The organism is Acidibrevibacterium sp. (assembly GCF_049965395.1).
Classification (GTDB): Bacteria; Pseudomonadota; Alphaproteobacteria; order Acetobacterales; family Acetobacteraceae; genus Acidibrevibacterium; species Acidibrevibacterium fodinaquatile.
Window position 1 is genome coordinate 1 of sequence record NZ_JBMFWJ010000001.1, and the last position, 112,625, is coordinate 112,625.

A 112,625-nucleotide genomic window follows, 5' to 3' on the forward strand; every position below is an offset into this window, starting at 1 on the left:
ATATCGCGTTGGGCTCAGAAAACGGCGAATTCGAATTTAACGTGATGGAGAACACAGAACTCAATTCATTTCGAGATCCAAAACACGACGACACCAAATTGTTTGTTGATCTCAACGTCGTGCGAGAAAAAGTTATGGTGAAAACCCGTACGGTTGACGAAGTTTATGATGAGATTAATCGAAAATACCACAAGAAGAACGTCTACTTGAAGGTAGATACTCAAGGATTCGATCTAGAAGTTCTCAAAGGTGCCTCTCGCAGCCTCGCCGCTATTCCCGCCTTGCAAGTAGAGGTGTCGGTGGTACCGATATATCAAAATGCGCCCGTTTACAAAGACATTATCGATTATCTCGAAGCTAGGGATTTTGTCATGAGTGGGATTTTTCCGAACAACGAAGGGCATTTCCCGCGCCTGATCGAATTCGATCTCTATATGATCAACAAGAGCCGGCTATAGGCCACGCTTAATTAAGTTCGTGATCGACTCGACGATCCGCTCTGGGTTGTATGCCTGATACACTTTTTCTTGGATGACGACGCCGATCTTTTCGCACCGTTCGGCGTCATTCAACAGCGCGATGCAGGCGCGGCTGAGGTCGTCGTCGCTCTCGGCCAGGATGATTTCTCGGTCGGCAACGAAATTCAGCCCCTCGGCGCCGACGCGCGTTGAGACCACCGGCCGGCCATAGGCGCCGGCCTCGACGATCTTGACCCTGGTTCCTCCGCCCTCGGTGATCGGGCAGCATACCACCCGCGATGCGGCGTAAAGCGCCTGAAGATCGGGAACGAAGCCGAGGAAATTCACGCCCTCAGGTGGATTTTTCGAAGACGGCAACGCCGCCGCAGGGCTCCCCGCAATCAGCAGCCGCGCACCCGGCACCCTGGCCCGCACCGCCGGGAAAATGCGGCGGATCAGCCGCTCGGCGGCGCCGATATTCGGCGCATGGCCATAATTGCCGAGATAGAGGATCGTTGGCTCTTGAACGACGCGATATTCCCGCTTTTGCGGCAGCGGCACCGCGTTCGGTACGACATGCACCCGCCGCAACCCCAGCGCGCCGAGATAACGTTGATCGAGTTCCGAGCACACGAACACCGCCCGCGCCAGCCGCGCCGCGCGCCGTTCCGCCAGATGGATCGCCGGAATCTGCGAGAGATAGGCGTATTTCCCGAGATAGCGCGGCGGCGCCAGCGCCGAGCGCAGCCGCGCTTTGTGTTCGACGTCATCGAGATCAAAGAAAATCGGCGGCAAAGCCGCTCTCGTCTGCAAAACCGGGGACATCGCCGCGAGCCTTTGCACGAAGACGAGATCGGGTTTTCGCTGCAACTGCGCAGTAATCGCCGCCACCTGTCGCGGCCCGGAATAGGCAGAAAAAAACGGGTGATGCCGGACCGAGAGCGAGGGCAGCACATAATGGTTGAGGTTGTTTTCCTTTCTCCGGTCGAGCGGCGCGAGGGTCACCCGGATATTCTGCCCCCAGAAAGCCGATTGCTGGCGGGATAGCGTTGCCTCGTCCGGCGCCTCCCGAATGAAATTTTCGGGAACGAGAAAGAGCATCTCGATTTCATTGGCGATCCGGCCAATCGCGTCCACGAAAAGGCCAAGCCGCCGCGTACCGCCGGCTTGGTTTACCGCATCTGGCGGGGTATCGGGGCAGATCAATAATGCGCGCACCGCGTCACTCTACACGCGGTGCGCGGCCATGGAATAGCGAATTCGCCGCCGCCCGCGCCGCCGCTGCCCGATAGCGACCGCGCGGGGGAAAACCCCTACCCGGCGCAGCAGGAGAGTTTGGCGACGTCTTTGGTGAAGCCGAGGGCTGCGAGTTTCAGTCCCTCGACGGTGGTGAGATAGGGAAACAGGGTTTCGGCGAGATCGGTGACGGTCAGCCGGTGCTTGATCGCGAGCACCGCCGTCTGGATCGCATCCGCCCCTTCTGGCGCGAGGATGTGCGCGCCGAGCAAGCGCAGGCTGCCCTCCTCGGCGACCAGCGTGATCAGCCCGCGGGTATCGCGCGCGGCGAGCGCCCGCGGCACCTGATCGAGCGCCAGCGTCACCGTACGCACCGCGTGCCCCTCGGCGCGGGCTTGGGCTTCGGTGAGGCCGACACGCGCCGCTTGCGGGTCGGTGAACACTACCTCCGGCATGGCGCTTGCGTCATAGCGGCGGGCATTGCCGGCCAGCGCATTCTCGGCCGCGAGCTTCGCGCCATAGGCCGCCATATAGACGAACTGGTCGCGGCCAGTGACGTCGCCGGCGGCATAAACCCCAGGGCGCGAGGTTGCGAGAAACTCATCGACGGTGATGGCGCCGCGCGCGTCGGTCGCGATGCCGGCGGCATGGAGGTCGAGCCCGGCGCTGTTCGGCGCCCGCCCGGTCGCGACCAGAACCTGCTCGGCGCTGATGGTTTCCGGCCGGCCATCGGCCGTCACGGCGAGGGCGATGCCCGCCGCATCACGCGTGATGCGCTGATAGGCAACGCCGCAGCGGATGGTGATGCCTTCCTCACGCAGATGGCCGGTCAGCGCCGCGACCACCTCTGGCGCGAAGCCGGGCAGGAGATGCGAGCGGCAGACGAGGGTGACGGCGACGCCGAAGCGCGCGAACATCTGGCCCAATTCGCAGCCGATGACCCCGCCACCGATGATCACCAGCGAACGCGGCAGCCGCGCGAGCGCGAGCGCCGAGGTGCTGGTGAGATAGGGCACCTCGTTGATGCCTGGAATCGCTGGGATCGCCGGTGCGGCGCCGGTGGCGATGACGACGCGCGCGGCGGGGAAATGCTCATCGCCGGCAACGAGGCCGCCCGCGGTGAAGCGGGCGGCGCCCGCGACATAGCGGATGCCCTCGTATTCGGGCAGCAGGGCGGCATATTTCGCCTCGCGCAGATCGGCGACCAAGGCATCTTTCTGCGCGACCAGCGCCGACCAATCGGTCAAGCGCGCCGCCGCCGCGATCCCGGCAAAACGCGCCGCCGCCCTCGCCTGATGCAGCGTCTCGGCGGCGCGGATCAGCGTTTTGGACGGCACGCAGCCGATATTGACGCAGGTGCCGCCGATCGTCCCCGACCCGATCAAGGCGACGCGCGCGCCGAGTTCGCTCGCCCGGATCGCCGCCGAAAATCCCGCCGAGCCGGCGCCGATCACCACGAGATCCGGGGTCGATGCGCCCGCGCCGGGCGCCGCACAACAGTCAGCCATAGGATTTCTTTCCTTATTTTCTCGTCGGAATGGCGCAGCCGGCATCGGCTGTGCTGCGGGGGAGCAGGCAATGCGGGCAAGAGAGCACACGCCGCGCGTTGCCATAGAGGCCCCAGGCCATCAGGGCGATCGCGATGGCGTAGAGGGTTGCTTCGTGGGTGGCGATGAAGCCCTGAAACGGCACGCCGAAGGAGCCGGCGGCCGGCAACACCGCGGCGACCATGGCGATCGCGAGCGGCAATATCGGCGAGCAGCACAGCAATGGCGGCAGCGCCGCGAGAATGGCGCCCACCACGCTCCCCGCTGGCTTCGCACCCGCCCCCTGCTGAAAACCATAGACCCCGAGACTGACGGTCAGCGCCAGAAGCGCTGCCATCACGAGCGCGAGCCCCAGCATCCCCGGCGTCAGATAGCGGAGCGAAACCAGCCCGATGACGCCGCTGGTATAGGTCGCCGGCAACAGCATCGCGTAGAAGACGGTCAAGAGCACGAACACGGCGCCGGTTGCGATCTTGGCGCGCCGGGAGGCGAGGACGATCGTGAGCGCGCGCGGCACGCTGAGCGCCCGCTCAGACAGCGCCGCACTCATGAGTTTCCCTCGGCGGTGATGAACTGCTTGATCTTGTCGAAGGTCATCGAGGGCGCTGAGGAGATGGCGACGATGTCGCCGTTCGCGCCGATCAGATGATAGACATCGACGTAATGATGCGGGTTGTATTGGTTGAAGAATGCCTCCGTGTCCTCGCCGATGACGATATGGGGATCGTGAAGCAGCGCCGGGGCGTTGGCCGCGACGAATTTTTCCATGGTCTCGCCGGGATAGCCGCCGTTCTGATAATCTCTGAGGATAATGACCTTGAGATGAGAGGCGTCGATCAGGGCGAGGTTTTGCGCCATCGTCTTGAGACCGACGGCGCAGCTTCCGCACCAGGTCGCGACCTGCCAGACCATCACCGGCTGGCCGCTGAACGTCTCGAGCGGCACGGTTTTGCCATCGATGAGGAGCGGCGCATCAACGGCGCGCGCGTTCGCCGGCGCCGGGCCATTCATCGGCCCCATCGTGCCTTTGGGTTGCGCCGGTTGTGCCCAACTGAGCGAGACGGCGGCGCTCACGCCGACCATCGCGGCGCCAACGCCAAAGGCGATCCAAGCACGCTTTGCTGTCTTCATCACACTCTCCCAATGGGCGCGGCGAGCGCAAAGCCGGTTCGGCGGCTTGCCACGCGTCTGCTCGGGCGATACCCTAGTCCTTGTAGTGACTACAGGCTCAAGGAGTTTTTTCGTGCGGCAAAATCACGCATCGGTGATGTCTCCGACACCGCTCCCGAAACGGCTCATAACGCGGGGCGAACTCGCCCAGCGTGCCGGCTGCCATCTCGAAACCGTCCGCTATTATGAGAAAGCCGGGCTGCTGGCCGCGCCGCCACGCGCCGCCAACGGCTATCGGACCTATGGCCCCGCGCATCATCAGCGCCTGCTCTTTATCCTGCGCTGTCGCGAACTCGGCTTCACCCTCGATGAGGTGCGCGCGTTGCTGCGCCTCGCTGAGGCCAGCGCCGTGCCCTGCGCCGAGGTGAAAGACCTCGCAAGCACCCATCTCGCCGGAATTAGGCGCAAGATCGCCGATTTGCGCGCAATGCAGAAGGCGTTGAGCGCTTTGATCGCGCAATGCGACGCCCGCGGCGAGGCCGAAGGTCAGCCAGGCTGCCCGCTGATCGAGACGTTGGCCGGCGCCTCGGCCGGCACCATCACCACGTCGCCTTCGGCGAGCGGGCGCCAGGGCGCGCCCGAGAGCGGCACGCTCGCAAAGACATCGACAGGGTGCGGCGCCGCGCCCGCGACCAGGGCGACGCCGGCCTCACGCACCGCCATTCCGGCATCAGCACACGGGCAGGCGAGATGCCAGAGGCCCGGCGGCTCGATCCGCCCGCTGCGCTGATGCCGGCGATGCGCGTGCGCGAAGAGATAGTCGCCGTCGGAATAGAGGAAATTGGCCGGCCCCAGCGCGCGGAGATCAGACGCGAAACGCTTGATCACCGCAAGCCGCGCCGCAGCAGACGGCACGGCGCCGCGCCATAACGGCGCGAGGCGGCTGAGGAGAAGGCAAAAGGCGCGCTCGGAATCTGACTCTCCCACGGGATGAAAACAGCTCGTCTCGCCGCCGGCCAGCGTCTCGATCCCGGGCAGACGGCCGTTATGGGCGAAACTGTGGATACGCCCGCCGAGTTCGCGCACGAAAGGATGGGTGTTCCGCAGCGCAACCGTCCCGGCGGTTGCCAGCCGGATATGGGAAATCACGATGCGCGCCGGCGGCTGATGGCGTTCGAGAAAGCGGAGCCAGGCGCTTTTCCCCGCCGGCTCCGGCTCGCGATAGCAGCGCGCATCGGTGCCGTCATGAAAAACGACGCCCCAGCCATCGATCGGCGCGCCCGCCCCCCGGCCATGCCGCGCCAGCCGCCGCAGCGAGAAGCGGGCGCTGATCGGAACCGAGGCAGCGATGCCGAGCAACTCACACATGGCGCCGCCCGCTCAGAGCCGCACCGCCCGCGCCGCCTTGTTGATACCCTCTGTGACCATCGGGTGCGGGAAGGCCATAACGCTCAGGGTCGAGGCGGTCGTGCCGGTGTGGACGGCGAGCGCCAGCGGCGCGATGACCTGGGCCGCGTCGAGCCCGGCGACCTGGGCACCGATCAGGCTGCCGCCGCGCTTGGCGAAAACGAGCGTCAAAAAACCCTCCATCTCGTCGAAAATTTGCGCCCGCGAATCGGTGCGAAAATCGTAAGTCGAGGTCACCACTGGAATATTTTGCCGCGCCGCTTGCGCCTCCGTCACACCCACCCAGGCGACTTCCGGTTCGGTGAAGACGGTGAAGGGGACGGCGGCGAAATTCATCCGCGCCGGGGCCTGGCCGTCGCTCAAAATCGCCTCCGCGACGATCACGCTTTGGCAGACGGCGGAGTGAAACAGCATGCTGCGCCCATTCACGTCGCCCGGCGCATAGACATGCGCGAGCGCGGTGCGCAGCCGGTCATCGACACCGATCCGCCCCGCCGGCAGGCCGAGCGCCGCGATCCCCTCCGGCACGACCGCCTCGCGCCCGGTCGCCATCAGCACGCAATCCGCGGCCAAGGTGCGCATCTTGCCCGCGCTCTCATAGCGAACCTCAAGATCGCCCTCAGCGCCACGCGCGATCGCCGTCACCTTGGCGCCGGTGACCAGGGTCATCCGCCGCGCCAGCGCCCGGTGCAGATAACGCGCGAGCGCGGGATCGACGCCCGGCAAAATCTCCTCCGTCGCTTCCAAAACCGTCGCCGCGGCGCCGAGATGTTGCAGCATCGAGGCGGTCTCGAGCCCGATATAGCCGCCGCCGATCGCAACCAGCCGGCGCGGGAACGGCAAATCGGCCCCGAGGCGAAAGATATCATGCGAGGTCACGGCAAGCTCGGCGCCTGGGATCGGCAGCCGATGCGGGCGCGACCCGGTCGCGATGATCAGGTGCTGGGCGTGATAGCGCAGGCTATCGCCGCTCTCGGTCGTGACCTCGACGGTGTGGTCATCGATGATCCGGCCGCTGCCTTTGAGCAGCGTCAGCGTCGATGCCGCGATCTCCTCGCGGTGCTGGGCATAGCGGAGGGACTGCACCCGATCCTTGTGCGCCAACACGCCCCGCCAATCGACCTCGGGAGTCTCGCCGCGCAACCCGAAGAGCCGATATTTCGCCGGCCAGGTGCGCACGAGCGCCGCCTCGCGCACCGCCTTTGAGGGCACGCAGCCTTCGGCCAAGCAATCGCCACCGAGATTGCCGAACGGATCGACCATCACGACCGCGCGCCCCGCGCCGGCAAGGCGGAAGGCGGCGGGGTAGCCGCCGCCGCCAGCGCCGAGCACCATGACATCAATCCGCGCCGCGTTTCCCATATCTCTCCTCTCCCCGCGTCATCGATCAGGCCGGCAAAGCAGCTCTGTCGGCTCGCGACCGCGATAAGCGTGCGCCCGCAGGCCGACCCCGTCGATGATCCAGGTCAAGAGAAGAGGGGCACGCCTCCGCACCGCTCCCCCTTGACCCTGCAAGGCCTCGCCGGCACACTCATCCTCAAGAGCGCCCGCCAGCAGCGGGCGGCAGAGGGTGCAAAGGGGAAACAGGATGCCGAAAATTTCGCTGACGGTGAACGGCAAGGCTGTATCGGCCGAGGTTGAGGGGCGCACGCTGCTGGTCGAGCTGTTGCGCGAGAAACTCGGCCTCACGGGCACGCATGTCGGCTGCGACACCAGCCAATGCGGCGCGTGCGTTGTGCATGTGAACGGGGATTCGGTGAAATCCTGCACCATGCTCGCGGTGCAAGCGGATGGCGCCCGGGTTACCACCATCGAAGGGTTGGCGCACGCCGATGGCACGCTCCATCCAATGCAAGCGATGTTTCGCGAGCATCACGCCTTGCAATGCGGCTTCTGCACCCCGGGGATGGTGATGAGCGCGATCGACATCGTGCAAAAACATCCCGAGGGGCTGAGCGAGGCGCAAATCCGCGAGGAACTCGAGGGCAATCTCTGCCGCTGCACCGGCTATCACAACATCGTCAAGGCGATCGCCGCGGCCTTCCCCTTGATGCATCAAAAACAGGCGGCCTGACGCGACAGTCGCGACAGAGATTGGCTCGGCAAGTGGGATTTTTGTAACGCGACGCGGCAAAAACAATACGCATCCGCACGATACCCCGAGGGAGGGTGGCATGGCTTTCGAAGGGATTGGCGCTTCCGTCAAGCGCCGTGAAGATGGCCGGTTCTTGGCCGGACGTGGTCGCTATGTCGATGACATGAACCGCCCCGGCCAGGTTTACGCCGCTATCCGCCGCTCCGATCGCCCGCATGCGCGCATTCGCGGCATCGATACCAGCGCCGCCGCCGCCGCGCCCGGGGTGATCGCGGTCTATACCGGCGCCGACATGGCGGCCGATGGCATCGGCGGGCTGCCCTGTGGCTGGCAGATCCACAGCAAGGATGGCAGCCCGATGGCCGAGCCGCCGCACCCGGTGCTCGCCCTCGGCAAGGTGCGGCATGTCGGCGACCCGATCGCCGTGGTGATCGCCGAAACCAAGGCGCAGGCCAAGGACGCGGCGGAATTGCTAGCAATCGATTTCGAGGATTTGCCGGGCGTTGCCGATATCCGCGCGGCCAGCGCCCCCGGCGCCCCCTTGGTGCATGACGAGGTCGCGGGCAATGTCTGCTATGACTGGCATATCGGCGACAAAGACGCCGTCGATGCCGCGTTCGCGCGCGCCAAGCACGTGGTCAAACTCGACCTCGTCAATAACCGGCTGATCCCGAACGCGATGGAGCCACGCGCGGCCCTCGGCGAATGCGATGTCGCGGGCCATTACACGCTTTCCACCACCAGCCAGAACCCGCACGTCATCCGCCTCCTGATGGGCGCCTTCGTGCTGCACATCCCCGAACACAAGCTCCGCGTCATCGCCCCCGATGTCGGCGGCGGGTTTGGGTCGAAAATCTATCACTACGCCGAAGAAGCGATCGTCACCTGGGCCGCGGGCAAATTGCGCCGGCCGGTGAAATGGACCGCCGAGCGCTCGGAAAGCTTCATGTCGGACGCGCATGGCCGCGACCATGTCACCCACGCCGAAATGGCGGTCGATGCGGAAGGCCATTTCCTTGCGCTGCGGGTCGCGACGCTCGCCAATATGGGCGCTTATCTCTCGACCTTCGCGCCCTCCGTCCCGACCTATCTCTATGCGACGCTGCTTGCCGGCGTCTATAAAACCCCGGCGATCTATGCCGAGGTCAAGGCGATCTTCACCAACACCGTCCCGGTCGATGCCTATCGCGGCGCTGGGAGGCCGGAGGCGGCGTTCCTGCTCGAACGCCTGGTCGATGTCGTCGCGCAGGAGACCGGGATCGACCGGGTGGAACTGCGGCGGAAGAATTTCATCCCCGCCGACGCCTATCCCTATCAGACCCCGGTCGCCCTGCAATATGACAGCGGCAATCACGAAATGACGCTCGCCGAGGCGCTCAAAGCCGCCGATTATGCCGGCTTTCCGGCCCGCCGGGCGGAGGCGGCGCGGCGCGGCAAGCTGCGCGGTATCGGGATTTCCACCTATCTCGAAGCCTGCGGCATCGCGCCGAGCCAGGTCGCCGGCGCCCTCGGCGCCCGCGCCGGCCTCTATGAGGTCGCCAATATCCGCGTCCACCCGACCGGCAGCGTCACCGTCTTCACCGGCGCCCATAGCCACGGCCAAGGCCATGAGACGACGATGGCACAGTTGGTCGCTGACCAGCTCGGTGTGCCGCTCGATCAGGTGGACGTGGTGCATGGCGATACCGGGGAAATCCCCTTCGGCATGGGCACCTATGGCAGCCGTTCGCTCGCCGTCGGTGGCTCGGCGATGGTCAAGGCGATGGACAAGATCATCGCCAAGGGCAAACGCATCGCCGCCCATTTGCTGGAAGCCTCCGTCGAGGATATCGAGTTCAAAGACGGCGTCTTTCGCGTCGCCGGCACCGACAAAGCGAAGGCACTGGCCGAAATCTCGCTCGCGGCCTATGTCCCGCACAATTATCCGATCGAAGAATTGGAGCCAGGGCTCGAGGAAACCGCGTTTTACGACCCGAAGAACTTCACCTATCCCGGCGGCTGCCATGTTTGCGAAGTCGAGATCGATCCGGAAACCGGCGTCACCACGGTGGTCAATTTCGTCGCCGTCGATGATGTCGGGCGGGTGATCAACCCGATGATCGTCGAAGGCCAGGTGCAAGGCGGGATCGCGCAAGGGATCGGCCAGGCGCTGCTCGAGGGGGCGGCTTATGACGCGAGCGGCCAGCTCCTCTCCGGCTCGTTCATGGACTACACCATGCCGCGCGCCGATAATCTCCCCAATATCACCGTCGGCACCGAAATCACCCTCTGCACCCACAACCCGCTGGGCTCAAAAGGGTGCGGCGAGGTAGGCGCCATCGGCAGCCCGCCGGCGGTGATCAACGCCGTCGTCGATGCCCTTAAGGATTACGGGGTCAAGCATATCGATATGCCGGCGACGGCGGAAAAGATCTGGTCGATCATAGCGGCCAACCGGCCGAAGATGGCCGCGGAATAGGAGCCAAACATGTACGATTTCGCATATCAGAAACCGGCCAGCGTCGCCGAGGCGGTGAAGCTCCTCGCCACCGAGCCGGAGGCCAAGGCGATCGCCGGCGGCCAGACCTTCATCCCGGTGCTCAAGCAGCGGCTCAACAAGCCCACATCGGTGATCGATCTCGCCGGCCTCGGCTTGAGCGGCATCAGCGTTACCGGCCAGGCGCTCACCATCGGCGCGATGACCACGCACGCGACCGTCGCCCGTTCGGCAGAGGTGAGGAAAGCGATCCCGGGCCTTGCCAATCTCGCCTCCTGGATCGGCGACAATCAGGTCCGCCATCGCGGCACCATCGGCGGCTCGCTCGCCAATAACGACCCTTCCGCCTGCTATCCGGCGGCGGTCTTGGCGCTGGGTGCCGTCATCAAGACCAATAAGCGGGCGATCAAGGCCGATGATTTCTTCCAGGGCATGTTCACGACCGCGCTCGAACCCGATGAACTGATCACCGCCGTCGAATTCCCGCTGCCGGTCGAGAAATCGGCCTATGAGAAATTCCGCCAGCCCGCCTCGCGTTACGCCATGGTCGGCGTGTTCGTTGCCAAGGGGCCGGCCGGGGTGCGGGTCGCCGTCACCGGCGCGGGGCAGAGCGGCGTGTTCCGGGTGCCCGACATGGAAGCGGCGCTCGCCAAATCCTGGTCGCCGGATGCGATCGCCGCGATCAAGGTCTCACCGGAAGGGCTGAACAGCGATATTCACGGCAGCGCCGCTTATCGCGCCCATCTGATCACCGTGATGGCGCGCCGCGCCGTGGCCGCCGCCGCCTGAACGTCAACGACGGGGAAGAAGGGGAAGGCCAGGGGCTTTGCCCCTGGACCCCACCAGGGACAGAGTCCCTGGACCCGATTCCTTAAGGATTTTTCTGGCGGGGCGTGACAAGGCGCTGGCTGGCGCTCTGTTGCGCCCCGCCAGAAAAATCTTCCCGGGATGTGGGTCTGGGGGCACTGCCCCCAGCGGGTCCAGGGCAGCGCCCTGGCCTTCCCTCCCTCCCCCGTCCGTCATACATGGGAGCCTCGCATGGTCGATTTTCCGTTCACCCGCGCCGATCTCGAAAAATTGGCGCAATGGGATACGCCGACGATCTGCAATGGTCTCGAATTGATCGTCCCCGAACGCCGCGCCATCGGTTTCACGGTCGAGCCGATGGCCGTCGCCAACGAGACGCTGCCGCCGATCGTCGGTCTCGCGCGCACCGGCACGCTGCGCGCGAAGGAGCCGCCGCGCGGGCGGGTTGCCGAACGCGCGGCGTGGTATGAGTATGTCGCGGCCGGGGATTTGCCGACCATCGCCCTCTTGCAGGATCTCGACGATCGGCCGGGCTATGGCGCCTTTTGGGGCGAGGTCAATTCCACCATTCACAAGGCGCTCGGGGTTCTCGGCTGCGTCACCAACGGGTCGTTCCGTGACCTCGATGCGCTGGCGCCGGGATTTCAGATCATCGGCGGCCGCGTCGGGCCGAGCCATGCGCATGTCCATCTCGTCGATTTCGGCGGGCCGGTGAATATTTTCGGCATGCAAGCCGGCCATGACGACGTGATCCACGCCGATCGCCATGGCGCGGTGGTGATCCCGGCGGCGGCGGTGACCCAATTGCCCGCCGCGATCGACCTCGTCTCCCGCCGCGAGAAGGTGATCCTCGATGTCTGCCGGACCGCGGATTTTTCGCCGGCGAAGCTGCGCGAGGCGCTGCGCCGCTCGGGGGAAATTCACTGAGCAACGCAAATCCGGCGCGCGGCGGGTTCGCTTTTTTCCGGGCGATCGCTTATATCGCATGCTGAAAGAACGGGTCGCGGACGGCGCTCAGCGCACGACCCTTTAGCTTTGTGCCCGGTTGTTCGCCATGCCGCGTGAATTTCGTGCCTTTCCGGTAACCCAGCGCGTGCCTTGGCGTTCGCGCGTCTGGGACGCGACGACGATGGCTGGGCTCGATCTTCCGGCGCGCCGGCAAAGCCGCCGCAAGGCCCGGATCGCGCCGCCGCTGATCTGGTCAGGGGCCGCGCATCTCGCCATTTTGGTGCTGCTGACCCTTGGCGTCTATCACCGCACCACCATCGAGCCGCTACCGCCGCCGGGCATCGCGATGGTGTTCGAGTCGGGCAGTTCGGCGGGGCCGAAGCTGCCCAACCCGAGCAAAGAGGCGAATTTGCCGCCGCGCCCGGCGGCGGTCCCCGAAGCCCTCGCGCCGTCACCGCCGCCGTCCGCCGCGGCGCGCAACGCGCCGGCCTTGCCAGTGCCACCAGTGCCACCGCAGGAGGCGGCGCCGGCCGCGGCGCCGGCAGCCACCGCCAGCCCGCCGCCGCCGTCGCAAGCGACCGCCGCTTCCCCGGCGCCACCTCTGATCGCATCGCCATCGCCGCTCGCCGAAGCCGTCCCGCCGCCGCCGGCAGCGCAAACCGCCGCACCAAACACGCAAAAACCGATCGAGCAGGCGATGGTCATGCCGCCGCCCAACGCACGGCCGCTGACGCCCTCACCGCCCACCACGCCAAGCGCCCCGGCGCCGCGCGCCGAGACCGCACGCAAAGGCAGCGCCTACGCGCCGATGCATGTTTTTGCCAAGAGCTTGCCCTCCCTGAGCAAATTCGCGCTCGGTCCGGCCGCGCTCGGCCCGACCTCGATCACGCCGTTTGCCAAGATTTCGGCAAAAGAACTCGGCGCCGATTGGCGCAACGAACTCGCCGACTGGATCGAGCAGCATAAATACTACCCCGAAGACGCCGCCAAGCGCGGCGAGCAGGGGATCAACGAAGTCCGCGTGGTGGTCAATCGCGATGGCCATGTTGAATCCGTCGAACTCGAGCGCCAATCCGGCTCGCAGCGCCTCGACAGCGCCGCCGTCGGGCTGTTCCGGGATGCCGATCTGCCGCCGTTCCCGATCGGCACCGAGGAGGAGCGGGTGACCATCGATCTCACCATCCATTACGTGATCTACCATAACTGAGACGATCTGCCGGCGCGGCCCAAAGCGCGGGCGGGCTCGATGAAACCATAAACGGGAGGAAACCATGACAGACGCAATGGCCGGCAAGGTGGTGTTGGTGAGCGGCGGCGGCTCGGGGATCGGGCGCGCGTCAGCGCTTTTGCTCGCGCGCGCGGGGGCGGCGGTCGCTCTCGCCGATCTGAGCGCAGCCGCGGCGGAAGCAACCGCCGGCGACATCACGGCGGCCGGCGGCAGGGCGCTGGCGCTCGCCGGCGACGTGAGCAACGAAGCCGATGTCGCGCGGTTCGTCGCCGAGACGGTCGCGAAATTCGGCAAGCTCGACGGCGCCTTCAACAATGCCGGGATCAGCCCGGCCGCGGTCGGCTGCGCCGCAACGCCGATCACCGAATGGCGCGAGGACGCCTTCGCGCGGGTGATCGCGGTCAATCTCACCGGCGTGTTCCTCGCCATGAAGCATGAAATCACGGCGCTGGCGCGGGCCGGCGGCGGCGCGATCGTCAATACCGCGTCCGTCGCCGGGCTCGTCGGGCTGCGCGGCGCGAGCGCCTATGTCGCGAGCAAGCACGGGGTGATCGGCCTCACCCGCACCGCCGCCCTCGAATGCGCGCCGCTCGGGATCCGGGTGAACGCCGTCTGCCCGGGCTATATCGACACGCCGATGGTGGCACCGCACATGCCGACGCGCGGCGAAGACATTCTGCGCGCCGTGCCCTTCGCGCGCCTCGGAACACCCGAGGAGATCGCCGAGCTGGTGCTTTGGCTGTTGTCCGATCGCGCGTCTTTCGTCACCGGCGCCGCCTATGTCGCCGATGGCGGCTATTCCGCCGCCTGAATAGCCCGCTTGCGCCGCAGGCGGCGGGCGGCCAAGCTCCGCTGCGCGATTCTGAGGGAGAAAAACACAATGACTCTGACACGACGGGGCCTGATCGCCGGCGCCGCGACCACTAGCTTCATGCAGCGCGCGGCCTTCGCCCAGACGAAGGGCCCGGTGCTTCGCATCGGCGTTCTCAACGACCAATCCGGCCCCTATCGCGACGATACCGGCCCGACCGGGGTCGCCTGCGCGCGCCAAGCGGTGCAGGAATTCACCGCCGGTCGCGACATGGTGGTCGAAGTGCTCTCCGCCGATCACCAAAACAAGCCCGATATCGGCGCCGCCATCGCCCGGCAATGGTTCGACCAGGACGGGGTGGATGCGATCGTCGATGTGCCCACCTCCTCGGTCGCGCTCGCGGTCAATAGCGTCTGCCGTGAGAAGAACAAGGTGATGCTGAATTCCGGCGCCGCGTCGGCGGATCTCACCGGCAAGCAATGCAGCCCGAACACCGTCCATTGGACCTATGACACCTATATGCTGGCGAAATCGACCGGCGGCGCGATGGTCAAGGCGGGTGGCGATAGCTGGTTCTTCATCACCGCCGATTATGTCTTCGGTCAGCAATTGCAGCGCGATACCGCCGCTTTCGTGCGCGAGGCCGGCGGCAAGGTGATGGGCAGCGCGACCTATCCCTTCCCCGGCACCACCGATTTTTCCTCTTTTCTGCTGCAGGCGCAGTCTTCCGGCGCCAAGGTGCTCGGGCTCTGCAATTCCGGCGCCGATACCATCAACTGCATCAAGCAGGCGCGCGAGTTCGGCCTGATGCAATCGATGAAAGTGGCGGCGATGCTGATGTATAACAGCAATGTCCACGCGCTTGGCCTCGAGACCGCGCAAGGTCTGCTGCTCACCGAAAGCTTCTACTGGAACCTGAATGACCGCACCCGGGCCTTCATGGACCGTATCCGGCCGAAAACCCCGAACCAATGGCCGAACATGGTCCAAGCCGGGGATTACGCGGCAACCTTACATTACCTCAAAGCGGCCCAGGACATGGGGGTTGCGGCGGCGAAGGCCGATGGGCGGGCGGCGGTCGCGCGCATGAAGGCGATGCCGACCGACGATGATTGCTTCGGCCCCGGTCAAATCCGCGAGGACGGGCGCAAAATCCACCCCTCCTATCTCTTTCAAGCGAAAACCCCGGCGGAAAGCAGCGGGCCATGGGACGGGCTGAAAATGGTCGCGACCACCCCGGCCGATCAGGCCTTCCGCCCGATGAGCGAGGGCGGCTGCCCGCTCGTTCACACCTGAGCGCCGCTCTCTCGGCCTTCGCGGCCCGCCGCCGCCGGGGCTGATCTATACTGCAACCATAACGGGCATGATTTGGATCACGATGAGAGAATTGGGTAAATTGATAAGTTTTTTAGAGAACAGGAAAACAACACCATTGGTTTGTCCGTCGTTAATAAATCGTACCTATTTTGTTCTATAAGAACAAAGAAGGATCGCCGAGCGCCGGCGCCACGGCGTCTCGGCGGATTTACACCGTCGCCCGCCGCGTCAGACTTTTGCTGACCGCCTCGGTCAAGGCCGCAAGCGTATAGGGTTTGGCGAGAAAAAGCGCTTCCTCCTCGGCCAGGGCCCGCCGCGCCCCCTGTGCGGCGTAGCCGGAGACCAGGATTGCCGGCAGGTCCGGCCAGCGGCGGCGCAAGGTCGCGAGCAGAGCTGGGCCGTCCATGCCCGGCATCATGACGTCGCTCACCACCAGATCCGGCCGCCCGCCGTCTTCGAGCAGCGCCAGCGCCGCCTCCGCCGAGTCGGCGGCGCGCACCGCGAAACCGCGCCGCCGCAAGGCCCGTTCCGCCAAACGTCGCACCGGCGCCTCATCCTCGACGAGCAGCACCGTTGCCGCTTCTTCCGCCGGGGCCGGTGTGGCGGCGGGCATGACCGGCGTCGCGGGCACGACCGCCGCACCCGGCGCGGTGATGTCCTTGGGGGCGGCGACGCGCGGGAGGTGGATATGGACGCGGGTGCCGGCGCCAGGGGCGCTTTCGACGATGAGAAACCCCCCCGATTGCCGCACGATGCCATGCACCGTCGCGAGCCCGAGACCGCTCCCGCCGGCGTCGCGCTTGGTGGTGAAGAAGGGCTCGAAAATCCGCTCGAGTTGCTCGGGTGCGATCCCGTGTCCGGTATCGGCGACGGTGAGGGTGACATAGCGCCCCGGCGGGATCGTCTCGGCACCGATGGTCTTTTGGGCGAGCAGCGTGAGATGCCCGGTCGCGAGCGTCAGGCGCCCGCCGTCTGGCATGGCGTCACGGGCGTTGATCGCGAGATTGACCAGCACCTGATCGAGCTGCGAAGGATCGACCCGCACATGCCGCCCCGGCTCCTCGAGATCGAGGGTGAGGACGATGTTGCGCCCAAGCAGGCGGCCCAGCATCGTCGCGATGTTGCGCACCGCGTCATTCAGCGCGACGGTTTCGGGTTGCAGCGTCTGTTGGCGCGCAAACGCGAGCAATTGCCGCACCAAAGCGGCGCCGCGGGCAACCGCACTCGCGATTTCGCTGAGCGCCGCACGGCCCGCCGCGCCTTCGTCCGCCGCCGCCTCCGCCGCGCCGCCGATCGCGGTCAGGAGATTGTTGAAATCATGCGCGATACCGCCGGCGAGCAGCCCAACCGCCTGAAGCTTGCGGGCATGCGAGACCTCTTCCTCCAGCCCTTGGAGCGAAGACAGATCAAAGAGCGAGAGGATCAGCCCGCTCACCGTGCCGTCCGCTTCGCGGACGGGGACGCAGCCGATCTCGACGCGGCGCGGGGTCGGGCCGAGCAGGGTCGCGCGCCGGCGCCCGATCGTCGCGAGATCGGCGCCGTTGAGGGCCGCCAAGACATCACGCCCGAGCGTCTCGCGCTCGGCGGGCGCGAAGAGAGCCAGGGCGGTTGCGGGAAGATCGGCGCCGGTCGCGGCGACGAGGCGGCGCAACCCGGCACTGGCGCGCAGAATATGCGCCTCGCGATCGAGAACGGCGAGGGCGACGGTCTCGATCTCGAACATCACGCCGAGCAGCGCCGCAGCTTCGCCGCGCGGCGCCGCCAAGCCCCCAAGCAGCCGCCGCGGCGGCAACAGCCGGGCCCAAAGGCGAGCCCAAAGGCGGGTCAAGCGCCGCCTCAAAACCGCCCCCCGGCGGCGCCGCGCCGCTGCAGCCGGCCTTGCAGACGCCAGACATAGGCGATCAACTCGGCGACCGCTTTGTAATGTTCGGCGGGAATTTCGGCATCCAGCGGCACCTCGTGCAGCGCCCGCGCGAGCGGCGGATTGGCCACCACCGGCACCTTATGCTCCTTTGCTACGGCGCGGATCCGTGCTGCCATCTCATCCATGCCCTTCGCCACCACCGTTGGGGCGGTGCTCATGCCGCGATCATAGCGCAAAGCGACGGCGAAATGCGTCGGATTGGTGACCACCACCGTCGCCTGGCGAACGGCCGCGAGCATGCGCTTCTTCGCGCGCTGGCGGCGCAGCAGGCGCAAGCGGTTTTTGACGTGGGGGTCGCCCTCGCTATCCTTGGTTTCCCGACGTATTTCGTCGCGGCTCATGCGAAGGTTGCGCAGATGCCGCGTCCGCTCGAACAGGATGTCGGCCCCGGTGACCGCGGTCTGCACCAACAGCAAGGTCATCAGCACCCGCCAGACCTCATCGAGGAGATGCGAGGTCAGCGTCGCCGCATCCCAATAGGGGGCGTTGCCGAGAAGCGGCACGGCGCTGCGCAGTACGTGCCAAAGGGCAAATCCGATCGCCGCCAGCTTGACCAGATCCTTCCCGGCGCGCTGAAGGGTCGCGAGGCTGAACAAGCGGCCAAACCCGGCCATCGGGCTGAGACGGGTGAGATCGGGAAGCAGCGCGGTCGGCTTGAGGACGAACCCGGTCTGTAGCAGCGTCACTAGAGCGCCGACGCCGGCGGTCAGCGCGATGATCGGCAGGGCGGCGAAAGCCCCGGCACCGATCGCGGCGCCGATCACGAAACCGGGACGGCCGGCGGCGTCGAGCTGCCCGACCGCGCCGAGGAAAAAGGCGAGCCTCTGGACCAGGCCATGCGCCAGCAGCGGCGCGAGCAGCCAGAGCACGAGCGCCAGCATCGCGAGCGCGACGAGCGCCGGCGCCTCATGCGAGAGCGCGACTTGTCCCTGCTCGCGCGCTTGCTGCAGCCGGTGCGGGGTCGCCGCTTCAGTGCGGTCTTCGGGGGAGGCGGTCTCCTCGGCCATCGTGCGGCGGCGGGGTCAGCCGAAGCCGGGCAAGTGCACGAAGCCCGGGCCGAGATCACCGATCCACGCCGCGACGACCATGCGCAACAGCACCGCAAGCAGCACGATGCCGCCCAGGATCTGCGCCGGCATGGCGATGAAATAGATCTGAATCCTTGGCACCAGGCGGCCGAACAGCGCAAGCCCGATCTGCCAGAGGGTGCCGGCGAGAACGAACGGCGCCGCAAGGCGCAGCGCCAGCGCGAAACTCGCGGCAACGCCGGCGAGGATGGTGCGCGCGGTATCGCCGGCGGGAAACCAGGTGCCCGGCGGGATGAGATGGTAGCTGCCGACGAGGGCGGCGAGCAATTCGGCATGCAAGCCGAAGCCGAAAATCACCACCGGCACCAGGAGATCAAAGAGCCGGCCGAGGCCCGGCCCCTGGCCGCCGATATCGGGGTCGGCGATCAGCACGCTCGAAAGCCCGGTCATCAGCGCGATGATTTGGCCTGCGAGCGGGAGCGCGAGGGTGAGCAGCCGCGCAAGCCAGCCGAGCCAGATCCCGGCGACCAGTTCGCCGGCGAGCAAGGCCGCGACCGCCGCGACACTGGTGGGCTCGGCTGGCAGCAGCGGCGCGAGCAGGGGCAGCAAGAGCAGCGTCAGCACCAGGGCGAGGCCGGCGCGAACGGTCATCGGGAGATCGGCCTGACCGAAACCAGGCAGCGCCATCACCGCCGCCGAGACCCGGGCGAGAACGGCGACGAAGGCGAAGGCCGAGCCCGGCAGCGCGGCCAGGAATGCCGCGTCGTCGGCGCTCATGAACCGCCGATCGCCACCAGCCGGTCAAACAGCGCGACGGTGAAGGATGAAAGGGTCGCAAGCATGAACGGGCCGAGCAGCACCAAGGTCAGGGTAAGCGCCACCACCCGCGGCAGAAACGAGAGCGCCTGATCATTGATTTGCGTCACCGCTTGCACGATGGAAATCACCAGCCCGACGACGAGGCCGATCAAGAGTGGCGGGCCGCCGATCTTCATCGTGACCAGCATCGCATCACGCAGGACCGCGCCGATTTCACCTTCCGTCATCCCACCTCACTTTTTGTGCGTCACCTTCTTTTTCTGAAGAAAAAGAAGCAAAAAGACTTTCTCCTCACTCTCCTTGAGTGGCACCGCCGAGGTACAGTGCCAACGGATAAAAGTTTTTCGTTCTTTTTTTCAAAAAAGAACCGCTTTTTCTTACTATTTACCGCCCCGCACTCTGCGAAAAATCAAATCGGCATTTGCATGATTTGCTGATAGGCCTGGACCATGCGGTCGCGGATGGTGGTCGCGGTTTGCAGGGCGAGTTGCGCCTTTGACACCGCGGTCACGACCTCGGTCAGGTTGCCGCCGCCGGCGATTGCCTGCATCGCCTGATCCTCGGCAGCGTGATTGGCATCGATCGCGCCGCCGATGGCGCGGGAAAGGGTCGCGCTGAAGCCGCCGACGGCATCCGTGCTGTTGCCCGCGCCCTCCGCGGCGCGATAGGCGTCCGCCGCCTGCGAGGGGGTGACGGTGAGGGAAAGCGGGGTCATTTCAGCATCGCGATGGTGCGCGCGAGCATCCCGCGTGTCGCTTGCAGCACCGAAAGATTGGCGGAATAGGAGCGTTCGGACTCACGCATGTCCATGAGTTCGACGAAGGCGTTGACGTTCGGCGCGGTGACGTAGCCCTGGGCGTTGGCGTTGGGATTGGACGGGTCATAGCGTTGCGGCAGCGGCGCCTTGTCCTCGCCGATCTGCTTGACCCGCACCGTCTCGACCCCGAGATTGCGGTCGAGGCGGTTCTCGAAGGTGACGGTCTTGCGGCGATAGGGCGTTCCTTTGGCGCCGGTGCTGCTGGTGTCCTGGTTGGCGAGGTTTTCCGCGATGACGCGGAGCCGCGTGGTTTGCGCGTCCATGCCGCGTGCCGAGATGTCGAGGGCTTTGCTAAGATCCATCGTGGTATCGTCCTTGGTTCGCCGCCCCGGCGGTTAGCGGTCGAGCGCGGTGCGGAACATGCCGAGATAGGTCTGGTAGAGATTGACCACCAGCGCATGGGTGTCATTGGTCTGCGCGACCTTGGTTAATTCTGCGTCGATGGCGACGGCGTTGCCGTCTGGCGCCCGCTCCTCGGGGCGCGCTTTGGGGTCGGGCGCCAGCGCCCCGCCTTGCGAGCCGACGAGATGCAACGGGTTGGTGACGGTCAGGCCGGCGGGCGCGGTCTTGGCGAGGGTGGCCGCGAAAGGGGTCAGGTCCTTCGCCTGCCAGCCGGGGGTATCGGCGTTGGCGATGTTCTGGGAGAGCAGTTGCTGACGCTGATCGATCCAGGCCAAGCGCTTGTCGGCCAAGTCGAAGAGACCGATGCCACTGCCGCCATTGCCTGCCATCGCCACGCTCTCCCGCAAAACCTCTGAACCCGGCCGCCATCATCGCCGCGGTCGCTAAAGATTTGGTAAACCGCCGGCGAGATAAGACTTCCGTAATCCCTTCGCGTTTTAATGCCCGGGCATGAACCAGCCCGATACACCCCCCCCAGCGCCGCGTGATCCGGCGCCGCTCCCGCCCTTCCCGGCCTCGCTCGACGCTGGCATCGCAGCCTTGGAGGGCATGCTGCGGGTGGCGTTGGCGCTGGCGCAGGCGGCGCGGCCGATCGATCTCGCCGGGCTCGATCAGCGCGTCGGCCGCGTCTGCGCCCAAGCGCTCGATCTGCCGCCGGCGGAGGGGCGGGCGCTGCGTCCGCGTCTCGCCGGCCTGCTCGCCGGTATCGAAGCCCTCGCCGCCCAGCTCGCCGCCGCCGCGGGTGACGGATGATCATGCGGTTGTTCTCTCGGCAAAAGGCCGTACCATGCTCCCCTCCCTCACCTCCCTGTTGATCACGCTGCTCGCGCTCGCGGTGGTGCTCGGGCTGATCCTGCTTGCCCAGCGTCTTGCGCGCATCACCGGCCTTGCCCCGAAAGGCGGCGGGCGGCTGCGGCTCGAGGAAACGCTGGCGCTCGATCCGCGCCGGCGGCTCCATCTCGTCGCCTGCGATGGCCGGCATGTTCTACTACTGACCGGCGGCGGCCGGGATCAGGTGATCGGCTGGCTTTCGGGGCCGGAGGCGCGGCCATGACGGCGCGGCGGACGGCGCCGATCCTCCTGTTATTCCTGCTTCTGCTGCTGCTCCGCCCCGCCGCAGCACTCGCGCAGTCGGTGGCGATCGATCTCGGCGCCGCCGGGCAAGCCGGGGCGACCAGCCGGCTGGTGCAGCTCACCGCGCTGATCACGCTGCTGTCGCTCGCGCCGAGCCTCCTCGTGATGGTTACCGCCTTCACCCGCATCGTCATCGTCATCTCGCTCCTCCGCAGCGCCATCGGTAACGCGACGATCCCGCCGAATACGGTGGTGATTGGATTATCGTTGTTTCTGACCTATTTCGTCATGCAGCCGGTCATCGATCAGGCCTGGGATGACGGCATCGCGCCGATGACAGCGGGAAAGGTCTCCGAACTCGAGGGGCTGCGCCTGGCCGGCGAGCCGTTCCGGCAGTTCATGGCGGCGAATGCGCGGCCGAGTGATCTCAAGCTATTTCTCGATCTCGCGCATCTTCCCGTGCCCGCCCGCGCCGGCGAGACCCCGTGGCGGGCGCTGATTCCGGCGTTCATGGTTGGGGAATTGCGACGCGCTTTCGAGATGGGATTTCTGCTCTTTTTGCCCTTCCTGGTGATCGATCTCGTGGTCTCAAGCGTGCTGATGAGCATGGGCATGATGATGATGCCGCCGAGTTCGATCTCGCTGCCCTTCAAGTTGATTTTCTTCGTGCTCGTCGATGGCTGGCGGCTGGTTTCGGGCAGCCTGGTGCAGAGCTTCCCACTGCCGCCGCACCCGTGAGGCTCAGCTCGCGCCGCGTTCGCCCTCGGCGAGCATCAGCGCCGAGCGAACCAGGGCGAGATGGGAAAAGGCTTGCGGAAAATTGCCGAGCTGGCGCTTCATGTGCGGGTCATACTCCTCAGCGAGGAGACCGACATCGTTGCGCAGCCCGAGCAGGCGCTCGAACATCGCCCGCGCCTCGTCGCGGCGGCCTTGCAGCACAAGATTATCCACCAGCCAGAAGCTACAGGCGAGAAAGGCGCCCTCGCCCGGCGGTAGGCCATCGGCGCCGGCTTCCGTGTGATAGCGCAGCACCAGCCCATCCTCCATCAGATCCTGCTCGATGGCGGCGACGGTTGCCCGCACGCGCGGATCCTCGGGCGGCAGGAAGCCGACCAGCGGGATCAGCAGAAGACTCGCATCGAGTTCGCGCGAGCCAAAGCTTTGCACGAAACAGTGGCGTTCGGGATCGACGCCATCGCGGCAGACGGTCGCATGGATGTGATCGCGGAGCGCCGTCCAGCGCTCGATCGGGGCGGCGAGATGATAGGTTTCGGCATCCTTGACGGCGCGGTCGAAAGCGACCCAGGCCATCACCTTGGAAAAAGTGAATTGCCGCCGCCCGCCACGCACCTCCCAAAGACCCTCGTCAGGGCGATCCCAGATGCGCGCGAGATGCTCGAGCAATTTGCGTTGCATCGGCCAGGATTCGCGCGCCGCCCCGAGGCCGCCACGGCGCGCGGTATGCGCCGAATCCATGACCTCGCCATAGACATCGAGCTGTAACTGGTCAGACGCGGCATTGCCGATTCGAACCGGGCGCGAGCCGGCGAAGCCCGGAAGCCAGGTCGCTTCCCATTCCATCAGCCTGCGCTCGCCGGCGAGGCCATACATGATCTGCACCTGCGCCGGGCTGCCGGCGATGGCGCGATGCAGCCAGTTGCGCCAGGCTTCCGCCTCTTCGTAATAGCCCGCCGCCATCATCGCATCGAGCGTCAGCGTCGCATCCCGCAGCCAGCAATAGCGATAATCCCAGTTGCGCGACCCGCCCCATTGCTCGGGGAGCGAGGTGGTGGGCGCGGCGACGATGCCGCCGGTCGGCGCGTAGATCAGCGCTTTCAGGGTGATCAGCGAACGCAAGACCGGTTCGCGGTAACGCGGGTGACAGAGGCAGCGCGACGACCATTCCGCCCAGAAATGCTCGGTCTCGGCGAGCGCCTTGAGCGGGTCGTGCGGCGCCTCGGGCGGCACATGGGACGGCGAATGGGTGAGCATGAAGGGGATGGTTTCGCCGGCGGCGATCTCGAACTCGGCAATCGTTGCGAGATTTTGCCCAAGCAGCGTGACCGGGGTGCGCAAGACCACCATGTCCGGCCCGGCGACGGCGCGGATGCCGTTGCCATCGGTGAGGCGGGTGACCCAGGGGATGGTGGTGCCGTAATCAAAGCGCAACGTGAGGTCGAGACGCATCGGAACCCGCCCGGCGCGCCCGGCGACGAGCCGGATGACCGAGGAGGAGGCGCCGTTCGGGGGCATGAAATCGATCACCGCGACCTCGCCCTCGTCGGTCGTGAAGATCGTCTCGAGCACCAGCGAAAAGCCGCGATAGGCGCGGCTGATGGTATGCACGGCGCCGCGCGGGGCGATCAGCCAGCGCCCGTGATTGCGCCCGCCGAGGAGGGCGGCAAAGCAGGCCGGGCTATCGAAACGTGGCCAACAGAGCCACTCCAGCGCGCCGGTGCGGTTGATCAGCGCGGCGCTGTGGCCGTCACCGATCAGAGCGTAGTCCTCGATGCGGGGTTGCGCCGCGGCGGTGTCAGCCATCAGCGGCTCTCGCCTGCGGGGCGTGCGTCCGGCACCGGCCGCGCCTCAGCCGAGATGGCCATAGGCGCGTCCCCCATAGGCGTTCGTCGGGCAAGAGCAGGAGCCGTCCGGGGTCGGCGGGTGATCGAGCGGGCAGACATAAGCGCCGGCATAGCAGGTGCCGCTCGCGGTTGCCGGCGGCGGTGCCGGCGGCGGATAGGCGACCGCCGGCGGCGGATAATAGGGATAGCCATAAACCGGCGGCGGCGGCGCATAAACGACCGGCGGGCCCACCACCACCGGCGGCACATAACCGCCGATGAACACGCCGCCATGCCACCAGGCCATCGCCGGCGTCGCCAAGCCAAACCCGAGAAACGCAGCGGGGAGTGCCGCCAGCAGCCGCGTGAGGCGGCGGAACATCGCAATCATCGTGGCGCCTTCCGGAATGGCGGACGAAATGCCGCCATGGTTTCGTCAAGCCTCATACTGATACGCGAATTATGTCGCCGGAGGGTTAATGCCAACCCCGCTGGCCGCGCAAGACCGGCGGTGGCCTTGACTTCACGCAAGTTTTCCCGAATAGGTGGGGCGAACCCGCATCGCCGAGGCGCCCGTCGCCCCCGGCACGTCTCCGCATGGAGCGATGCCGCTTTTATCCGAAAGTATCTGGTGTCCGAGATCCTACACTCCGCCGAGCCCGCCGCCACCTCGACCCCCGCCGTGTCCGAGGAAACGCCCGCCACCACGACCGCCCCCGCCCCCGCGCCCGGCTTTGCCGAACTCGGCCTCTCCGAGCCGGTGCTGCGCGCGGTCGCCGAAATGGGCTACACCCAGCCCACGCCGATCCAGGCGCAAGCGATCCCGACGGTTCTGATGGGGCGCGACGTGCTCGGCTGCGCCCAGACCGGCACCGGCAAGACCGCCGGCTTCACCCTCCCGATGCTCGATATCCTCGCTGGCTCGCGCGCCCGCGCGCGCATGCCGCGCAGCCTGATCCTCGAGCCGACCCGCGAACTCGCCCTGCAGGTCGCCGAGAATTTCGTGCTTTACGGCAAATATCTGAAGCTGAGTCATGCGCTGATCATCGGCGGTGAGAGCATGACCGACCAGCGCGAGGCGCTCGACCGTGGCGTCGATGTGCTGATCGCAACCCCGGGCCGCCTCATCGACATGTTCGAGCGCGGCGGCGTCCTGCTCACCAATGCCCGCCTTTTGGTGATCGACGAGGCCGACCGCATGCTCGATATGGGGTTCATCCCCGATGTCGAACGCATCGTCGCGATGCTGCCGGCCAATCGCCAGACCTTGTTCTTCAGCGCGACCATGGCGCCCGAGATTCGCCGCCTCGCCGATGCCTTCTTGCAAAACCCGAAGGAAATCACCGTCGCGCCGCCGGCCTCGGTCGCGACCACCATCACCACCGGCCTCGCCCTCGTCGCCGAGCATGACAAGCGCGAGGCGCTGCGCCGGCTAATCCGCAAGGAGGATGTGCAGAACGCGTTGATCTTCTGCAACCGCAAGCGCGATGTCGATATTCTCTATCGCTCGCTCGCGCGCCACGGTTTTAGCGTCGGCGCGCTGCATGGCGATATGACCCAATCGGTGCGCTTTGCGACCTTGGAGAAATTCAAAGCCGGCGAGATACGGCTTTTGGTGTGCAGCGACGTCGCCGCGCGCGGGCTCGATATCGGCGGGCTCTCGCATGTCTTCAATTTCGACGTGCCGGTGCATGCCGAGGATTATGTCCACCGCATCGGCCGCACCGGCCGCGCCGGGCGCGAGGGCCGCGCCTTCATGATCGCCGAGCCCGAGGATCGGGCGATGGTGGAGGCGATCGAGAAGCTGACCGGCGCGCCGATCCCGCGCATCGCCGTCGAAGGGCTCGATCCCGTCGCTTGGGCGGAAGGGACCGGCGGCAAGCGCCGGGGGCGGCGCGGCGGTCCGTCGGGAAGCAAGCCAAGTCCGCAAGCGGGCGGCCGGCCGCCACGCCGCCCGGCGCGCAAAGCCGCCGAGACTTTGCCCGCCGCCGCGCCGGCGCTGCGGCACGAAGACGAACACACAACCGCGGCGCGGCCGCAAAAACCAGCCGATCGTCCGGCCCGCCCGCCGCAGGGTCCGGGCGGCGGGCGCGTGGCCAGGGGGGAGCGCGGTGACGAGGAGCGGGGTTCGGTGCGCGGCTTCGGCGCCGATATCCCCGCCTTCATGCTGCTGCCGACGCGCAGAGCGCCCCCCAGCGCGGTGCCCATCCCAGCAACAGAGGAAGAGTCCGAGCCATGAACGTCACCACTGTCGCCAAAAAAGGCAAGTTTGCGGCCTTCCAATGGGATGACGCGCTCCGGCTCGATGACCAGCTCAGCGAGGATGAGCGCGCCATCCGCGACGCCGCCCGCGACTATTGCCAGGAAAAGCTGTTCCCGCGCGTGCTGATGGCCAACCGCCAGGAGCGTTTCGATCGCGAGATCATGAACGAAATGGGGGCGATGGGCTTTCTTGGCGCAACCCTCGAGGGGTATGGCTGCGCCGGCGTCAATTACGTCTCCTACGGGCTGATCGCGCGCGAGGTGGAGCGCGTCGATTCCGGCTATCGCAGCGCGTTTTCGGTGCAATCCTCGCTGGTGATGTATCCGATCCACGCGTTTGGCTCGGAATTTTTGCGGGAAAAATACCTCCCCGGACTCCGTTCCGGCGAAAAAGTGGGTTGTTTTGGCCTGACCGAGCCCGATGCCGGCTCCGATCCGGCGTCGATGCGCACGCGGGCGAAGGCGGTCGAGGGCGGTTTCGTGCTGAACGGCTCGAAAACCTGGATCACCAATTCGCCGATCGCCGATGTTTTCGTGGTCTGGGCCAAGGACGATGCCGGTGACATTCGCGGCTTCGTGCTTGAGCGCGGTATGGCCGGGCTCTCCGCCCCCAAGATCGAGGGCAAATTCAGCCTCCGCGCCTCGATGACCGGCATGATCATGATGCAGGACGTGTTCGTCCCGGCGGAAAATCAGCTCCCCGGCGTCAAAGGTCTGCGCGGGCCGTTTTCCTGCCTCAACAATGCCCGCTATGGGATTAGCTGGGGGGCGCTCGGCGCCGCCGAATTCTGCTGGCATGCGGCGCGGGACTACACGCTCGGGCGGATGATGTTCGGCCGGCCGCTGGCCGCGACGCAATTGATCCAGAAAAAGCTCGCCGACATGCAGACCGAAATCACCATCGCCCTGCAAGCGGTGCTGCGGCTCGGTCGGCTGCTCGATGAGGGGCGCGCAGCGCCGGAGATGATCTCGCTCTGCAAGCGCAATTCCTGCGGCAAGGCGCTGGATATCGCGCGCGCCGCCCGCGACATGCATGGCGGCAATGGCGTCGCCGACGAATACCACGTCATCCGCCACGTGATGAATCTCGAGGCGGTCAACACCTATGAGGGCACGCATGACGTCCACGCCCTCATCCTCGGCCGCGCCCAGACCGGCCTTTCGGCCTTCGGTGCGGCGGAATAACGGGGGACGTCGGGACGCCGTCATCCTTCGGCACGGGCTTGCCGGCGCGCTGCCCTGCTCTCATATGCGCGTCGAGATACCTATTACCGGTATAGAGTCGGGGGCGATCATGCATGATGACACCAAGGCCGGGGTGCAGGCGCGCCTCAACCGCATCGCCGGCCAGATCAGCGGCTTGCAGCGGATGGTGGCGGGCGACCGCTATTGCATCGACGTGCTGACCCAGATCGCCGCCGTGCGGGCGGCGCTGCACAAGGTCGAGGAACAGATCCTGCTCGATCACATCGAACACTGCGTCGCCGATGCTTTCGCCTCCGGTGGGGTGGCGGAGCAGCGGCGCAAGGTCGAGGAACTGGTCTCAACCGTTGGGCGCATGACGCGCTGACCCGCGAGAGGACGTGACGAGGGCGTTGGAAAAGGAAACGTGACGGGCATGGCATGGACTTATGTCGCGATCGCGGTGGGCGGGACGTTCGGCTGCTGGGCCCGCTATGCGATGACGGTGTTGATCCAGGGGGCATGGGGCTCGGATTTCCCGTATGCGACGCTGAGCATCAATCTGATCGGCAGTTTCCTCATGGGATTTCTGTTCATCGCGACCTTGGAGCGGCTCACCATCGCCCCGGCATTGCGCACCGGCATCCTCACGGGCGTCCTCGGCGGCTTCACCACCTTCTCGACCTTCGAGATGGAGGCGTTGCAACTCGTCGAACGCGGCGAAATGCTGAGAATGGGGCTTTATATCCTGCTCTCGGTCGGCCTTGGGTTTCTCGGCGCCTTTCTCGGTGCCTATCTTGCAAGAAACCTCTAATGTCCTGCCCCTGAAATGCTTTGGCATTTCAGGGGTCAGCAGGCCATTGAAAACAAAAAGCGAGTGTCCTTGAAATTCGCTTGCGAATTTCTGAAACGGGACACTAGGAGCGATGCCATGGACGACGATGTGCGGGTGACACGGGTCTATCTCAGCGAAAAAGACCACGGCAAGCGGCATTCCCTGCTCAAGGAAATGCTCGCGATCCTGCATGACGAGCTGACATTGCCGGGCGCCATCGTGTTGCGCGGCGTTGCCGGGTTCGGGGCCAGCGGCGAGGTGCATGCCGCCGACATGCTGCGTCTGACCGTCGATCTGCCCGAGGTAATCGAGTTTTTTGCAGCCCCCGATGCCGCCGCGGCGGCGATCGCCCGCTTGGCCCCGCTGGTCCCGCCCGGCCACATCATCTCCTGGCCGGCGACCCGGCACGGGCAATGAAAGCCGGGGCGCGGCGGCCTTGACGCCGATGCGGGGCTTGGCGCATGCCTCGTTCCGTTTAGGGAAGCTTTTGGGAAACAGGGCATGAGTGGTGTCGAGTGGGGGATTGGCCGCAAGGTGCGGGCCCGCCCTTTGCATGCCGTGATGGCGCCCGTGCCGGCAGCACTTCTCCTCATTCTCGTGACATTTTTGCTTCGCCTCGCCTTCGGCTGGGCGCTCGGGCTTGGTGTCGATGAAAGCTATATGGTTGCCGCCGGGCGGCAATGGCGGCTCGGCTATTTCGATCATCCGCCGCTCGCCTGGTGGCTGACCTGGGGCGCCGAGCAGATCTTCGGCGCGGGCGCGAGCCCGGTCTTGCTCCGCCTGCCCTTCCTGCTTCTCTTTGCGGTCTCGACTTGGCTCCTGATCCGGCTCACGACCCGGCTTTTCGACGCCGAGGCGGCGTTCTGGACGGCGGTGCTGTTCAACCTCGCGCCGGTATTCGGCGTCGCCAGCGGCGGCTGGGTGCTGCCCGATGGTCCGCTCGATGCCGCTCTTCTCGCCGCCGCCCTCGCCTTGGTGCGCGCCTTGGAGGACGGCCGAGCCCGCTGGTGGCTGGCGAGCGGCGCTTCCGCCGGCCTTGCGCTCGATGCCAAATATTCCGCCGTGCTCACCCTCGCGGGGGCGGCGTTTTTTCTCGCAACCACCGCGCCGGGGCGGGCGGCGCTCCGGCGCTGGCCGGTCTATGCCGCCCTCGCCCTCGCCCTCCTCGTGTTTTCCCCGGTGCTGCTCTGGAACGCGGTGCATGGCTGGGCGTCCTTCGCGTTCCAGGGCGGGCGGGCGCTCGGCGGCGTCTGGCATCCGCTGGCGCCGCTTATGGTGCTCGGCGGCGAGGCGCTGTTTTTGCTGCCTTGGATTTGGCTCCCCTTGCTGGTGTGCGCCGCCGGCGCGGCACGGCGCGGCCCGCGCGAATGGCGCGGCTGGCTGCTGCTTTCGCTCGCCGCGCCGCCGATCCTGCTGTTCGCGGCGGTCGCGCTTTGGGCACGACAGAAGGTTTTGTTCCACTGGGCGGCGCCGGGCTACCTGTTTTTGCTGCCCTTGCTCGGCCGCGCGGTCGCGAGACGCCTGCGGGCGGGCGAACGCGGGGTCAGGGTCTGGCTTGCGCTCTCGGCCGGCGTGATGCTGATCGGGCTTACGCTGGTCGGGAGCGAGGTGCGGTTTGACTGGCTGGAGCATGTGTTTCCCGCACGCGAGCATGGCGCCGATCCCGATCTGCAAGCGGTCGATTGGACCTCACTCCGCGACGATCTCGCGCAACGCCGCCTGCTCGGCCCGCCGCCGCCGGTAATCGCGGCGCTGCGCTGGCAGGATGCCGGCAAGCTCGATTACGCCCTGGCTGGCGCTGCGCGGGTGATTTGCCTCGGCCCCGACCCCAGGCAATATGGCATCAATGGCGCAACCACCGCCGCCGCCGGGACGGATGTGCTGATCGTCGCACCCGGGATGGATCTCGCGCGGATCGAAGCGCAAATCGGCGCAGATTTCGCAACGATCGTCCCGCTCGCGCCGCTGGTGCTGCGCCATGCCGGGCGGGCGGCGGCGTCGATCCCGCTCTTTCTCGGGAAATCCTATCACGCCGCGCCTGGCGTTGAGAAAATAAAAGCGCCAGACGGTCTATAAGCCGGGTTCTGTCCGCGCCGAGCGGCGCGGGACGGCCATTCCTCTGGGACGCAACTCGCGTTGCGCCTCGTGCGACCAACCCGGGCAGCGGGGCGGGAATGCCCCTGGCATGCGGCGTTGCCGCCGCTGCCGGCCGCCCCTATTCGGTCTTGCTCCCGGTGGGGTTTACCCTGCCACCCGCGTTGCCGCGGGCGCGGTGCGCTCTTGCCGCACCCTTTCACCCTTGTCCGGCGGGCGCGAACGCCAAAGCCGGACGGTTTCCTTTCTGTGGCACTTTCCCTGGGGTTGCCCCCGCCGGCCGTTAGCCGGCACCGTATTCCCGTGGAGCCCGGACTTTCCTCCAGCGTCACCGCCGGCGGCCGTCCGACCGTCTGGCCCGCGAGATGTGCGCGGTTGCCGCCCCAACGTCAATCCATGGCGCCGGGCGCCGCGCGTCATCGCCCCTCAAAACGCGACTTTGTCGCCGCCTTTGAGAGCGAGGATTTCCCGGGCTTCCGCCGGCGTCGCGATCGCGAGGCCAAGCCCCTCGAGGATCTGGCGCGCCCGTTTGACCTGCTGGGCGTTGCTTTCCGCGAGCTGGCCTGGGCCGATCCAGAGACTATCCTCGAGCCCAACGCGCACATTCGCCCCCATCGCCGCCGCCATCGCCGCGATCGGCAACTGGTTGCGCCCGGCGCCGAGCACCGACCAACGATAGTGCGACCCGAACAGCCGGTCGGCGGTGCGCTTCATGTGCATGACGTCTTCCGGGTGCGGGCCGATGCCGCCCAAGATGCCGAACACGGTTTGCACGAACAAGGGCGGCGTCACCAGCTTGCGGTCGAGAAAATGCGCGAGATTGTAGAGATGCCCGACATCGTAGCATTCGAACTCGAATCGCGTGCCGCTTTCGGACAGGCTTTTGAGCGCGAACTCGATATCGGCGAAGGTGTTGCGGAAGATCAGATCGCGCGAACCTTCGAGATGCTGGCGCTCCCAGTCATGCTTGAACGTCTTGAACCGCTCGAGCATCGGAAACAGCCCGAAATTCATCGAGCCCATGTTGAGCGAGGCGACCTCCGGCTTGAAAGTCAACGAGGGCTGGATGCGCTCCTTGATCAGCATGTTGGGCGCGCCGCCGCTGGTGAGATTGATCACCGCATCGGTCGCCTGTTTGATCCGCGGCAAAAAAGCGGCGAAGGCTTCGGGGCTCTGGTCAGGCTTGCCGGTTTTGGGATCGCGGGCATGGAGATGAACGATCGCGGCCCCGGCTTCGGCGGCGGCGATCGCGGCGGACGCGATCTCGTCCGGCGTCACCGGCAAATGCGGCGACATCGAGGGCGTGTGGATCGCCCCGGTAACCGCGCACGTGATGATGACCTTTCGTCCCGACATGTACCCTCTCCCTTCGCAGCAGATTGTCGCGCCCATTCTGGCCCGGTCGGGCTGGAAAGCCCAGAGGCAAGAAAAAAGCGCGCGGGGCGCAGTGTCAGGGAGTAAGGGCGCAAGAAAGAATGTTCTTTTTTGAAAAAAAGAACCAAAAAACTTTTATTGGTTGGGCTTGGGTGAGGTCTCGGGCATCGCGAGGGCTGCCGTCAGCGTCGCCGCCGCGCCGGCGCCAGCAAGGCCGAAAAACGCATAAGCGGTGCCCCATTGGTCGCTCATCACCCCGGCCAACGTCGTGCTAATCGCAGCGCCAATCCCGCCGGCAAGACCGATGATCCCCATCGCAAGGTTGAACCGCCCCGAATCGCCGCTGATATCGGCGGCAATCAGCGGCGTCAGCACGCCAAACACCGCGCCCGCCACGCCATCCAAGACTTGCAGGACCAAGACTAGGGCCGGCGTCGCGGTCACGGCGAACGCGAGGGCGCGTGCCGGCAAGGCGAGAAACCCGACCACCAACAGAATCCTGCGCCCGGTGACGCCGGCGAGCCGCCCAATCAGCGGCGAAAACACGGCGACGACGATTTGCGGCACGACGATCGCAACCGCGATGATCAGGGTCGCCCGGGTGCCACTCCGCTCGGTCATCTCGGCCGCAACCAGAGGCAGCATGGCGGCATTGGCGAGCTGAAAAAAGAGGGCGCAGCCGGCATAGACGATCAATCCGCGATGGCGGAACAGCGTGCTAAGCGGCAGACGTTGGGCGCGATGGGCGTGGTGCTCATGGCGTGGCGTTGCCGGCGGCAAGAGGCGAAGGGCGGCAATCGCCGGCACCGCAAGCACGGCGGCAAGCACGAACACCGCGCGATAGGAAAGGGTGTAGCCAATCCAGCCCATCGCCGCCGCCGCGAGGGCATTGCCGATCGAGCCCCAGCGGGCGTTGCGCCCCATCCGCTCGCCGATCTCGCGCCGGCCAACGACGGCGAGGCTGAGCGCGGCGATCGCCGGCACGCTCATGCTGGTCGCGAAGCTGTGCAGGATCTGCGAGGCCAAAACCATCGGCAATGTCGGCGCAACCGCCATCATCGCCGCCCCCAGCAACAGCCCGACCGTCGCCAGCGCCAGCGCAAAGCGCCGGCTGCGCATGGCATCGATCAGCGCCCCCGCCGGCACCTGGCTTGCCATCAGCGCGATGGTGCCGACCGAGAGCGCGAAGCCGATATCCTTCTGCGTCCAATGCGCGGCGGTGAGATAGACCGAGATGAAAGGGCCAAAGCCGGATTGCACCGCCGCTTGGAGAAAATTGATCAGATCGAGTGCGCGCCCGCGTGCTGCGGCCCCATGGCGGGAAAACGGGCGCGCCGCTGCCATCTCGGGATGGGTCACGAAGGCGGCGGTTCGACAGTCGGGGCGGCTTGCGGGGGATGGCTCGGCGCCGCGACCGAGGCCGGCTTGTCCGCGTTTTCGTGGTATTCCGGCGTCGCCTTGATTTGGTCCGGCGTCAGGTCGCACATCACCGGGCTATCGGGCTTGCCAGCAGAAAAATGCAGGCTTTTCCAATCGACAGCGATTTTGCGGTTGCCGATGCCGAGGAAGCCACCAAAATCGATCACCGCCGCGCGCGGATGGCCGGCCTGATCGACGACGACATCGACGATCCGACCCATTGCCTCGCCTTTGCTGCTCACCACCGGAGCCCCGATGACGCCGGCGGCCTCGCCAGGCGCCAGGTGATGGACGGTCGCCACACTATTGGGCGTTGGCGGGGCGGGGGCCGGCGCCGGGGACGTTGGCGCGGCGGATGATGGCGCCGGAGACGTTGGCGCCGGAGACGTTGGCGCCGGAGACGTTGGCGCCGGAGTCTGGGCGCCGACCAGCCACGCCGCGGCGAACAGGGCGAGGGCACGGCTCGCCCGCTGCGCCACGCGTTCGCGCTCAGACCGACCGATCACGCACCAAATCCTCGACCACCGCCGGATCCGCCAGGGTCGAGGTATCGCCGAGCGCGTTCACCTCGTTCGCGGCGATCTTGCGCAAAATCCGGCGCATGATCTTGCCGCTCCGTGTCTTGGGCAGGGCCGGCGCCCATTGGATCACATCGGGTGCCGCGATCGGGCCGATTTCCTGGCGCACCCAGGCAATCAACTCCCGCCGTAACGCCTCGCTCGGCTCAACCCCGACCTTCAGCGTGACATAGGCGTAGATCCCCTGCCCCTTGATGTCATGCGGAAAACCGACCACGGCCGCTTCCGCGACATGGGCATGCGCAACGAGCGCGCTTTCGACTTCAGCGGTGCCCATGCGATGGCCGGAGACGTTGATCACGTCATCGACACGGCCGGTGATCCAGTAATACCCGTCGGCGTCGCGCCGCGCCCCGTCGCCGGTGAAATAATAGCCGGGATAGGTGCTGAAATAGGTTTGCACGAAGCGTTCATGGTCGCCATAGACGGTGCGCATCTGGCCGGGCCAACTGTCGGCAAGGCAGAGATTGCCCTCCGCCGCGCCCTCCAACACCTGCCCCGCGCTATTGACCAGGACCGGCCTGACACCAGGCAGCGGCAGCGTTGCCGAGCCCGGCTTGAGCGGTGTCGCCCCGGGCAGCGGGCTGATCAGGATGCCGCCGGTCTCGGTCTGCCACCAAGTATCGACGATCGGGCAGCGTTCCTCGCCGACGACGCGGTAATACCAAAGCCAGGCCTCGGGGTTGATCGGCTCGCCGACGCTGCCGAGGATACGCAAACTGGTGCGCTGAGCCCGCCGCACCGGCGCTTCCCCCTCGCGCATCAGGGCGCGGATCGCGGTCGGCGCGGTGTAGAAAATATTGACCTGATGCTTGTCGACGATCTGCCAGAACCGCCCGGCATCGGGATAACTCGGCACCCCCTCGAACATCAGCGTCACCGCACCATTGGCGAGCGGGCCATAGAGGATATAGGTGTGGCCGGTCACCCAGCCGATATCGGCGGTGCACCAATAGATTTCGCCGGGGCGATAATCGAACACCAGGTCATGGGTGTAGGCCGCCCACACCATATAGCCGCCGGTGGTGTGGAGCACGCCTTTCGGCCGCCCGGTGCTGCCCGAGGTATAAAGGATGAAAAGCGGATCCTCCGCCGCCATCGGCTCGGGCGGGCAGTCTGGCGAGGCCTTGGCGAGCAGATCGCGATACGCGTGGTCGCGTCCCGCCGCCATCGGCACCGCAGCGCCGGTGACCGGAACGACGATGACGCACTCAACGCCGGGGCAGGCTTTCAGCGCCGCATCGGCATGGGCCTTGAGCGCGACGCGCCGCCCGCCGCGCCGCCCCTCATCGGCGGTGATAAGAACCCGCGAGGCGCAATCCTGGATGCGCCCGGCGAGGCTATCGGGCGAAAATCCGCCGAAGACGACCGAGTGGATAGCGCCGATACGGGCGCAGGCGAGCATCGCGACGGCCGCCTCGATCACCATCGGCAGATAGATCGTGACCCGGTCGCCCTTCTTGACCCCGAACCCTTTCAGCACGTTGGCGAGGCGGCAGACCTCTTCATGCAATGCGCGATAGGTGATGCGGCGTGATTGCGCGGGGTCATCGCCCTCCCAAATGATCGCGGTCTGGTCGCCGCGGGTCGCGAGATGGGCATCGAGGCAGCAGGCGGAGGCGTTGAGCACGCCGTCCTCGAACCAACGGATGGACACATCGCCGGTGAAACTGGTGTTCTTGATCTTGCTCGGCGGTTTGATCCAGGCGATCCGCCGCGCCTCCGCCGCCCAATAGGCATCGGGATCGGCGCCAGCGCGCGCGTAATGGGCACGATAGCCTTCTCCGTCGAGATGTGCCGCGCGGGCAATTTCCGGTTTCACCGGGATGGTTTCGGACATTGCGTGTTTCTCCCGTCCTGGTCCGACGACCGGACCCTTCCGGGCAATTCTGCACGCCTCGCGGGGCGATGTTAAGAGGCCGCGAAGGTTTCCGGGCGATGGGCGGTGACCTCGATCTCGATGCGCAGACGCGGATCGATGAGGCCGGCAACGACGAGCATGGTCGCGGCCGGGCGGGCCGCGGCGAAATGCGCACGCAAAAGCGGGGCCAGGGCGGAAAACTCGCCGGCATCGAGAAGATAATAACGCACCCGCACGACGTCGTCGCAACTGGCGCCGGCTTGCGCCAGGGCGGCGGCGATATTGGCCAAAGCCTGCCGGCACTGGCCGATGACATCCTCGGGCAGGGTCATCGTTTCGTAATCGAAGCCGGTAGTGCCGGACACATGGATCCATGCGCCATCGACGACGGCGCGGGCATAGCCGAATTCCGCTTCGAATTGGCTGCCCTGGCTGATCCAGCGTCTCACGCGCCGGGATACCAGGCCGGTTTGCGGCGGGCGCGGAACGCCGCCGTGCCCTCGCGCCCCTCGGCGGAATTGCGCTGCATCCAGCTTTCATGGGCAAGCAGCGCCATCGCGCGCGCATCGAGGGTAAGGCCGTTGGCGCCGAGGAAGGAGCGTTTGGTCGCCGTGATCGCCCCCGGCGCGCCGAGCAGAATAGCGTCCAGAATGGTCTCGATACGCGCTTCCAGCGCCGCGTCCGCGACGATTTCGTGGACGAGGCCGATGCGCAGCGCTTCCGCGGCGTCGAAGCGCTCGCCGGTCAGGGCATAGCGCCTGGTGTGGCGAAGCCCCATCGCGTGGACCATGTGAGTCGAGATCGGGCTCGGCGCGACGCCGACCCTGACCTCGGTCAGGCCAAACACCGCCGCTTCCGTTGCCAAGGCGACATCGACGCAGCAGACCAAGCCACAACCGCCGCCGAAACAGGCGCCATGCACCACCGCCAGCGTCGGGTGGGGAAATTCGTTCAACATCTGCATCGCCCGCGTCGTCGCCATCGAGGCGGCGAAAGCCTGTTCGGGCGGATAGGCGCTGGCGCGGGCTAGCCAGTCGATATCGGCGCCGGCCTGAAAATGTTTGCCAGCGCCGCGGATCACCACCGCGCGCAGATCGGGACGGGCGGCGAGCGAGGCGAGCCCGTCGATCAACGCGGCGAGCAGAGCCTCGTCATAGGCATTGCCGCGTTCTGGGCGGTTCAACGTCACCGTCGCGACGCCACGCGGGTCGATCGCCAACAGCACGGGGGCCACAAGCTCGGGCGGCGCCATGGTCATAGTCCCAACCCCCTTTTCGCTTGGGGAGAAAATAGCCTGGCGCGGCCTGCAACGGCAAGTCGCTTCACGCGGCCGCGAAAAAGCGCCAAACTGTTTGGCTATGGCCTTCGTCGGACAAATTCATGGCAGTTGTGTGGCGCGGGATGGCGCCGGCGTGCTGCTCCTTGGGCCGAGCGGCGCCGGCAAATCCGACCTCGCCTTGCGCCTCATCGACCGCGGCTTCGCGCTGGTCGCCGATGACCGGGTGGACATCGCCGCCGGGATCGCGCGCGCGCCGGCGGAATTGGCCGGGCTGATCGAAATCCGTGGTCTCGGCATCGCCCAGCTTGCCCACACGCCGGAGGTGCCGCTCGCGCTGGTCGTCGAACTCGGCGTGCCCGAGCGCTTGCCGGCGCCGGCCGTTGATCCCCGTTTCGCCCTGCCGCGGATCACGCTGGATGCGCGCGCCGCCTCGGCGGCACAGCGTGTCGCCCTCGCGCTCGCGGCCGCTTGCGCGCGGGTGGGGTTCGTCGCCGGCGCCTTCGCCGCCGCCGCACAAGGCGCCGCGCCACCATGAGCCCGCCCGCCGCTTCCCCCCCGCCGCCGCTCGCCTCGCTTGCCGCCGCCGGGGATCGGCCCGCGCCGCGCCGGGTGGTGCTGGTCAGCGGCCTCTCCGGGGCGGGCAAATCCTCGATCCTGCACACGCTTGAGGATCTCGGCTACGAGGTGGTGGATAATCCGCCGCTCCCGATGCTCGCCGATCTGGTGGCGCGCGGCGAACGCCCGCTCGCCATCGGCGTCCATGCCCGCACCAGCGGCTTTCGCGCGGCGTCGGTTTTGCGCGTGCTGGCAATCCTCCAGCGCAACCCTGCCCTGCGGGTCGAGTTGGTGTTCGCGACCGCCGAAGAAGCCGTCCTGCTCCGGCGCTATACCGAAACCCGCCGGCGCCATCCGCTTGCCCCGCAAGGCCGGGTCAGCGACGGCATCGCCGCCGAAACCGCGCTTCTCGCACCGTTGCGCGCCCGCGCCGATTTGCTGATCGATACCAGCGATCTCCCGCCCGGCGCCCTCCGCGCTTTGATCGAGGAACGTTTCGGCGCCGGCATAGAGGGCGAGCGCGGGCTGGTGATTTCGCTGATTTCCTTCGCCTATCCCGCCGGCCTGCCGCGCGAGGCCGATCTCGTGTTCGATGCCCGGTTTCTCCGCAATCCGCATTACGACCCGGCGTTACGCCCGCTCACCGGGCTCGACCCGGCGGTCAGGGCCTATATTGAAGCCGACCCCGACCATGCCACATTCCTGCAACAGGTGAACGCGATGCTCGCGCTGCTGTTGCCCCGCTTCGTCGCGGAAGGAAAGAAGTATGCGACCATCGCCGTCGGGTGCACGGGTGGACGGCACCGCTCGGTTCATCTAATCGAGAGACTTGCCGCCTATCTTGGTGAACAGGGTTGGCGCGTCACCCGCACGCACCGCGAGTTGGTGCGAAGCGAAACCAATGATGGCCAGACCACCCGACCCCCGGCCGGCAAGGCCGGACGGGCCGATTTTTCCAGGCGCAGGAGGCCTGAACGCGATCATGGGTAGAGTGTTATGATCGGCTTGGTGCTGGTCACGCATGGCCGTCTGGCCGAGGAATTTCGCGCCGCCATGGAGCACGTGGTCGGGCCGCAGAAAAACGTCGCGACCATCTGTATCGGCCCCGACGATGACATGGAGCATTGTCGCGGCGATATCCGGCACGCGATCGAAAGCGTCGATCAGGGCGACGGCGTCGTCATGCTGACCGACATGTTCGGCTCGACGCCCTGCAACCTCGCCCTCTCGATGCTCGACCGCCAGCATCTCGAGGTGCTTTCCGGCATGAATCTGCCGATGCTGGTGAAACTCGCGCAATTCCGCGACCAAAAGCCGCTCGCCGAGCTGGTCGCCGGCGCCCAGGAAGCCGGCCGAAAATATATCACGGCCGCGCCGCATAGCGCGCTGGCCGCCGCCGTGCCGGCGCCGGCCGCCCCGGCCGCGCCCAATGGCCATGGCACGGCCTCGCTCAACGGCAATGACCACGTCGGCTGACGACCCTGATCCCGCGCGCGAGGACGCGGCGCGCGACGGCAAAAATGAGACGCCGTCGGGGGCGCCGGTGCTGGCCCGCAGCGTCACGATCCGCAACCGTCGCGGCCTCCATGCCCGCGCCGCTGCCCGCTTCGTCACCCTCGCCGAACGTTTCGGTGCCTCGGTCGAGGTCGTGAAGAACGACCAGGCGGTGTCGGCGCGCTCGATCATGGGGCTAATGATGCTCGGCGCCGGGATTGGCGCGTCGCTCGAGTTGCGCGCCGAGGGTTGGGACGCGAAAGAAGCGCTTGACGCTTTGGCCGCCCTGATCGAAGCCGGATTTGATGAGCAGGACTGACCCCCCTTCCGCGCCCCCGCCCGCCAAGCCAAGCTCCGGCGCCGGCCGTTCCCATGTGCCGCCATCCGCGCCGCCGGCCAAAGCCAAGCGCCGGCCCAATTCGCGCGCGAGCAAAGCGGCGGGCGCCAAAACCGCCCCCGCCGAGCGGCGGCTCCGCGGCATCGCCATTACCGAAGGGGTCGCGATCGGCCCGGTCTTCGGCGCCGTCGAGCCGGAAATCGAGCCGGCACGGCGGCGGATCCAGGCCGCCGACATCGAGGCCGAGCGCAGCCGGTTGGACGCCGCGATCACGCAATCGAAGAAGCAGCTGGTCAAACTCCGCGCCCGCCTCGACATGCTGCCCGAGGAGAGCCAGGCGGAAATCGCGCCGCTGATCGATGCCTATCTCCAGATGCTCGGCCCCTCGCGGCTGACCAGAACGATGCGTCAGCGTATCGAGGAAGGGCTGGTCGCGGCCGAGACCGCGGTGCACGACACCGGTGAGGCGATGGTGGCGGCGATCATGGCGATGGCCGAGGCGGGCAGCGAAGGGAGCGAGCAGCGCGCGAGTGCGCGCCGCCACGCCGAAGAGGTGCGCGAGATCAGCCGTCGCCTGATCCGCAATCTCACCCGCCAGCCGTTTCGCAGTTTCGCCGCCTTGCCGGCGGGCGCGATCTTGGTGTGCGAATATCTCCGCCCCGCCGATGTCGCGCTGCTCGATCCCGCGCGTCTCGCCGGCGTTGCGGCCGACGAAGGCGGCTCGGATGGCCACACCGCGATCATGCTGCGGGCGCTCGGCGTGCCGGCGGTGCTCGGTGTTGCCGATCTGACCGCTGCGGCGCCGCCGGGCACGCTCGCGATCGTCGATGGCGGCAAGGGCGAGGTGATCCTCGACCCGACCCCGGCGACGCTGGCCGAGGCGCGCCGCGCCGTCACCGGCTTTGCCCGCCAGCGCCAGCAATGGGCGCGGCTCAAGCGGCTGCCGGCCATCACCACCGATCACCAAGTGGTGGAACTCCAGGCCAATCTCGAACTCCCCGCCGAATTGCCGCTGATCGCCCAGGCCGGCGCCGCCGGGATCGGGCTTTTGCGCTCGGAATTCCTATTCATGAACCGCGAGCGCATGCCCAACGAAGACCAGCAAGCCGAGATCTATCGCGGCATCATCGAAGCGATGGGAGGGGATCCGGTGACCATCCGGGTGCTCGACTGGAGCGGCGAGAAGGAGATCGACGCGCTGATCGCCGAGGGGCTGGTGCCCGATCTGCCGCCCGAGAACCCGGCGCTCTCGGTGCGTGGGCTCAGGCTTTTGCTGCGCCAGCCGGACCTGTTTGAAACCCAACTCGCCGCCATCCTGCGCGCCGCCACGGCCGGGCCGGTGCGTATTCTTTTGCCGATGGTGACGACGATCGCCGAGCTTCGCGCCGCCCGCGAGGTGTTCGAGCGCGTGGTGCGGCGTCTGCGCCGGCGCGGCGAGCGGCTGCCCGAGCCGTTGCCGCCGTTCGGTATCATGATCGAGACCCCGGCGGCGGCGCTGTCGGCGGACGCGTTGGCGCTGGAGGCGGATTTTTTTGCGATCGGCAGCAATGACCTCACCATGTACACCCTCGCCGTCGATCGCGGCGAGGCGATCGTCGCGCCGCTCTATGATCCGCTGCACCCGGCGGTGCTGCGGCTGATGCAATTCGCGATCGAGGCGGCCTTATTGCTCCGCAGGCCGGTTTCGGTCTGTGGCGAGCTGGCGGCGAACCCGAAATTCACGCCGCTTTTGCTCGGCCTCGGTCTGCGCAGCTTCAGCATGAATTCGAGCGCCGTGCCGCGCGTCAAGCAGGCGGTGCGGGCGGTGAGTGCTGAGGCCTGCGCCCGCTTCGCGCGGCGGGTGATGGAGCAAAACGATTCCTCGTTGATCGACGAGCTGCTCTCGGAATTCGCCGAAGCCAACGAATGAGCAGCATCGCCGCCATTGTCTCGCGCCCGCCTTCCGCCGGGCCCCGCTCGCGCCTATATAGCCGGGATGCAGACGCCTTTCCTCAAAATGCACGGGCTCGGGAATGATTTCGTCGTCATCGACCGGCGCGCCCGTGCTTGTGCCCTTGGCCCAGGCGAGGCGCGGCGGATCGCCGACCGCCATCGCGGCGTCGGCTGCGACCAGATCATCTTGCTCGATCGCGCCGCGGGTGCCGATCTCTTCATGCGCATCCTCAATGCCGATGGCAGCGAGGCCGGCGCCTGTGGCAACGCGACCCGCTGCGTCGCTGAGCTTTTGTTTCGCGAAACCGGCAATCCGGCGCCGCTGATCCGCACACTGGCCGGCGATCTCCCGACCCGGCGCGAGGCCGATGGCCGGATCACCGTCGATATGGGTCGGCCGGCGCTGGAATGGGACCAAATCCCGCTCGCCCGCCCGCTCGATACCTTGCATCTTCCGCTCGCGCTCGGCCCGCTCGCCGATCCCGCCGCGTGCAGCATGGGCAACCCGCACGCGACGTTTTTCGCGAGCGCGGTGGACCATCTCCCGATCGCCGAACTCGGCCCGGTGCTGGAGCATGATCCGCTGTTTCCCGAGCGCGCCAATATCGGCTTTGCCGAAATCCTGGCGCCCGATCGCCTGCGCCTGATCGTTTGGGAGCGTGGCGCCGGGCGCACGCTCGCCTGTGGCTCGGGCGCCTGCGCCGCCCTGGTCAACGCCCATCGCCGAGGGTTGGTTGGGCGGCGGGCAGGGCTTCTCCTCGATGGCGGCGAGATCGAGATCACCTGGCGCGAAGACGACGATCACGTGCTGATGACCGGCCCCGCCGCCATCGCCTTCCACGGCACGATCGATCTCGCCGCCGCATGAGCGCCGACATCGTCACCTTCGGCTGTCGCCTCAATGCCTATGAGAGCGAGGTGATGCGCGGCCATAGTGCTGCGCTGGAAAATACCATCATCGTCAATACCTGCGCCGTCACCGCCGAAGCCGAGCGCCAGGCGCGGCAAGCGATCCGGCGCCTGGCGCGCACCCGGCCCGCCGCACGCATCATCGTCACCGGCTGCGCGGTGCAGACCGATCCCGCCGCCTGGTCTGCCCTACCGGGCGTGACCCGGGTGCTTGGCAATCTCGAAAAGCTGCGCCCGGAGAGCTTCGCCGAGGCGGCGCCGAGCGCGGTCTCGGACATCATGGCGGCGCGCGAGACGGCAGCGCACCTCATCACCGATTTCGCCGGCCGCACCCGCGCTTTCCTCCAGATGCAGCAGGGCTGCGATCATCGCTGCACGTTTTGCATCATCCCGTTTGGCCGCGGGCCGAGCCGGAGTGTGGCCCTCGGCGAACTGGTCGCGCAAGCGCGGGCGCAGGTCGCGGCGGGGTTTCAGGAAATCGTCTTGACCGGGGTCGATCTCGCGAGCTTCGGCGGCGATCTGCCGGGCCGGCCCAGCCTCGGCCAAGCGGTGCACCGGCTGCTCGCGTTGGTGCCGGAATTGCCGCGGCTGCGGCTTTCCTCGCTCGATCCGGCGGCGATCGATGACGATCTCTGGCGCCTCCTCGCCGAGGAGCCGCGGCTGATGCCGCATCTCCATCTCTCGCTGCAAGCGGCGAGCGATCTGATCCTAAAACGCATGAAGCGCCGCCACTCGCGCGCCGGGGCCGAAGCGGTGATCGCGCGCGCCCGCGCGCTCCGCCCTGGGATCGCGATCGGCGCCGATCTCATCGCCGGCTTTCCGACCGAGGACGAGGCCCTGTTCGCCGAAACCCTTGCGTTCGTCGAGGCGATGGCGATCCCGTTCCTCCATGTTTTTCCCTATAGCGCCCGCGCCGGCACCCCCGCCTCACGCATGCCGATGGTGCCCAAGCCAGTCCGGCGCGAACGCGCAGCGCGGCTCCGCGCCGCGGGTGAGGTGGCCCTCGCGCAGTTTCTCGCCGCCCAAACCGGCACCGCAGCGCGGGTTTTGATGGAAACCGAAACCGAAGGTCTGTCCGAGCATTTCGCCCGCGTCCGCCTCAATCGCCCGGTCGCGCCACGGGTCACGCTCTCGGCGCGGATCACTGGCGCCGCCCGCGACCATCTCCTGGCCGAGGCGCTCTGATGGCGCTCGGTTTTTTCTCGCGCCTCAAGGAGGGCCTCGCGCGCAGCACGCAAAAACTCACCGGCGGCCTCGCCGGGGTGCTGACGCGGCGCAAGCTCGATGACGAGGCGCTGGCCGAGCTCGAGGATTTGCTGATCGCCGCCGATCTCGGGCCGCAAGCGGCGCGCCGGGTGATCGCCGCCTTCCGCCGCACCCGCTTCGGCAAAGACATCACTGAGGCCGAGATCAAAGCGGCGCTGGCGGAGGAAATCGCCGCCATCCTCGCCCCGATCGCGCGCCCGCTCGCGCCTGATCCCAAGCATCGCCCTTATGTCGTGCTGGTGGTCGGCGTCAACGGCACCGGCAAAACGACGACGATCGGCAAATTGGCGCTCAGTTGGCGCGAGAGCGGCTTGCGGCCGATGCTGGTCGCTGGCGACACATTCCGCGCCGCCGCCGTCGAGCAGTTGCAGATCTGGGGCGAACGCACCGGCGCGCCGGTGATCGCAGGATCAGCGAACGCCGATGCCGCCGGTCTTGCCTTCGATGCCCTGACCCGGGCGCAGCGCGAGGGAAGCGACGTCTTGCTGATCGATACCGCCGGGCGGCTGCATAATAAATCGGCGCTGATGGAGGAATTGCGCAAAATCATCCGGGTCTTGCGCAAGCAGGACGAAACCGCGCCGCACGCCGTGGTGCTGGTGCTTGACGCCACCACCGGCCAGAACGCCATCGAACAGGTGCGGGTGTTCAAGGAGATGGTCGATGTCAGCGGCCTGATCGTCACCAAGCTCGATGGCAGCGCGCGCGGCGGCGTCGTCGTTGCGCTTGCGGAAAATTTTGGCTTGCCGGTGTTTGCGGTCGGCGTCGGCGAGCAGGCGGGCGATCTCCGCCCCTTCGATGCCCAGGCTTTCGCCGCCGGGCTGGTGGGTCTTTGAGGCGATTGGGATTTTTCCCCTTCCCGCGCGCCTTCGCCTCGGGCAGAGTTTCGTCGCTACGCCCGGCCTGCTCCCGTCCTCGAGATGTCAAGGATAAGCCGACCCATGTTTGCCTTCTTCTCCCCGGATGAGATTTTCGCCTCGGCCGCCCATTTCGCCCCCTGGGACAAAGATTTGCGCGATGCCCATGTCCTGCGGCCGCTCGGGGAGGGGTTTCATCCGTTTTTGTATCCGCTTTACCATCTTCACGCCGATACCCTCGCGGCGTGGCGCATGCTTTCGCGTGGCGCCAGCACGCTTTTGCGCCCGCTCGCCGGAATCGGACCCGCGACCTTGCCGCTCGGCGTTCTCGCCGGCGCCCTCGACGTGCTCGGCCATAGCGAGACCACCCACGCCCGGCCGCATTTCGACATCGTCTCGACGATCATGGAGGGGGAGGAAGTCACCGTCATCGAGGAGGAGATTCTCCGCACGCCGTTCGCGACCCTGCTCCATTTTCGCAAGGAAATGGGCCGCAGCCAGCCGCGGGTACTGCTGATCGCGCCGATGTCCGGCCATTTCGCGACCCTGCTCCGCAACACCGTCGAGACCCTGCTCCCCGATCACGATGTCTTCATCACCGACTGGATCAACGCGCGCGACGTGCCGGTGGCCGCCGGTGGCTTCGATCTTTCCGATTTCATCGATCATATCATCGACTTTCTCATCGCGATCGGCCCTGGCGCGCATGTCGTCGCGGTCTGTCAGCCCGCCGTGCCGGCGCTCGCCGCGGTCGCGGTGATGGCCGAGGAACGGCATCCGGCGTTGCCGCGATCGCTCACGATGATGGCCGGACCAATCGATACCCGTATCAACCCGACAAGGGTCAACGATCTCGCGCGCTCGCGCCCGCTCGCTTGGTTCGAGCAGAACCTTATCGCCCGCGTCCCGTGGCGCCATCGCGGCGCCGGGCGGCGCGTCTATCCCGGCTTCGTGCAGCTTTCGGCCTTCGTTTCGATGAATTTCGACCGCCACGTCACCGCCCATTGGCGGCAATGGCGCAACGTCACCCTCGGCGATCTCGCCAAGGCCGAGGCGCATCGCGAATTCTATAGCGAATATCTCGCGATCATGGATTTGCCGGCGGAATTCTATCTCGAAACCGTGCGCAACGTGTTCCAGGAACACCATTTGCCGCGCGGGCTTCTCACCTGGCATGGCCATAAAATCGACCTCGCCGCGATCGAAACCACCCATCTTCTCGCGATCGAGGCGGAGCGCGACGATATTTGCGGCCTCGGCCAGACCCGGGCGGCGCTCACGCTTTGCGAAAATCTTCCCGACAGCCGCAAAACCTATCACCTGCAGCACGGCATCGGCCATTATGGCGTGTTCAGCGGCAAGCGCTGGCGCAATGAAATCTACCCCTTGCTGCGCTCGACCATCGCGGCTTGCGCTTAGAGCAAGGCAGGTTTTGATTGAACCATCTTGTTCAGTCAAAACCGGCCAACTTGCTCACCAAAATAGGTGTAGAGCGTGATCGACTTAAACCGATCGCGCTCTAGCGCGCACCGGCGCCGCCGCCGCGCGCGGGCCGGCCGGCGCGCGGGCTTGCAATTCGCGGCGCGGTGGCTTTGACTCGGGCGATGGCGGATTTTGCGTCGCGCGTGAAATGCGTGCTTGGCCCGACCAATACGGGCAAGACACATTTGGCGATGGAGCGGATGCTCGCGCATGGCTCGGGCATCATCGGCTTTCCGCTTCGGCTGCTCGCGCGCGAGAATTACGAGCGCATGGTGGCGATCAAGGGGGCAAATCACGTCGCCCTGATCACCGGCGAGGAAAAAATCGTCCCGCCCGCCGCGCGGTGGTTTGCCTGCACCGTGGAAGCGATGCCGCTCGACCGGAAGGTCGAATTTCTCGCTGTTGACGAGATCCAGCTCTGCGCCGATCCCGATCGCGGCCATATCTTCACCGCGCGCCTGCTCGCCGCGCGTGGTCTCGTTGAGACGATGTTTCTCGGCGCCGAAACCATCCGCCCGCTGGTGCGCCGGCTGGTGCCGGAAGCCGAGATCGAAACCCGCCCGCGTCTGTCGCGTCTCCTCTATGATGGGGCGGTGAAGCTCTCCCATCTCGCGCCGCGCTCGGCCATCGTCGCGTTCAGCGCCGAGGAGGTTTATGCCATCGCCGAAGCGATCCGCCGCCGGCGCGGCGGCTGCGCCGTGGTGATGGGGCGGATGGCGCCGCGCACCCGCAATGCCCAGGTCGCGCTCTATCAGAATCGCGAGGTCGATTTCCTGGTGGCAACCGATGCGATCGGCATGGGGCTCAACATGGATGTCGACCATGTCGCCTTCGCCGGGCTCGGCAAATTCGATGGCAGCCGGCCGCGCCGTCTCAGCGCGCCGGAATTGGCGCAGATCGCCGGGCGCGCCGGGCGCGGGCTGCGCGATGGCGGCTTCGGCACCACCGCCCGCTGCCCGCCGCTCGACGAGGCGCTGGTCACGGCGATCGAGGGGCATCGGTTCGAGCCGCTGGCGCAGCTTTACTGGCGCAATACCGCGCTCGATTTCACCAGCCCGGCGGCGCTTTTGGCGAGCTTGCAAGCACCGCCGCCGGGGCCCGGCCTTGCCCGCGGCCATGAGGCGAGCGATGTCACGACGCTGGCTGCCCTGGTGCGCGACCCGGCATTGCGCGCCCTCGCCGACCGGCCGGGACGGGTCGCCCTGCTCTGGGAGGCGGCATCGATCCCGGATTTTCGCAAGCTCGGCGATGACACCCATGCCCGCTTCGCGGCCCGCGTGTTTGCCCATCTGGTGCGCGGCGAGCGCCTGCCGGCCGCTTGGATCGCCGGGCAAATCGAGGCGCTGAGCCGCCCCGAGGGGGATATCGACACCCTCATGCAGCGCCTCGCCGGCATCCGCATCTGGGCCTATGTCGCGGCCCGCCCGGATTGGCTGGCCGATGCGGCGCACTGGCAAGCGCGTGCGCGTGCGGTCGAGGATCTGCTTTCGGACGCGTTGCATGAGCGGCTGACGGCGCGCTTCGTCGACCGCCGGGCAACGCAACTGTTGCGCCGGCTCGATGCCGGCGGCGGTGAGGCCCTGCTCTCGGCGGTGACCGCGGCTGGCGAGGTGGTGGTCGAGGGGCATGCGGTCGGGCGCATGGCGGGGCTAAGCTTCGTGCCCGACCCGCGCGCCCTCGGCGAGCAACGGCGGCTGGTCGAGCGCGCCGCGCGGCGTTCGCTCGCGACCGAGATCGGCCGGCGTGTCGCACGTCTCGCGGCATTGCCCGACAGCGCCTTTGCGCTTTCCGCCGATCATCACGTGACCTGGGAAGGGGCGCCGCTGGCGCGGCTGCTCGCCGGGGCCAATCTCGCCCGGCCGCGTGTTATGGCGGTCGAGAATGATTTCGTCGCGGGCGGCCTCGCCCTTCGCGTGCGCGAGCGCGCCGCCCTTTATATCGAGCGGCGGATCGCCGCCGATCTCGCGCCGTTGCCCGCGCTCGCCGCCGCCGCCGAGGCGCCGATGCTCCGCGGCATCGCCCATCTCCTGGGTGAGGGGCTCGGGATCGTGCCGATCGAACAGGTGCCGGAGGGAGAGATAGCGGCCGCGCTGCGAGCACGGCTCGCCCGCAATGGCGTCTGCGCCGGGCGTTTCGCGGTGTGGCTCCCGGCCATGCTGAAGCCGCGCGCGATGGCGCTCCGGGCGCAGCTTTTGGCGCTCGCGCGCGGGATCGCGACGCCACCTTTGCCGCCGCCGGGGGCGATTGCGATCGCGGCCCCGGCGCCCTGGCCGGAGGCGCTTTCGCTCGCTCTCGGCTGGCTGCCAGCGGGGCCGGTTTTGCTGCGGCTCGATATCGCCGAGGCCGCCATCGCCGATCTCCATCGCGCAACCCGGCGCGGGCGGTGCCCGCTGCCCGCCGGTCTTGCCGGCCGGCTCGGCGTCAAGGCGGCGATGCTGCCGGCGGTGGTGCGAGCACTCGGGTTTCGTCTCATCCCCGCGGCCAGCCTGCCGGCCGATCATGCCGGCCCGCCAGCCCCCAGTCTCGTCGCCGCCCGCAGGCCACGCCCGCCGCGGCCAGCGGCGCGCCCGCGCCCCGCCGCTGGCCCGTTCGCGGCGCTGGCCGTGCTCCGCCATGGCTGATCCCGCCGCGCCTTCCTGGCAGCGGCTCGATAAATGGCTGTTTTGCGCCCGCGTGCGCCGCAGCCGCAGCGATTGCGCGCGGCTGGTCGCAGACGGATGGGTCCGCGTCAATCGTCGGGTCGTGGAAAAACCCGATTTTCGCCTGCGCATCGGAGATGTGCTGACCTTGGCCGCGGGGCACGAGGTTCGGGTGTTGCGGGTGGTCGCCTTCGCGGCGCGGCGGCTCGGGCCGGCGCCGGCACGGGCGCTCTATGACGAGATCGGCGCGGCGCCGCCACTCTCTTGCGCCGAGCGGGATAAGGCGGCATATCGCGAGCCTTGACCCTGCTTGCGTGCGGGTGGCAACCGCCGATCGATCGAGGAGAACGCGATGACCTACGTGGTCACGGAAAACTGCATTCGCTGCAAATTTATGGACTGTGTGGAAGTCTGCCCGGTCGATTGTTTTTATGTCGGCGCGAATATGCTGGTCATTCATCCTGACGAATGCATCGATTGCGGGGTTTGCGAGCCGGAATGCCCGGCCGAGGCGATCGTTCCCGACAGCGACGATCGCGCCAATGCGTGGCTCGAGACCAATCGCACCTATGCCGGACAATGGCCGAACATCACCCGCAAAGGCACCCCCCCTGAGGATGCCGATGAGTGGAAGGACAAGCCCGGCAAAGCCGAGCTATTCTCTCCCGAGCCCGGCCAGCCCTGACCTTGCTAAGCACGCTGCGCGGGGCGTGACCGCCGGCGCGATTTGTGCTAAGCTGTCACCTTGTTGCCAGGAATGTCCGCGGTGATCGCTTTCCCGGGGTGAGGTTGCCATGCCACGGCCACGGTTTGGCATGCACCGATCGAGGGGCCTCTGATCCGGGTGTGTTCATCGGGCGTTCAAGGGTATCACGGTAGGGATCAGGTTTTTTTGCCCCCGTCGCAAAGAGAGGGGGGTGGGATGGCGTGGTCCGATGATTGGGCGTCGGCGGGGGTGCGGCGGTGCGGTTTGGCCGTCGCGCGCTGGCGTCCCCACAATGAAGAGGTTGCGTGAATGAAACCTGCTGCAGCGATGGCTGCTTCTCTCGATAGCGTCGACTTGGTGGCGCATGAGGCGGAGACGGCGCACGCCAAGGCCACACCCGTGAAATCAGCGCCGCCGCCGCGACACGATGGCGGCGGCAAGCCGCTGCCGACGGTTCGCGCGCCGGCCAAGGCGGAGAAATTCGCCCCCGGTGATCATGTCGTCTACCCGACCCATGGCGTCGGCAAGGTGGAGCGGATCGCGGTCGAGGAGATCGCCGGGCACAAGCTCGAGCTGATCCATATCACCTTCGAGGAAAACCGCATGACGCTGCGCGTGCCGGTCGCGAAGGCGCGGAGTGCCGGGCTGCGCAAGCTCGCGACACGCAAGCTGTTCGACGAAGCTTTGGCGATGCTCAAAGGGCGGGCGCGCATCAAGCGCACGATGTGGTCGCGCCGGGCGCAGGAATATGAGGCGAAAATCAATTCCGGCGATCCTCTGGCGGTGGCCGAAGTGGTGCGGGATTTGCGCCGCAATGCTGGCCAGCCGGATCAGAGCTTCAGCGAGCGGCAGATTTTCGAGGCGGCGCTCGATCGCCTCGCGGCGGAACTCGCGGCGCTGGACAAGACCGACAAGCCGACGGCGCTGGCCAAGCTATTCGCCATTCTGGAAATTACCGACACCAGACCGCCGGGCTAATGTTTTCGCCGCCGCAGACATTCTCCCTGCGAGTCCAGGGATACTCTCCCCGGACTCGGAGGAAAAATCAGCGCCCGTAAAGCCCGGTGAGGGTTGCCGAGGCGATGGTGTGGAAATGCAGGTTAAAACCGACCACCGCCGCCGTCGTGTCCTTGTTCAGCGGCAATTTATCGACATCGAGCGCGTGTAGCGTGATGATGTAATGATGCGGCTTGTCGCCCGGCGGCGGGCAGGGGCCGCCATAGCCGGCGATGCCGTAATCGGTGCGGCTTTGGGTGGCCCCGCGCGGCAAGCGGTTGTGATGCGCGTCACCAGCATTCTTGGCGAGCTGCGTGGTTTTGGCGGGGATGTTGAACACCACCCAGTGCCAGAAGCCGCTCCCGGTCGGCGCGTCAGGGTCGTAAATGGTAAGCGCGTAGCTCTTGGTGTTGGCCGGCGCGCCCGACCAGGCAAGGCGCGGCGAAATGTTCTGGCCGGTGCAGCCGAAGCTGTTGAACACCTGCTCGTTCTGGATCGTTCCGCCTTCGGGGATATCGGGGCTCGTGAGGGTAAAACCATCGGCCCGCGCCGCTGCCGCGATGCCGAGAGATGCCGCCAGGGTCGCCGCCATGATGGGAAATTTGCTCACGTTTCTTTTCCTCCCGGAATTGTTCGATACAAAACTTTAGCCAGCGGCAGGTGGTCTGGCAATCGCCTCGCGCAGCGCCCGTTTGAGCAGCTTGCCATTGGCGTTGCGCGGCAAGGGCTCGGCGACGAAGCTGATGCTCTCGGGCCGTTTGTAATCGGCGAGCAAGGGGGCGCAATGGGCGATGAGATCGGCGGCGCTGGCAGCGACATCGTCGCGCAGGCGAACGAAGGCATGAACGCGCTCGCCGAGCACCGGGCAGGGTCGCGCCACCGCCGCCGCTTCGATCACCGCGGGATGAGCGACGAGGGCGTTTTCCACCTCGACCGAAAACACCTTGTGGCCGCCACGGTTGATCATGTCCTTGCCACGATCGCGGATGAAGACGAACCCCGCCGCATCGATCATCCCGAGATCGCCGGAATGCCAGAAGCCGGCAGTGAAATTCTCCGCCGTCGCCGCCTCGTCCTGCCAATATCCCGGCACCACCATCGGGCCGCGGATCCAGATCTCACCGATTTCGCCGCGCGGCACTTCGCGCCCCGCCTCATCCATCACCACGATCTCGCCGCAGGGAACGGAAAGGCCGACGCTCGCGGCATGATCGGCGATCGCGTGCGCCGGCAGAAACGTCGCCGGCGACGTGGTCTCGGTCGCGCCATAGCCGTTGATCAGGCGAAGATGCGGCAGGGTCGCCGCCAGTCGCGCGATCACCGCTTCCGGCATCGGCGCGCCACCAAACGCCCCGATGCGCCAGGCGCTGAGATCGCGGGTGGCGAAATCGGGCTCGAGCAGCAACAGCGCATACATCGCCGGCACGATGATGGTGTAGGTCAGGCGCTCGCGCTCGGCGAGGTCGAGAAAAGCACGCGCCTTGAATTCGGGCAGCACGAGAAGGGCGCCGGCGGCATGGATGGTGGTCGCGATCACCGGCACGATGCCGGTGACATGCGCCATCGGCACCGCCGCCATGACCCGCTCGCCGGCGCCGAGTTCGAGCGCCATCATGCAATGCAGCACCGAATGGACGAGCCCGAGATGGGTGAGCATCGCCCCTTTCGGCCGGCCGGTGGTGCCTGAGGTATACAGCAGCAAGGCGACATCCTCTTCGCCGACCGGCGCATCGACCTCGATCGCGTCGGGGCCGGCGAGATCGGCGAAGGCGCTCACCGGCAGGCGGTGACGAAGCGCCGGCACCGCCTCCGGCGCCGGCAGGAGGGGCTCGAGAAAATCCTCGAACACGCACAAGACGGCGCCGCAATGGCCGAGCAGATAGAGCAGGCCGGGGCGCTGCTCGCGGATCGAAAGCGGCACCGCGATGGCGCCAAGCCGGGTGATCGCGAATAGCAGAATGACGAACTCGGCGCGGTTGCCGAGCAACATCGCCACCCGATCGCCGGCGCCGACGCCGCGCGCCGCAAGCCCGGCCGCGACCGCGCTGACCCGCGCCGCAAGCGCGCGATAGGTGAGCCGGGTCGGGCCATCGATCAGCGCCTCGCCTTCCGGATTGCGCGCAACCGCGCCCCTGAGCAGCGCGGCCAGGCTTTCCGGGCGCGGGTCAAAACAGCGCATGACACGGTCGCCATAATGACGTTCCAGCCGCAATGTCATTTTTTTCCTCCCCTCTTGCGACGTTCGCCGCCGGCTCAAGGTTTTTGTCGTGGCACCGGCAAATACTCAACATTGCCGCCCTGGGCGCGCATCGGCTGCGGGTAGAGATCCATCAGTTGCAGCACATCCTCGGGCATATCGGTGCTGACCGAAAGACCGAGCGCTTTCGCTTCCGCGGCGGAAAGCGGGTAATCATGGGTCCAAGTGCCGGTGGCAAGGGTCTCGGCGATCCGCTTCGCGTCCGCCGCCGGCAGGCGATGGGCGAGCAGCTCCTCGGCCGTGGCTTTCACCTGGGCGATCGCCTTGCGCCCGACATCGGCGAGAACCAGAGTTTCATCGTCGATCTCGGCGATCGGCTTCTGCTCGATGACGCGGAGCAAGGAAGCTGCGGGAAACTTGCCGAGCTGGGGATCAATCGGGCCGAGCACCGAATGGCGACACATCACGATGGCGTCAGCGGCGAGCGCGATCAGCGTGCCGCCGGACATCGCATAATGGGGCACGAAGACGGTCACCGGCCCGCGGCGGTCGCGGATCGCCCGCGCGATCTGCACCGCCGCCAGCACCAACCCGCCCGGCGTGTGCAGGATGATGTCGAGCGGCACCTCATCGCCGGTCATATGGATCGCCCGCAAAACCTCCTCGGAATCGTGGATATCGATGTAGCGCATGAGCGGGAAGCCGAGCAGGCGCATGGTTTCCTGGCGATGGACGAGGGCGATCACCCGCGAGCCGCGCCGGCGCTCAATCTGCCCGAGCTTGCGCGCGCGAAGGCGTTCCAGCAGGCGTTGACGGAGCAGCGGCTGCAGCGCGCTGACAATGAAAAAAATCCAGAAGAGATCCGCGATGGTCATGAAAGGACGTATATCAGGAAAGTCTTCTTTTTCTGAAGAAAAAGAAGCAAAAAGACTTTTCCTCCGCTTTCTTTGGGTGGCACCGTTTGCACCCTCGCACTGCTGGCACCAGCCTCATGCCGCTTTCTGCGCCCGCCTTTCGCGTAGGAACTGGAAGAATTCACGTCCTTCGCGCAGCCGGCGCATCATCATCTGCGGGCTGGTCAGCATCTCGCCGACGATCGCGGCGATTTTCGGGGCGCGGAAATAAAAGCGGCGATAGAACGCCTCGACATTGTCGAACATCTCGGTGTGCGAGAGATGCGGATAATGGAGCGGTGCGATCTGGATGCCATGTTCATCCACTAGCTCGGCATGGGCGGTATCGAGCCAGCCATTTTCCACCGCTTGGGCATAAAGCTCGGTGCCGGGATAGGGCGCCGCGAGCGAGACCTGCAAGGTGTGTGGATTGACCTCGAGAGCGAAACGAACGGTCTCCTCGATGGTCTCCTTGGTCTCCCCAGGAAGACCAAGGATGAACGTGCCGTGGATGGTGATGCCGAGTTCGCGGCAATCGCGCGAGAAGCGCTTGGCAACCTCGATCCGCATGCCCTTCTTGATATTGTGCAGAATCTGCTGGTTGCCGCTCTCATAGCCGACGAGCAGCAGGCGAAGGCCGTTATCCCTGAGCACTTTCAGGGTCTCGCGCGGCACATTGGCCTTGGCGTTGCACGACCAGGTGACGCCGAGCTTGCCCAATTCGCGCGCGATCGCTTCCGCACGCGGCAGATTGTCGGTGAAGGTGTCGTCGTCGAAAAAGAACTCGCGGACCTGCGGAAAATAGGATTTGGCGAGGCGAATTTCCTCGATCACATGCGCGGTGCTGCGCACCCGATAGCGATGCCCGCCAACGGTCTGCGGCCAGAGGCAGAAGGTGCAGCGCGATTTGCAACCGCGCCCGGTATAAAGCGAAATGTAGGGATGCTTCAGATAGCCGATGAAGTAATCCTCGATCCGCAAGTCACGCTTGTAAACCTCGGTGACGAAGGGCAGCCGGTCCATGTCTTCGAGAATGGCGCGGTCACGGTTATGGACGATGCGGCCAGCGCTATCACGAAAGCTTAACCCGTCGATGGCATCGAAGGCGCGCCCCTCGGCGACCTCTTTCACGGTGAAATCGAACTCGTTGCGCGCAACCCAATCCACCGCCAGCGCATCGCGCAAACTCTCTTCCGGCTGCACCGCGACCTTGGCGCCGACGAAGCCGATCGAGAGATGGGGATGGGCGTCTTTCAGGGCCGCGGCAACCTTGGCATCGGAGGCGAATGACGGCGACGAGGTGTGCATCACCACCTGCTCGTAATCGCCGGCGGCGCGCAGCACGGCATCGAGGCCGATCCCGGCTGGCGGCGCGTCGATCAGCCGGCTTTCAGGGACCAGCGCCGCCGGCTGGGCGAGCCAGGTCGGGAACCAGAACGAGCGGATTTCGCGCCGCGCCTGATAGCGCGAGCCGGCGCCGCCATCGAAGCCATCGAAGGAAGGCGGATGCAAAAACAGGGTCTTTTTCATCGACACGAAATCCTTCGTCACAGTTTCGGCAACAGCGGCGGCGGCTCGACCACCACCACCTGGCCTCGCCAATAAACCTTGTCGCCGGCGAAACTCATCATCACGGCGACCACCGAGAGCAGGTCACGCAGCGGCAGCAACGCGAGCGGCGCGCGCGGCGCCAGCGCCAGCGCGCGATCAATGCCCCGGGCGGTCGCGCCACGCAACAGCCAGCAGAACGCAAGCCATCCCCACGCGGCCGCCGCGCCCGGGGCCAAGGCCAGGGTCACGAGGGCGAAGGCGAGCGGATACTGCACCACGGACGCCCCATAGCCGAGCGGGGCGAGCGAACGATTGACCCGCGCCCAGCGCAACTCCCGCCGGCAGAGATCGCCAAACCGGTGCTCGGCAACGGTGGTCGCCGGAATCGTCGGCGCGAGCCGCACCGCGTACCCGAGCTTCCTCACCTTGGCGGCGAGCACGGCATCATCGGCGATGTGATTGGCGAGCGCGGCAAAGCCGCCGACGCGCTCGAGCGTCGCGCGGGTCAGCGCCATCGTCGCGCCGAGCCCATCCTCGCGGCCAAGCGCGCGCCCGATCAAAACGCCGGGAATGAACGCGTGGTTGATCTGGCTCGCACCGAGACGCGCGGCAAGCGAATGATCGGCGGGCAAGCCGGTGTAAAGCGTCGTCACCATCCCCGTCCCCGGCATAGCCAGCGACGCCTGAACCGCCCGGAGATAGTCGGGCGCGGCGTGGATATCGGAATCGGCGACCACCAGAATATCGTGGCGGGCGTTCGCCATCATATTGATGAGATTACTGACCTTCCGGTTAGCGCCGTGCTGCGTGCCATCGATCACGAGGCTCGCATCGCAGGCCGGAAAGCGCGCGCGCAAACGCTCGACCACGGCGATCGCCGGGTCATCCGGGCGTTGCACGCCGAACACGAGCTGAAACGCGGGATAGTCTTGCGCGAAAAACGAGGCCAACGCCGCCTCAAGCAGCGGCTCGTCGCCATGCAAGGGCTTGAGCACGGTGATCGGCGGGCAGGCCTTGATGTGCGCCGGCGCGCGCGCGCGCCGCGCCCGGCGCAGAAAGCGCGCGAGGAGGGCAAGGCCAAGCATGCCTTGCAGCACGCCGAACGCCGCGAGCGCCACCGCGACCAACGCCAGCCCGGAGGCGACGCCGCGCAGCCCATGCGCGAAAATGGCAAGATCGATCAGAGGCAGCGCATCGGCCGGTGGGATATCCATGAACGGCGTGCCTAGCTCAGCGTGCCGCCAGAGAGCGCTGAAACCTTCTTTCGCAGGCTGGCGATAAGGGCCGGCGGCCCGCCCTTTTCGAGGATATGGCGGAAATCGGAGCGCTGCACCGCAACCCGGCTGATCGTCCCGTCAAGCAGCACATCCCTCGCCTGCCACTGGCCGTCAGTCTGATGCATCACGTAATCGAGCCGCACCGGATCGGCTTTCGGAGAAACGATCCGGGTCTCGACCACGATATCGCCGCCAATCGAGCGGGTCGCGGGCAGAATTTCGAGCCGCGCGCTTTGATCGTCATCGAAATTGGCAACATAGCTCGCCACCGTGAAGCGGTGGAATTCGCCAAGCAACGCCGTCTGCATCTCGCGCGGCATATCCGTCCAACGTGGCCCAACGACGAGACGGAGAATCCCTTCAAGATCGAAACTGCGCGCGACCACCGGCGCGAGACTCTGATAGCGCTCCGGAAACGGCGTTGCTGTGCCTGCTTTCATGATCGCGCTGAGGGCGTCATTAAGCGCAACGATCGGCGCCGCGGCATCGGGCCCAGCAGCTTCGGGTACCGCGGCATCGGGTACCGCCGCCAGCGATTGCCGGGCGGCGAGCGGGATCGCGGCGGCGGCCAGCAAACCCCGGATCAGGGCCCGACGGGGTAAAGAATTTGGCATCGGAATTATCTCATGAACGAACGGGAACGATTTTTGGACGCGCGGCCCCAAGCGCCCCCAGCACCGTCTGCACGATATGGGCGGTATCGAGACCGGCCACCTCGATTTGGGCACGCGGGCTGTCATGGTCAATGAAAATATCGGGCAACGTCAGCGGACGGAATTTGAGCCCGCCATCGAGCAGGCCCTTGCGCGCCAGATGCTGCATCACCTGCGACGCGAAACCGCCGATCGCGCCTTCCTCGATCACCACCATCACCTCATGCTCGCGGGCCAAACGTTCGATAAGCTCGGCGTCGATCGGCTTGGCGAAGCGGGCATCGGCAACCGTCGCCGAAAGCCCGCGCGCGGCGAGATCATCGGCCGCCGCCAGCGCCTCGGGGAGCCGCGTGCCGAGCGAGAGCAGGGCGACCTTGCCGCCCTCGCGCAGCACCCGCCCGCGCCCGAGCGCAAGCGGCACCCCCATCTCGGGCAGCGCGACGCCGAACCCCTCGCCACGCGGATAGCGGAAAGCAGAGGGGCGATCGCCGATCGCGGTCGCGGTCGCCACCATGTGCACCAGCTCCGCCTCATCGGCCGGTGCCATCAGCACCATCCCCGGCAGGCAGCCGAGATAGGCGAGGTCGAAGCTCCCGGCATGGGTCGCCCCATCGGCGCCGACCAGGCCAGCGCGGTCGATGGCAAAGCGCACCGGCAAAGACTGGATGGCAACGTCATGCACCACCTGGTCATAGGCGCGCTGCAGGAAGGTCGAATAGATGGCGCAAAACGGCGCCATGCCCTCGGCGGCGAGGCCGGCGGCGAAGGTCACCGCATGCTGCTCGGCGATGCCGACATCAAAGCAGCGCTCGGGGAAGCGTTTGGCGAAACGGTCAAGGCCGGTGCCAGACGGCATCGCCGCGGTGATCGCAACGATGCGCGGGTCTTTCTCCGCCTCCTGGATTAGGGCGTCGGCGAAGACTTTGGTATAGGAGGGCGGGCCCGCCGGCGCCTTCGCCTGTTCGCCGGTGATGACGTCGAATTTGGCGACGCCATGATACTTGTCCGGCGCCGCTTCCGCCGGCGCATAGCCCTTACCTTTTTGCGTGACGACGTGCAGCAGGATCGGCCCGCTCTCCTCGGCGTCGCGGAGATTGCGCAGAACCGGCAAGAGATGGTCGAGATTATGCCCATCCACCGGGCCGACGTAATAAAAGCCCATCTCCTCGAACAAGGTGCCGCCGGTGAGGATGCCGCGGGCGAATTCCTCGGCGCGACGCGCGGTGCGCTCGATGCCGCGCGGGAAATGCCGCGCCATGCGCGCCGCCAGCTCGCGCAGCGAAAGGAAACGGCGGGACGAGATCAGGCGCGAGAGATAGGCGCTCATGGCGCCGACCGGCGGCGCGATCGACATGTCGTTATCGTTGAGCACAACGATCAGGCGCGAGCGCAGCGCCCCGGCATTGTTCATCGCCTCATAGGCCATGCCGGCGCTCATCGCGCCATCGCCGATGACACAGACGACGTGCCGGTCCTCGCCCTTGAGGTCGCGCGCGACGGCCATGCCGAGGCCGGCGGAAATCGAGGTCGAGGAATGGGCGGCGCCGAACGGGTCATAGACGCTTTCTGAGCGGCGGGTGAAGCCGGAAAGCCCGCCGCCCTGGCGCAGCGTGCGGATGCGCCCGCGCCGGCCGGTCAAAATTTTGTGCGGATAGGCTTGGTGCCCGACATCCCAGATCAGCCGATCATGCGGCGTCTCGAACACCGCGTGCAGCGCGACCGTCAGCTCGACGACGCCAAGCGAGGCGCCGAGATGCCCGCCCGTGACCGAGACCGCATCCACCAGCTCGGCACGGAGTTCGCTCGCAAGATCACGCAGTTGATCGATGGAGAAATTGCGCAGATCGCGCGGCTCATCCACGCGATCCAGAGTCGGCGTCCGGGGCCTAACCATCGATCACCTCTTTTTGTCGTCTCTCTCGGCGCCACCAGACCGGTCACGCCACACGGAACCGGCACGGCCGGCGCGGCCGCCGCCTTCGTCCAGATCATAAGGCTTGCTCCGTCCCCTCACCGCCCACCGCGCGCTCGGGTGGCGCGGCGGGACTCGGGCGGGGGGACCTCAACATCACTCCAGCCTAGAGATTTTCTTTTGCGCGCCGCAAGTCAAGCCCAGACATGAAACCCGGGGGTGAATGATCGCCGCGCGGGCTTTGTGCCGGTGGTTGATAGGCATTGCCGAGTGACGCCGCGATACCATATACCCCTCTTGATCGTGGAATTCGTGAGGCACGAGGGAGCCTCATGGTTTCGTCGCGCCGGCCAGTGTCTTGTCTTTCATCGGGTATAGATTTTTGCGGGAGCGAGCGAATGTTACGTGTCGTCCTGGCCCAGCCTCGCGGCTTCTGTGCCGGCGTCGAGCGGGCCATCGAGATCGTCGAGCGGGCGCTCGTGAAATATGGCCCACCGATCTATGTCCGCCACGAAATCGTCCATAACCGCCATGTGGTCGAGGATCTGCGCACCCGCGGCGCCATTTTCGTCGATGAACTCGACGAGATCCCGACCGGCGCGACCACCATTTTCAGCGCCCATGGCGTTGCCCGCGTGGTCGAGGAGACCGCCTCCCGCCGCGGCCTCGCGGTGATCGACGCGACCTGCCCGCTCGTCGCCAAAGTGCATAATGAGGGGCGCCGCTATGCCGCCGCCGGGCGCGAGATCGTGCTCATCGGGCATGCCGGCCATGCCGAGGTGGAAGGGACGATCGGCCAGATCCCCGGCAAGGTCCATCTCGTGCAGACCGTCGCCGATGTCGCCGCGCTCACCGTCGCCGATCCCGAGAAACTCGCCTATATCACCCAAACCACCCTCTCGGTGGATGATACCCGCCAGATCATCGCCGCCCTCACCGAGCGGTTCCCGGCGATCAGGGGCCCGGACGTGCGCGATATCTGCTATGCGACGCAGAATCGCCAGACCGCCGTTCACGAACTCGCCAAGGCGGTCGATGTCATCCTCGTCGTCGGCAGCCAGAATAGCTCCAACTCCAATCGTCTGCGCGAAATCGGCGCCGAACTCGGCAAGCCGAGCTATCTGATCGACGATGCCAGCGCCTTGCGCCCGGACTGGTTCGCGGGCATCGCCTCGGTCGGGCTTACCGCCGGCGCCTCCGCCCCGGAAACCCTGGTCCAGGAAGTAATCGAAGGGTTGCGCCGCTTCGGCGCCATTGAAGTTACCACGCTCGAAGGGGTTGCGGAAAACGTGCGCTTTCGTTTCCCGCCCGAGCTCGCCGACAGCGAGCCCGCCGAAGCCTCCTCTTTCTGAAAGGCCGATAATATGCCCGTCCCCTTGAACCAGATGATCCGTGTCGGCGCTTATGTCGTCAAACAACACTTCGCCGGGCGCAAGCGCTATCCGCTGGTTCTGATGCTGGAGCCGTTGTTTCGCTGCAATCTCGCCTGCGCGGGCTGTGGCAAGATCGATTATCCGGCGCCGATCCTCAATCAGCGGCTCTCGGTCGCTGACTGTCTCGCGGCGGCCGATGAATGCGGCGCCCCGGTGGTCGCGATCGCCGGCGGCGAGCCTTTGCTGCACAAGGAAATGCCCGAGATCGTCGAGGGCTTGTTGGCGCGCGGCAAGTTCGTCTATCTCTGCACCAACGCCCTACTGCTCGAGAAAAAGCTCGATCTCTTCAAGCCACACCGTAATTTCGCCTGGGATGTGCATCTCGATGGCGACCGCGCGATGCATGATCACGCGGTCAGCCAGGAGGGCGTTTTCGAGCGCGCCGTCGCGGCCATCCGCGCCGCCAAGGCGCGCGGCTTTCGGGTATGCATCAATACGACGCTGTTTGATGGCGCCGATCCCGCCCGGGTCGCGGCCTTTCTCGACGACGTGACCAAGGTTGGCGTCGATGGCGTGATGATTTCCCCAGGCTATGCCTATGAGCGCGCCCCAGACCAGCAACATTTCCTCAATCGCCAGAAAGCGAAAGAGCTGTTTCGCGGCATTTTCGCGCGCGGCAAGGGCAAGAAATGGAAGTTCAATCAATCCTCGCTGTTCCTTGATTTCCTGGCCGGCAATCAGACTTACCGGTGCACGCCGTGGGGCAAGCCGACGCGCAACGTCTTCGGCTGGCAGCGGCCGTGCTATCTGCTCGGCGAGGGCTATGCCAAAAGCTTCAAGGAATTGATGGAGACGACGGATTGGGACAGCTACGGCACCGGCCAATACGAAAAATGCGCCGACTGCATGGTCCATTCCGGCTATGAGGCGACCGCGGTGATGGATGCCGTGCGCCATCCCCTGAAGGTCGCCGCCGTCGCGCTGCGCGGGCCGCGCACCGAGGGGCCCATGGCGCCGGAAATTCCGCTCGATCGCCAGCGCCCGGCGCAATATGTCTTCAGCAACCATGTCGAGAAGGCGATGGAGGCGATCCATAGCGGCAAGGAGAGCCTGCTCGACGCCGCCGAGTAGGCCATCGCCTTACCCGCGAGGGTTCCCGCCGGGTCACGCGTTTTTGCGGTCGTGGGTCCTCGCGAGAGGGGCCGGCTCATGGTCGCTTCCCGCATTGTCGAGGGCGTCGCGCGCGTCGACCGACTCGAGCCCGGCGAGCCGGCGCCATTCCTCTTCGCTCAGGGTTGCAACGCCGAGTTCGGCGGCACGGCGGGCTTTCGAGCCCGCTTCGGCGCCGAGCACGACATAATCGGTGCGGCGCGAAACACTGTCCGTCACCCGCGCGCCAAGGGCTTCGGCGCGCGCCTTGGCCTCGGCACGGCTCATCGTGGTGAGGGTGCCGGTGAAGACCATCACCTTGCCGGCAATCGGCGAGGACGCCGCGCCATGGGAGTCGACGTCCTCGATGTCGAGTAGGGATGCGAGATCATCGAGCACCGCGCGGTTGCGCGCTTCCGCGAAGAAATCGACCAGTTCCTCGGCGATCGCCGGGCCGATGCCGAGAATATTGCCCAACGTGCTGCGAGCCTCCGAGCCCACCACCTGCGCCGCCTGCATTTCCGCCCGCCAGTGCGCGAAACTGCCGTAATGGCGGGCGAGGAGCTTCGCTGTGGTCTCACCGACGCGACGAATACCGAGCGCGAAAATGAAGCGCTCCAGCGGAATGCGCCGCCGCGCCGCGATCGCCGCGATCAATTTCCGCGCCGAAACCTCGCCCCAGCCCTCCCGCGCCGCGATCTCGGCCTCGTGCGCCGCCAGGCGGAAAATATCGGCCGGCCCGCGGATCAGCCCGTCCGCGTAGAATTCGGCGACGGTTTTTTCCCCCATCCCCTCGATATCGAAGGCGCCGCGGGCGCAAAAATGCACCAGCCGCTCGACCGCTTGCGCGGGGCAAACCAGCCCGCCGGTGCAACGCCGCACCACCTCACCCGCGACCCGCACGGCAAGACTGCCGCAGGCCGGGCAATGCGTCGGGAACGGGAATGGCGCTGCCGCCGGCGGGCGCTTTGCGAGCACCACGGCGATGATCTGCGGGATGACGTCGCCGGCTCGCTCGATCACCACGGTATCACCGATGCGGATGTCCTTGCGCGCGATCTCGTCCTCGTTGTGCAGGCTCGCGCGGGTGACGAGAACGCCCCCGACATTGACCGGCTGCAGCTGCGCGACCGGCGTCAGCGCGCCGGTGCGCCCGACCTGGATGCGAATCGCCTCAAGCCGGGTTTCGGCGCGCTCGGCAGGGAATTTCCAAGCGATCGCCCAGCGCGGATCGCGCCCGGCGAAGCCCAGCCGGCGCTGCCAGGCAAGATCGTCGATCTTATAGACCACGCCATCGATGTCATAATCGAGCCCGGCGCGCAGCGCCGCCATCTCGGCTTGAAACGCGCAGGCTTGCGCCTCGCCCGCGAGCACGCGCGACAGCGGATTGACGGCAAAGCCCCAGGCGCGCAAACGATCGAGATAGCCGCTATGGGTTTCGGCGACGCTTTCGCTGGCCTCGCCCATCGCGTAGGCGAAAAAAGAGAGTTTGCGCCCGGCGGTGATGCGCGCGTCGAGCTGGCGGAGCGATCCCGCCGCCGCGTTGCGCGGATTGGCGAAGGGTTTGCGCCCCTCGCGCGCTTGCTCGGCGTTCAGCGCGAGAAAATCCGCCTTGGTCATGAACACCTCGCCGCGAATCTCGATCAGCGCCGGCGCCGCCCCCGCCAATCGCGGCGGAATGCTCGCGAGCGTCTGGAGATTGGCGGTGACGTCCTCGCCCACGATACCATCGCCGCGGGTCGCGCCGTGGACCAGCCTGCCATGCTCGTAGGTCAGCGAAATCGAAAGCCCGTCGATCTTCGGTTCGCCGACGAAGGCGAGGGCTGCGTCTTCGGCGAGGCCGAGAAAGCGGCGCACGCGGGCGCAGAATTCGGCGAACTCGGCGTCTGAGAAGACATTGCCGAGCGAGAGCATCGGCTGCAGATGCCGACGCTTAGCGAATCCCGCAGCCGGGGCCGCGCCAAGCCGGCGGGCGGGGCTATCGGCGCGAATGAGATCGGGAAAGCGCGCCTCGAGCGCGGCGTTGCGCGCGCGCAGCGCGTCGTACTCGGCGTCCGTCACCTCGGGCGCATCGTCGCGGTAATAGGCGGCATCGAGCCGCGCGATCTCGGCCGCGAGATCGGCGAGTTCCGCCGCGGCCTCGGTGCGTGACAGCGTCTCGACCGGCGGGCGCGCTTTCATGCCGCGCCCAGGAGGTCGTCGGCGGCGGCGCGGGCGGCCTCGGTGATGGTTTCACCGGCCAGCATGCGGGCAATTTCCTCGCGCCGAGCGCGGCCGGTGAGCGGCTCGATCAGCGTGCTCGCGCGGCCGCCCTTGAGCGTCTTCGCCACCCGCAAATGCCGCGTCCCGCGCGCTGCGACCTGCGGGCTGTGCGTCACCACCAGGACTTGCCGCCCATCCGCGACGCGGGCCAGGCGCTCGCCGACGGCGGCCGCCGTCGCGCCGCCGATCCCGGCATCGACCTCGTCGAAAATCAGCGTCTGCGCCGGGGAAAACCGCGCCAGCACCACTTTCAAAGCCAGCATCAGTCGCGACAATTCGCCGCCCGAGGCGATGCGGCCGAGCGGCCCCGGCGCCTCGCCGGGGTTGGTTGCGATCAGGAACCGAACCGTCTCCGTGCCAAAGGCGCCAAACGCCGCTTCGTCGAGCGGGGTGATCTCGACCTTGACGCGGGCGGCGGCGAATTTGAGCGGCGCGAGTTCGCGCATGATCGCCCGTTCCAGCCGCCCCGCCGCCTCCGCCCGGCGCGCCGCAAGCCGCGCCGCCGCCTCGAGATAGGCGACCCGCGCCGAGGAGGCCTCGGCCGCCCGCGCCTCAAGACGCGCCGCGCCCTCGTCGAGCATGGCGCGGCGGCGGCGGAGATCGTCGAGCAACGCGGGGAGTTCGGCGACCGGCACCTGATATTTGCGCGCCGCGGCACGCAGCGCGAACAGCCGCTCCTCGGCGGTTTCCAAGTGCTGCGGATCGATGGCGAGCGTCGTCAGCGCCGTTTCCAAAAGCCGCTCCGCCTCCGCCAGCGCATCCTCGGCGCGGCCGATCGCCGCGAGCAGCTCGGCCCGTAGGCCAGCGACGGCGGCCTCGGTGGCATCGGGCGTCTCCTCCGGCGCGCGGCGCGGTGTCGCGCGCTCGATCAAGCGGGCGCACGCGCGCAGCGTCGCCGCCGGCCCCCCATGCCGGCGATCGCGCGGCGCAAGGTCAGCGAGCGCTTGCGCCAGGGCCTCGGCCTCGCGGGTTTTTTGCTGCAGACGCTGGCGCGCGCCGGCGAGATGCGTCTCCTCATCCGGCCCCGGCGCGAGTGCCGAGAGTTCCGCCTCGGCATGGGCAAGCCAGTCCGCATCCCGCGCCGCCGCCGCCTGCGCCGCTTTCACCTCTTCGAGCGCCGCCAAAGCCGCGCGCCAGCGCCGCCAGCCGGCCGCGACCGCCGCGGCAAGATCGTGCGCGCCGCCAAACTCATCGAGCAGGGCGGCGTGGGCGGCGGGATCGGCGAGCGCCATCTGCTCATGCTGGCCCTGGACCTCGACCAGCAGCGCGCCGAGGCCGCGCAAGACGCCGACCGCGACCGGCTGATCGTCGATGAAGGCGCGCGAGCGGCCCTCGCGCGAGAGGACGCGGCGGAGCATGATCTCGGCGCCGCTCGCGATCCCTTGCTCGGCGAGAAAAGCCCACGCCGGATGCTCGGGCGGCGGCGTGAACAGGGCGACGACGCTCGCCTGCTCGGCGCCGGTGCGGACCATCGCGCCCTCGGCACGGACCCCGAGGGCGAGGCCGAGACTATCGAGCAGAATCGACTTGCCGGCGCCGGTCTCGCCGGTCAGCACGGTGAGGCCGGCGTCGAAATCGAGGTCGAGCCGCTCGATCAGCACCACGTCGCGGATCGAAAGAGCGCTCAGCATGCGGGGCGGGACGACGGCGCGCGCTCAGAATATCCAGCCAAAGGCGCGGGAGAAGAAACCGGCATTATCCGCCTCCCCGACCGGCTTGCCAGACACCTGATGATCATCGACGAGCAGATTCCAGCTATCGCGATACCATTCGCTGTTCGGGTAATTATGCTGCAAGACGCTCGCGGTCTTTTTCGCCTGATCGGGCATGCCGATCAGCATGTAGATTTCGGTCAGCCGATAAAGCGCTTCCGGCGCCATGTTGGTCATCTGGTAGTCTTGCACCACCCGCTGATAGCGGTTGATGGCGGCGGCGTAGAGGTGCTGGCTTTCGTACCAGCGCCCGATCGACATCTCCTGCCCGGCGAGGTGATCGAGGCAGAGATCGATCTTGAAGCGCGCATCACGGGCATAGGCGCTGTCGGGGAAACGGTTGACCACTTCCTTGAGCGCGGCGAGCGCGAGCTGGGTGTTCTTTTGGTCACGCTGGACATCGACGATCTGTTCATAAAAATCGAGGGCGCGGAGATAATAGGCGTAAGCGATGTCCTTGCTGGTCGGATGGAGCTGGATGAAGCGGTCGAGCGTCGCCGCGGAATCGCTGAACTTGCCGCTCGCGTATTGCGCATAGGCGTCCATCAGCTGCGCGCTCGCCGCCCAAGCGGAATAGGGATAATTCGATTGGAGCTGATCGAAACGCTTGGTCGCGAGCTTGTAGCGGCCGGCATTCAGCGCATCGAGCCCCTGGTTATAGAGCTGCTCGACCGGGATCTTGGCGATATTTTGGTCATCGCTCGAGGACGAACAGGCAGCGAGCAAGGCGGCAATGAGCAGCCACGCCGCGCCGATCGGCGGGCGGCGAAAGGCTGCGGTTCGGTCGCGGCGGTCGCACAGTGTCATCAAGGCGCCCTATAGCCGAATCCGCCCCCTCCGTCATGCTTTTTCGCGAGATTACGGCTGGCGCAGGAAAAGCCCGACGGTCAGCGCGAGGCCGATCGCAACCACGCCGATCCGGAGCTTGCGGTCATCGACCCGGCGCAGCAGCCACGCCCCGACCTGACCGCCGGCGATCGCCCCGGCGCCGAGGCTGATCGCCGCCAGCCAATGGACCTCACCGCCGCCAGCGAAAACCACAACGGCGGCCGCGTTCATCGCCGCCGCCAGCGCGTTTTTCGTCGCCCCCGCTTGGCGCAGGCCAAGCCCGGCGAAGGTCAGCACGGCGAGCATCAAAAACCCGATGCCGCCGCCGAAATAGCCGCCATAAATCGCGATCACGAACTGCGCAGCAGCGGCGCCAAGGCGGCCGATGCGAATGCTTTCCGGCGCGCGGCGGCGAAAACTGCCCCAGGCGAAGACCGCGGTCGCGAACAGGACGAGAAACGGCACGAGACGCGCGAAAAACCGCGGCGGCGTCGCAAGCAGCAATAGCGCGCCGACCACCCCGCCGGCGAGGCTGATCCCGACCAGCGCCGCGAATGAAAGCCCGGCGCCGCCGGCAACGTCACGCCGCCCGGCAAACCCCGTCGTCACCTGGCCGGGGAAAAGTGCGACGGTCGAGGTGATGTTGGCCGCCCTTGCATCGATCCCGGCGAGCAGAAGCGCCGGAAAGGTGAGAAACGACCCGCCCCCCGCCAAGGCATTCTGCACCCCGGCGGCAAACCCGACGAGGAGCAGCATCAGCAACAGCCATCCCGACGACATGCGCGCCCCTTCGCCGCCTTTTTGCCAGGGCGGGGGAGGGTTATTCAAGCCGGCGGGGAAGAAAAAAGGCAGAAAAACGTTCTTTTTTGAAAAAAAAGAACCAAAAAACTTTTGTCCGGAGGATGGTGGCGGCCTCAGGCGGCGGCGGAAAGGCGCGCCGATGCGGCGGGGGCGATCTCGCGCCAGGCGTCTGCGTTCGCGAACAGGGCGCGAAGCAGGCGGTTATTGAGGGCGTGGCCGGAACAATGGGCGATGAAGCGCCCACGCAGCACAGCACCAGCCAGGGCGAGATCGCCGACCGCGTCCAACAGCTTGTGGCGGACGAATTCATCCGGCGCGCGCAAGCCCCCGGGGTTCAAGACATGCGCGCCATCGACCACCACCGCGTTCTCGAGGCTACCGCCGCGCGCCCGGCCACTGGCGCGCAGCGACTCGATCTCGGTGGCGAGGGTGAAGGTGCGGGCATGCGCCAATTCCTGGCGGAAACTGCCCTCGGTCAGGCGCAAACTGAGCGACTGGCGCCCGATCGCCGGCGCGTCGAAAGCAATCGAGAGCGCCATGTCAAGCTCACCCGCCGCCTCGGCCCCTTCAGGATCACGGGGAAGAAGCTCGGGATCACGGGGAAGAAGTCTCGCAAAGGCATCGCCGGCACGGACCTCGACCGGGCGGAGGATTTCGATGACCCGCCGCGGCGCTTCCTGCGTCACCACGCCGGCGCAATCGATGAGAAAGACGAAGGGCGCCGCGGAGCCATCGAGAATCGGGATTTCCGGCCCATCGACCTCGACCACCACATTGTCGATGCCGCAGCCAGCGAGCGCCGCCATGACATGCTCAATGGTGCCGATGGTGACCTCCGGCCGATCAGCGGCGGCGAGCTCGGTGCAAAGACGCGTGTCGGCGACCGCATCGAAGCGCGCCGGAATCTCGACCCCGAGATCGCCCCGGCGAAAGCGGATGCCGGTTCCCGGCGCCGCCGGGTGAAGGGTGAGCGCCACCTCGCGCCCGCCATGCAGCCCGACACCGACACAGCCGATCGCTTCCTTGAGCGTCCGCTGCCGCGCCAACACCGCCGGCCGGGACACGGAACGCCGGCCACCGGCACCCGCAGCAAGGCCGCGCGGCAACGGGCTTTGCGCAACGGCGTGGGGCGCCAGAGCGGGAGACGGCCGGATGTCGGTCAATAAATCCATCATTCCCATTCAATCTCGTTCACGCGCCGCCAAAAGGAGCGGCACCCCCGGCCAAGCCGCCGGCACGGAACGCCCAACGCTCGTTCCACCCCCTCAAGCTAAGTCGCTTCAGGGGATGGCGCCAGTCAATCATTATTTCTGATTGTTTCGCGATAACGCCCTATTCTTGCAGTATTTTTGCCACCGAATCGGCACAATTCACGAGGTCTGCCGGCGCAGGAAGGTCGGGATCTCGAGACCGACATCCTCCTCTGCGGCCGGGCGCACGCTCGGCCGTGGCGTCTCTGTGGGCGCCTCCTCGGCATAACGCTCGCGCCGGGCGCCGCCCTGCGGGCCGGTTTCGGCGGCGCGGGCGGAGGGAAAATTGCCCCGCAGCAGGCCGGTCACGGTGCCGAAAAGGCTCGGGCGGGGCGCCGGGGCGGCTTGCGGCGCCGGCGCGGCCGGGGACCGGCGCGGTGCTGTGGCAAATAAGCCGCGCCCCTCGGCCGCGGGCGTCGTGAGGCGCGGTTCGCCGCGCGAGGCGTCTCGGGCAGCGGCATCACGGGCCTCGGGCGCCGGCGCCTCGGCCGGACGTGCCTCCGGCGCGCGCGCCGGCATCGCCTGCGGCACCGGCTCGAAACGCGGCGCCTCCTGCCCATGCCCGACATCCTCGGGATGGGCGGCGAAGGGCGGGCGCGGCGCCGCCTCGTCCTGAGAGGCACGCGGGTAGAGCGGCATGACCCGTGTCACTGCGCCCGTATGCGCTGCCGCGCCAGTCTGCGTCATAGGAGTCTGGGCCGCAGCCGTCTGCGCGGCGCCCCCACGCGGCGGTGGCGCGGCATCGAGAGCGGCGCCAGAAGCCGCCTCGGTCGCGTTATAACCACCGCCGAGCGCGACCAGCCGCGGCCGCTCCGAAGCCGCCTCGCGCGGCGTGTCGATCCCGGTCGCGACCACCGAGACGCGGATGCGCCCGTTCAGGGACTCGTCCACCGCCGAGCCGAAGATGATGTTCGCGTCCTCGTCCACCTCTTCGCGGATGCGGTTGGCGGCGTGATCGACCTCAAACAGCGTCATATCGTCGCCGCCGGTGATGTTGATCAACAGGCCGCGCGCCCCGGCCATGGAAGTGTCCTCAAGCAGCGGGTTGTTGATCGCCGCTTCGGCGGCGCGCACGGCGCGGTTTTCGCCGTCCGCCTCGCCGGTGCCCATCATCGCCTTGCCCATCTCGGCCATCACTGTCCGGATATCGGCGAAATCGAGATTGACGAGACCCGGCACCACCATCAGATCGGTGACGCCGCGCACCCCCATATAGAGCACATGATCGGCCATTTTGAAGGCTTCGCGGAAGCTGGTGCGCTCATTGGCCAGGCGGAACAAATTCTGATTGGGGATGACGATCAGGGTATCGACATATTCCTGCAACTCCTCGATCCCGAGTTCGGCGGCGCGTGCCCGGCGCGGCCCCTCGAAGGAAAACGGCTTGGTCACCACGCCGACGGTGAGGATGTTGCGCTCTCGCGCCATGCGCGCGATCACCGGCGCCGCGCCCGTGCCGGTGCCGCCACCCATGCCGGCGGTGATGAACACCATGTGCGCGCCGTCGAGATGGCGATAGAGCTCTTCCGCCGCCTCTTCCGCCGCGGCGCGGCCGATCTCGGGCTTGGCGCCGGCGCCGAGCCCCTGGGTGATGTGCGGGCCAAGCTGCACCCGGCGGTCGGCGCGCGAATGCAAAAGCTGCTGCGCGTCGGTGTTGGCGACCACGAAATCGACCCCCTGGAGATTGAGCGAAATCATGTTGTCGACCGCGTTGGTGCCACCGCCGCCGACCCCGATGACGGTGATCCGGGGGGTAAAGTCGGTGTGCAGATGCTGCGGAACGGTAAGGTTCAGGGTCATTGGGACATCTCCCCCTTCAAGGCTGGATGCAGGAACGGTGGGTGAAAAGCGCGCCTGACATCAGACGCGCTCGCGAAGAAAATCGACCAGGCGGCGGAACAGGCCGGCCGGCCGGCCGGCATCGAGATCGAGATCCGGAAGCCCCTGCCCGAGCCCGCCCGCGAAGGCGAGCAGGCCGGCGGCGGTGGCGATGCTGGGGCCGCTCATCAGGTCGGGCAGGCCGCGCAGCTTGAGCGGCCGGCCGAGCCGCACCTGGCGGCCGAGAATCCGCGCCGCCATCTCGCGCGCGCCAGGAAGCTGGCAGGCGCCGCCGGTCAGCACCACGCGCTGGCCGGCATCGCGGGCAAGCCCGGCGCCGTCGAGGCGTTCCTTGACGAGTTCGAAGGTCTCCTCAAGGCGCGGGCGGATGATCGAAATCACCATGCTGCGCGGCACCTTGACGATATGGCGCTCATCCTCGCCGACCAACGGCACCGGCAGGAATTCGCGCTCATCGTCCGGGCTCGCCTCGACATTGCCGTAAAGCGTCTTGAGCCGCTCGGCGTGGCTGATCGGGGTCGAGAGCAGGCGGGCGATGTCGTTCGTCACATGCATCCCGCCGATCGGCAGCAGCGCCGTGTGCAGCACCTGGTTTTCGACGAACACGGCAAGCCCGGTGGTGCCGCCGCCCATGTCGATCAGGGTCGCGCCGAGTTCGCGCTCATCGGCGACCAGCGTCGCAAGCCCGGCCGCGAGCGGCGCCGCAACCAGCTCAGCGATGGCGAGATCGACGCGGGCGAGACACGCGGTGAGATTGCGCAGCGCCGTCACCGTCGCGTCGATCACATGCAGACGTGCCCCCAAGGTCTCGCAATGCATGCCGCGGGGATCGTTGATGCCGCCGGTTTCATCGGCGGCGAAGGCGAGCGGCAGAGCGTGGATGGTTTCGCGCCCCTCCGACGCCGCGCGGGCGCGCCCCTCGGCGACGATGCGGCGGATATCGGCGGCGGTCACCGCCCGGCCGCCGATCGGCCATTGCACGTTGAAAAGCCGGCTCTCCGGCGCGCCGCACGAGAGATTGACGGTGACGTCGCGAAGATGCGTGTCCGCCATGTCCTCGGCTTCGGCGACGCATTTGCGGATCGCCCGCTCGGTCGCGTCGAGATCGACGATCCCGCCATTCCTCACCCCGCGCGCCTGGAGGTGGGCGGCGCCAAGCACGCGGAGCGTGCCATCGCTCTCCACCCGGCCGATCAGGCAGACGATCTTGGTCGAGCCGATATCGAGGACGCCGAAGGGCCCGGCGCGGAACGGCCGCGCCCGCGGCGGCGGCTCTGGGGTGAGCGTGGGCGGCGTCGGTGGGCGGCCGGAGCCAAGGAAACGCCCGGAAATCTCGTTCATCCTTTCTCCCCCCTCATGTCGGCTTTCCTGGCGCCGCCGCTTCGCCGTGCGGCCCGGGCGGCGCTTTTCCGACCTCGCCCTCTGGCGGCGTGCTCTCCGGGCGTGGCCGCAGGATCAGCCGATCGGGGGCGCGGAGATCGACGGCCGCGAAGGGGCGATCGAGCAGCGCATGGTCGCTCTGCAACACCGCGAGCCGCGCCAACGCTTGTGCCTCATGCCCTTCCGGCAGCAAAACATCGGCGCCATTGACGAGGCGCAGATTCCAGCGCCGCCCGCCGATCCTGACCAAAGCCGCGAGCCGCGCGCGGATCTCGGGATAGCGATCGATGAGATCGAGGATGGCGGCGGCATGCGCCGGCGCGTCCGCGCCCACCACCAGCGGCAGCGTCTTGAAATTGGCGACCCCCTCATCGGCGACCTCGCGCCCGGCGCGGTCGATCAACGTAAAGCGCCCCTGATTCTGCCAGACCGCGAACGGCCGCCGCTCGGTCAGATGAATGACGATCGTCCCCGGCAGATGCCGCTCCACCACCGCCTGCTGCACCCAGGCGAGGCTTTCGAGCCGGGCGCGCATGGCACCCAGGGAAACGCCGAGGATGGGATCGCCGGGCGCAACGCCGATCGCGGCATGTAGCAGCGGCTCTGGCGTATTGCCGCGCCCCTCGACCACCACCGCGCGCACCCGCAAACCAAGCCGTGCGGTCAGCGCATCAGCCCAGGCGGTGCGCGGGGCGAGGCTGTCATCGGCGGCGCCATGCCCGCGCAGCACAATGACGAGCACGATCAGCGCGCCGAGCGCAAGGCCCGCAAGCCCGAGCCGGATCAGCGCCCGCCGCCAGCGGCGGAGCAGGAGCCGCCAGCGCGCCGGCCGCTCGCCGGCCGCCCGCCCTTTGCTGCGCGTCAGACGCGGCATGCCGCTTGCTCCACCATCCAGGCGCAGAGCGCCGGGAAATCTATGCCCATGCAGGCGGCTTGCTCGGGCAAAAGCGAGGTCGCGGTGAGGCCAGGCTGGGTATTGACCTCGAGCAGGACGAGGCGGCCGGGCTCGCCGGCCGTGTCGTCATAGCGGAAATCGGCCCGGCTCGCGCCCCGGCAGCCGAGCGCGCGATGGGCGGCGAGCGCTGTCGCCAGCGCCGCCTCGAACGCCGCCGGGTGGATCGCCGCCGGCAGCACGTGGCGCGAGCCGCCGGCGGCGTATTTCGCCTGGTAATCGTAGAATCCGGCGGCAGGCAGGATTTCGGTCACGGTCAGCGCCCGCTCGCCGAGCACGCCGACGGTGATCTCGCGCCCGGGGATGAATTCCTCGACCAGGGCGCGGGGGCCGAAACGCCAGTTCGCGGCGATCTCGGCGCGGCGATTATCGCCGGCGGTGATGATCGTGACCCCGACCGAAGATCCCTCCCCGAGCGGTTTCACGACATAGGGCGCGGGCAGCGGGTCGCCGGCGGCGAGGTCGGCGCGCGAGACCACCCGCCCGGCGGCGATCGGCAGGTTGGCCGCGGCAAACACCCGCCGCGCCGCTTCCTTATCCATGGCGAGCGCCGAGGCGAGCACGCCGGAATGGGTATAGGGGATGCCGAGCCATTCGAGCACGCCCTGGATCGCGCCATCCTCGCCGAAACGCCCGTGCAACGCGTTGAAGACGACGTCTGGCGCCGGGGTCAGCGCGGCGATGACGGCGCCGAGATCGCCCCCGACCTCGACGGGCGTTACCGCAAACCCGGCCGCGCCGAGGGCGGCAATCACTTGGCGGCCGGAGGCGAGACTGACCTCGCGCTCGGCCGATATCCCGCCATAAAGCACCGCAACCCGCCTCATCGCCGCCCCTCCGGCACCCCGAGGCGGCGGATTTCCCAGGCGAGCGAAACCCCGGTCGCAGCCAGAACCCGCGCCCGCACCATCTCGCCGAGGCCTTCGATCTCGGCCGCGCGCGCGCCGCCGGTATTGATCAGGAAATTGCAGTGCTGCTCGGAAACCTGCGCCGCCCCCAGGCGCAGGCCGCGGCAACCGGCGGCCTCGATCAGCTCCCAGGCCTTGAGCGTGCTTTCCGCGGCGGGCGGATTGCGAAACGTCGAGCCGCCGGTGCGCGCCCTGAGCGGCTGCGTCGCCACCCGCTGGGCGCGGATCTCGGCCATGCGGGCGGCGATCGCCGCCGGCGCATCGGCGCGCGTGCGAAGCCGTGCCGCCATCACCACCGCGCCCGCCGGCAGCGCCGCATGGCGATAGGCGAACGCGAGATCGGCCGCCTGCAAGCGGCGGGTTTCGCCGCCGGCGAGCGCGATATCGGCCCAATCGAGCACGCTCGCGATCTCGCTCCCGTAGCAGCCAGCGTTCATCGCAACGGCGCCGCCGACGGTGCCGGGAATGCCGGCGAGAAATTCGAGCCCGCCGCGCCCGGCCGCGAGCGCCGCCTCGGCCAGCGTCGCGTCCAAAACCGCAGCCCCCGCGACGACACCGCCATCATCGAAGGCGATGCCGCCAAAGCCGCGCCCGAGCCGAATGACCATGTCCGGGATCCCGCCATCGCGGATGATGACGTTGGAGGCGGCGCCGAGCACGCAAAACGACATCGTCGCCGGGAGAGCGGCGAGCAGCGCGGCGAGATCCTCGGCATCGATCGGCCGCGCGAGCCACTCGGCCACGCCGCCGACGCGAAACCAGGTCTGCGGCGCGAGCACGGAGTCGCGTTGGAGGCGGCCGCGAAACCCCGGCGGTGGGGCAAAGGCGGGAACGATTTCGGCCGCCATCATGCCGCCCCCTCGCCGCCCGGCCGGCGATTTTGTGCCGCCTGCAACGAAGCGAGCTGCGCCGGCAGCGCGTTCGCCCAGGCGGTGATGGTGCCCGCGCCGAGGCAAACCACGAAGTCACCCGGCCGCGCGATGGCATTGACCATCTCGGCGAGATGCTCCGGCCCCGGCAGCGGCACGACGCTGCGATGGCCGCTGGCGCGCAGGCCCTCGACCAGCGCGTCACGGTCGATGCCGGCGATCGGCGCCTCACCGGCGGCATAGACATCGGCGACGATCACCGTCCCGGCATCGTTGAGCGAGGTGCAGAAATCGTCGAACAAGGCTTGCAGCCGCGAGAAGCGATGCGGCTGAACCACCGCAACGACATCCCTCGCCCCGGCCTGACGCGCCGCTTTCAAAACCGCCGCGATCTCCACCGGATGATGGCCGTAATCATCGATGATGGTGATCCCGCCGGCCTCGCCGACGCGGGTGAAGCGGCGCTTGACGCCACGGAAGGCGGCAAGCGCGCTTTTCAGCGTCGCCTCCGGGATCGCCATCTCGATCCCGATAGCAAGGGCGGCGAGCGCGTTCTGGACATTGTGGCGGCCGAGCATCGGGAGACGGAAGGGGCCGAGCCGGCGGGCGCGCTCGCGCACCCGATCGGTCGCGACGACTTCGAAGGTCGCGCCGAGCTTGTCGGCGACCATGCGCTCGGCGCGGATATCGGCCTGAGGCGAAAATCCGTAGGTGATGACCCGATGATCGCCAAGGCGCGGGATCATCTGCTGCACCGCCGGATGATCGACGCAGAGCACCGCGAAGCCATAGAACGGGATATTGCCGACGAACTGGTCAAAGCCCGCGACCATCGCCTCCGGCGTGCCCCAATGGTCGAGATGCTCGGGGTCCATGTTGGTGACCACCGCGACCACCGCCGGCAAGCGGAGAAAACTGCCGTCGCTCTCATCGGCTTCGACCACCATCCAATCGCCGGCGCCGAGCCGCGTGTTGGTGCCGTAGGCGTTGATGATGCCGCCATTGATCACGGTGGGGTCGAGCTTCGCGGCCTCGAGAACGGCGGCGATCAGGCTCGTCGTCGTCGTCTTGCCATGCGTGCCGCCAACCGCGATCGACCATTTGAGGCGCATCAATTCGGCCAGCATTTCGGCCCGGCGCACCACCGGGATGAAGCGCTGACGAGCGGCGAGCACTTCTGGATTGTCGCGCCGGATCGCGCTCGAAACCACGACGACGCGCGCCTCCCCGAGATTGTCCGCCGCATGCCCGATCGCGACCGGAATGCCGGCGGCGCGCAGACGCAAGACATTGGCGCTCTCGGCGACGTCGCTGCCCTGGACGCGATAGCCGAGATTATGCAGCACCTCGGCGATGCCCGACATGCCGATGCCGCCGATGCCGACGAAATGCAGCGTCCCGATGGCGAGCGGCAGCGCCCTCATGGCCGCATGCCCTCGGCGAGATCGGCGAGGCGCTCGGCGGCATCGGCCGGCCCGTGCTTTGCCGCCGCCGCCATCGCGGCAAGGCGCGCGGGGGCGGCGAGAAGATCGCCGAGCACGGCGGCTAGCCGCGCCGGGGTGAATGCGCGCTCGGCGATCGTCACCGCAGCGTCGCCGAAAGCGCGGGCATTGGCGCTCTGGTGATCGTCGATCGAGCCCGGCAGCGGCACCAGGATCGCCGGCCGGCCGATCACCGCGAGTTCGGCAAGCGTCGAGGCGCCGGCGCGGGCGATGACGAGGTGGGCTGCGGCCAGCCGTTCGGGAACATCGCCGAAGAACGGCGCGCATTCGGCGCTGATCGCGGCCTCGCGGTAGAAGGCAGCGACGCGGGCAAGGTCCTCGGCCCGGCATTGCTGGGCGAGGGCGAGGCGAGCGCGGAGCGACGGCGGCAAAGCCGCGAGAGCTGCCGGCACGACATCGCTCATCACCCGCGCGCCAAGCGAGCCGCCAAGCACCAGCAGCCGGATTGCGCCGCTCTCGGTCGGCGGCGCGTAAGGGGTCCCGGCGCAAGCGGCGATCGCCGGGCGCACCGGATTGCCGACCACGACGGTCGCCGTCCCCGCCGGGATCGATCGCGTGTCAGGGACGCTCAATGCCAGCCGCGCGGCGAAACGGGCGAGAAACCGGTTGGCGCGCCCGAGCACCGCGTTCTGTTCGTGCAGCACCACCGGCACGCGCGGCGAGAGACTGCGGCTCGCGAGCACCGGCGCGATCGCCGGATAACCGCCGAAGGCGACCAGAGCCGCCGGGCGCAGATCACGCAGCGCCCGCCGTGCGACGAAAAACCCGACGAGCAGCTTGAGCGCCCCGGCGATGGCGCGGCCCACACCACGCCCGGCGATGCCGCCGCCGGGAATGACGAAACGCTCACGCGCCGCGAACACGCTATCTGCGCCGATCTTGGTGCGGGCATCGGCAAACAGCACGACCCGCCTGCCGCGCCCGATCAGCGCCGCCGCCAGCGCCTCGGCGGGAAAGAAATGCCCGCCCGTGCCGCCAGCCGCCAGCACGATCGGCGAGGGCGCCCGCCCGCTCATAACGCCTCGCCATGATGGCGCCGGCGGGTCAGCGCAAGCAGCATCCCCATCCCGAGCGCGACCGCGAGCACCGAGGAGCCACCATAGGAAATGAACGGCAGCGTCATACCCTTGGTCGGGATGAGGTGTAGCGAGGAGGCCATGTTGACGAAGGCCTGCAGGCCGAAGCTTGCGAGCAGCCCGGCGGCGGCGAGGATGGTGAAGAGATCGCGCTCGCCAATCAGGCGAAGCAGGCCGCGCACGACGATGAACGCGAAGACCCCGAGCAGGACGAGACAAACGGCAAAACCGAATTCCTCGCCGACGACCGCGAAAACGAAATCGGCATGGGCGTCGGGCAGGATGTCCTTGATCCGCCCCTCGCCAGGACCACGGCCCCAGAGCCCGCCATTGCCGAACGCCTCGAGCGCCGTCGTGACCTGATAATGATCGCCCTTGCCGGGATCGAGAAACCGCGCGACCCGGCTATGGACATGCGGAAACAGAAGGTAGGCAGCAACGCCGGCGCCGCTCATCGCAGCGAACCCGACCGCGACCATGAACAGATTGAGCCCGCCGAGATAGAGCTGGGCGAGAAAGACCGCGGTGATCACCGCGAGCATGCCGATATCGGGCTGCGATTTCAAGAGCAGCGCAATCACCGCATAGACCGCGGCGGCAACCCAAACCCCCGGAAAACGCGGCCGGCGCTTGCTCTCGGCGATCAGCCAAGCGGCCATCACGACGAAACAGGGTTTTAGAAACTCGCTTGGCTGGAGCGACATCCCAGGCAAGGCGATCCAGCGCCGCGCGCCCTTGATCTCGATCCCTTTGATGAGGGTGAGCGCGGTGAGGAAAACCGCGATGACCCCACCGATCAGCGCCAGGCGCCGCACCCCGCGCGGCGAAAACAGCGAGACCAACACGACGATCGTCGCGGCGAGGGCGAGAAACACCACCTGTTTGACGATCAGCGCGTCATGCCCCTCGCCGATGCGCTCGGCAACCGCCGGGCTCGCCGCCAGCATCATCACATAGCCGGTGCCGATGAGGACACCGAGGGCAAGCAGCGTCCAGCGATCGATGGTCCACCACCAGCGACCGAGCAGCGACGTATCGGCGCGCGACAGGGCCGGCATCAGTGCCCCTCCCCGCCCGCGAGCTGCGCGACGAGACGACGAAAGGCCTCGCCGCGCGCTTCGAAATTCGCGAATTGGTCAAAACTCGCACACGCCGGCGAGAGCAGCACCACGGCGCCGGCCGCGCGCGCCGCGGCGAACGCCGCCGGCACCGCATGCGTGAGCGTTTCCACGCAGCGATGGGCAACGCCGTTGCGCGCCAGCGTCGCGGCGAAGAGCGGCGCATCGCGCCCGATCAGCAACGCCTCGACGACGCGCGGGAAAAACGGCGCCAAGCTCTCGATGCCGCCAGCCTTGGCGATGCCGCCGGCGATCCAGACGATCCGCTCGTGACAGGCGAGCGCGCGGGCCGCGGAGTCGGCGTTGGTCGCCTTGCTGTCGTTGATGAAGGTGACGCCCGCGATCTCGGCGATACGCTCGGCGCGATGGGGAAGCCCGGGGAAATCCGCAACCCCAGCGGCGATCGCCGCGCGCGAGACGCCGAGCGCCAAGGCCAAGGCGGCAGCAGCGGCGGCGTTCTGAGCGTTATGCGCCCCCGGCAAGGCCCGCGCCCGGCCGAGATCGGCGAGCACACCGTTGCCATCACGCAGCAGGCCGCCCGCGGCGCGGATCTCGGCGTCGCTCTGATCGGCGCCCGAGATCAGCACGATTCGCGGCCCGCTGATCTGCGCGGCGAGCGCCCGGCTATCCTCGTCATCGATGCCGATCACGGCGCAATCCGCCGCCGTCTGGCGCGCGAAAATCGCCCGCTTGGCGGCGATATAGCCAGCCATGTCGCCGTGCCGGTCGAGATGATCGGGGGAGAGATTGAGCATTACCGCCGCATCGAAGCGGAGGCGCGCGAGTCGCTCCAAGAGATAAGATGACATTTCGAGGACGTAAACGCCGTGATCGGGCAATCGCGGCAGAGCCAGCGCCGCCGGGCCGAGATTGCCGCCGGCGGCGACCACGATGCCGGCGCCCGCGAGGATATGGGCGAGCAGCGCCGTCGTCGTCGATTTGCCGTTGGTGCCGGTGATGCCGACGAATTTCGCCGCCGAGCCCGCCGCGCGGGCGGCACGATAGAGAAATTCGACGTCCGAGAGAATGGGGACGCCGGCGGCAAGAAACGCTGCCGCGACCGGATGCGGCGCGGGCAGGCGATGCGGAATGCCAGGCGAAAGCAAAAGCGCGTCCATCCCGCGCGGCGAAAGCGGCGCGACGGCAACCCCTGCTGCGGCGGCCTCGGCGCGGGCGGCATCGCGATCGTCCCACGCCAGCACCTCGGCGCCCATCGCCGCAAGCGCGCGCGATGCCGGCAGACCGTTTCGCCCGAGCCCGAGGACGGCGATCCGCTGGCCCACAAAAATTTTGCCAAACGCGCTCATCTGATCTTCAACGTCGCCAAACCGACGAGGGCGAGAATCATCGAAATGATCCAGAACCGAATGACGATGGTCGCCTCCGCCCAGCCCTTTTTCTCGAAATGATGGTGGAGCGGCGCCATCAGGAAAACGCGCCGGCCGGTGCGTTTGAACCAGAACACCTGCACGATCACCGACAGCGTTTCGACGACGAACAGCCCACCGACGATCGCGAGCACGACCTCATGCTTCGCCGCAACCGCGACCGCGCCGAGCGCACCCCCCAAAGCGAGGCTGCCAGTATCGCCCATGAACACCGCCGCCGGCGGCGCGTTGAACCAGAGAAAGCCGAGCCCCGCCCCAATCAGCGCCGAGCAGAAAACAGCGAGTTCGCCGACGCCAAACACGTGGTGAAGCTGCAGATAATCGGCAAAGACGCGGTTGCCGACGAGATAGGCAATGAGCCCGAAGACGCCGGCGGTGATGATCGTTGGCACGATCGCAAGGCCATCGAGGCCATCGGTGAGATTGACCGCGTTCGAGGCGCCCATCATCACCAACGCGCCAAACAGCGGAAAGAAAATCCCAAGCGGGATCAAAACATCTTTAAACAGCGGCAAGGTGACGCCGCTGCCGAGCGGCTCGTGCGTGAGCAGCATGAAAGCACTCGCCGCCAAAAGCCCGAACCCGGCCTGGCCGAGCAGCTTCCACCGCCCCGGCAGGCCGCGCACATTGCGTTTGCTGAGCTTGAGATAATCATCCGCGAAGCCGAGCGCGCCATAGCCGAGCGTCAGCCCCATCACCACCCAGACATAGGGATCGCCGAGATCGGCCCAAAGCAGCGTCGAGGTCAGAAGGGCGACGAGAATGAGAACGCCGCCCATCGTCGGCGTGCCTTTTTTCGCGACCAGATGGCTCGCCGGCCCGTCATCGCGGATCGGCTGGCCCTGTCCCTGCACCGCTTTCAACCAGCGAATGAGGCGGGGGCCGATGATGAAGCTCACCACCAAAGCCGTGAGACACGCCGCCCCCGAGCGGAAGGTGAGATAGCGCAGCAGATTGAAAAGAATGAAATGCTCGGCATAAGGCCGCGTCAGCGTGTACAGCATCAGCGCGCCTCACGCAGAATGGCGTCGATCACCAAGGACATGCGGCTGCCGAAGCTCCCTTTCACCAAAACCACGTCGCCCTCTTGCAGCGACGCGAGCACGAGCGGCGCCAGCGCCGCCGCGGAATCGGCGTGCGCGCCACGCGCGGCTGCGGGGATGGCAGCGAAAAGCCCGGCCATCAATGGCCCGGCGGTGAAGACCTGATCCGCGTTGCCGGCGATATCGCGAGCCAGCGCGACGTGCTCGGCGGGACCGGCCGCGCCGAGTTCGCGCATATCGCCAAGCACCGCAAGCCGCCGCCCCGCCTGCATCCCGAGCACCGCGAGCGCCGCGCGCACCGAAGCCGGCGAGGCGTTGTAGCTCTCATCGAGCAGCGTGATCTTGCCCAGCGGGAGCGAAAGCCGGGTGCGCGCGCCGCGCCCGGCAAGGCCCGCGAACCCGGCGAGCGCCGCCGCCGCGGCGCCCGGATCAAAGCCGAGCGCCGTGACCGCGGCGAGGGCGGCGAGGGCATTTTCCGCCATATGCCGCCCCGGCGCGCCGAGCCGGAAGCTGATTTCCCGGCCGCCGAGCGTGGTTTTCACGTCACTCCCCGCGGCATCGCCGGCGAAGGCGAGCAGCGGCACATCGCCGGCGCCGGCGAAGGTGATCACCCGCCGCGTCCCGGCGACGTGCCGGAGCAGCGGCAAAAACGCGCTTTCGGCCGGCAGGATCGCGACCCCCTCGGGCGGCAAGCCCTCGAGGATCGAGGCTTTTTCGCGCGCGATGGCGTCTAGGCTGCCGAGATGGCCGAGATGGGCGGGCGCGATCGCGGTGATGATCGCGGCATGCGGGCGGGTGATGCGCGCCAGCGGCGCGATCTCGCCAGCATGGTTCATGCCGATCTCGATCACCGCCGCCCCGGCATCGGGCGGCAAGCGCGCGAGCGTCAGCGGCACGCCCCAATGATTGTTGTAGGAGGCCTCGGCGGCGTGGACGCTGGTTTGGCCAGCGAGGATTAGGCGCAGCATCTCCTTCGTGCTGGTCTTGCCGACGCTGCCGGTGACGGCGATGATTTTCGCCCGCGCCCGCACCCGGCCATAGGCGCCGAGCGCGGTCAGGCCACGCAACGTGTCCTCAACCACCAGCAGCGGCGCGTCCTCGGGCAAATGCGGCGGAAGGTGATCGACCAGCGCGCCGGCGGCGCCACGCTGCAAGGCATCACGCACGAAATCATGGCCGTCGCGCTGGTCGCGAAGGGCGATGAAGAGATCGCCTGGGGTGATGCGGCGGCTGTCGATCGCAACCCCCTCGGCGGCAAATGGCGCTCGCATCACGCCCGCGGTCGCGAGCACGAGGTCGTCGGCGCTCCAAAGCGGGCTCATGCCGCACCCCCGACGAGATCGCGAATCACCGCGGCGTCATCGAACGGAATGGTCTCCGTGCCGACGATCTGGCCTTGTTCATGCCCTTTGCCGGCAACGACCAGAAGGTCGCCGGCGCCGAGCCCCTCGATCGCGGCGGCGATCGCGGACCGGCGATCGCCGATCTCGGTCGCGTCGGGACAGGCGGCGCGGATCGCGGCGCGAATCAGCGCCGGATTTTCGCTGCGCGGATTATCGTCGGTGATGATGACGCGATCGGCGAGGCGGCCGGCGACCTCACCCATCAGTGGGCGCTTGCCGCGATCACGATCGCCGCCGGCGCCGAACACCACGATGAGCCGGCCGGCGGCATGCGGACGCAACGCCTCGAGAACCCGCGCCAGGGCATCGGGGGTATGGGCGTAATCGACATAGATCGCGGCGCCATTGACGAGTGCCGCGACGCGCTCCATCCGCCCGCGCACGCCCGTGAGGTGCGGGAGGGCGGCAAGCGCATCATCCGCCCCGAGCGCGAGCGCCAGCGCCGCCGCGAGCAGCGCGTTTTCGGCCTGAAACCGCCCGGCGAGCGCAAGGCGAAGGGTGTGGCGCCTTCCCTCGGCGCGGATCGCGATCTCCTGGCCGTCGGGAAGCGGTGTGACCCGCTCGAGCGCGATCACGTCACCGCCGTCGCCGACGGAGAGGAGCCGCAGCCGGCGCCGCGCCGCGATGGCGGCGAGCGCCTCGCGGGTTTCACGCTCGAGCCCGGAGGCATAAACCGCCGGCGCGCCGGCGGGCAGCAAATCGGCGAACAGACGCAGCTTGGCGGCGCGGTAGGCCGCCATGGCGCCATGATAATCGAGGTGATCGCGCGTCAGATTGGTGACAGCGCCGGCGGTGAGGCGCACACCATCCAGCCGGTATTGATCGAGCCCGTGCGAGGAGGCCTCCATGGCGAGATGGCTGATCCCGGCCGCCGCCAGGGCTTTGAGCGTTGCCGCCAGCACCACTGGATCGGGGGTGGTGAGGCTGGGGCCGGGCGGAAAGCCGGCGGCGACGAGGCCGAGCGTGCCGAGCGATGCCGCGGCGAGGCCGGCGTGCGCCCAGATCTCGCGCAGAAAACTCACGACGCTGGTCTTGCCATTGGTGCCGGTGACGGCAGCAATGGTCTCCGGCTGCGCGCCGCCGGCAAGACGCGCGGCGATCAGGGCAAGCGCCCGGCGCGGCGTTGCGGCGCGGAGCAGCGGCGCCGGCGTCACCCCCTCCGGCCACGTCATATCGCGCGGCGCAAGCACGGCGACGGCGCCGCGCGCCAGCGCCTCGCCGATGAAGGCCCGGCCGTCCGCGCGGGCGCCGGGGAGGGCGGCAAAAATCGACCCCGGCGTCACTGCGCGGCTATCGGCGGTGATCGCGGCGATCTCGGCGGCGGCGACCTCGCCCCCCACCGCTTCATCTTCGAGCGCAAGCGGCGTCGCGAGCCCGGCGATGAGATCAGCGAGGCGCAAGGCCAGCCTCCGCGACGCCGGGTGAAAACGCGGCGAGCAGCGAGGGGGGCGCCGGGAGGGCCGCTTCATGGCGCCCATCGCGCGGGGGCGCGGCGCGCGGCGGCGTATTGGCGCCGGTCGCGGCAGCCGGCAGCGCCGGCGGCGCGAGCGTTGCGATCGGCGGGCGGGCGCTTGGCATGCCGCGGCTCGGCTGCAGCGGGATCGCGAGCGACGCCTCGATGGCGGCGGCGTTCTCCGTTTCCGGGAACAGGCCGAGCATCGGCCCGATGCGCGCGATCACCCGCCCGGCGGCGGGCGCGCTCACCTGCCCCGCGGTCGAGAAGAACCCGGTCGCAGCGTTGCCGTGGGGCTCGTCGAGCATCATGTAAACCGCATAACGCGGCGCGTTCATCGGAAAGACGCCGACGAACGCCGAGACGTTGGTGTGCTTGCGATAGCCGTGCACGCCGACCTTCTCCGCCGTCCCGGTCTTGCCGCCGACGAAATAGCCCGGCACGTCGGCCTTCTTGCCGTAACCTTCCGTGACCACGAGACGCATCAGCCGGCGCATCACCGCCGACGTGCTCTCCTGCATCACCCGCGTCCCTGCCGGCGCCGCGCCGTCGGGCAAAGCGAGGATGGTCGGGCGGAGAACGACGCCGCCATTGGCGATCGCCGCCGTCCCGCGCACGACATGGAGCGGCGAGACCGCGATCCCGTGGCCGAAGCCGATGGTCATCGTCGCCACCTCGCGCCAATTCGTCACCGCCGGCACCAGCGGCCGCGCGGCCTCAGGCAGCTCGATGCCGACGCGCTCGAAGAACCCCATGGCGCGGAGCCAGGCGCGCTGACGCTCCGCGCCCACCGTGAGCGCGATATGGGCGGCGCCGAGATTGGAGGAATAGGCGAGCACCTCGGGCAGATAGAGCCAGCGATGCTTGCCCTCGAAATCGGTGATGGTGAAGCGCCCGATATGGATCGGCTGGGAGGCGTCAAACTGATCCCAGAGGTGGGCGGCACCCGAATCGAGCGCCATCGCCGCGGTTTGCAGCTTGAACGTGGAGCCGGGCTCGAACAGGCCGGTAATCGCGCGGTTGAAGCGATCGTCGGGCGGGGTGCTGCCGAAGGCGTTGGCGTCATAATCGGGCAGGCTCACCATCGCCAGCACTTCGCCAGTGCGCACATCCATGACGATGCCCGAGGCGCCGATCGCTTGGAATTCGGTCATCGCCGCGAGCAATTCCTCGCGCACCACCGCTTGGACGCGGACATCGAGGGAGAGCCGAAGCGGCGCCGGATCGGTGCGCAGCCGCGCGTCAAAAGCGCGCTCCGCCCCGGCGACGCCACGCTCATCGACATCGACGCCCCCCAAAACCTGCGCCGCGACCCGGCCGAGCGGGTAATGGCGGCGCTCCGAGATCTGAAAATAGAGCCCCGGAATCCCGAGATCGTTGATCGCCAGCTCCTCGCTCGGGGACAATTCGCGGGCGAGATAGACGAACGCTTTGTTGGCCGTGAGGCGCTGAGTGATGGTCGCGCGATCGAGCCGGGGCACGACGCGAACCAGTTGGTCGGCGATCTTGGCCGGGTCGATGACCTCGCGCGGGTTGGCATAAAGCTCGGCGATGGGCAGCGAAAGCGCGAGCACTTGCCCGTTGCGATCGACGATCCCAGCGCGCGCGACTCGCGGCGCGGCGGGATCGGGGAGATCTGGCGAGGCCGGCGGCGGGGCGACGATCAGCGGTTTTTCCGGCGGCGGGCGAAGCGGCATCAGCACCGTCGCGAGCGCGAGCTTGACCGCGACGGCACCGAACAAGGTCGCGAACCCGGCCGCGGCGAGCACCAGCCGGCCCTGGGTTTTCTCGATCAGGGCGCGGCGGGCGAGATCGGGCGCGGTGACGCGGACATCCTCCATGCGCGGCACCGCAGCCGCGCGCGGCGCGCCATAGGCGCGGGCCGCGGCATAGGGTGGCGGCGCGTCCTTGGGCGGGGCGGGTTTGCGCGGCTCGCTCACGGCCCGTCTGCCCGGCTTTGCGGCGGGACCGGCGGCGGCAAGGCGACATGCGGGCCACCGAGCGCCGAACGCGTCACCGGCACTGCGGCGGCGCTTTGCGGCGCCGCCGCCGCGTGCGGCGGCGCGATGAAAGCCGCGACCGGGCGCACTACCGAGACCGCGACCGGGCGCGGCGCGATCGCTGGCGGGGTCGGACGGTGGGAAGTGGCATTGGCGGCGACGCGCAACGCCGGGGCAGCGGTCTCGCCGGCCGGCGCCGGCGCGGGTTTGTGGAGCGGCGCCGGACGGGTGGCGCCATCATGGGCGAGCGCGGCCGGCAGCGGCGGCGCAAGTGCTGCGACCGGCTGCGGCCGGGTTTCGGCCGCAATGCCCCCCGACGGGACGGACGCCGGCGGGACGGATGCCGATGGGGCGGACGCGATGGCCGGGGCGACGTCGCCATCCGTGCCGTAAGCCACCTCCCCGTCTGGCGCAGCACTACTCAGCACCACCGCCGGCAGATGACGATCGAGTTCGGCGAGCGGCACGAATTGCACCGGCGCGAGCGGTTTCAGCGCGAGATGCCGGGCCGCGAAATCGGCAAGCCGATCGGGCTGGTTGAGCAGCGCCCACTCCGCCTGCAGCATCTCTTTCTTGGCGCGCAGCCCCTCGGTTTCGCGCAGGGTCGCCGCGATCTGGCGGTCAAGCAGCAGCGTGCGGTGCTTGACATGGTAAAGATAAATCCCGGCGCCGGCGAAAAGCAGCAGCGTGATCGAAGTCAGGGGGCGGATCATGGCGTCGTGGTCTCCTCCTCCGTCCGCGCTGCGACCGCCGGCAGGCGTGCGAGGGCGCGCAGCCGGGCGCTTCTCGCGCGCGGATTGACGCGGATCTCGGCAGCGCCAGGGCGGAGCGGGCGCGGGGTCAGCAAGGTGAAATCCGGCGCATCAGCGCCAACCCATCGGCGCGGCTCATGGCGCGAGGGGCCACCGGCGCGCCCGGCGGCCTGACGCATGAAGCGCTTGACGATCCTGTCCTCGAGCGAATGGAACGCGACCACGATCAGCCGCCCCCCCGGCGCGAGCAGGCTGGCCGCCGCTTCCAGCCCGCGCGTGATCTCGCCAAGCTCGTCGTTGACCCGGATGCGCAGCGCCTGAAAACTCCGCGTCGCGGGATCGATGCCGTCGGCGCTCGCCGGCACCTCGGCGCGCACCAGCGCCGCCAACGCCGCCGTCGTGGTGATTGGCGCGATGCGGCGCTGGGCGATGATCGCGCGGGCGATGCGGCGGGCATGCCGCTCCTCGCCGAACTCGAACAAAATGTCGGCGAGTTCGCGCTCGGGCAGCGTGTTGACGAGATCGGCAGCGGAAGGCCCAGCGCGGCCCATGCGCATATCGAGCGGCCCGTCAGCGCGGAAGGAAAACCCGCGCTCGGGATCGTCGATCTGATAGGAGGAGAGACCGAGATCCATCACCACGCCATCGAGCCGCGCGACACCGGCCGCGGTGAGCAGCGCCAGCATGTCCCCGAAACACCCTTCGAGCAGCGCAAGCCGCCCCGGGAAACGCCGCGCCAAGCGGGCGCCGCGGGCGATCGCCTCGGGGTCGCGGTCAATCGCCCAGAGCGCGCAGGGGGCGGCGGCAAGAATGGCCTCGGCATAGCCGCCGCCGCCGAACGTGGCATCGAGATAACGCCCGCCGGCGCGCGGCGCGAGCAGCGCCAGCATCTCCGCCCGCATCACTGGGATATGGCCCGCGGCGGTCATGGCGCCGCTCCCGCAGCCGGCAAGGTGGCAGCAGGCAAGGTGATGGCGTGCGCCCGCGCCCGCTCGCGCGCCTCGGCCCGCCGCCGCGCCGCCGCTTCCGGCTGCCAGATCTGAAAAGTTCGCCCGAGCCCCATGAACACCACCCCGTCCTCGAGCCCGGCATGGGAAACCAGCGCCTCCGGGAGCACGATCCGCCCCTCCTTGTCGGGCTCGACCGGATAGGCATCGGCATAGAGAGCCGCGGCGAGATCGTCATGCGCTTCGCTGAACAGATCGAGGCTATCGAGCGAGCTGGCGAGGGTATGAAAAATCGCCTCCGGCCAACCCTCGATGCAGGCATGGGTATGCGCCGGGCGCAGGATCAGACCACCGCCGTCACCCTTGAGCGCACGCAGCGCAGCCCGAAACGGCGCCGGGATGGAGACCCGTCCCTTGGCGTCCAATCTGTTCTGGTGGGTGCCCAGAAAGTGGGTCATCCGGCCAGATGCGCCTCTTCTCGCTCGGTTCAGCGCCACGCCGGCGCCAGGTTTGTTCACGGGGCGGAGCCCATCCAGCCAGGCTGGCTGCATGACGCCCCGTTTTGGGAATTAATGGGATATCATGGGAAAACATGGGCGTCAAAGGGAATCCGGCTTTTGACTGGCTGGCGTCTGGCGTTTTTTTATATTAATCAGTTGTTTACTTTTTCAGCCAAGACAATGCCCGCCCGAGTCGAGGCCTCTGGCCCCTGACTCACCATTCTCATTTTGTTCTTACCGCTTCGTTTCTTTCTCGGATTTATACCCGCCTTGCCGGCCCCTGCCGGCCACGTGCCAGTGTCCCGTTTCAAAAATTCGCCAGCGAATGTCATGGACACTCGCTCTTTATTTTCAGTGGCCTGCTGATCCCTGACCTGCCAAAGCAGTTCAGGGGCAGGACACTAGGCTCGATGGCAGCGAAGGGGGAAGGCGATGCCGCAGCGAACGATCGGGATTTTACTCTGCGTCGCCATAATGATGGCCGCCGCCGCGCCGGCACGAAGCCAAACCGCGCCATCGCAGGCGGCGCTCGGCGCGCGCACCCCGGAAAGTTGCGGCGCGGTCGGCGATGGCCGCGCCGACGATCGTGCGGCGCTGCAAAAATGCCTCGACGAAGGCGGTATTATCAGGCTCGACAAGCGTTACAACGTCGCCTCCGGCGGCCTCACCATTCCCTCTGGCGCGCGCGTCATCGGCGCATGGCGCCCCTCCGGCGGCTGGGGTGACAAATGGCAAGGGCCGTCGACGATCATTCTAAACCCCGCCCATCCGATTACCATGCAGACCAACACCGCGCTGTCCGGCGTCCTGGTGATTTCGCGCGGCGTGTTGCCGCTGCTGCCGGTGACGACCTTTCGCCAGATAATGGCGCTCGCCGCCTATCTCCACCAAGGCGCCGGCGTCACCGCAGCAAGGATCACAAACCGCGGCGCCGGCTGCACGGCGGCCCCCGTGATGCAGGTGACCGGCGGCGCCGGGCGCGGCTTCGCGGCACGCCTGACCATGAAGGATGGCGGGCTGGAGGCGATCACCATCATCGATGACGGCGATCAGTATCCCGCCAACCCGTCGGTGAGCTTCACCGGCGGCGGTTGCAAGACGCCCCCTGCGGCCGAAGTCACCGTCAGCGGCGGCGCCGGCACCGGCATCGTGCTTGCCCCAGGCGATGACATGTATCTCGAAAATGTCGATGTCCTTGGCTTCAACGTCGGCATTTCGGGGAATTATGCGGCGCGGGTGCAGGGGGCGAACGTGTTCGTCGATGCCGATCAGGGCATTTTGCTGCAAAACGCCTATTCCAATCCTGTCATCTATAACTGGCAGGCGGTTCCCGACCTGACGCCGCCCGGCCCCGAGCGCGTAACCAACCCGGTGACGCCGATCACCGCCATCGCCGCTGACCCGCACGGGCGGATCCGGATCGGCATGACCCCCGGCGCGATCGATTTCCGGGACGGCGACCCGGTCTGGATCGCCGGCGCCGAAGGTGTCACGATCCCGCAGAAACCCTGGAACATCGTCGATTACGATGCCGGCCGCGGCACTTTCTCGCTCGCGGGATCGGTGTTTTCCGGCCACTGGAGGCAAGGCACCGGTACCATCGTCACCAATGGCTTTCGCCGGCAGGGGCCGGGATGGTGGCTCGCGCAGTCCACCGGCTTCGATCTCACCAGCCCGCAAGTGTTCGGCCACGACGTCGGCTTCGAGGTCGCGACCGGCGCCTCCTGGGTCAATGTCACCAACCTCGGCGTCGATAACGAGATGCGCACGCGGGACGCGACCACGAGCTGCATCCTTATCGATGGCGGCCAGTGGGTGACGTTTTCCGGCGGTTCCTGCTCCTCGCAAGGGGTTGCAGTGCGCCAGGTCGCGGTCGATCCCCAGGGCGGCACCAACACCGTCGCCGGCGTCATGCTGGCGAGCAACGACAATGCCCGCGCCGGCTCCCTGGTGACCGCGCTCAAAGGTGCGCTCGCGATCGTCGGCGGAGCAACACAATACGGCGATATCTATGTCGGGCCAGAGATGGGCCATCTCATGCTCGCCACCGGCGGCTCGCACAGCACCATTACCTATGCCAGCCCGGCGGCGCAGGCGGCGACGACGGTTTCGCCGGCGAGCCAGTTCGAACGCGGCCAACCGGTCGCCGAAAGCCGTGACGACAAGGGCAATGTCGCGTTGCGGCTGGATGCGACCCCGGCCGGCGGCGCCGCGTGGACCTTGCGCGCCGATGCCGACCGCAACGCCGCCTTCGTCGATCAATCGGACAAAACGACGATCTGGTGGGCCAATCGTTACGGCTTCAACCTGCCGGTGCCGCTCTATGGCGCGTCAGCGATCCTGCCGGGCGGCGTCTCGACCTCGCTCGTGCTCGACCAGCGCGCCGATGCCGAACTCGCCACCGTCGGCGGTGCGCGGCTTCCCGGCGGCCTGCTCGCCGCCGCCGTGGTGATCCGGCGCGGCGCCCAGCGTGCCGCCTTCACCGATGTCACCGACAGCGCCGGCGCTATCGCCGCCGCCGCAGGGAATGCTGGGGTCGGCCAGCGCTGGCGCACGCGCATCGAAAACACAACGACGGCGAGCGAAACCATCGCCCCGGGCCCCGGCGTCACTTTGATCGGCAAGGCGAAGATCCCTCGCGGCACTTGGCGGGATTTCGATTTCACCGTGACCGGCCACGACGCCATCGCCATGCGCTCGGTCGGCGGCGGGACGAACTGATAGGACCTCCCGATGCTCGTGGCGCGGGGCTTGCTGTCCCGGGGCTGGCGGGATAAAGCCCGCCCTATCTCACACGCTAGCCACAAAGGATGACGCCATGCCCGTCGAGCGCACGCTCTCGATCATCAAGCCGGACGCGACCCGCCGCAACCTCACCGGGCGGATCAACGCCGTGTTCGAGGCGAACGGGCTCCGCATCGTCGCGCAAAAGCGCCTTCGCCTCAGCCGCGAGCAGGCCGAGGCGTTCTATGCCGTCCACCGCGAACGCCCGTTCTTCGCGGGTCTCGTCGCCTTCATGACGTCAGGGCCGGTGGTGGTGCAGGTTCTCGAAGGCGAAAACGCCATCGCTCGTAATCGCGAGATCATGGGCGCGACCGATCCGAAAAAGGCCGCCCCCGGCACCATCCGCGCCGAATTCGCGGAAGACATCGAGGCCAACTCAGTGCACGGCTCTGACAGCGCCGAAAACGCGGCGAGCGAGATCGCGTTCTTCTTCGCCGCAAGCGAAATCACCGGCTGACAAAAGGAGAAAAGTTCTTTTTTGAAAAAAAGAACCAAAAAACTTTTGTCCCGTTGGGCAGTGCCGCAGGCACTGCCCGCGCCATAGACATTGCCGCTCCGAAAAAACGGGAAGGAAGTCTTTTTGCTTCTTTTTCTTCAGAAAAAGAAGCTTTTCCTTTATGAGTCACTCCCAGACCGGGCGTGAAAAAGGCGCGGAAAGGAGATCGGCATGGAACGGGCAACACTTGGCGGCGGATGTTTCTGGTGTCTCGACGCGGTCTTCCGCCGATTGCGTGGGGTTAGCAGCGTCGTTTCCGGCTATGCCGGCGGCACCGTCGCAGAGCCCAGCTATGAGCAGGTCTGCACCGGCCGCACCGGCCATGCCGAGGTCGTGCAACTCACTTTCGATCCCGTCGAACTCAGCTATGATGACGTGTTGCGGATATTTTTCGCCATCCACGACCCGACGACGCCGAACCGCCAGGGGCATGATGTCGGCACGCAGTATCGCTCGATCATTCTGACCCATGCGCCGGCGCAGGAGGCGACAGCGCGGCGGATCATGGCGGAAATCGACGCCGCGGGCCTCTGGGACGCGCCTTTGGTCACCGAAATTGCGCCGCTTGCGGTGTTTTACCCCGCCGAGGACTATCATCAGGATTATTTTACGAAAAATCCCAACGCCGGTTATTGCGCGGCGGTGGTCGCGCCCAAGGTCGCGAAATTCCGCAAGCAATTCGCCGCCCGCTTGGCGTGAAGACGCGTCCCGCCGGCGGTTTTAGCCGCCGCCCATGTCCTGATGCCGGGCCTCGCCGCCGAAGCCGATCAGGATCGCGATCGCGATCGCGACGATGCCGGCAACGCCCGCCAGGGCATAACTGTAATTATGGTCCATGTGGTCGGCGATCGTCGACTGGATAGTGGCGTTGGCGGAGGCGAGCAGGTTGCCGAGCTGATAGACGACGCCCGGGAAGGTCGCGCGGATTTCCGGCGGCGAAATCTCGTTGAGGTGAGCAGGGATGACGCCCCAGGCGCCCTGCACACAGACCTGCATCAGAAAAGCGCCGATGGCGAGCACAACCGGGGTCGTGCCGAACGCCCAGAGCGGCAGGACCGGCAGCGACAGCAGAGCGGCGATGACGATGGCGGCGCGCCGGCCGATCCGCTGGGAAAGCGTGCCGAACAGCAATCCGCCGGCCATGGCACCGAGATTATAGATGATGGCGATGGTCGAGATCGTCGCGACCGAGAATTTGTGCTGGCCCCCGAGGAAGGCGCTGGGATAGAGATCCTGCGTCCCGTGGCTGAAGAAATTGAACGCCGTCATGGTGACGATGGCATAGAGCGCAAGCGGCAGATGGCGGCCGATCGCCGTCCCGAAGCCGATCCGCGGCCGGCTCTGCCGCGCCGTCCAGTCCGGGCTCTCGGGGACGTTGCGGCGGATATAGAAAACCAGCAGCGCCGGCAGCGCGCCGACCATGAACATCCCCCGCCAGCCGAGCACCGGCATCGCGAGATAGAGCACGGAGGCGAGCAGATAGCCGGAAGGATAGCCCGCCTGCAGGATGCCGGAGACGGTGCCACGCCAGCGGGTCGGCACGCTTTCCATGGTCAGCGAGGCGCCGACCCCCCATTCGCCACCCATGGCGATGCCGTAAAGTGCCCGGAGCAGGATGAACACGGTGAGATCGGGCGCGAAGCCGGAGGCGAATTCCAGCACCGAATAGGTGAGCACATTGGCCATCAGGGTCGGCCGGCGGCCGAAACGATCGGCGATGCGGCCGAAGATGAACGCGCCCACCGGGCGCATCGCCAGCGTCAGCGTGATCGCCCAGGTGACGGCGGTGAGCGAGGTGGTGAAGGCGCGGGCGATATCGCGCAGCACGAACACCATGATGAAGAAATCGAAGGCATCGAGCGTCCAGCCGAGATAACACGCCGCGACGACGTGGCGCTGTTGGCGGCGTTTCTCGTCCATGAATGCTTAACTCCCCTTCCGGCGGCGCTGATAGCGACCTCGCGGCGCGCACGCAAGCGGCGCGTGGTGCCGCGGCTTCGCCAAGCTATGGCATGGGCTGCGCGATCATGCCGCGATCAGCCGCCAGGAGCACATCCTGTTGTGGGTCAAGGCGTGCCACAATGCGACGATTTTGATGTGCGCTACGTTGCGCACAAGAAACTGCGACAATCCTCGATTGCGTGCCTGAGCGTTGGCGCATTCTGCTGTCGCCGCCCGCTGCTTGTAAATTGTCTTGGCCACGTCTTCACTCATGCGCTTGCGCCACGTGGCGACACCGGGGCTATCGTTGAATTGCGGGGCATGGCGATCGCGGCTTTCATCGCGCGGCTTGGACACGGGCACGAAAACCGCCACGCCGTTCCGCGTCAGCGCTTCGATGTCGGCGAACTTGACGAAGCCGCCGTCCACGAAATGCTGGCGCCGACGTTCGCCATAATGCCAAGCCAGAGCATCGTTCATCGGCGCCAGCTTGCCCATGTCAGAGCCGACGTTGTCGACCGAGACAGCCGCGATCGCCAAGCTCTTTGTGTCGGTGGCGAACTGGACGTTGTAGGCCGGCCGAAAGCCACCGTCAGCCATCTTCATCACCCGCGCCTCGGCATCGGTCGTGGAGGCACGCGGTTCTGTCTCGCGCTGGCAATCCTGCAAGGTCGAGTGCCGCCGAAACGAGGCAGCACCCGCCGAGGCGCGCACCCGAACCCCATCCTGCGCCACACGATCCAGGCTGGCCACGCCAGCCCGCACCAGCGCGGTGAAGCTGTCTACCAAAAGACGTTCCAGAACCGCTCCGTGATCAACCCGGAAATCCGCCAGCGTCTTGGCATCCATCCCAACACCACCACAGAGCCATTGAAAGGCGATGCGCTCTTTACACAGGCGCGCGACCTCACGCGCACTGCCGATCAGGCGCGCTGCCCGGCGGTGCGATGGTCTTTCGGCGTGCGGGCGACGATGACCGCTTCCTTGCCCTCGGCGAAAAGATGCGTCGTTGCCTCCGCAAAGCCGGCGGCGAGGAAGGCGGCGGCGATTTCCTCGGCGCCGAGCAGGTGATTGCCCTGGACATGCTCGGTGAGGTTTTGGAAGGCAAGACGCGCCCATCCCGGCTTGCGCAGCGCGGCGCGTTCGGCCGGCCAGTTCGGCTCCCAGATCACCGCCGCACCGCCGGGCTTGATCTGGCCGCGCAGACGGTCGAGGAAACGCGCGATCCCGCCCTCCCAAACATGGTGCAGCGCCCGGTTCATGGCGATCAGATCGGCGGGCTCGGGCAAAGCGAGGTGATGCGCATCACCGACCGCGAAGCTCAGCCGCGCGCCGAACCCCTCGGTTTCCGCGAGCGTCGTTGCCTGGGCGATGTTTTCGGCAAATCCATCGACGCCAAGGCCGCGGAGATGCGGATAGCGTCGCGCCAGCACCCGCAAATACCAGCCATTGCCGCAGCCGAGATCAACAGCGAGCCCAGCTTGCCGGTCGATCTCGGAAAAGATCGGGATGGCGGGGCTGATGGTGGTCTCGAAAACCGGGGCGTAGCTTGCCTCCAGCATCGGGCCGAACCAGGGCAGGAGAGTCTCGCACTCGGCCAGAACCTGCTCGCCGGGCCGCGCCCCGCTCGGCATCAGGCCGGCCGCGCGCTCGGCCATATGCGCAGACAGCATCGCCTGCACCGCAACCGGCATTAGGGTCTCGGGCGCGTCCGGGCGCATCGCCGCGCCGATCGCGCTCAGGCGGAAACGCGCGCCCTCGGCGTCTTCGAGGTAGCCGGTCGCATAAGCGGCGTCGCACCAGCGGCGAACATAGCCGGCATCCTTCCCCGCCGCCGCCGCCAGCGCGTCACTCTCGGCGGCACCAAGGCGAGCCAGCGTCTCAAACAGCCGATTAACGACCCCGATATAACCGACATAGAGCACCATCGCGCCCTGCGCCTGGGCTTGGAAACGCGCCTTGAGATCTGCCGTCATGGTCATGAGGGGCTCCCGTTGCCGCCATTTTGCGTCTCCAGGGGATAGCGCCGCGCTCGCCTTTGGTGCAACCCGTGGCGGGTCACCGTTGATTGCACCCGAAGTAAGAATCTGCCAAGACGGTACGGACGGCTTCACAATTTCGCGATGGCCGTGGGGATGCGGTGATACGCCGGCCGAAAGGGGATGCGCGGTGAGCGTGGCGACGGCGCCGGTTGAAACCGCGCCTGCGATCGGCGGGGTCGCGGCCGAGCGCGTGGTTATGCTCTTTGGCCTGCCGCGTTCGGGCACCACGTGGCTCGCCAAGGTCTTCGACAGCCACCCCGATGTTCTCTACCGGCATGAACCGGATACGGTCTGGCGCGGCAAACATTTGCCGGTTTGGCCGCCCGCCGCGCCGCCGCCGGCGCTGCTCGCTGAGACGCGGGCCTATCTCGAGCGGCTGTTGACGACGCGGACGCTGAAAACCATGGGTTCGCGGCCGCTCTTTTCGAAAGCCTATCGTGGCCCCGTGGCCGACAGGCTCCGCAGCGCGCTGATCGAGGGGCTTCGGGTCGTGGAGCATCTCGGCGGCCGGCGTCTCGCAGGCGGCGTTCCCATCCCCGATTGGGTCGCGGCCGCGGCGTGGGGGCGGATGACGCTTGCCTTCAAATCGGTCAGCTCGCCGACCCGGCTCGGACTCTTCGCGCGGGCTCTTCCCGGCTGCCGGATCATCTACACCCTCCGCCACCCCTGCGGACAGGTCGCGTCGATGCGTCGGGGCGAGCGGCTCGGCATGTTCGAGAACGAACTCGATTTCGAGTGGCTGCTGGCCGGGCCGGAGGCCAAGGCGCACGGGCTCGATGCCGCCCGCTTCGCGCGCTGGCCGCTACTCGAGCGGCTCGCTTGGCAATGGCTGCTGCTCAACGAGCGGGCGCTTGCCGACCTTGACGGCCATCCGGCGGCGCGCATCGTCCGCCACGCCGATCTCGCGCGAGCGCCGCTGGCGCGGGCCGGCGAGTTGCTGGCCTTCGCCGGGCTCTCGCTGCCGCCCGAAACCGCGGCCTTCATCCGCCGCAGCACCGAGCATGCCGGGGACACCGGCTATTACCGGGTATTCCGCAATGCCGCCGCCGAGATCGATAAATGGCGGCGCGAGCTCGACGCGGACGAGCAGGCGCGCATCTGGGCGGTGGTGCGCCACTCGCGCCTCGCGGCATTCTGGCCGGAATTGGGCGAGGCCTGACGCGCCTCAGGCGGGGCCCGGCCGCTTGCTCGCCCCAATATTTCAAGTTTGAAATTTTAAACTTGAAATGGTTTGCCACGGATGGCAGGGTACTATGACGTGCAACAGACAAGAGCGACCGCGGCATGAAAATTCTTTGTCTCGGCGGCGGCCCGGCCGGACTGTATTTTGCCATCAGCATGAAACTGCGCGACCCTGGGCATGCGGTCACGGTGCTGGAGCGCAATCGCGCGAATGACACTTTCGGCTGGGGTGTCGTGTTGTCGGATGATGCGCTGAGCCGGATGCAAAAAAACGATCCGCAATCGACCGAAGCGATCCGCAACCATTTCGTCTATTGGGACGACATCGCGGTTGTGCACAACGGGGTGCGCACCGTCTCGAGCGGGCATGGCTTCGCGGGGATCGGACGCAAGCAGATGCTGAGCCTTCTGCAAGAGCGCGCCTCTGCGCTCGGCGTCACTATGCAGTTTGAAACCGAATTCAAATCGGCTGCGGACTATCGCGATGCCTATGATCTGGTCGTTGGCTGCGATGGCATCAACAGCCGCGTGCGCGCCGAATATGGCGATATTTTCAAGCCCGATATCGATCTGCGCAAATGCAAATTCATCTGGCTCGGCACGCATCAGAAATTCGACGATGCCTTCACCTTCATCTTCGAGAAGACCGGGCATGGCTGGGTCTGGGCGCATGCCTATCAGTTCGATGCCGATACCGCGACGTTCATCGTCGAGTGTCTGCCCGAGACGTGGGAGCGCTGGGGCTTTGCGCAGATGTCGTCTGAGGAATCGGTTGAGACCTGTCGGCGGATCTTCGCGCGCCATCTCGGTGGGCATGGCCTCATGTCGAACGCGAAGCATCTGCGCGGCGCGGCGATTTGGATCCAGTTTCCCCGCGTGATCTGCGAAACCTGGCACCACGGCAATGTCGTGCTGATGGGCGACGCCGCGGCGACCGCGCATTTCTCGATCGGCTCGGGCTCGCGCCTCGCCTTCGATAGCGCCATCGCGCTCGCCGATTACCTGCATTCCGAACCGACGATGGCGGGCGCGTTCGAGCGCTATCAGGCGGAGCGGCGGGTGGAGGTGTTGCGGCTGCAATCGGCGGCACGAAACTCTCTCGAATGGTTCGAGGAGGTGGAGCGCTATCTCGACATGCCGCAAGCGCAATTCGCCTATTCGCTGCTGACCCGCAGCCAGCGGATCAGCCATGAGAATTTGCGCCTGCGTGACCCGAAATGGCTGGGCGAGGCCGAGGCGTGGTTTCAGAAGCGGGCTGACGGCCGGCCAGGCCGCGCGCCGATGTTCGCGCCCTTGCGTCTGCGTGGGCTAACGCTCGCGAATCGCGTCGTGGTTTCGCCGATGGCACAATATAAAGCCGTGGACGGTCGGCCAACCGATTGGCACTTCGTCCATTACGCCGAGCGCGCCAAGGGCGGCGCCGGACTCGTCATCACCGAAATGACATGCGTCTCTCCCGAGGGGCGGATCACCCCGGGCTGCCCCGGTCTTTACGCGCCCGCTCACGAAACGGCGTGGAAGCGGCTGGTTGATTTCGTCCATGCCGAAACCGAAGCGAAGATTTGCTGCCAGATCGGGCATTCGGGATGCAAGGGCTCGACTCAGCTCGGCTGGGAGGTGATGGATGCGCCGCTTGCCTCTGGCAACTGGCCGACGATGTCGGCGTCCGCCGTGGCATGGAGTGCCGCGAACCCGGTGCCGAAGGCCATGGATCGCGCCGACATGGAGAGGGTGAGGGCGCAATTCGTGGCGGCGGCGGCGATGGCGGCACGCGCCGGCTTTGACATGGTCGAACTGCACGCGGCGCACGGCTACCTGCTTTCTTCCTTTATCTCGCCCCTCTCCAATCGGCGTACTGACGCCTATGGCGGCAGCCTCGAAAATCGTCTGCGTTATCCCCTGGAGGTGTTTGCCGCCATGCGCGCGGTCCTGCCCGAGGCCATGCCGATGAGCGTGCGGATCAGCGCGACCGATTGGGTAGGGGAACGGGGCGTGACCCCGGAAGAGGCGGTGACGATCGCTCGCGCGTTCGCGGCCGCGGGGGCCGACATCATCGATGTCTCGGCCGGCCAGACCTCGACCGCGGCGCGTCCGGTGTATGGCCGGATGTTTCAGACCCCGTTCAGCGATCGCATCCGCAACGTCGCCGGGATCAAGACGATGGCGGTTGGCAATATCTACGAGACCGACCATGTGAACTCGATCCTGATGGCAGGGCGCGCCGATCTGGTCTGCCTTGCGCGGCCGCACTTGGCCGATCCTTATTGGACGCTGCATGCCGCGGTCGCGTTGGGGGACGAGGAGATGGCGTGGCCGCTGCCCTATCTTGCGGGGCGCGATCAGGCGCGGCGGCTGCGCGAGCGCCAGCAGGAAATCCTCCGGGTATGACCCTCGCGGGGAAACGGGTGCTGATCACCGGTGGGGGAAGCGGCGCGGGCGCCGATCTCGCCCGCGGTTTCGCAGCCCACGGGGCAGACATCGTCATCGCCGGCCGCCGCCGTGCACCGCTCGAGGCGGTTGCCGCCAGCGCTCCCAATATCCGCTGGATCGAGGCGGATGTGACCGATGAAGCGCGGGTTGCCGCCCTCTTTGCCGCCGCTGGCCGCTGTGACATCGTCATCGCCAATGCCGGCGCGGCCGATAGCGAGGTTTTGGCGCGCACGACACTCGCGCAGTGGCAGGCGATGATCGCGGTCAACCTCACCGGCGTGTTTCTGACGCTGCGCGACGGGCTGAACCAAATGTCGGGCTGGGGGCGGCTGATCGCGGTGGCCTCGACCGCGGGCCTCAAGGGCTATGCCAAGGTCGCGCCCTATGCCGCGGCCAAGCATGGCGTGGTGGGATTGGTCCGCTCGCTCGCTTTGGAAATCGCGTCGCGGCCGGTGACGGTGAATGCGCTCTGCCCTGGGTTTCTCGATACGCCGATGACCGATCGCGCCGTCGCGGTGATCGTCGAGAAGACCGGCCGCAGCCCGGCGGCGGCGCGCGCGGCGCTGGCCGGGCTGAACCCACAAGGCCGCCTGATCCAACCGACCGAGGTGACGTCGGCCGCGCTTTGGCTCTGCGCGCCGGGGTCGGAGGGGGTGAACGGCCAGGCGATCGCAATCTCGGGTGGGGAGATATGATTTCCGCCGAACACCCAGATCCGCTTTCCAAGCGCCGCTTGAAAACCTGGATCAGGCTTCTCGGCGTCACCCGGTACGTCGAGAATCATTTGCGCGAATTCCTACGGGTGAACCATAACACCACCTTGCCGCGCTTTGACGTGATGGCAGCGCTGTGGCGCCGGCGCGAGGGCATCGGCATGACGGAATTGTCGCGGATGTTGCTGGTGTCGAACGGAAACGCGACGGCGGTGGTGGCGCGGCTGGAGGAGGACGGCCTTGTTCAACGAATGCGCAAACCCGATGACGGGCGCGCGATCCTTGTGTCTCTAACTGATGCGGGGCTGCGCCAGTTCGAGCGCATCGCCGCGGCGCACGAGAAAGCGGTGAACCGGCTGTTCGCCGGCCTCACCGACACCGATCTCGACCTGCTCACCGACATTTTGCGCCGCGCCCGAACAGAAGAGAGTGCATAACCGCAGCCGCTCCGATCCCAGGCGCGAGGGCGTCCGCACCTGGCCGGCCACTTTCAAGGAGACCAACGCATGCCCACCCCGCATCAGATCCTGCATCCAAAACATTGGAAAGCGACATCCGGCTATACCAGCGGCCTCGCCGCCAGCGGCCGCGTCGTTTTCACCAGTGGCATCGTCGGCTGGAATGCCGAACAGGTATTCGCAAGCGACGATTTCGTGGCGCAAGCAGAACAATGTCTGAAAAACATCGTCGCCGTGCTGGCCGAGGCCGGGGCCCGGCCGGAGCATTTGGTAAGGCTTACTTGGTATGTCACCTCGAAAGACGATTACCTGAACAATCTCAAGGCGCTTGGCCGTGCCTATAAAGCCGTGATCGGCAGACACTATCCGGCGATGGCGGTGGTGCAGGTCGTCGCCCTCATCGATGAGGGCGCCAAGCTCGAGATCGAGGCCACTGCGGTCATTCCCGCCTGAGGTCGGGCCGGCATTTGGCGGCCATCGTTCAGAGGAAAGATCGGATGGTCGCCAGCATCCCGTCGAGAGCATCGCCTTTCTCGTCCCGCATCGCCGCTTCGCGCAGGCGCCGCGCCCAATCGGCGGCATCGGGGCGGCCGGCGAGACGCGTAATGCCCGCCATGACCCGGTCGTATTTCGAAACCCCGCGGGCATGGGTGTCGGAATAGCCTTTGATCAGCCGCCGGGCGCGGAGGGTTTCCACCGCGAGATCGTAGTCCGCCGGCAGATGAGCCAAGGCGGCGGCGAGCCAGTTTTCCAAATGCGCCTGCTCTTGCCGATAGCGGAGCGTCGCGCGCCGCCAGAGCCGCACCCCGCCGACAAGATAGAGCTGCAGAAAGGGCCAGAGCCGGTCGCTGCGCAGGCGGCGCCCATTGCCGAAGTGGCGATCGATCCAGCGCATCCAGCCCGGCCGCGATGCCACCGCCGCGCCGATACGCGCCGGCAGAAGCCCGACCAACTCCTCGGCCCGTGGGTGGAAGAATTCGATGAGATGTAACAGCTTTTCCTCATCCGCTTGCATCTCGCGGGCGATGCGTCGGAAGCGATCGGGCCGGGTTTTGAGATCGGCGACCCGAATGACGTCGTCATAGGCCATGGCGTTGGCGATGTATTTCGCCGCCTCGCGCGTCAGAAGCCAGCCCCGCGCGGCATCGTCTCGCGCCTTTACCGCGTCGAGCCGCTCGAGATAGGCGCGGCCATAAGCGACATCCTGAAAATCGACGACTTTGCGCAAACCCGCGAGCGCCATGTCGCGCGCCGGTTCGGGCAAGGAAGCGGCGCGGGCGGCGAGTTCCCGCCATTCCGCGAGCAACCGCGCCGGCCCGGCCGGGCTGACGGCGCTCACGGGGGGCGCGACATCGTGCGCGCGGCGATCGGCGTGCGCGCCTTCGCCCCCGGCGGCCGCGATGTCATACGCTTTGGCGAAGGCGGCCAGACTCGCCTTCTCGCCGCGGCCGCTCGCACGGATCGCCGCCTCGAAAGCGTCGCGGGTGAAGGGAAGCACGCCGGCACCGGCGATGGCGCCGAGCAGGCTCGCCGAAATCACCGTGCCGCTTTCGGCGGCGATGCGCTCCATGTCGAAGACGATGTGGCGGCGGGCGGCGCTTTCGATCGCGGCCATCACCTCTCGCGCGTTCGCGATGCCGTGGCCGGGCGCGATCTTCTCCGAGACCGCCAGCGCGCGGTGGCTGGAGGCGATCAGCGTCGTGCGGTCCGGGGTCACGAAACCCCGCAGGATGGCGCGTCCCGCCTCCATCATCTCGGCCGCGACCAGGACATCGACATCGCCCGCCGCCGGCAAAAGCGCGAAGACCGGGGCGCGCCCGGACTCGGGCGCCATCTCGAGGTAATAGATCGTGGCGCCGGTGCGCTGGGCGACGCCCGCGACCGATGTCGCCTGCACCGCATAGCCATTGGCGCGGGCAACGCTTTCCAGCCAATTGGTCAACACGCCGCCGCCTTGGCCGCCGACCGCCATGATGGCGAGCTTGAGGACGCCGTCTAGACGCGGATCGGGCGACGCGGCGGTGAAAGGGGCGTTCATGCCGGCTCTCCCGCGAAATCGAGCCGCCTTGCTGCGCGCCGCGTTTGCAGCCAGGCGATGATCCGCGCCGCCAAGCGGGCGCTTTTGCGCTCCCGCGTCGTCGGGTTATGGACGATATCGGCGCGATAAAAGGACGGGCAGAGCACGGCGGCATCGGCGACCTCGCCGCAATTGCCGCAGCCGACGCAACTCGCGTCGATCGCGGCGACGGGATCGTCGCGCAGCGGATCATCCAGCACCTTCAGCGATAGCGACGGGCAGCCCGAGAGCCGCATGCAGGCGTGATCGCCGGTGCAGATCGCCTCATCCACACCGAAACGCGGCGCCTCGACGCGCCTTCCCTCGCGGATCGCCTGGTTGCGGAGCGGCCGTTCGCGGCGCTGGCGGTTCAGCATGCACTCAGACGAGGCGACGATGACCTTCGGCCCGGCATAGTCGCTGGTCAGCGCATCGCGGATCGTCGCCAGCATTTTCGGCACGTCATAGGTGCGGTCGATCTCGCGAACCCACGCGACGCCGACGCCCTTCAGCGCCGCGGTGATCGGGTGTTTCGTCGATTTCGTCGCATTATCGGCGCGCGAGGACAGCACATCCTGACCGCCGGTGGCGGCGGAGTAGTAGTTGTCGACGACCACCGTCAGCGTATCGGATTTATTGAAGACCGCGTTGCCGATCGAGGAGGAGAGGCCATTGTGCCAGAATCCACCATCGCCGATGATCGAGATCGCCCGCTTTTCGCCGCCGCCGTCAAACGCCGCATTGGAAGCGGGGCCGAGGCCATAGCCCATCGTCGCGCCGCCGACCTCAAACGGCGGCAGGGAGGCGAAAAGATGGCAGCCAATGTCACCGGCGATCTGGTGTTTGCCGAGTTCGCCTTGCGCGAGTTTCAGCGCGGCGAAGATCGGGCGCTCGGGGCAGCCGATGCAGAAACCTGGCGGGCGGATCGGCACGGTTTTAGAGAGATCCGGGAGCGGCGGCTTTTCGGCATTGGGGGCACGGCGTTGCGCCGGCAGATAGGCGGGGGCGGCTTTGCGCAGGAAACCCTCGATCCCATCGAGCATCACCTGGCCGGTATATTCGCCCGCCATCGGAAAAACGTCTTTGCCGTGGAGGGCGACCCGTGCCCCGGCTTTGTAGAGCATGGCGGCGAAGGCCTGCTCGATGAAATCGGGCTGGCCTTCCTCGACCACCAGCACGGCCTCTTTGCCCGCGCAAAAGGAGAGAAACTCCTCGGCTACCAGCGGATAGGTGACGCCTAGCACGTAAAGCGGGATCGGGCTTTCGCCGTGGAGATCAGCGAGCCCCAGACGCTGCAGCGCGCGGATCACGCCATTATACATGCCGCCCTGCATGACGATCCCGACTGGCGCCTCCTCCGGCCCGAAGCGTTCATTGAGCCCGTGCGCTTGGATGAATTTCAGCGCCGCCGGCCAGCGGTTTTTCACTTTGTCCTGTTCCTGCACGTAAGACATTGGCGGCAGCACCACGCGGTTGAAATCACTCCGCGGGTTCGCCAGCGCCTCGGCCACCGTCATCGGTGGCCGGCGGTTCGCGCGCGTTTTGAAGCTGCCGGTGACATGGCAGGAACGGATGCGCATCATCAGCATCACCGGCGTGTTCGACGCCTCCGAGAGCGCGAAACCCTGTTCCACCGCCTTGACGATGGCGGGCAGGTTCGGCCGTGGGTCGATCAGCCAGGCTTGGCTTTTCATCGCGAAGGCATGACTCCGTTCCTGCATGATCGAGGAGCCTTCGCCATAATCCTCGCCGACGATGATCAACGCGCCGCCGGTCACGCCGGCGGAGGCGAGATTGGCCAGGGCGTCCGAGCCGACATTGAGCCCGACCGGCCCCTTGTATGTCACCGCGCCGCGGATCGGATAATGCACCGAGGCCGCCAGCATCGCCGTTGCCGCGGCCTCTGAGGCGTTGGCCTCGAAGCGCACGCCGAGCTCGGCGAGGATTTCCTGCGCGTCAGCCAGCACGTCCATCAGGTGGCTGATCGGCGCCCCCTGATAGCCGCCGACATAGCCGACGCCGCATTCCAAAAGTGCCTTGGTGATGGCGAGGATCCCCTCGCCGGTGAAAATCTCCCCGTCACCGAGCCGCAGCTTTTTGACTTCCTCTGCGAATGACCGCTCTGCCATCGTCTTCTCCTGGCCTTACGTCATGGCTCGCCGAGCGCGAGCGTGGGTGTCAGCCTTTATGGTGCGCGCGAAAATCACGACGAGATTGCCCGCCGGCGGGATCGTCGCTGATCGAGATTGGGCCGACGACGACCGCTGCGCCGCATGCGCGGAGACCCCGCAGGGCGTTGGAGCGATGGTCGGGCATGATGTCGCCTCATCAGAAATCGTGCTTTCGGATATTGGCGAGAATTTTTTGCAGCGTGGCGACGAACGCCTGGCGTTCGCTCTCGGGAATGCCGGCAAACATCCGCGCATAACTCTGCGCCATCGCCGGCCAAAGCCGGTCGAAAGCGGCGCGGCCAGCCCGGGTGATGGCAACGCGGCTGGCGCGGCTGTCGCTCGCGTCGGCTTCGCGGCGCACCAGCCCTTCGGATTCCAGCGCATCCAAGGCGCGGCTCAGGGTCGAGGTCTCGATGACCGCATAGACCGCGAGCCGGCTGATTTGAAGGCCATCGATCACCGAAAGCACCGCCAATGTGCGCATTTTCGCCGTCGTCAGGCCGAGCGCCGCCATCTCCTCGCGCAGGCTGGCATTATAGCGGCCCATGATGCGGTTCATGAGATAGGGCGCGAAATTCTGCAAGCCGATATCGCTCAGACGCGGCACGCCGGCGGGAGGCGGCGCGACCGCGGTCGATTTGACCTCGCGGGTCATGCCCCGAGCCTTTTCGCCACCAAATAGCCCGAGCCGCCGCCAAGTCCCGGCCCGGGATGGGTCGAGGCGCCGATATGGTGCAGGCCGCGGATCGGCGTCTCGGCATTCACCGTGTGCGCGAAGGGGCGCCAGAGGAAAAACTGGTCGATCGCGCAGGCTCCGCCATAGGGATCGCCGCCGACGAGGTTGATGTTCATGGCTTCGAGATCCGTCGGCGAGAAGGCGCGGCGGGCCAGTCGGATCGCCGGAAAGTTGGCGATGTGGCGCGCGAGGATCGCCTCGATCCGATCGGCGAAGGCCTCGCGGATGGCTTCGGTCCACACCGATGTGGTCGGGATGGTGCCGGCGGCGTCGCCCGTGATGACGCGAGGGGCATCGGGAATTTGCAGCCAGAGGATCGCCTGGCCGTCTGGGCAGCGGGAAGGATCGAGCCGGTGCGGCTGGCCGACGCAGACGGTAGGCATTGCCGGCAGCAGCCCGCGTTCGGCTTCGTTGGCGGATTGGGAGACCGCGTCGATCCCGTCCGAAAGGTGGATCAGGGCAACCCGATCGAGGCCCGGCGTCAGCCATTCCGGTGGCCGCGAGAGAGCAAAGTGGAGTTGGAAATTGCCGCGACCGTGGCGGAAACGCCGCGCGGCGGCGCGCTCTTCGGGCAGATCGGTCGCGCCGAGCAGGCGGGTATAGAGCTGGCTTGGCGCGACCGAGGCGATGACGGACGGTGCCGTGATCACCTCGCCCGAGGTCGTGGCGACGCCCGCCACCCGCCGGTTCGAGACGAGAATCCGTTCGACATCGGTGCCGGTGCGGATGACGCCGCCTTGCGCCTCGATCAACGAACGGAAGGCGCGCGCCACCGCGCCGGCACCTCCCTTGGCGATGGGCGCCCCGGCGGCTTCGAGGGCGAAGGCGATGATCTTGCCCATCTGGCCGGAATAGGCCGCGTCCGGGGTAAGGCCGGTGTGCAGCACCCACGGCGCCCACAGCGCCCGCACCATATCCGAGCCATAGGTTGCTTCCAGCCAGGCGCGAGCCGGGATCAACGCGCGGCCCATCCACGCCGCCAAACCTCGTGGGCCGCGCCGCCAGGCCTCGCGCGCAAGGAGCCAGAGCGTCCGCCAACTCCAGAGCGCGCCACCCAGTAACGCGAACAGCAACGGCGCCTCGGCCTCGATCTCGCCCACGTCCGCTGCATGGGCTGCGCCATCGCCGGGCGAGAGGGCCGCGAACGCCGCGACATTGGCTGCCCGCTCCATCGTCAACACCAAGGCGCGCCCATCGGGGCGCAAAACCGCGGTCGGATGCGGCGTGTGGCAAAATATCAGCCCATGTCGCGCCAGCGCCGGGCCCAGGGCGGCATGGGCTGGAGAGGTCAGGAACAGCACGAAAGTCGCGGCCATCACGTCATGATGGAAGCCGGGCAGGGTGATCTCGGCCGTTTTCATGCAGCCGCCCACCTCGTCCTCGCGTTCGAGGATGAGAACCCTGGCCCCCTTGCCGGTCAGCCGCGCCGCCGCGACGAGCGCGTTGATACCGCTGCCGATGATGACGTGATCCCACGCCTGCGCCGCCCTGTCCGGCATCGCCTTATCGCGCCACCAGCGCCAGCGCGCGGATCGGGCTGCCGGTGCCCTGCACCAGTTTCAGCGGCGCTGCGATCAGGATGGCGCCCTTGGCCGGCAGTTTGTCGAGATTGGCGAGGCTGGCAAGGCCGTAGCGGTTTGCCTTGTGCAGAAGATGATGCGCCGGGAAGGGCGGGTTCATCCCACCGGCTTGGCCGGCATCGGTGCCGATGCATTGCGTGCCCCAGCCGATCACGCCCTTCGCCAAAATATACTCGATGCAATCAGGCGTCGGTCCCGGCGAATGCGGCCCGTTGGCATCGGCGTTTAGGTAAAGCGCTTCCGAATGAGCCCGCTTGTCCCAATCGGTGCGCATGACGACCCATTCACCGGCTTTGATCTCCCCGTGTTTCGCCTCCCAGGCCTTCACGCCGTCCGCGGTCAGCAGGAAGTCGTGGTTCTTCTCGGATTCTGCGGAGCAGTCGATGACATTGACCGGGGCGATGAAATTTTTCACCGGAATCGTATCGGTATAGCCGTCGGGATAGTCCTTGCCGGTAATCCAATGGTGCGGCGCGTCGAAATGGGTGCCGGAATGTTCGCCGAGCTTGAGCCAATTCCACGCCCAGAACGGGCCGTCGCTGTCATATTCAGAGATTTTGTGAATCTCGATCTTCGGCGTGTCTTTGGCCAATGCCGGCGGCAGCTTCAAAAGCGGCGTGTCTGGCCCGAGCGTGCCCGAAAGATCGACGACTTCGATCTTGCCGGAAGCGAGCATGGCGGCGAGATCACGCAATGTCGCGGCTTCTGTCATTCTGTTCTCCCTTGTGCTTTGCGCCGCCGCCATGGCATGCCCGCGGGAGCGCCCCACGACCATCCCTGTGCTGCGGCGCGATTTCTCACAGAATGATGCTAGACAGGATTATTTGTGTTTGCAAATATGTCCGCGAGGCAACAGGGACAGCGATGGCATCTTCCTACGACGCGATCCTGATCGGCGCTGGCCATAATAGTCTGGCTTGCGCCGCGCATCTCGCCGCCAAGGGGTGGCGCGTCGGCGTGTTCGAGCGGGCCGCCGATCCTGGCGGCGCGGTCAAGACCTTGGCTCTGACGGCCCCGGGTTTTCGCCACGATTGGGGCGCGATGAATCTGTCGTTGTTTGCCGGATCGCCTTTTTTCAAGACATATGGCGAAGAGTTACGGCGCCTCGGGCTGGCTTTCGCGCCGGCGCAGAAATGCTTCGCCTCGGTTTTTCCGGGCGGCAAGTGGATGGGCGTCAGCACCGATGTCGAAGCGACGAAGCGCCGTATCGCGGCGCTGAACCCAGCGGATGCGGCCCGTTGGGATGAGCTTTCACGCGGATTTCCGGCCATGGCGGATGATCTCTTCGCCTTGCTCGGCAGCCCGATGACGCTTCGCGCGGTTGCCAAGCTTGCATTTCACACTTGGCGGCACAGAGGATTTTCCGGAGGCCTCGACATCATTCGATTTCTGTTGTCCTCGCCGAGGGTCTGGCTTGCCGAGACTTTCGCGTCCGAGGAACTGCGCGCAACGCTTGCCGCCTGGGGCATGCATCTCGATTTTGCTCCTGATATCGCGGGCGGCGCGCTGTTTCCTTATCTTGAGGGCATGGCCAATCAATCGTTCGGGATGGTGCTCGGCAAAGGCGGGGCGGACGCCATGATCCATCCTCTCCTCCGAATGATCGAGGCGCGCGCTGGCACCATCGAGTGCAAAGCCGAAGTCACCGAGATCCTGCATGCGGGCGGTCGCGCGCGCGGGGTGCGGCTCGCGGATGGGCGGCGCCTGTCGGCGAGCAAGGCGGTGATCGCCAATGTCGCGCCCGATGCGCTGACGCGGCTTCTCGGCGGCAGCACTGGTGATGCGCGGGTTGACGCCGGGCTCGCCCGGTTTGCGCATGCGCCCGGCACGTTGATGATCCATCTCGCGATGGAAGATCTCCCCGATTGGCAGGCCGACGCCGAATTGCGCGAATTCGCCTATGTCCATCTTGCCCCGTCGCTTGACCAGATGGCGCGCACCTACCAGCAGGCCAGCGCCGGTCTATTGCCGGACGAGCCGATCGTCGTGGTGGGCCAGCCCACCGCGATCGACCCGAGCCGCGCGCCCGAGGGCAAGCATATTCTCTGGATGCAGGTGCGGATTGTCCCGGCCGAGATCCGCGGCGATGCCGCCGGCACGATCGCCGCGACCGATTGGCGCGAGGCGAAGGCGGCGATGGCGGAGCGCGCACTCGATATCCTGGAACGCTACGCACCCGGGGTGCGCGCGAAGATCATCGCCCGCTATGTCGCAAGTCCGCTCGATCTGCAGGCGGACAATCCCAATCTCGTCGGCGGCGATCAGATCTGCGGCAGCCATCATTTATCGCAGAACTTCTTGTTCCGGCCGCTGCGTGGCCATGCCGACGGTTCGACGCCGATCCAAAATCTTCACCTCACCGGCGCGGGCGTTTGGCCCGGTGCCGGGGTCGGTGCCGGGGCGGGCTTCCTGCTTGCCCGACGCCTCGCCGGAAACTGACGTAAGATTGCAAAAAAACATCAACCCAGCGGAGAACATGCCAATGCCGTACCCTTCCCGCAGATCCTTGCTTAAGCTTTCAGGGGCCACGCTAGCCCTCGGATCGGTTGGCATGCCGGCATTTGCCGCGCCGATCACGGAATTGGTGATCGCCTACAATGTCAATCTGCCAAGTTGGGATCCAACGGTTGGCCCATCCGCGGTCAACCCGACGATTCAGGCCATCTACCAGTCGGTCTTCGATCAGTTCATTCTCCAGAAGCCGGACCTGAGCTTCGTGCCGGGATTGCTCACGGAATGGGGCTGGAACGCCGACAAGACGAAAATCCATATGACGGTGCGGAGCGGTGTCGTCTGGCATGACGGCTCGCCGTTCGGCCCGGAGGACGTGGTCTGGTCCCTCGAGCGCGCGGCCGATCCGAAAACCGGCAACCCGATCCAATTCACCTGGAAAAATATTGGGAATTTCACAATTGATGGCAACCGGATCACCGCCGACGTGCTTCAGTTCGACCCGACGATCTTCAAATGGATGTCGTTCCTGACCGGCTATGTCATGCCAAAAGCCTATTACGAAAAAGTCGGCGCCGCGGGCTTCGAAGCCAAGCCGATCGGCACCGGCCCTTATATGGTCGAACATTTTGAACGTAATTCCTATGTCCGGCTCAAGGCTAATCCGCATTACTGGGGCGGCGAGCCGCAGTTCGAGGCCGTCACGATCAAATTCGTGCCAGATTCCGCAAGCCGCGTGGCCCAGATCGAATCCGGCAACGCCCATGTCACGCTGGAAATCCCCTTCGAGGAATATGACCGGCTGAAAGGCAAGCCGAACTTGCATGGCTACGCCCACCCGATCACCGATATCGGCATGATCTTCCTCAACAATGACAGCGTGATGAAAGATGGGAACGTCCGCCAAGCGGTTTGCCATGCGGTGGATAAGAAATTGATCATCGACCGCTTGCTGTCGGGCTACGGCGTGCCGATCGATACCCTCGAAGCGCCGGGCTATGCGGCATATGATCCTTCGATCAAGGTGCCGTTTGACCCGAAGCTCGCGATTGAGAAGCTTGCCGCCTCGGGATATTCGACGAAAAATCCTGTCAAATTCAAGATCGAGACGACGAAGGGCTACAAGCCGAAGGATTACGAGATGGTCCAGGCGATCGTTGGCATGTGGCGCAAAGTCGGGATCGAGGCCGAGATCGAGGTTTATGAGATCGCCAAGCATTACGAACTGCGCGCCGCCCACAAACTCGCGCCAGCGGCCTTTTATGACTGGGGCAATGCCATTGGTGATCCGACGACCTCGGTTGGTTTCGCGATGTTTGGGCCCTCGCCGCATTCGTCTTGGAAAACGGAGGATGTCGATGCGCGGATCGGGCCGCTGTGGTCGGAAAAGGACGAGGCGAAGCGGATCGCCGGCTGGAAGGCGGTGGACCGCTACATCGCCGAGCAGTGTGACGTGCTGCCGATCCTGCAATATGTGCAGCCGATCCTTGCTGATAAGCGGGTGAACGTCGTGCCGCACGGCTCCGGGGCGCTGTTGCCGGCGTTGATGACCCGCGCCTGAGCCAGCCACGCCATGGCGAGGCGATCCCACCGGTTGCCCCGCATCATTCGGATCATACCGTTGGCAATTCTCACTCGCTTTCTCGTGCGCCTCGCGACGACCGCCGTCACATTGTTTGGTGTCGCGGTGATCGTCTTCATCGTCGTCCGCGTCGTGCCTGGCAACCCGATCGCCATGATGCTGCCGCCAGGCGCGACAGGCGCCGATATTGCGCATCTCGAGGCGATGTATGGGTTGGACAAATCGATCCCGCAGCAATTCGTGATCTGGCTTCTCGCTGTTCTGCGTGGTGATTTCGGCACCTCGATCTCACTTCGCCAGCCGGTGCTCGGGCTCGTGCTCGGCAGTCTGCCTGCGACACTCGAACTGGCCAGCATGGCGCTCGTCATCGCCGTCCTGATCGGAGGCGGGGCTGCGCTGATCGCCGTCCGCTATCGCGACACTCGGATCGAAACGGTCGTCGATGTCATCAGCGGTGCGGCGCTGTCGATTCCCGATTTCCTATGGGGGCTTCTGCTCATCATCGTTTTCGGCGTGCTGATCCCGGTGTTTAGCATCTCGGGTCGGATTTCGCCTGATCTCGATTTGAACTTCGACACGCGGTTCTATTTGATCGAGAGTCTTGCGCGGCTGCGTTTGGACATTACCGCCAATCTGCTCGCCCATATGGTCATGCCAGCGCTGTCGCTCGCTTTGCCGCTCGCGGCGATCATCGGGCTAGTACTCAAGCAATCCCTCAAAGAAACGATGGAACTCGACTATGTCACGCTCGCCCGCACCAAGGGCTACGGCGAAACCCGCGTCATCCTGCGCGAAGCTTTGCGCAACGCGCTCCTGCCGACCCTGACGCTGACCGGGGTTCAGTTCACCTTCCTGATCGGCGGCACGGTGATCGTTGAGCGATTGTTTTCCTATGAGGGGCTCGGCAACATGGCGATCGATGCGGTGATCAACCGTGATTTGCCGCTGATCCAGGGGATTGTGATCTGCTTTGCGGTGATTTTTACCGCAGTCAACCTTATCGTTGATCTTACCTATGCCGCGCTCAACCCGAGGCTGCGCCATGTTTGACGGACGTGGGGCGGCAAGGCGGCGGGCCGGGGCGCGGCTCTGGCTATCGGCGGGGTGGCTTTTGGGGGTGCTGATCCTATCCGTCTTCGCCCCGCTGGTCGCGCCGCAAGATCCACTGGCGCAGGATTTGCTATCGCGGCAATTGCCGCCCTTCTGGAACCACGAGGCCGAGCCCGGCTTCTGGCTCGGCACCGACAGCCTTGGCCGCGACGTGCTCAGCCGGATCATCTGGGGTGGCCGGATCGCTCTGCAGGTGGCTTTCATCGCCGGCACACTCACCGCCGTCGTCGGCTCTTGTCTTGGCCTTGTCGCCGGTTTTTATCGAGGCTGGGGCGACCGCGTCATCTCGCGCCTCGTCGATATCTGGATGGCGTTTCCGCCAGTCCTATTCTCGATCCTGCTGGTTGCCGTGCTCGGCCCTGGGCTGCGCGCGATCATCATCGCGATTGTGGTGATCGATTGGACCCGCTTTGCCCGGGTGATCCGGGCCGAGACGATGAACCAGGGCGCGATGGACTATGTCGCCGCCGCGCATGTCGCGGGATTTTCCCGAGGCCACACGCTGATCACGGAAATCCTGCCCAACGTCCTGCCGACGATCGTCGCTCTGCTGTCATTGGAAATGGGCATTGCCATCATTGTCGAAGCGATTTTGTCGTTCGTGAACCTCTCGATTTCGACGGATGCGCCGAGCTGGGGCGGCATGATCGCTGAAGGGCGCACGACGATTTATCAGGCGTGGTGGGTGCTGGTGTTCCCGCTGATCACGTTGTTCTTCACCGTTCTCGGCTTTAGCCAGCTCGGCGAGGGCCTCAAAGATCGCTTCGATCCGGTGCTGCGGTGAGCGCGTTTCTCGAAATCGACAATCTCAGTGTCGCCCTAAAAAACGGCCCGCGGCTTTTGCGTTCGGTCTCGCTGCGGGTGGAGAGGGGCGAAGTGAGGGGGCTTGTCGGCGAAAGCGGTGCCGGCAAAAGCATGATCGGCAAGGCTGTTCTCGGCATTCTGCCGCGCGCGGCGGAAGTGGTCGAGGGCCGGATCCTTCTCGCGGGCGTCGATCTTCTGTCGCTGCCTCCCGCGCGACGCCGCCATCGCATCGGTCAGACGACGGCGTTGATCCCACAGGATCCGCTGACCGCGCTCAACCCCTCGCATCGGATCGGGCCGCAGATCACTGACCGGCTGGTTGATATCCTCGGTTGGACGCGCGCGCGAGCCGAGGCGCGCGCGCGCGAGCTGCTGGCCGAGGTGCATATCCCCGAACCGGCTCGGGTGATGCGCAACTATCCGCATGAACTGTCGGGTGGTATGCGTCAGCGTATCCTGATCGCCTCGGCCTTCGCGGCCGAGCCCGGCCTCATCATCGCCGACGAACCGACGACGGCGCTCGATGTCACGGTGCAAAAGCAGATCCTGAAAATCATCGCCGGCATGCAGGCCCGTCACGGCACGGCGCTTTTATTCGTCACCCACGATCTCGGTGTGGTCTCGAAAATCTGCCAGAATCTATCCGTGCTGTATGCCGGCAAAATACTCGAGGACGCGCCCGTCGGAGATTTCTTCCGCGCGCCGCAGCACGCTTATTCCGCGGCGCTGCTGGCGGCAACGCCAAAATATACCGATCCGGAGCGAAGCTTGATGCCGGTGCCAACGGCGGTGCTGGCCGCTGTGCAGGCCGAGATAGCGGCGGCCGACCGGGGATGGCGCCATGTCTGAGCGGGCGTTGCTTGAGGTCCAAAACCTTCATCTTTCCTTGCCCGATCTGACCGCCAAACCTTTGTTTCGGCCCGCCCCCCGGATTGAGATTCTCCGCGGCCTCGCGTTCGAGATCGGGCGCGGCAGCGTG

General features: G+C 66.9%; 102 protein-coding genes, 1 other RNA gene and 3 pseudogenes (1 of these 106 running past the window's edge). 47 read left to right on the forward strand and 59 right to left on the reverse strand.

What is annotated here, in order from left to right:
* Positions 1-458 (forward strand): FkbM family methyltransferase (locus ACP5M5_RS00005; RefSeq protein ID WP_427934751.1); only part of this gene is annotated, 458 nt, incomplete at its 5' end.
* Here ACP5M5_RS00005 and ACP5M5_RS00010 read toward each other — a convergent pair.
* From ACP5M5_RS00010 to ACP5M5_RS00025, 4 genes are all read right to left on the reverse strand, one after another.
* Positions 453-1,595, reverse strand: a complete 1,143-nt coding sequence (locus tag ACP5M5_RS00010; RefSeq protein WP_427934753.1) for a glycosyltransferase family 4 protein — start codon at positions 1,593-1,595, stop codon at positions 453-455. The genes ACP5M5_RS00005 and ACP5M5_RS00010 overlap by 6 nt on opposite strands.
* A gap of 176 nt (positions 1,596-1,771) precedes the next feature.
* On the reverse strand, positions 1,772-3,202 hold the full coding sequence (gene merA, locus ACP5M5_RS00015; protein WP_427934754.1) for a mercury(II) reductase: 1,431 nt from the start codon (positions 3,200-3,202) through the stop codon (positions 1,772-1,774).
* Between the two features lie 13 nt (positions 3,203-3,215).
* Positions 3,216-3,791, reverse strand: coding sequence for a hypothetical protein (locus tag ACP5M5_RS00020; RefSeq protein ID WP_427934755.1), 576 nt, complete (start codon positions 3,789-3,791; stop codon positions 3,216-3,218).
* Positions 3,788-4,372 (reverse strand): TlpA family protein disulfide reductase, encoded by a 585-nt coding sequence (locus ACP5M5_RS00025; protein WP_427934756.1) that lies wholly within the window; start codon positions 4,370-4,372, stop codon positions 3,788-3,790. The genes ACP5M5_RS00020 and ACP5M5_RS00025 overlap by 4 nt, the downstream gene beginning before the upstream one ends.
* A 136-nt stretch (positions 4,373-4,508) precedes the next feature.
* On the opposite strand from ACP5M5_RS00025, the pseudogene ACP5M5_RS00030 reads away from it, so the two are divergent.
* Positions 4,509-4,802: pseudogene (locus ACP5M5_RS00030) on the forward strand (MerR family transcriptional regulator); the annotation flags it as partial.
* A 95-nt stretch (positions 4,803-4,897) separates the two neighbouring features.
* Here ACP5M5_RS00030 and ACP5M5_RS00035 read toward each other — a convergent pair.
* Together ACP5M5_RS00035 and ACP5M5_RS00040 are read right to left on the reverse strand one after the other, a co-directional pair.
* On the reverse strand, positions 4,898-5,719 hold the full coding sequence (locus ACP5M5_RS00035; RefSeq protein WP_427934757.1) for a class II glutamine amidotransferase: 822 nt from the start codon (positions 5,717-5,719) through the stop codon (positions 4,898-4,900).
* Positions 5,720-5,731: 12 nt separating this feature from the next.
* Positions 5,732-7,120: a dihydrolipoyl dehydrogenase gene (locus ACP5M5_RS00040; RefSeq protein WP_427934759.1), complete on the reverse strand. Its 1,389-nt coding sequence runs from the start codon at positions 7,118-7,120 to the stop codon at positions 5,732-5,734.
* 226 nt (positions 7,121-7,346) lie between these two features.
* Here ACP5M5_RS00040 and ACP5M5_RS00045 point away from each other — a divergent pair, with 226 nt between their 5' ends.
* The 7 genes from ACP5M5_RS00045 (at position 7,347) to ACP5M5_RS00075 (ending at position 15,419) form a co-directional block, all read left to right on the forward strand.
* A complete protein-coding gene (locus tag ACP5M5_RS00045) occupies positions 7,347-7,832 on the forward strand; it encodes a (2Fe-2S)-binding protein (protein ID WP_427934760.1) in 486 nt (161 codons plus the stop codon).
* A 100-nt stretch (positions 7,833-7,932) separates the two neighbouring features.
* The gene (locus ACP5M5_RS00050; protein ID WP_427934761.1) at positions 7,933-10,311 is read left to right on the forward strand and encodes a xanthine dehydrogenase family protein molybdopterin-binding subunit; all 2,379 of its coding nucleotides are present in this window, start codon (positions 7,933-7,935) and stop codon (positions 10,309-10,311) included.
* 9 nt (positions 10,312-10,320) lie between these two features.
* Positions 10,321-11,118 (forward strand): FAD binding domain-containing protein, encoded by a 798-nt coding sequence (locus ACP5M5_RS00055; protein ID WP_427934762.1) that lies wholly within the window; start codon positions 10,321-10,323, stop codon positions 11,116-11,118.
* 249 nt (positions 11,119-11,367) lie between these two features.
* Complete coding sequence (locus ACP5M5_RS00060) at positions 11,368-12,063, forward strand: RraA family protein (protein ID WP_427934764.1); 696 nt, start codon at positions 11,368-11,370, stop codon at positions 12,061-12,063.
* A gap of 127 nt (positions 12,064-12,190) precedes the next feature.
* Positions 12,191-13,291, forward strand: coding sequence for an energy transducer TonB (locus ACP5M5_RS00065; protein ID WP_427934765.1), 1,101 nt, complete (start codon positions 12,191-12,193; stop codon positions 13,289-13,291).
* A gap of 64 nt (positions 13,292-13,355) precedes the next feature.
* Positions 13,356-14,123 carry an SDR family NAD(P)-dependent oxidoreductase gene (locus ACP5M5_RS00070; protein WP_427934766.1) on the forward strand — a complete coding sequence of 256 codons (768 nt, stop codon included), beginning with the start codon at positions 13,356-13,358 and terminating at the stop codon, positions 14,121-14,123.
* A gap of 69 nt (positions 14,124-14,192) precedes the next feature.
* Positions 14,193-15,419 (forward strand): ABC transporter substrate-binding protein, encoded by a 1,227-nt coding sequence (locus ACP5M5_RS00075; protein ID WP_427934767.1) that lies wholly within the window; start codon positions 14,193-14,195, stop codon positions 15,417-15,419.
* A gap of 229 nt (positions 15,420-15,648) precedes the next feature.
* Here ACP5M5_RS00075 and ACP5M5_RS00080 read toward each other — a convergent pair whose 3' ends face one another.
* From ACP5M5_RS00080 to ACP5M5_RS00110, 7 genes are all read right to left on the reverse strand, one after another.
* Positions 15,649-17,268 (reverse strand): ATP-binding protein, encoded by a 1,620-nt coding sequence (locus ACP5M5_RS00080; protein WP_427934768.1) that lies wholly within the window; start codon positions 17,266-17,268, stop codon positions 15,649-15,651.
* A gap of 8 nt (positions 17,269-17,276) precedes the next feature.
* Entirely contained in the window at positions 17,277-18,371 is a 1,095-nt protein-coding gene (locus ACP5M5_RS00085) for an EscU/YscU/HrcU family type III secretion system export apparatus switch protein (protein WP_427934770.1), read from the reverse strand.
* 15 nt (positions 18,372-18,386) lie between these two features.
* Complete coding sequence (locus ACP5M5_RS00090; RefSeq protein WP_427934772.1) at positions 18,387-19,169, reverse strand: flagellar biosynthetic protein FliR; 783 nt, start codon at positions 19,167-19,169, stop codon at positions 18,387-18,389.
* A complete protein-coding gene (gene fliQ, locus ACP5M5_RS00095; protein ID WP_114911154.1) occupies positions 19,166-19,438 on the reverse strand; it encodes a flagellar biosynthesis protein FliQ in 273 nt (90 codons plus the stop codon). The genes ACP5M5_RS00090 and fliQ overlap by 4 nt, the downstream gene beginning before the upstream one ends.
* 182 nt (positions 19,439-19,620) lie before the next feature.
* A complete protein-coding gene (gene fliE, locus ACP5M5_RS00100; protein ID WP_427934775.1) occupies positions 19,621-19,926 on the reverse strand; it encodes a flagellar hook-basal body complex protein FliE in 306 nt (101 codons plus the stop codon).
* Positions 19,923-20,330 carry a flagellar basal body rod protein FlgC gene (gene flgC / locus ACP5M5_RS00105; protein ID WP_427934776.1) on the reverse strand — a complete coding sequence of 136 codons (408 nt, stop codon included), beginning with the start codon at positions 20,328-20,330 and terminating at the stop codon, positions 19,923-19,925. Before flgC ends, fliE begins: the two co-directional genes overlap by 4 nt.
* 33 nt (positions 20,331-20,363) lie before the next feature.
* A complete protein-coding gene (locus ACP5M5_RS00110; protein WP_427934777.1) occupies positions 20,364-20,759 on the reverse strand; it encodes a flagellar basal body rod protein FlgB in 396 nt (131 codons plus the stop codon).
* Between the two features lie 121 nt (positions 20,760-20,880).
* Here ACP5M5_RS00110 and ACP5M5_RS00115 point away from each other — a divergent pair, with 121 nt between their 5' ends.
* From ACP5M5_RS00115 to fliP, 3 genes are read left to right on the forward strand one after another with little or no spacing between them, the layout of a single operon-like run.
* Complete coding sequence (locus ACP5M5_RS00115) at positions 20,881-21,183, forward strand: hypothetical protein (RefSeq protein ID WP_427934779.1); 303 nt, start codon at positions 20,881-20,883, stop codon at positions 21,181-21,183.
* A 34-nt stretch (positions 21,184-21,217) separates the two neighbouring features.
* A complete protein-coding gene (locus ACP5M5_RS00120; protein ID WP_427934780.1) occupies positions 21,218-21,484 on the forward strand; it encodes a flagellar biosynthetic protein FliO in 267 nt (88 codons plus the stop codon).
* On the forward strand, positions 21,481-22,242 hold the full coding sequence (gene fliP / locus ACP5M5_RS00125) for a flagellar type III secretion system pore protein FliP (protein WP_427934781.1): 762 nt from the start codon (positions 21,481-21,483) through the stop codon (positions 22,240-22,242). The genes ACP5M5_RS00120 and fliP overlap by 4 nt, the downstream gene beginning before the upstream one ends.
* A gap of 3 nt (positions 22,243-22,245) precedes the next feature.
* Here the strand turns inward: fliP and ACP5M5_RS00130 are convergent, their stop codons facing one another.
* Positions 22,246-24,045 (reverse strand): glycoside hydrolase family 15 protein, encoded by a 1,800-nt coding sequence (locus ACP5M5_RS00130; RefSeq protein WP_427934782.1) that lies wholly within the window; start codon positions 24,043-24,045, stop codon positions 22,246-22,248.
* Positions 24,046-24,090: 45 nt separating this feature from the next.
* Positions 24,091-24,456, reverse strand: coding sequence for a hypothetical protein (locus ACP5M5_RS00135; RefSeq protein WP_427934783.1), 366 nt, complete (start codon positions 24,454-24,456; stop codon positions 24,091-24,093).
* Positions 24,457-24,696: 240 nt separating this feature from the next.
* Here ACP5M5_RS00135 and ACP5M5_RS00140 point away from each other — a divergent pair, with 240 nt between their 5' ends.
* The 6 genes and pseudogenes from ACP5M5_RS00140 to ACP5M5_RS00165 form a co-directional block, all read left to right on the forward strand.
* Complete coding sequence (locus ACP5M5_RS00140) at positions 24,697-26,304, forward strand: DEAD/DEAH box helicase (RefSeq protein WP_427934784.1); 1,608 nt, start codon at positions 24,697-24,699, stop codon at positions 26,302-26,304.
* Entirely contained in the window at positions 26,301-27,512 is a 1,212-nt protein-coding gene (locus ACP5M5_RS00145) for an acyl-CoA dehydrogenase (RefSeq protein WP_427934785.1), read from the forward strand. Before ACP5M5_RS00140 ends, ACP5M5_RS00145 begins: the two co-directional genes overlap by 4 nt.
* 109 nt (positions 27,513-27,621) lie before the next feature.
* A complete protein-coding gene (locus tag ACP5M5_RS00150) occupies positions 27,622-27,897 on the forward strand; it encodes a metal-sensitive transcriptional regulator (protein WP_114911143.1) in 276 nt (91 codons plus the stop codon).
* A 48-nt stretch (positions 27,898-27,945) separates the two neighbouring features.
* Positions 27,946-28,323 carry a fluoride efflux transporter CrcB gene (gene crcB / locus ACP5M5_RS00155; RefSeq protein ID WP_427934786.1) on the forward strand — a complete coding sequence of 126 codons (378 nt, stop codon included), beginning with the start codon at positions 27,946-27,948 and terminating at the stop codon, positions 28,321-28,323.
* A 117-nt stretch (positions 28,324-28,440) separates the two neighbouring features.
* On the forward strand, positions 28,441-28,761 hold the full coding sequence (locus tag ACP5M5_RS00160) for a DUF190 domain-containing protein (protein ID WP_427934787.1): 321 nt from the start codon (positions 28,441-28,443) through the stop codon (positions 28,759-28,761).
* A 243-nt stretch (positions 28,762-29,004) separates the two neighbouring features.
* Positions 29,005-29,523: pseudogene (locus ACP5M5_RS00165) on the forward strand (glycosyltransferase family 39 protein); the annotation flags it as partial.
* Positions 29,524-30,033: 510 nt separating this feature from the next.
* Here the strand turns inward: ACP5M5_RS00165 and ACP5M5_RS00170 are convergent.
* The 8 genes from ACP5M5_RS00170 to ACP5M5_RS00205 all read right to left on the reverse strand — a co-directional run bounded on the left by ACP5M5_RS00170 (position 30,034) and on the right by ACP5M5_RS00205 (position 36,928).
* A complete protein-coding gene (locus ACP5M5_RS00170; protein WP_427934788.1) occupies positions 30,034-30,375 on the reverse strand; it encodes a hypothetical protein in 342 nt (113 codons plus the stop codon).
* A 26-nt stretch (positions 30,376-30,401) separates the two neighbouring features.
* Positions 30,402-30,795: RNase P RNA component class A (gene rnpB / locus ACP5M5_RS00175), an RNA gene on the reverse strand.
* A 69-nt stretch (positions 30,796-30,864) separates the two neighbouring features.
* Positions 30,865-31,794, reverse strand: a complete 930-nt coding sequence (locus tag ACP5M5_RS00180) for a 3-keto-5-aminohexanoate cleavage protein (RefSeq protein WP_114911139.1) — start codon at positions 31,792-31,794, stop codon at positions 30,865-30,867.
* A gap of 153 nt (positions 31,795-31,947) precedes the next feature.
* Entirely contained in the window at positions 31,948-33,171 is a 1,224-nt protein-coding gene (locus ACP5M5_RS00185) for an MFS transporter (RefSeq protein WP_427934790.1), read from the reverse strand.
* A complete protein-coding gene (locus tag ACP5M5_RS00190; RefSeq protein WP_427934791.1) occupies positions 33,168-33,737 on the reverse strand; it encodes a PRC-barrel domain-containing protein in 570 nt (189 codons plus the stop codon). Before ACP5M5_RS00190 ends, ACP5M5_RS00185 begins: the two co-directional genes overlap by 4 nt.
* The gene (gene acs, locus ACP5M5_RS00195) at positions 33,721-35,649 is read right to left on the reverse strand and encodes an acetate--CoA ligase (protein WP_427934792.1); all 1,929 of its coding nucleotides are present in this window, start codon (positions 35,647-35,649) and stop codon (positions 33,721-33,723) included. Before acs ends, ACP5M5_RS00190 begins: the two co-directional genes overlap by 17 nt.
* A gap of 71 nt (positions 35,650-35,720) precedes the next feature.
* Complete coding sequence (locus tag ACP5M5_RS00200) at positions 35,721-36,119, reverse strand: Rid family hydrolase (protein WP_427934793.1); 399 nt, start codon at positions 36,117-36,119, stop codon at positions 35,721-35,723.
* Positions 36,116-36,928: an enoyl-CoA hydratase-related protein gene (locus ACP5M5_RS00205; RefSeq protein ID WP_427934794.1), complete on the reverse strand. Its 813-nt coding sequence runs from the start codon at positions 36,926-36,928 to the stop codon at positions 36,116-36,118. Before ACP5M5_RS00205 ends, ACP5M5_RS00200 begins: the two co-directional genes overlap by 4 nt.
* Positions 36,929-37,028: 100 nt before the next feature.
* Between ACP5M5_RS00205 and ACP5M5_RS00210 the strand changes: the two genes are divergently transcribed.
* The 13 genes from ACP5M5_RS00210 (at position 37,029) to ACP5M5_RS00270 (ending at position 50,104) form a co-directional block, all read left to right on the forward strand.
* Positions 37,029-37,484 (forward strand): HPr kinase/phosphorylase, encoded by a 456-nt coding sequence (locus ACP5M5_RS00210; protein WP_427934795.1) that lies wholly within the window; start codon positions 37,029-37,031, stop codon positions 37,482-37,484.
* Positions 37,481-38,494, forward strand: a complete 1,014-nt coding sequence (gene rapZ, locus ACP5M5_RS00215; RefSeq protein WP_427934797.1) for an RNase adapter RapZ — start codon at positions 37,481-37,483, stop codon at positions 38,492-38,494. The genes ACP5M5_RS00210 and rapZ overlap by 4 nt, the downstream gene beginning before the upstream one ends.
* A gap of 6 nt (positions 38,495-38,500) precedes the next feature.
* Positions 38,501-38,980 carry a PTS sugar transporter subunit IIA gene (locus ACP5M5_RS00220; protein WP_427934798.1) on the forward strand — a complete coding sequence of 160 codons (480 nt, stop codon included), beginning with the start codon at positions 38,501-38,503 and terminating at the stop codon, positions 38,978-38,980.
* Positions 38,964-39,317: an HPr family phosphocarrier protein gene (locus ACP5M5_RS00225; RefSeq protein ID WP_427934799.1), complete on the forward strand. Its 354-nt coding sequence runs from the start codon at positions 38,964-38,966 to the stop codon at positions 39,315-39,317. Before ACP5M5_RS00220 ends, ACP5M5_RS00225 begins: the two co-directional genes overlap by 17 nt.
* A complete protein-coding gene (gene ptsP, locus ACP5M5_RS00230) occupies positions 39,304-41,244 on the forward strand; it encodes a phosphoenolpyruvate--protein phosphotransferase (protein ID WP_427934800.1) in 1,941 nt (646 codons plus the stop codon). Before ACP5M5_RS00225 ends, ptsP begins: the two co-directional genes overlap by 14 nt.
* Positions 41,245-41,310: 66 nt before the next feature.
* Complete coding sequence (dapF, locus tag ACP5M5_RS00235) at positions 41,311-42,135, forward strand: diaminopimelate epimerase (RefSeq protein ID WP_427934801.1); 825 nt, start codon at positions 41,311-41,313, stop codon at positions 42,133-42,135.
* The gene (gene mtaB, locus ACP5M5_RS00240) at positions 42,132-43,361 is read left to right on the forward strand and encodes a tRNA (N(6)-L-threonylcarbamoyladenosine(37)-C(2))-methylthiotransferase MtaB (protein WP_427934802.1); all 1,230 of its coding nucleotides are present in this window, start codon (positions 42,132-42,134) and stop codon (positions 43,359-43,361) included. The genes dapF and mtaB overlap by 4 nt, the downstream gene beginning before the upstream one ends.
* The gene (ftsY, locus tag ACP5M5_RS00245; RefSeq protein WP_114911128.1) at positions 43,361-44,278 is read left to right on the forward strand and encodes a signal recognition particle-docking protein FtsY; all 918 of its coding nucleotides are present in this window, start codon (positions 43,361-43,363) and stop codon (positions 44,276-44,278) included. The genes mtaB and ftsY overlap by 1 nt, the downstream gene beginning before the upstream one ends.
* Positions 44,279-44,383: 105 nt before the next feature.
* A complete protein-coding gene (gene phaZ / locus ACP5M5_RS00250) occupies positions 44,384-45,718 on the forward strand; it encodes a polyhydroxyalkanoate depolymerase (RefSeq protein WP_427934804.1) in 1,335 nt (444 codons plus the stop codon).
* A 185-nt stretch (positions 45,719-45,903) separates the two neighbouring features.
* Positions 45,904-48,402 (forward strand): helicase-related protein, encoded by a 2,499-nt coding sequence (locus tag ACP5M5_RS00255; RefSeq protein WP_427934805.1) that lies wholly within the window; start codon positions 45,904-45,906, stop codon positions 48,400-48,402.
* Positions 48,395-48,724 carry a S4 domain-containing protein gene (locus tag ACP5M5_RS00260; RefSeq protein ID WP_427934806.1) on the forward strand — a complete coding sequence of 110 codons (330 nt, stop codon included), beginning with the start codon at positions 48,395-48,397 and terminating at the stop codon, positions 48,722-48,724. The genes ACP5M5_RS00255 and ACP5M5_RS00260 overlap by 8 nt, the downstream gene beginning before the upstream one ends.
* Positions 48,725-48,772: 48 nt before the next feature.
* Positions 48,773-49,105 carry a ferredoxin FdxA gene (gene fdxA, locus ACP5M5_RS00265; protein ID WP_114913635.1) on the forward strand — a complete coding sequence of 111 codons (333 nt, stop codon included), beginning with the start codon at positions 48,773-48,775 and terminating at the stop codon, positions 49,103-49,105.
* A 330-nt stretch (positions 49,106-49,435) separates the two neighbouring features.
* Positions 49,436-50,104, forward strand: coding sequence for a CarD family transcriptional regulator (locus tag ACP5M5_RS00270; protein ID WP_427934807.1), 669 nt, complete (start codon positions 49,436-49,438; stop codon positions 50,102-50,104).
* A 67-nt stretch (positions 50,105-50,171) separates the two neighbouring features.
* Here ACP5M5_RS00270 and ACP5M5_RS00275 read toward each other — a convergent pair whose 3' ends face one another.
* From ACP5M5_RS00275 to dxs, 7 genes are all read right to left on the reverse strand, one after another.
* A complete protein-coding gene (locus ACP5M5_RS00275) occupies positions 50,172-50,714 on the reverse strand; it encodes a YbhB/YbcL family Raf kinase inhibitor-like protein (protein ID WP_427934936.1) in 543 nt (180 codons plus the stop codon).
* Between the two features lie 54 nt (positions 50,715-50,768).
* Positions 50,769-52,340: a class I adenylate-forming enzyme family protein gene (locus tag ACP5M5_RS00280; protein WP_427934809.1), complete on the reverse strand. Its 1,572-nt coding sequence runs from the start codon at positions 52,338-52,340 to the stop codon at positions 50,769-50,771.
* Positions 52,341-52,375: 35 nt separating this feature from the next.
* On the reverse strand, positions 52,376-53,194 hold the full coding sequence (locus ACP5M5_RS00285) for an SDH family Clp fold serine proteinase (RefSeq protein WP_427934811.1): 819 nt from the start codon (positions 53,192-53,194) through the stop codon (positions 52,376-52,378).
* Positions 53,195-53,308: 114 nt separating this feature from the next.
* Positions 53,309-54,742, reverse strand: a complete 1,434-nt coding sequence (gene hpnJ / locus ACP5M5_RS00290) for a hopanoid biosynthesis associated radical SAM protein HpnJ (protein ID WP_427934812.1) — start codon at positions 54,740-54,742, stop codon at positions 53,309-53,311.
* Between the two features lie 17 nt (positions 54,743-54,759).
* The gene (gene hpnI, locus ACP5M5_RS00295) at positions 54,760-55,977 is read right to left on the reverse strand and encodes a bacteriohopanetetrol glucosamine biosynthesis glycosyltransferase HpnI (protein WP_427934814.1); all 1,218 of its coding nucleotides are present in this window, start codon (positions 55,975-55,977) and stop codon (positions 54,760-54,762) included.
* Between the two features lie 11 nt (positions 55,978-55,988).
* Positions 55,989-56,654, reverse strand: coding sequence for an ABC transporter substrate-binding protein (locus ACP5M5_RS00300; protein WP_427934815.1), 666 nt, complete (start codon positions 56,652-56,654; stop codon positions 55,989-55,991).
* A gap of 10 nt (positions 56,655-56,664) precedes the next feature.
* A complete protein-coding gene (dxs, locus tag ACP5M5_RS00305; RefSeq protein ID WP_427934817.1) occupies positions 56,665-58,587 on the reverse strand; it encodes a 1-deoxy-D-xylulose-5-phosphate synthase in 1,923 nt (640 codons plus the stop codon).
* Positions 58,588-59,003: 416 nt separating this feature from the next.
* On the opposite strand from dxs, the gene ispH reads away from it, so the two are divergent.
* Both ispH and hpnH read left to right on the forward strand, forming a co-directional pair.
* A complete protein-coding gene (gene ispH / locus ACP5M5_RS00310; RefSeq protein ID WP_427934818.1) occupies positions 59,004-59,957 on the forward strand; it encodes a 4-hydroxy-3-methylbut-2-enyl diphosphate reductase in 954 nt (317 codons plus the stop codon).
* A 12-nt stretch (positions 59,958-59,969) separates the two neighbouring features.
* Positions 59,970-61,109 (forward strand): adenosyl-hopene transferase HpnH, encoded by a 1,140-nt coding sequence (hpnH, locus tag ACP5M5_RS00315; RefSeq protein WP_427934819.1) that lies wholly within the window; start codon positions 59,970-59,972, stop codon positions 61,107-61,109.
* 126 nt (positions 61,110-61,235) lie between these two features.
* On the opposite strand, the pseudogene ligA reads toward hpnH, so the two are convergent.
* The 21 genes and pseudogenes from ligA to mraZ all read right to left on the reverse strand — a co-directional run.
* Positions 61,236-63,308: pseudogene (ligA, locus tag ACP5M5_RS00320) on the reverse strand (NAD-dependent DNA ligase LigA); the annotation flags it as partial.
* Positions 63,305-65,020 (reverse strand): DNA repair protein RecN, encoded by a 1,716-nt coding sequence (gene recN, locus ACP5M5_RS00325; protein ID WP_427934820.1) that lies wholly within the window; start codon positions 65,018-65,020, stop codon positions 63,305-63,307. The gene recN and the pseudogene ligA, both read right to left, overlap by 4 nt.
* A 24-nt stretch (positions 65,021-65,044) precedes the next feature.
* On the reverse strand, positions 65,045-65,908 hold the full coding sequence (locus ACP5M5_RS00330) for an outer membrane protein assembly factor BamD (RefSeq protein WP_427934821.1): 864 nt from the start codon (positions 65,906-65,908) through the stop codon (positions 65,045-65,047).
* Positions 65,909-65,959: 51 nt separating this feature from the next.
* A complete protein-coding gene (locus tag ACP5M5_RS00335) occupies positions 65,960-66,709 on the reverse strand; it encodes a sulfite exporter TauE/SafE family protein (RefSeq protein ID WP_427934822.1) in 750 nt (249 codons plus the stop codon).
* Between the two features lie 134 nt (positions 66,710-66,843).
* The gene (lpxC, locus tag ACP5M5_RS00340; RefSeq protein ID WP_427934937.1) at positions 66,844-67,902 is read right to left on the reverse strand and encodes a UDP-3-O-acyl-N-acetylglucosamine deacetylase; all 1,059 of its coding nucleotides are present in this window, start codon (positions 67,900-67,902) and stop codon (positions 66,844-66,846) included.
* Positions 67,903-68,100: 198 nt separating this feature from the next.
* Positions 68,101-69,780, reverse strand: a complete 1,680-nt coding sequence (gene ftsZ / locus ACP5M5_RS00345) for a cell division protein FtsZ (RefSeq protein WP_427934823.1) — start codon at positions 69,778-69,780, stop codon at positions 68,101-68,103.
* A gap of 60 nt (positions 69,781-69,840) precedes the next feature.
* Positions 69,841-71,160, reverse strand: a complete 1,320-nt coding sequence (ftsA, locus tag ACP5M5_RS00350; protein WP_427934824.1) for a cell division protein FtsA — start codon at positions 71,158-71,160, stop codon at positions 69,841-69,843.
* Between the two features lie 13 nt (positions 71,161-71,173).
* On the reverse strand, positions 71,174-72,073 hold the full coding sequence (locus ACP5M5_RS00355) for a cell division protein FtsQ/DivIB (RefSeq protein ID WP_427934825.1): 900 nt from the start codon (positions 72,071-72,073) through the stop codon (positions 71,174-71,176).
* Positions 72,061-72,978 carry a D-alanine--D-alanine ligase gene (locus ACP5M5_RS00360; protein ID WP_427934826.1) on the reverse strand — a complete coding sequence of 306 codons (918 nt, stop codon included), beginning with the start codon at positions 72,976-72,978 and terminating at the stop codon, positions 72,061-72,063. Before ACP5M5_RS00360 ends, ACP5M5_RS00355 begins: the two co-directional genes overlap by 13 nt.
* Positions 72,975-73,910, reverse strand: a complete 936-nt coding sequence (gene murB / locus ACP5M5_RS00365) for a UDP-N-acetylmuramate dehydrogenase (RefSeq protein WP_427934827.1) — start codon at positions 73,908-73,910, stop codon at positions 72,975-72,977. The genes ACP5M5_RS00360 and murB overlap by 4 nt, the downstream gene beginning before the upstream one ends.
* Positions 73,907-75,352: a UDP-N-acetylmuramate--L-alanine ligase gene (gene murC / locus ACP5M5_RS00370; RefSeq protein ID WP_427934828.1), complete on the reverse strand. Its 1,446-nt coding sequence runs from the start codon at positions 75,350-75,352 to the stop codon at positions 73,907-73,909. Before murC ends, murB begins: the two co-directional genes overlap by 4 nt.
* Complete coding sequence (gene murG / locus ACP5M5_RS00375; RefSeq protein WP_427934830.1) at positions 75,349-76,446, reverse strand: undecaprenyldiphospho-muramoylpentapeptide beta-N-acetylglucosaminyltransferase; 1,098 nt, start codon at positions 76,444-76,446, stop codon at positions 75,349-75,351. The genes murC and murG overlap by 4 nt, the downstream gene beginning before the upstream one ends.
* The gene (locus ACP5M5_RS00380) at positions 76,443-77,564 is read right to left on the reverse strand and encodes an FtsW/RodA/SpoVE family cell cycle protein (protein ID WP_427934832.1); all 1,122 of its coding nucleotides are present in this window, start codon (positions 77,562-77,564) and stop codon (positions 76,443-76,445) included. The genes murG and ACP5M5_RS00380 overlap by 4 nt, the downstream gene beginning before the upstream one ends.
* On the reverse strand, positions 77,564-78,931 hold the full coding sequence (murD, locus tag ACP5M5_RS00385; RefSeq protein WP_427934833.1) for a UDP-N-acetylmuramoyl-L-alanine--D-glutamate ligase: 1,368 nt from the start codon (positions 78,929-78,931) through the stop codon (positions 77,564-77,566). The genes ACP5M5_RS00380 and murD overlap by 1 nt, the downstream gene beginning before the upstream one ends.
* Positions 78,928-80,016 carry a phospho-N-acetylmuramoyl-pentapeptide-transferase gene (gene mraY, locus ACP5M5_RS00390; protein WP_114911102.1) on the reverse strand — a complete coding sequence of 363 codons (1,089 nt, stop codon included), beginning with the start codon at positions 80,014-80,016 and terminating at the stop codon, positions 78,928-78,930. Before mraY ends, murD begins: the two co-directional genes overlap by 4 nt.
* Positions 80,016-81,377, reverse strand: a complete 1,362-nt coding sequence (locus tag ACP5M5_RS00395) for a UDP-N-acetylmuramoyl-tripeptide--D-alanyl-D-alanine ligase (RefSeq protein WP_427934834.1) — start codon at positions 81,375-81,377, stop codon at positions 80,016-80,018. Before ACP5M5_RS00395 ends, mraY begins: the two co-directional genes overlap by 1 nt.
* Positions 81,374-82,864 carry a UDP-N-acetylmuramoyl-L-alanyl-D-glutamate--2,6-diaminopimelate ligase gene (locus tag ACP5M5_RS00400; RefSeq protein WP_427934938.1) on the reverse strand — a complete coding sequence of 497 codons (1,491 nt, stop codon included), beginning with the start codon at positions 82,862-82,864 and terminating at the stop codon, positions 81,374-81,376. Before ACP5M5_RS00400 ends, ACP5M5_RS00395 begins: the two co-directional genes overlap by 4 nt.
* Positions 82,845-84,752: a peptidoglycan D,D-transpeptidase FtsI family protein gene (locus tag ACP5M5_RS00405; RefSeq protein WP_427934939.1), complete on the reverse strand. Its 1,908-nt coding sequence runs from the start codon at positions 84,750-84,752 to the stop codon at positions 82,845-82,847. The genes ACP5M5_RS00400 and ACP5M5_RS00405 overlap by 20 nt, the downstream gene beginning before the upstream one ends.
* Before the next feature lie 95 nt (positions 84,753-84,847).
* Positions 84,848-85,624: a cell division protein FtsL gene (ftsL, locus tag ACP5M5_RS00410; RefSeq protein ID WP_427934835.1), complete on the reverse strand. Its 777-nt coding sequence runs from the start codon at positions 85,622-85,624 to the stop codon at positions 84,848-84,850.
* A complete protein-coding gene (gene rsmH, locus ACP5M5_RS00415; protein ID WP_427934836.1) occupies positions 85,621-86,592 on the reverse strand; it encodes a 16S rRNA (cytosine(1402)-N(4))-methyltransferase RsmH in 972 nt (323 codons plus the stop codon). Before rsmH ends, ftsL begins: the two co-directional genes overlap by 4 nt.
* Positions 86,589-87,068, reverse strand: coding sequence for a division/cell wall cluster transcriptional repressor MraZ (gene mraZ, locus ACP5M5_RS00420; RefSeq protein ID WP_427934837.1), 480 nt, complete (start codon positions 87,066-87,068; stop codon positions 86,589-86,591). The genes rsmH and mraZ overlap by 4 nt, the downstream gene beginning before the upstream one ends.
* A 474-nt stretch (positions 87,069-87,542) precedes the next feature.
* Here mraZ and ACP5M5_RS00425 point away from each other — a divergent pair, with 474 nt between their 5' ends.
* From ACP5M5_RS00425 to msrA, 3 genes are all read left to right on the forward strand, one after another.
* Positions 87,543-89,831 (forward strand): hypothetical protein, encoded by a 2,289-nt coding sequence (locus ACP5M5_RS00425; RefSeq protein WP_427934838.1) that lies wholly within the window; start codon positions 87,543-87,545, stop codon positions 89,829-89,831.
* Positions 89,832-89,928: 97 nt separating this feature from the next.
* On the forward strand, positions 89,929-90,351 hold the full coding sequence (gene ndk, locus ACP5M5_RS00430) for a nucleoside-diphosphate kinase (protein ID WP_427934839.1): 423 nt from the start codon (positions 89,929-89,931) through the stop codon (positions 90,349-90,351).
* Positions 90,352-90,561: 210 nt separating this feature from the next.
* Complete coding sequence (gene msrA / locus ACP5M5_RS00435; RefSeq protein WP_427934840.1) at positions 90,562-91,089, forward strand: peptide-methionine (S)-S-oxide reductase MsrA; 528 nt, start codon at positions 90,562-90,564, stop codon at positions 91,087-91,089.
* A gap of 21 nt (positions 91,090-91,110) precedes the next feature.
* Here msrA and ACP5M5_RS00440 read toward each other — a convergent pair whose 3' ends face one another.
* The 3 genes from ACP5M5_RS00440 to ACP5M5_RS00450 form a co-directional block, all read right to left on the reverse strand.
* Complete coding sequence (locus ACP5M5_RS00440) at positions 91,111-92,310, reverse strand: MFS transporter (RefSeq protein WP_427934842.1); 1,200 nt, start codon at positions 92,308-92,310, stop codon at positions 91,111-91,113.
* Between the two features lie 105 nt (positions 92,311-92,415).
* Positions 92,416-93,258: a transposase gene (locus ACP5M5_RS00445; protein ID WP_427934940.1), complete on the reverse strand. Its 843-nt coding sequence runs from the start codon at positions 93,256-93,258 to the stop codon at positions 92,416-92,418.
* Positions 93,255-94,313 carry a class I SAM-dependent methyltransferase gene (locus ACP5M5_RS00450; protein WP_427934843.1) on the reverse strand — a complete coding sequence of 353 codons (1,059 nt, stop codon included), beginning with the start codon at positions 94,311-94,313 and terminating at the stop codon, positions 93,255-93,257. Before ACP5M5_RS00450 ends, ACP5M5_RS00445 begins: the two co-directional genes overlap by 4 nt.
* A gap of 187 nt (positions 94,314-94,500) precedes the next feature.
* Here ACP5M5_RS00450 and ACP5M5_RS00455 point away from each other — a divergent pair, with 187 nt between their 5' ends.
* The 5 genes from ACP5M5_RS00455 (at position 94,501) to ACP5M5_RS00475 (ending at position 99,609) form a co-directional block, all read left to right on the forward strand.
* Positions 94,501-95,532, forward strand: a complete 1,032-nt coding sequence (locus tag ACP5M5_RS00455) for a sulfotransferase (RefSeq protein ID WP_427934844.1) — start codon at positions 94,501-94,503, stop codon at positions 95,530-95,532.
* Between the two features lie 125 nt (positions 95,533-95,657).
* Complete coding sequence (locus ACP5M5_RS00460; RefSeq protein WP_427934845.1) at positions 95,658-97,943, forward strand: bifunctional salicylyl-CoA 5-hydroxylase/oxidoreductase; 2,286 nt, start codon at positions 95,658-95,660, stop codon at positions 97,941-97,943.
* Positions 97,940-98,680, forward strand: a complete 741-nt coding sequence (locus tag ACP5M5_RS00465; RefSeq protein WP_427934846.1) for an SDR family NAD(P)-dependent oxidoreductase — start codon at positions 97,940-97,942, stop codon at positions 98,678-98,680. The genes ACP5M5_RS00460 and ACP5M5_RS00465 overlap by 4 nt, the downstream gene beginning before the upstream one ends.
* Positions 98,677-99,135 carry a MarR family winged helix-turn-helix transcriptional regulator gene (locus ACP5M5_RS00470; RefSeq protein WP_427934847.1) on the forward strand — a complete coding sequence of 153 codons (459 nt, stop codon included), beginning with the start codon at positions 98,677-98,679 and terminating at the stop codon, positions 99,133-99,135. Before ACP5M5_RS00465 ends, ACP5M5_RS00470 begins: the two co-directional genes overlap by 4 nt.
* Before the next feature lie 69 nt (positions 99,136-99,204).
* Positions 99,205-99,609, forward strand: coding sequence for a RidA family protein (locus ACP5M5_RS00475; protein ID WP_427934848.1), 405 nt, complete (start codon positions 99,205-99,207; stop codon positions 99,607-99,609).
* 28 nt (positions 99,610-99,637) lie between these two features.
* Here ACP5M5_RS00475 and ACP5M5_RS00480 read toward each other — a convergent pair whose 3' ends face one another.
* The 5 genes from ACP5M5_RS00480 to ACP5M5_RS00500 all read right to left on the reverse strand — a co-directional run bounded on the left by ACP5M5_RS00480 (position 99,638) and on the right by ACP5M5_RS00500 (position 106,444).
* Positions 99,638-101,194, reverse strand: coding sequence for an indolepyruvate oxidoreductase subunit beta family protein (locus tag ACP5M5_RS00480; RefSeq protein ID WP_427934849.1), 1,557 nt, complete (start codon positions 101,192-101,194; stop codon positions 99,638-99,640).
* The gene (locus ACP5M5_RS00485) at positions 101,191-103,341 is read right to left on the reverse strand and encodes a thiamine pyrophosphate-dependent enzyme (RefSeq protein WP_427934850.1); all 2,151 of its coding nucleotides are present in this window, start codon (positions 103,339-103,341) and stop codon (positions 101,191-101,193) included. Before ACP5M5_RS00485 ends, ACP5M5_RS00480 begins: the two co-directional genes overlap by 4 nt.
* 199 nt (positions 103,342-103,540) lie before the next feature.
* Complete coding sequence (locus ACP5M5_RS00490) at positions 103,541-104,038, reverse strand: MarR family winged helix-turn-helix transcriptional regulator (protein WP_427934851.1); 498 nt, start codon at positions 104,036-104,038, stop codon at positions 103,541-103,543.
* Positions 104,035-105,618, reverse strand: coding sequence for a phytoene desaturase family protein (locus tag ACP5M5_RS00495; RefSeq protein ID WP_427934852.1), 1,584 nt, complete (start codon positions 105,616-105,618; stop codon positions 104,035-104,037). The genes ACP5M5_RS00490 and ACP5M5_RS00495 overlap by 4 nt, the downstream gene beginning before the upstream one ends.
* Before the next feature lie 4 nt (positions 105,619-105,622).
* Entirely contained in the window at positions 105,623-106,444 is an 822-nt protein-coding gene (locus tag ACP5M5_RS00500) for a cyclase family protein (protein ID WP_427934853.1), read from the reverse strand.
* A gap of 119 nt (positions 106,445-106,563) precedes the next feature.
* Here ACP5M5_RS00500 and ACP5M5_RS00505 point away from each other — a divergent pair, with 119 nt between their 5' ends.
* The 6 genes in view from ACP5M5_RS00505 to ACP5M5_RS00530 are tightly spaced (at most 60 nt apart) and all read left to right on the forward strand, a layout consistent with a single transcriptional unit that may run on beyond the window.
* Positions 106,564-108,138 (forward strand): phytoene desaturase family protein, encoded by a 1,575-nt coding sequence (locus tag ACP5M5_RS00505; protein WP_427934854.1) that lies wholly within the window; start codon positions 106,564-106,566, stop codon positions 108,136-108,138.
* Entirely contained in the window at positions 108,113-109,711 is a 1,599-nt protein-coding gene (locus tag ACP5M5_RS00510) for an ABC transporter substrate-binding protein (protein WP_427934855.1), read from the forward strand. The genes ACP5M5_RS00505 and ACP5M5_RS00510 overlap by 26 nt, the downstream gene beginning before the upstream one ends.
* 60 nt (positions 109,712-109,771) lie before the next feature.
* On the forward strand, positions 109,772-110,782 hold the full coding sequence (locus tag ACP5M5_RS00515) for an ABC transporter permease (RefSeq protein WP_427934856.1): 1,011 nt from the start codon (positions 109,772-109,774) through the stop codon (positions 110,780-110,782).
* The gene (locus ACP5M5_RS00520) at positions 110,775-111,626 is read left to right on the forward strand and encodes an ABC transporter permease (RefSeq protein WP_427934857.1); all 852 of its coding nucleotides are present in this window, start codon (positions 110,775-110,777) and stop codon (positions 111,624-111,626) included. Before ACP5M5_RS00515 ends, ACP5M5_RS00520 begins: the two co-directional genes overlap by 8 nt.
* Positions 111,623-112,495 (forward strand): ABC transporter ATP-binding protein, encoded by an 873-nt coding sequence (locus ACP5M5_RS00525; protein ID WP_427934858.1) that lies wholly within the window; start codon positions 111,623-111,625, stop codon positions 112,493-112,495. The genes ACP5M5_RS00520 and ACP5M5_RS00525 overlap by 4 nt, the downstream gene beginning before the upstream one ends.
* Positions 112,488-112,625 carry the 5' portion of an ATP-binding cassette domain-containing protein gene (locus tag ACP5M5_RS00530; protein ID WP_427934859.1) on the forward strand. Its footprint extends 675 nt past the window's final position, so 138 of the gene's 813 nt are visible here — the first part of the coding sequence; it begins with the start codon at positions 112,488-112,490; its stop codon lies beyond the right edge, outside the window. Before ACP5M5_RS00525 ends, ACP5M5_RS00530 begins: the two co-directional genes overlap by 8 nt.

What these genes read in the sequence shown, in the direction of transcription:
- merA (WP_427934754.1), bottom strand. Translation starts at nt 3,202, where the DNA reads ATGGCTGACTGTTGTGCGGCGCCCGGCGCGGGCGCATCGACCCCGGAT.
- ACP5M5_RS00020 (WP_427934755.1), bottom strand. Translation starts at nt 3,791, where the DNA reads ATGAGTGCGGCGCTGTCTGAGCGGGCGCTCAGCGTGCCGCGCGCGCTC.
- ACP5M5_RS00025 (WP_427934756.1), bottom strand. Translation starts at nt 4,372, where the DNA reads ATGAAGACAGCAAAGCGTGCTTGGATCGCCTTTGGCGTTGGCGCCGCG.
- ACP5M5_RS00035 (WP_427934757.1), bottom strand. Translation starts at nt 5,719, where the DNA reads ATGTGTGAGTTGCTCGGCATCGCTGCCTCGGTTCCGATCAGCGCCCGC.
- ACP5M5_RS00040 (WP_427934759.1), bottom strand. Translation starts at nt 7,120, where the DNA reads ATGGGAAACGCGGCGCGGATTGATGTCATGGTGCTCGGCGCTGGCGGC.
- ACP5M5_RS00045 (WP_427934760.1), top strand. Translation starts at nt 7,347, where the DNA reads ATGCCGAAAATTTCGCTGACGGTGAACGGCAAGGCTGTATCGGCCGAG.
- ACP5M5_RS00050 (WP_427934761.1), top strand. Translation starts at nt 7,933, where the DNA reads ATGGCTTTCGAAGGGATTGGCGCTTCCGTCAAGCGCCGTGAAGATGGC.
- ACP5M5_RS00055 (WP_427934762.1), top strand. Translation starts at nt 10,321, where the DNA reads ATGTACGATTTCGCATATCAGAAACCGGCCAGCGTCGCCGAGGCGGTG.
- ACP5M5_RS00060 (WP_427934764.1), top strand. Translation starts at nt 11,368, where the DNA reads ATGGTCGATTTTCCGTTCACCCGCGCCGATCTCGAAAAATTGGCGCAA.
- ACP5M5_RS00065 (WP_427934765.1), top strand. Translation starts at nt 12,191, where the DNA reads ATGCCGCGTGAATTTCGTGCCTTTCCGGTAACCCAGCGCGTGCCTTGG.
- ACP5M5_RS00070 (WP_427934766.1), top strand. Translation starts at nt 13,356, where the DNA reads ATGACAGACGCAATGGCCGGCAAGGTGGTGTTGGTGAGCGGCGGCGGC.
- ACP5M5_RS00075 (WP_427934767.1), top strand. Translation starts at nt 14,193, where the DNA reads ATGACTCTGACACGACGGGGCCTGATCGCCGGCGCCGCGACCACTAGC.
- ACP5M5_RS00085 (WP_427934770.1), bottom strand. Translation starts at nt 18,371, where the DNA reads ATGGCCGAGGAGACCGCCTCCCCCGAAGACCGCACTGAAGCGGCGACC.
- ACP5M5_RS00090 (WP_427934772.1), bottom strand. Translation starts at nt 19,169, where the DNA reads ATGAGCGCCGACGACGCGGCATTCCTGGCCGCGCTGCCGGGCTCGGCC.
- fliQ (WP_114911154.1), bottom strand. Translation starts at nt 19,438, where the DNA reads ATGACGGAAGGTGAAATCGGCGCGGTCCTGCGTGATGCGATGCTGGTC.
- fliE (WP_427934775.1), bottom strand. Translation starts at nt 19,926, where the DNA reads ATGACCCCGCTTTCCCTCACCGTCACCCCCTCGCAGGCGGCGGACGCC.
- flgC (WP_427934776.1), bottom strand. Translation starts at nt 20,330, where the DNA reads ATGGATCTTAGCAAAGCCCTCGACATCTCGGCACGCGGCATGGACGCG.
- ACP5M5_RS00110 (WP_427934777.1), bottom strand. Translation starts at nt 20,759, where the DNA reads ATGGCAGGCAATGGCGGCAGTGGCATCGGTCTCTTCGACTTGGCCGAC.
- ACP5M5_RS00115 (WP_427934779.1), top strand. Translation starts at nt 20,881, where the DNA reads ATGAACCAGCCCGATACACCCCCCCCAGCGCCGCGTGATCCGGCGCCG.
- ACP5M5_RS00120 (WP_427934780.1), top strand. Translation starts at nt 21,218, where the DNA reads ATGCTCCCCTCCCTCACCTCCCTGTTGATCACGCTGCTCGCGCTCGCG.
- fliP (WP_427934781.1), top strand. Translation starts at nt 21,481, where the DNA reads ATGACGGCGCGGCGGACGGCGCCGATCCTCCTGTTATTCCTGCTTCTG.
- ACP5M5_RS00130 (WP_427934782.1), bottom strand. Translation starts at nt 24,045, where the DNA reads ATGGCTGACACCGCCGCGGCGCAACCCCGCATCGAGGACTACGCTCTG.
- ACP5M5_RS00135 (WP_427934783.1), bottom strand. Translation starts at nt 24,456, where the DNA reads ATGATTGCGATGTTCCGCCGCCTCACGCGGCTGCTGGCGGCACTCCCC.
- ACP5M5_RS00145 (WP_427934785.1), top strand. Translation starts at nt 26,301, where the DNA reads ATGAACGTCACCACTGTCGCCAAAAAAGGCAAGTTTGCGGCCTTCCAA.
- ACP5M5_RS00150 (WP_114911143.1), top strand. Translation starts at nt 27,622, where the DNA reads ATGCATGATGACACCAAGGCCGGGGTGCAGGCGCGCCTCAACCGCATC.
- crcB (WP_427934786.1), top strand. Translation starts at nt 27,946, where the DNA reads ATGGCATGGACTTATGTCGCGATCGCGGTGGGCGGGACGTTCGGCTGC.
- ACP5M5_RS00160 (WP_427934787.1), top strand. Translation starts at nt 28,441, where the DNA reads ATGGACGACGATGTGCGGGTGACACGGGTCTATCTCAGCGAAAAAGAC.
- ACP5M5_RS00180 (WP_114911139.1), bottom strand. Translation starts at nt 31,794, where the DNA reads ATGTCGGGACGAAAGGTCATCATCACGTGCGCGGTTACCGGGGCGATC.
- acs (WP_427934792.1), bottom strand. Translation starts at nt 35,649, where the DNA reads ATGTCCGAAACCATCCCGGTGAAACCGGAAATTGCCCGCGCGGCACAT.
- ACP5M5_RS00205 (WP_427934794.1), bottom strand. Translation starts at nt 36,928, where the DNA reads ATGACCATGGCGCCGCCCGAGCTTGTGGCCCCCGTGCTGTTGGCGATC.
- ACP5M5_RS00210 (WP_427934795.1), top strand. Translation starts at nt 37,029, where the DNA reads ATGGCCTTCGTCGGACAAATTCATGGCAGTTGTGTGGCGCGGGATGGC.
- rapZ (WP_427934797.1), top strand. Translation starts at nt 37,481, where the DNA reads ATGAGCCCGCCCGCCGCTTCCCCCCCGCCGCCGCTCGCCTCGCTTGCC.
- ACP5M5_RS00220 (WP_427934798.1), top strand. Translation starts at nt 38,501, where the DNA reads ATGATCGGCTTGGTGCTGGTCACGCATGGCCGTCTGGCCGAGGAATTT.
- ACP5M5_RS00225 (WP_427934799.1), top strand. Translation starts at nt 38,964, where the DNA reads ATGACCACGTCGGCTGACGACCCTGATCCCGCGCGCGAGGACGCGGCG.
- ptsP (WP_427934800.1), top strand. Translation starts at nt 39,304, where the DNA reads ATGAGCAGGACTGACCCCCCTTCCGCGCCCCCGCCCGCCAAGCCAAGC.
- dapF (WP_427934801.1), top strand. Translation starts at nt 41,311, where the DNA reads ATGCAGACGCCTTTCCTCAAAATGCACGGGCTCGGGAATGATTTCGTC.
- mtaB (WP_427934802.1), top strand. Translation starts at nt 42,132, where the DNA reads ATGAGCGCCGACATCGTCACCTTCGGCTGTCGCCTCAATGCCTATGAG.
- ftsY (WP_114911128.1), top strand. Translation starts at nt 43,361, where the DNA reads ATGGCGCTCGGTTTTTTCTCGCGCCTCAAGGAGGGCCTCGCGCGCAGC.
- phaZ (WP_427934804.1), top strand. Translation starts at nt 44,384, where the DNA reads ATGTTTGCCTTCTTCTCCCCGGATGAGATTTTCGCCTCGGCCGCCCAT.
- ACP5M5_RS00255 (WP_427934805.1), top strand. Translation starts at nt 45,904, where the DNA reads ATGGCGGATTTTGCGTCGCGCGTGAAATGCGTGCTTGGCCCGACCAAT.
- ACP5M5_RS00260 (WP_427934806.1), top strand. Translation starts at nt 48,395, where the DNA reads ATGGCTGATCCCGCCGCGCCTTCCTGGCAGCGGCTCGATAAATGGCTG.
- fdxA (WP_114913635.1), top strand. Translation starts at nt 48,773, where the DNA reads ATGACCTACGTGGTCACGGAAAACTGCATTCGCTGCAAATTTATGGAC.
- ACP5M5_RS00270 (WP_427934807.1), top strand. Translation starts at nt 49,436, where the DNA reads ATGAAACCTGCTGCAGCGATGGCTGCTTCTCTCGATAGCGTCGACTTG.
- ACP5M5_RS00275 (WP_427934936.1), bottom strand. Translation starts at nt 50,714, where the DNA reads ATGGCGGCGACCCTGGCGGCATCTCTCGGCATCGCGGCAGCGGCGCGG.
- ACP5M5_RS00280 (WP_427934809.1), bottom strand. Translation starts at nt 52,340, where the DNA reads ATGACATTGCGGCTGGAACGTCATTATGGCGACCGTGTCATGCGCTGT.
- ACP5M5_RS00285 (WP_427934811.1), bottom strand. Translation starts at nt 53,194, where the DNA reads ATGACCATCGCGGATCTCTTCTGGATTTTTTTCATTGTCAGCGCGCTG.
- hpnJ (WP_427934812.1), bottom strand. Translation starts at nt 54,742, where the DNA reads ATGAAAAAGACCCTGTTTTTGCATCCGCCTTCCTTCGATGGCTTCGAT.
- hpnI (WP_427934814.1), bottom strand. Translation starts at nt 55,977, where the DNA reads ATGGATATCCCACCGGCCGATGCGCTGCCTCTGATCGATCTTGCCATT.
- ACP5M5_RS00300 (WP_427934815.1), bottom strand. Translation starts at nt 56,654, where the DNA reads ATGCCAAATTCTTTACCCCGTCGGGCCCTGATCCGGGGTTTGCTGGCC.
- dxs (WP_427934817.1), bottom strand. Translation starts at nt 58,587, where the DNA reads ATGGTTAGGCCCCGGACGCCGACTCTGGATCGCGTGGATGAGCCGCGC.
- ispH (WP_427934818.1), top strand. Translation starts at nt 59,004, where the DNA reads ATGTTACGTGTCGTCCTGGCCCAGCCTCGCGGCTTCTGTGCCGGCGTC.
- hpnH (WP_427934819.1), top strand. Translation starts at nt 59,970, where the DNA reads ATGCCCGTCCCCTTGAACCAGATGATCCGTGTCGGCGCTTATGTCGTC.
- recN (WP_427934820.1), bottom strand. Translation starts at nt 65,020, where the DNA reads ATGCTGAGCGCTCTTTCGATCCGCGACGTGGTGCTGATCGAGCGGCTC.
- ACP5M5_RS00330 (WP_427934821.1), bottom strand. Translation starts at nt 65,908, where the DNA reads ATGACACTGTGCGACCGCCGCGACCGAACCGCAGCCTTTCGCCGCCCG.
- ACP5M5_RS00335 (WP_427934822.1), bottom strand. Translation starts at nt 66,709, where the DNA reads ATGTCGTCGGGATGGCTGTTGCTGATGCTGCTCCTCGTCGGGTTTGCC.
- lpxC (WP_427934937.1), bottom strand. Translation starts at nt 67,902, where the DNA reads ATGGATTTATTGACCGACATCCGGCCGTCTCCCGCTCTGGCGCCCCAC.
- ftsZ (WP_427934823.1), bottom strand. Translation starts at nt 69,780, where the DNA reads ATGACCCTGAACCTTACCGTTCCGCAGCATCTGCACACCGACTTTACC.
- ftsA (WP_427934824.1), bottom strand. Translation starts at nt 71,160, where the DNA reads ATGAACGAGATTTCCGGGCGTTTCCTTGGCTCCGGCCGCCCACCGACG.
- ACP5M5_RS00355 (WP_427934825.1), bottom strand. Translation starts at nt 72,073, where the DNA reads ATGCCGCGTCTGACGCGCAGCAAAGGGCGGGCGGCCGGCGAGCGGCCG.
- ACP5M5_RS00360 (WP_427934826.1), bottom strand. Translation starts at nt 72,978, where the DNA reads ATGAGGCGGGTTGCGGTGCTTTATGGCGGGATATCGGCCGAGCGCGAG.
- murB (WP_427934827.1), bottom strand. Translation starts at nt 73,910, where the DNA reads ATGATGGCGGCCGAAATCGTTCCCGCCTTTGCCCCACCGCCGGGGTTT.
- murC (WP_427934828.1), bottom strand. Translation starts at nt 75,352, where the DNA reads ATGAGGGCGCTGCCGCTCGCCATCGGGACGCTGCATTTCGTCGGCATC.
- murG (WP_427934830.1), bottom strand. Translation starts at nt 76,446, where the DNA reads ATGAGCGGGCGGGCGCCCTCGCCGATCGTGCTGGCGGCTGGCGGCACG.
- ACP5M5_RS00380 (WP_427934832.1), bottom strand. Translation starts at nt 77,564, where the DNA reads ATGCCGGCCCTGTCGCGCGCCGATACGTCGCTGCTCGGTCGCTGGTGG.
- murD (WP_427934833.1), bottom strand. Translation starts at nt 78,931, where the DNA reads ATGAGCGCGTTTGGCAAAATTTTTGTGGGCCAGCGGATCGCCGTCCTC.
- mraY (WP_114911102.1), bottom strand. Translation starts at nt 80,016, where the DNA reads ATGCTGTACACGCTGACGCGGCCTTATGCCGAGCATTTCATTCTTTTC.
- ACP5M5_RS00395 (WP_427934834.1), bottom strand. Translation starts at nt 81,377, where the DNA reads ATGAGCCCGCTTTGGAGCGCCGACGACCTCGTGCTCGCGACCGCGGGC.
- ACP5M5_RS00405 (WP_427934939.1), bottom strand. Translation starts at nt 84,752, where the DNA reads ATGGAGGATGTCCGCGTCACCGCGCCCGATCTCGCCCGCCGCGCCCTG.
- ftsL (WP_427934835.1), bottom strand. Translation starts at nt 85,624, where the DNA reads ATGATCCGCCCCCTGACTTCGATCACGCTGCTGCTTTTCGCCGGCGCC.
- rsmH (WP_427934836.1), bottom strand. Translation starts at nt 86,592, where the DNA reads ATGACCGCCGCGGGCCATATCCCAGTGATGCGGGCGGAGATGCTGGCG.
- mraZ (WP_427934837.1), bottom strand. Translation starts at nt 87,068, where the DNA reads ATGACCCACTTTCTGGGCACCCACCAGAACAGATTGGACGCCAAGGGA.
- ACP5M5_RS00425 (WP_427934838.1), top strand. Translation starts at nt 87,543, where the DNA reads ATGCCGCAGCGAACGATCGGGATTTTACTCTGCGTCGCCATAATGATG.
- ndk (WP_427934839.1), top strand. Translation starts at nt 89,929, where the DNA reads ATGCCCGTCGAGCGCACGCTCTCGATCATCAAGCCGGACGCGACCCGC.
- msrA (WP_427934840.1), top strand. Translation starts at nt 90,562, where the DNA reads ATGGAACGGGCAACACTTGGCGGCGGATGTTTCTGGTGTCTCGACGCG.
- ACP5M5_RS00440 (WP_427934842.1), bottom strand. Translation starts at nt 92,310, where the DNA reads ATGGACGAGAAACGCCGCCAACAGCGCCACGTCGTCGCGGCGTGTTAT.
- ACP5M5_RS00450 (WP_427934843.1), bottom strand. Translation starts at nt 94,313, where the DNA reads ATGACCATGACGGCAGATCTCAAGGCGCGTTTCCAAGCCCAGGCGCAG.
- ACP5M5_RS00460 (WP_427934845.1), top strand. Translation starts at nt 95,658, where the DNA reads ATGAAAATTCTTTGTCTCGGCGGCGGCCCGGCCGGACTGTATTTTGCC.
- ACP5M5_RS00465 (WP_427934846.1), top strand. Translation starts at nt 97,940, where the DNA reads ATGACCCTCGCGGGGAAACGGGTGCTGATCACCGGTGGGGGAAGCGGC.
- ACP5M5_RS00470 (WP_427934847.1), top strand. Translation starts at nt 98,677, where the DNA reads ATGATTTCCGCCGAACACCCAGATCCGCTTTCCAAGCGCCGCTTGAAA.
- ACP5M5_RS00475 (WP_427934848.1), top strand. Translation starts at nt 99,205, where the DNA reads ATGCCCACCCCGCATCAGATCCTGCATCCAAAACATTGGAAAGCGACA.
- ACP5M5_RS00480 (WP_427934849.1), bottom strand. Translation starts at nt 101,194, where the DNA reads ATGAACGCCCCTTTCACCGCCGCGTCGCCCGATCCGCGTCTAGACGGC.
- ACP5M5_RS00485 (WP_427934850.1), bottom strand. Translation starts at nt 103,341, where the DNA reads ATGGCAGAGCGGTCATTCGCAGAGGAAGTCAAAAAGCTGCGGCTCGGT.
- ACP5M5_RS00490 (WP_427934851.1), bottom strand. Translation starts at nt 104,038, where the DNA reads ATGACCCGCGAGGTCAAATCGACCGCGGTCGCGCCGCCTCCCGCCGGC.
- ACP5M5_RS00495 (WP_427934852.1), bottom strand. Translation starts at nt 105,618, where the DNA reads ATGCCGGACAGGGCGGCGCAGGCGTGGGATCACGTCATCATCGGCAGC.
- ACP5M5_RS00500 (WP_427934853.1), bottom strand. Translation starts at nt 106,444, where the DNA reads ATGGCGGCGGCGCAAAGCACAAGGGAGAACAGAATGACAGAAGCCGCG.
- ACP5M5_RS00505 (WP_427934854.1), top strand. Translation starts at nt 106,564, where the DNA reads ATGGCATCTTCCTACGACGCGATCCTGATCGGCGCTGGCCATAATAGT.
- ACP5M5_RS00520 (WP_427934857.1), top strand. Translation starts at nt 110,775, where the DNA reads ATGTTTGACGGACGTGGGGCGGCAAGGCGGCGGGCCGGGGCGCGGCTC.